The organism is Sphingomonas sp. 28-62-20 (assembly GCF_002281505.1).
In genome coordinates this window covers 1-114,626 of record NZ_NCGH01000007.1, presented here as the reverse complement: position 1 = coordinate 114,626, position 114,626 = coordinate 1, and the positions used below count along the sequence as shown (strand labels likewise).

At 63.1% G+C, this 114,626-nt stretch carries 103 protein-coding genes (1 of these 103 running past the window's edge); 51 read left to right on the top strand and 52 right to left on the bottom strand.

Features of this window, described 5'->3' with window-relative positions:
• The 6 genes in view from B7Y43_RS07120 to B7Y43_RS07095 are tightly spaced (each overlapping or abutting the next) and all read left to right on the top strand, a layout consistent with a single transcriptional unit that may run on beyond the window.
• Positions 1 to 465, top strand: partial view of a hypothetical protein gene (locus tag B7Y43_RS07120; RefSeq protein ID WP_374130938.1) — the 3' portion only. Its footprint begins 138 nt before the window's first position; 465 of the gene's 603 nt are visible here — the last part of the coding sequence; its start codon lies off the left edge, out of view; it ends in the stop codon at positions 463 to 465.
• Complete coding sequence (locus tag B7Y43_RS07115; RefSeq protein ID WP_374130937.1) at positions 462 to 1,775, top strand: glycoside hydrolase family 1 protein; 1,314 nt, start codon at positions 462 to 464, stop codon at positions 1,773 to 1,775. Before B7Y43_RS07120 ends, B7Y43_RS07115 begins: the two co-directional genes overlap by 4 nt.
• The gene (locus B7Y43_RS07110; protein WP_374130936.1) at positions 1,772 to 3,247 is read left to right on the top strand and encodes a sugar MFS transporter; all 1,476 of its coding nucleotides are present in this window, start codon (positions 1,772 to 1,774) and stop codon (positions 3,245 to 3,247) included. Before B7Y43_RS07115 ends, B7Y43_RS07110 begins: the two co-directional genes overlap by 4 nt.
• Complete coding sequence (locus tag B7Y43_RS07105; protein ID WP_374130935.1) at positions 3,244 to 4,464, top strand: Gfo/Idh/MocA family protein; 1,221 nt, start codon at positions 3,244 to 3,246, stop codon at positions 4,462 to 4,464. Before B7Y43_RS07110 ends, B7Y43_RS07105 begins: the two co-directional genes overlap by 4 nt.
• Positions 4,461 to 6,767, top strand: a complete 2,307-nt coding sequence (locus B7Y43_RS07100) for a CehA/McbA family metallohydrolase (RefSeq protein WP_374130934.1) — start codon at positions 4,461 to 4,463, stop codon at positions 6,765 to 6,767. The genes B7Y43_RS07105 and B7Y43_RS07100 overlap by 4 nt, the downstream gene beginning before the upstream one ends.
• A complete protein-coding gene (locus B7Y43_RS07095; protein ID WP_374130933.1) occupies positions 6,764 to 7,072 on the top strand; it encodes a hypothetical protein in 309 nt (102 codons plus the stop codon). Before B7Y43_RS07100 ends, B7Y43_RS07095 begins: the two co-directional genes overlap by 4 nt.
• A gap of 91 nt (positions 7,073 to 7,163) precedes the next feature.
• Here B7Y43_RS07095 and B7Y43_RS07090 read toward each other — a convergent pair whose 3' ends face one another.
• The 8 genes from B7Y43_RS07090 to B7Y43_RS07055 are packed head-to-tail and all read right to left on the bottom strand — an operon-like array spanning position 7,164 to position 16,467.
• Positions 7,164 to 8,930, bottom strand: a complete 1,767-nt coding sequence (locus B7Y43_RS07090) for a serine hydrolase (RefSeq protein ID WP_374130932.1) — start codon at positions 8,928 to 8,930, stop codon at positions 7,164 to 7,166.
• The gene (locus B7Y43_RS07085; RefSeq protein ID WP_374130931.1) at positions 8,930 to 10,384 is read right to left on the bottom strand and encodes a M81 family metallopeptidase; all 1,455 of its coding nucleotides are present in this window, start codon (positions 10,382 to 10,384) and stop codon (positions 8,930 to 8,932) included. The genes B7Y43_RS07090 and B7Y43_RS07085 overlap by 1 nt, the downstream gene beginning before the upstream one ends.
• Positions 10,384 to 11,070 (bottom strand): ABC transporter ATP-binding protein, encoded by a 687-nt coding sequence (locus B7Y43_RS07080; RefSeq protein WP_374130930.1) that lies wholly within the window; start codon positions 11,068 to 11,070, stop codon positions 10,384 to 10,386. Before B7Y43_RS07080 ends, B7Y43_RS07085 begins: the two co-directional genes overlap by 1 nt.
• Entirely contained in the window at positions 11,067 to 11,873 is an 807-nt protein-coding gene (locus tag B7Y43_RS07075; RefSeq protein ID WP_374130929.1) for an ABC transporter ATP-binding protein, read from the bottom strand. Before B7Y43_RS07075 ends, B7Y43_RS07080 begins: the two co-directional genes overlap by 4 nt.
• Positions 11,870 to 12,706, bottom strand: coding sequence for an ABC transporter permease subunit (locus B7Y43_RS07070; protein ID WP_374130928.1), 837 nt, complete (start codon positions 12,704 to 12,706; stop codon positions 11,870 to 11,872). Before B7Y43_RS07070 ends, B7Y43_RS07075 begins: the two co-directional genes overlap by 4 nt.
• A gap of 10 nt (positions 12,707 to 12,716) precedes the next feature.
• Entirely contained in the window at positions 12,717 to 13,733 is a 1,017-nt protein-coding gene (locus B7Y43_RS07065) for an ABC transporter permease (RefSeq protein WP_374130927.1), read from the bottom strand.
• A gap of 5 nt (positions 13,734 to 13,738) precedes the next feature.
• The gene (locus tag B7Y43_RS07060; RefSeq protein WP_374130926.1) at positions 13,739 to 15,007 is read right to left on the bottom strand and encodes an alanine racemase; all 1,269 of its coding nucleotides are present in this window, start codon (positions 15,005 to 15,007) and stop codon (positions 13,739 to 13,741) included.
• Positions 15,004 to 16,467: an amidohydrolase family protein gene (locus tag B7Y43_RS07055; protein WP_374130925.1), complete on the bottom strand. Its 1,464-nt coding sequence runs from the start codon at positions 16,465 to 16,467 to the stop codon at positions 15,004 to 15,006. Before B7Y43_RS07055 ends, B7Y43_RS07060 begins: the two co-directional genes overlap by 4 nt.
• Before the next feature lie 115 nt (positions 16,468 to 16,582).
• Between B7Y43_RS07055 and B7Y43_RS07050 the strand changes: the two genes are divergently transcribed.
• Positions 16,583 to 17,734 carry an alpha/beta fold hydrolase gene (locus B7Y43_RS07050; RefSeq protein WP_374130924.1) on the top strand — a complete coding sequence of 384 codons (1,152 nt, stop codon included), beginning with the start codon at positions 16,583 to 16,585 and terminating at the stop codon, positions 17,732 to 17,734.
• 103 nt (positions 17,735 to 17,837) lie between these two features.
• On the opposite strand, the gene B7Y43_RS07045 is transcribed toward B7Y43_RS07050, so the two are convergent.
• Positions 17,838 to 19,841 (bottom strand): beta-galactosidase trimerization domain-containing protein, encoded by a 2,004-nt coding sequence (locus B7Y43_RS07045; protein ID WP_374130923.1) that lies wholly within the window; start codon positions 19,839 to 19,841, stop codon positions 17,838 to 17,840.
• Positions 19,842 to 19,937: 96 nt separating this feature from the next.
• Here B7Y43_RS07045 and B7Y43_RS07040 point away from each other — a divergent pair, with 96 nt between their 5' ends.
• The 4 genes from B7Y43_RS07040 (at position 19,938) to B7Y43_RS07025 (ending at position 25,918) form a co-directional block, all read left to right on the top strand.
• The gene (locus tag B7Y43_RS07040; RefSeq protein WP_374130922.1) at positions 19,938 to 22,283 is read left to right on the top strand and encodes a transketolase; all 2,346 of its coding nucleotides are present in this window, start codon (positions 19,938 to 19,940) and stop codon (positions 22,281 to 22,283) included.
• Positions 22,280 to 23,488, top strand: a complete 1,209-nt coding sequence (locus B7Y43_RS07035) for a threonine ammonia-lyase (RefSeq protein WP_374130921.1) — start codon at positions 22,280 to 22,282, stop codon at positions 23,486 to 23,488. Before B7Y43_RS07040 ends, B7Y43_RS07035 begins: the two co-directional genes overlap by 4 nt.
• A 100-nt stretch (positions 23,489 to 23,588) precedes the next feature.
• On the top strand, positions 23,589 to 23,927 hold the full coding sequence (locus B7Y43_RS07030) for a DUF962 domain-containing protein (RefSeq protein ID WP_374130920.1): 339 nt from the start codon (positions 23,589 to 23,591) through the stop codon (positions 23,925 to 23,927).
• Positions 23,924 to 25,918, top strand: a complete 1,995-nt coding sequence (locus tag B7Y43_RS07025; protein ID WP_374130919.1) for a serine hydrolase — start codon at positions 23,924 to 23,926, stop codon at positions 25,916 to 25,918. The genes B7Y43_RS07030 and B7Y43_RS07025 overlap by 4 nt, the downstream gene beginning before the upstream one ends.
• Here B7Y43_RS07025 and B7Y43_RS07020 read toward each other — a convergent pair.
• From B7Y43_RS07020 to B7Y43_RS06985, 8 genes are all read right to left on the bottom strand, one after another.
• The gene (locus B7Y43_RS07020; RefSeq protein ID WP_374130918.1) at positions 25,915 to 27,390 is read right to left on the bottom strand and encodes a M81 family metallopeptidase; all 1,476 of its coding nucleotides are present in this window, start codon (positions 27,388 to 27,390) and stop codon (positions 25,915 to 25,917) included. The genes B7Y43_RS07025 and B7Y43_RS07020 overlap by 4 nt on opposite strands.
• Positions 27,387 to 28,742, bottom strand: a complete 1,356-nt coding sequence (locus B7Y43_RS07015) for a serine hydrolase (protein WP_374130917.1) — start codon at positions 28,740 to 28,742, stop codon at positions 27,387 to 27,389. The genes B7Y43_RS07020 and B7Y43_RS07015 overlap by 4 nt, the downstream gene beginning before the upstream one ends.
• A complete protein-coding gene (locus B7Y43_RS07010; RefSeq protein WP_374130916.1) occupies positions 28,739 to 30,268 on the bottom strand; it encodes an ABC transporter substrate-binding protein in 1,530 nt (509 codons plus the stop codon). The genes B7Y43_RS07015 and B7Y43_RS07010 overlap by 4 nt, the downstream gene beginning before the upstream one ends.
• Positions 30,265 to 30,906, bottom strand: coding sequence for a helix-turn-helix domain-containing protein (locus B7Y43_RS07005; protein ID WP_374130915.1), 642 nt, complete (start codon positions 30,904 to 30,906; stop codon positions 30,265 to 30,267). The genes B7Y43_RS07010 and B7Y43_RS07005 overlap by 4 nt, the downstream gene beginning before the upstream one ends.
• 88 nt (positions 30,907 to 30,994) lie before the next feature.
• Positions 30,995 to 33,409, bottom strand: a complete 2,415-nt coding sequence (locus B7Y43_RS07000) for a TonB-dependent receptor (RefSeq protein ID WP_374130914.1) — start codon at positions 33,407 to 33,409, stop codon at positions 30,995 to 30,997.
• A gap of 116 nt (positions 33,410 to 33,525) precedes the next feature.
• Positions 33,526 to 35,781, bottom strand: coding sequence for a DPP IV N-terminal domain-containing protein (locus tag B7Y43_RS06995; protein WP_374130913.1), 2,256 nt, complete (start codon positions 35,779 to 35,781; stop codon positions 33,526 to 33,528).
• Positions 35,778 to 36,755: a dipeptide epimerase gene (gene dgcA, locus B7Y43_RS06990; RefSeq protein WP_374130912.1), complete on the bottom strand. Its 978-nt coding sequence runs from the start codon at positions 36,753 to 36,755 to the stop codon at positions 35,778 to 35,780. Before dgcA ends, B7Y43_RS06995 begins: the two co-directional genes overlap by 4 nt.
• A 2-nt stretch (positions 36,756 to 36,757) precedes the next feature.
• Positions 36,758 to 37,759: a DUF1611 domain-containing protein gene (locus tag B7Y43_RS06985; RefSeq protein ID WP_374130911.1), complete on the bottom strand. Its 1,002-nt coding sequence runs from the start codon at positions 37,757 to 37,759 to the stop codon at positions 36,758 to 36,760.
• A 112-nt stretch (positions 37,760 to 37,871) separates the two neighbouring features.
• Between B7Y43_RS06985 and B7Y43_RS06980 the strand changes: the two genes are divergently transcribed.
• The 7 genes from B7Y43_RS06980 (at position 37,872) to B7Y43_RS06950 (ending at position 46,046) form a co-directional block, all read left to right on the top strand.
• Positions 37,872 to 38,870: a dipeptidase gene (locus B7Y43_RS06980; RefSeq protein WP_374130910.1), complete on the top strand. Its 999-nt coding sequence runs from the start codon at positions 37,872 to 37,874 to the stop codon at positions 38,868 to 38,870.
• Positions 38,867 to 39,838 carry a threonine/serine dehydratase gene (locus B7Y43_RS06975; RefSeq protein WP_374130909.1) on the top strand — a complete coding sequence of 324 codons (972 nt, stop codon included), beginning with the start codon at positions 38,867 to 38,869 and terminating at the stop codon, positions 39,836 to 39,838. The genes B7Y43_RS06980 and B7Y43_RS06975 overlap by 4 nt, the downstream gene beginning before the upstream one ends.
• A complete protein-coding gene (locus B7Y43_RS06970) occupies positions 39,835 to 41,286 on the top strand; it encodes a peptide MFS transporter (protein WP_374130908.1) in 1,452 nt (483 codons plus the stop codon). Before B7Y43_RS06975 ends, B7Y43_RS06970 begins: the two co-directional genes overlap by 4 nt.
• A complete protein-coding gene (locus tag B7Y43_RS06965) occupies positions 41,283 to 42,161 on the top strand; it encodes a DUF1080 domain-containing protein (protein WP_374130907.1) in 879 nt (292 codons plus the stop codon). Before B7Y43_RS06970 ends, B7Y43_RS06965 begins: the two co-directional genes overlap by 4 nt.
• Positions 42,158 to 43,804, top strand: coding sequence for a ribulokinase (locus B7Y43_RS06960; RefSeq protein WP_374130906.1), 1,647 nt, complete (start codon positions 42,158 to 42,160; stop codon positions 43,802 to 43,804). Before B7Y43_RS06965 ends, B7Y43_RS06960 begins: the two co-directional genes overlap by 4 nt.
• Positions 43,797 to 45,314 carry a hypothetical protein gene (locus tag B7Y43_RS06955; protein ID WP_374130905.1) on the top strand — a complete coding sequence of 506 codons (1,518 nt, stop codon included), beginning with the start codon at positions 43,797 to 43,799 and terminating at the stop codon, positions 45,312 to 45,314. The genes B7Y43_RS06960 and B7Y43_RS06955 overlap by 8 nt, the downstream gene beginning before the upstream one ends.
• A 213-nt stretch (positions 45,315 to 45,527) precedes the next feature.
• Positions 45,528 to 46,046: a DUF3489 domain-containing protein gene (locus tag B7Y43_RS06950; protein WP_374130904.1), complete on the top strand. Its 519-nt coding sequence runs from the start codon at positions 45,528 to 45,530 to the stop codon at positions 46,044 to 46,046.
• Between the two features lie 304 nt (positions 46,047 to 46,350).
• On the opposite strand, the gene B7Y43_RS06945 is transcribed toward B7Y43_RS06950, so the two are convergent.
• Positions 46,351 to 47,399, bottom strand: a protein-coding gene (locus tag B7Y43_RS06945; protein WP_374131088.1) for an IS630 family transposase whose coding sequence is annotated in 2 segments (ribosomal slippage) — positions 46,351 to 46,905 and positions 46,908 to 47,399 — 1,047 coding nt in all. Because the reading frame shifts where the segments join, the coding sequence is not laid out codon by codon here.
• A 416-nt stretch (positions 47,400 to 47,815) separates the two neighbouring features.
• Here B7Y43_RS06945 and B7Y43_RS06940 point away from each other — a divergent pair.
• From B7Y43_RS06940 to B7Y43_RS06930, 3 genes are all read left to right on the top strand, one after another.
• A complete protein-coding gene (locus tag B7Y43_RS06940) occupies positions 47,816 to 48,640 on the top strand; it encodes a helix-turn-helix domain-containing protein (protein WP_374130903.1) in 825 nt (274 codons plus the stop codon).
• Between the two features lie 94 nt (positions 48,641 to 48,734).
• Positions 48,735 to 49,124, top strand: coding sequence for a limonene-1,2-epoxide hydrolase family protein (locus tag B7Y43_RS06935; RefSeq protein WP_374130902.1), 390 nt, complete (start codon positions 48,735 to 48,737; stop codon positions 49,122 to 49,124).
• A gap of 11 nt (positions 49,125 to 49,135) precedes the next feature.
• Positions 49,136 to 49,570: a hypothetical protein gene (locus B7Y43_RS06930; protein ID WP_374130901.1), complete on the top strand. Its 435-nt coding sequence runs from the start codon at positions 49,136 to 49,138 to the stop codon at positions 49,568 to 49,570.
• Here B7Y43_RS06930 and B7Y43_RS06925 read toward each other — a convergent pair.
• Positions 49,565 to 50,476, bottom strand: coding sequence for a LysR family transcriptional regulator (locus B7Y43_RS06925; RefSeq protein WP_374130900.1), 912 nt, complete (start codon positions 50,474 to 50,476; stop codon positions 49,565 to 49,567). The two genes, B7Y43_RS06930 and B7Y43_RS06925, sit on opposite strands and share 6 nt — an antisense overlap.
• A gap of 114 nt (positions 50,477 to 50,590) precedes the next feature.
• On the opposite strand from B7Y43_RS06925, the gene B7Y43_RS06920 reads away from it, so the two are divergent.
• The 9 genes from B7Y43_RS06920 (at position 50,591) to B7Y43_RS06880 (ending at position 58,637) form a co-directional block, all read left to right on the top strand.
• Complete coding sequence (locus B7Y43_RS06920) at positions 50,591 to 51,166, top strand: carboxymuconolactone decarboxylase family protein (RefSeq protein WP_374130899.1); 576 nt, start codon at positions 50,591 to 50,593, stop codon at positions 51,164 to 51,166.
• Positions 51,167 to 51,246: 80 nt separating this feature from the next.
• Entirely contained in the window at positions 51,247 to 51,924 is a 678-nt protein-coding gene (locus tag B7Y43_RS06915) for a peroxiredoxin-like family protein (RefSeq protein ID WP_374130898.1), read from the top strand.
• 1 nt (position 51,925) lies between these two features.
• A complete protein-coding gene (locus B7Y43_RS06910) occupies positions 51,926 to 52,870 on the top strand; it encodes a DMT family transporter (protein WP_374130897.1) in 945 nt (314 codons plus the stop codon).
• Positions 52,871 to 52,902: 32 nt separating this feature from the next.
• Positions 52,903 to 53,781, top strand: coding sequence for an enoyl-CoA hydratase/isomerase family protein (locus B7Y43_RS06905; protein WP_374130896.1), 879 nt, complete (start codon positions 52,903 to 52,905; stop codon positions 53,779 to 53,781).
• The gene (locus B7Y43_RS06900) at positions 53,778 to 54,584 is read left to right on the top strand and encodes an SDR family oxidoreductase (protein ID WP_374130895.1); all 807 of its coding nucleotides are present in this window, start codon (positions 53,778 to 53,780) and stop codon (positions 54,582 to 54,584) included. Before B7Y43_RS06905 ends, B7Y43_RS06900 begins: the two co-directional genes overlap by 4 nt.
• Before the next feature lie 13 nt (positions 54,585 to 54,597).
• Entirely contained in the window at positions 54,598 to 55,686 is a 1,089-nt protein-coding gene (locus B7Y43_RS06895) for an NADH:flavin oxidoreductase/NADH oxidase (RefSeq protein WP_374130894.1), read from the top strand.
• A 34-nt stretch (positions 55,687 to 55,720) separates the two neighbouring features.
• A complete protein-coding gene (locus B7Y43_RS06890; RefSeq protein WP_374130893.1) occupies positions 55,721 to 56,347 on the top strand; it encodes a glutathione S-transferase family protein in 627 nt (208 codons plus the stop codon).
• An 89-nt stretch (positions 56,348 to 56,436) separates the two neighbouring features.
• On the top strand, positions 56,437 to 57,963 hold the full coding sequence (locus B7Y43_RS06885; protein WP_374130892.1) for a tryptophan halogenase family protein: 1,527 nt from the start codon (positions 56,437 to 56,439) through the stop codon (positions 57,961 to 57,963).
• Positions 57,960 to 58,637: a DUF6445 family protein gene (locus tag B7Y43_RS06880; RefSeq protein WP_374130891.1), complete on the top strand. Its 678-nt coding sequence runs from the start codon at positions 57,960 to 57,962 to the stop codon at positions 58,635 to 58,637. Before B7Y43_RS06885 ends, B7Y43_RS06880 begins: the two co-directional genes overlap by 4 nt.
• Here B7Y43_RS06880 and B7Y43_RS06875 read toward each other — a convergent pair.
• The 4 genes from B7Y43_RS06875 to B7Y43_RS06860 form a co-directional block, all read right to left on the bottom strand.
• A complete protein-coding gene (locus B7Y43_RS06875) occupies positions 58,634 to 60,658 on the bottom strand; it encodes a hypothetical protein (RefSeq protein WP_374130890.1) in 2,025 nt (674 codons plus the stop codon). The genes B7Y43_RS06880 and B7Y43_RS06875 overlap by 4 nt on opposite strands.
• 35 nt (positions 60,659 to 60,693) lie before the next feature.
• On the bottom strand, positions 60,694 to 63,231 hold the full coding sequence (locus B7Y43_RS06870) for a TonB-dependent receptor domain-containing protein (protein WP_374130889.1): 2,538 nt from the start codon (positions 63,229 to 63,231) through the stop codon (positions 60,694 to 60,696).
• A 126-nt stretch (positions 63,232 to 63,357) separates the two neighbouring features.
• Positions 63,358 to 64,401 (bottom strand): LacI family DNA-binding transcriptional regulator, encoded by a 1,044-nt coding sequence (locus B7Y43_RS06865; protein WP_374130888.1) that lies wholly within the window; start codon positions 64,399 to 64,401, stop codon positions 63,358 to 63,360.
• Between the two features lie 54 nt (positions 64,402 to 64,455).
• Positions 64,456 to 65,487, bottom strand: a complete 1,032-nt coding sequence (locus B7Y43_RS06860; RefSeq protein WP_374130887.1) for a glycoside hydrolase family 68 protein — start codon at positions 65,485 to 65,487, stop codon at positions 64,456 to 64,458.
• Positions 65,488 to 65,711: 224 nt separating this feature from the next.
• On the opposite strand from B7Y43_RS06860, the gene B7Y43_RS06855 reads away from it, so the two are divergent.
• Positions 65,712 to 67,067, top strand: a complete 1,356-nt coding sequence (locus B7Y43_RS06855) for an MFS transporter (RefSeq protein ID WP_374130886.1) — start codon at positions 65,712 to 65,714, stop codon at positions 67,065 to 67,067.
• Between the two features lie 41 nt (positions 67,068 to 67,108).
• Here B7Y43_RS06855 and B7Y43_RS06850 read toward each other — a convergent pair whose 3' ends face one another.
• Complete coding sequence (locus B7Y43_RS06850) at positions 67,109 to 67,741, bottom strand: TetR/AcrR family transcriptional regulator (RefSeq protein WP_374130885.1); 633 nt, start codon at positions 67,739 to 67,741, stop codon at positions 67,109 to 67,111.
• A gap of 115 nt (positions 67,742 to 67,856) precedes the next feature.
• On the opposite strand from B7Y43_RS06850, the gene B7Y43_RS06845 reads away from it, so the two are divergent.
• Entirely contained in the window at positions 67,857 to 70,202 is a 2,346-nt protein-coding gene (locus B7Y43_RS06845; RefSeq protein WP_374130884.1) for a TonB-dependent receptor, read from the top strand.
• Between the two features lie 36 nt (positions 70,203 to 70,238).
• Here B7Y43_RS06845 and B7Y43_RS06840 read toward each other — a convergent pair whose 3' ends face one another.
• From B7Y43_RS06840 to B7Y43_RS06795, 10 genes are all read right to left on the bottom strand, one after another.
• Positions 70,239 to 71,810, bottom strand: a complete 1,572-nt coding sequence (locus B7Y43_RS06840) for a peptide chain release factor 3 (RefSeq protein ID WP_374130883.1) — start codon at positions 71,808 to 71,810, stop codon at positions 70,239 to 70,241.
• A gap of 90 nt (positions 71,811 to 71,900) precedes the next feature.
• Positions 71,901 to 72,716 (bottom strand): EcsC family protein, encoded by an 816-nt coding sequence (locus B7Y43_RS06835; protein ID WP_374130882.1) that lies wholly within the window; start codon positions 72,714 to 72,716, stop codon positions 71,901 to 71,903.
• 76 nt (positions 72,717 to 72,792) lie between these two features.
• On the bottom strand, positions 72,793 to 73,686 hold the full coding sequence (locus B7Y43_RS06830) for an aldose 1-epimerase family protein (RefSeq protein WP_374130881.1): 894 nt from the start codon (positions 73,684 to 73,686) through the stop codon (positions 72,793 to 72,795).
• Positions 73,676 to 74,101, bottom strand: a complete 426-nt coding sequence (locus tag B7Y43_RS06825) for a hypothetical protein (protein ID WP_374130880.1) — start codon at positions 74,099 to 74,101, stop codon at positions 73,676 to 73,678. Before B7Y43_RS06825 ends, B7Y43_RS06830 begins: the two co-directional genes overlap by 11 nt.
• Before the next feature lie 24 nt (positions 74,102 to 74,125).
• Positions 74,126 to 76,528, bottom strand: a complete 2,403-nt coding sequence (gene pheT, locus B7Y43_RS06820; RefSeq protein WP_374130879.1) for a phenylalanine--tRNA ligase subunit beta — start codon at positions 76,526 to 76,528, stop codon at positions 74,126 to 74,128.
• Positions 76,525 to 77,616, bottom strand: a complete 1,092-nt coding sequence (pheS, locus tag B7Y43_RS06815; protein ID WP_374130878.1) for a phenylalanine--tRNA ligase subunit alpha — start codon at positions 77,614 to 77,616, stop codon at positions 76,525 to 76,527. Before pheS ends, pheT begins: the two co-directional genes overlap by 4 nt.
• A 94-nt stretch (positions 77,617 to 77,710) precedes the next feature.
• Positions 77,711 to 78,076 carry a 50S ribosomal protein L20 gene (rplT, locus tag B7Y43_RS06810; protein WP_374130877.1) on the bottom strand — a complete coding sequence of 122 codons (366 nt, stop codon included), beginning with the start codon at positions 78,074 to 78,076 and terminating at the stop codon, positions 77,711 to 77,713.
• Positions 78,077 to 78,093: 17 nt separating this feature from the next.
• Positions 78,094 to 78,309: a 50S ribosomal protein L35 gene (locus B7Y43_RS06805; RefSeq protein ID WP_374130876.1), complete on the bottom strand. Its 216-nt coding sequence runs from the start codon at positions 78,307 to 78,309 to the stop codon at positions 78,094 to 78,096.
• Between the two features lie 114 nt (positions 78,310 to 78,423).
• Complete coding sequence (locus B7Y43_RS06800; RefSeq protein ID WP_374130875.1) at positions 78,424 to 79,074, bottom strand: HAD family hydrolase; 651 nt, start codon at positions 79,072 to 79,074, stop codon at positions 78,424 to 78,426.
• A gap of 6 nt (positions 79,075 to 79,080) precedes the next feature.
• A complete protein-coding gene (locus tag B7Y43_RS06795; RefSeq protein ID WP_374130874.1) occupies positions 79,081 to 79,881 on the bottom strand; it encodes an inositol monophosphatase family protein in 801 nt (266 codons plus the stop codon).
• An 86-nt stretch (positions 79,882 to 79,967) separates the two neighbouring features.
• On the opposite strand from B7Y43_RS06795, the gene B7Y43_RS06790 reads away from it, so the two are divergent.
• From B7Y43_RS06790 to B7Y43_RS06765, 6 genes are all read left to right on the top strand, one after another.
• Entirely contained in the window at positions 79,968 to 81,038 is a 1,071-nt protein-coding gene (locus B7Y43_RS06790; RefSeq protein WP_374130873.1) for a phospholipase A, read from the top strand.
• A 79-nt stretch (positions 81,039 to 81,117) separates the two neighbouring features.
• The gene (locus B7Y43_RS06785) at positions 81,118 to 81,693 is read left to right on the top strand and encodes a peroxiredoxin (protein ID WP_374130872.1); all 576 of its coding nucleotides are present in this window, start codon (positions 81,118 to 81,120) and stop codon (positions 81,691 to 81,693) included.
• An 80-nt stretch (positions 81,694 to 81,773) separates the two neighbouring features.
• A complete protein-coding gene (locus B7Y43_RS06780; RefSeq protein ID WP_374130871.1) occupies positions 81,774 to 82,850 on the top strand; it encodes a GGDEF domain-containing protein in 1,077 nt (358 codons plus the stop codon).
• 578 nt (positions 82,851 to 83,428) lie between these two features.
• Positions 83,429 to 83,551, top strand: a complete 123-nt coding sequence (locus B7Y43_RS06775) for a hypothetical protein (RefSeq protein WP_374130870.1) — start codon at positions 83,429 to 83,431, stop codon at positions 83,549 to 83,551.
• 8 nt (positions 83,552 to 83,559) lie between these two features.
• Positions 83,560 to 83,874, top strand: a complete 315-nt coding sequence (locus B7Y43_RS06770) for an alkylphosphonate utilization protein (RefSeq protein ID WP_374130869.1) — start codon at positions 83,560 to 83,562, stop codon at positions 83,872 to 83,874.
• A gap of 3 nt (positions 83,875 to 83,877) precedes the next feature.
• Positions 83,878 to 84,750, top strand: coding sequence for a metallophosphoesterase (locus tag B7Y43_RS06765; RefSeq protein ID WP_374130868.1), 873 nt, complete (start codon positions 83,878 to 83,880; stop codon positions 84,748 to 84,750).
• A 4-nt stretch (positions 84,751 to 84,754) separates the two neighbouring features.
• On the opposite strand, the gene B7Y43_RS06760 is transcribed toward B7Y43_RS06765, so the two are convergent.
• From B7Y43_RS06760 to B7Y43_RS06750, 3 genes are all read right to left on the bottom strand, one after another.
• Entirely contained in the window at positions 84,755 to 85,249 is a 495-nt protein-coding gene (locus B7Y43_RS06760) for a Dps family protein (RefSeq protein ID WP_374130867.1), read from the bottom strand.
• Positions 85,250 to 85,363: 114 nt separating this feature from the next.
• Entirely contained in the window at positions 85,364 to 85,915 is a 552-nt protein-coding gene (locus B7Y43_RS06755) for a TMEM165/GDT1 family protein (RefSeq protein ID WP_374130866.1), read from the bottom strand.
• Between the two features lie 22 nt (positions 85,916 to 85,937).
• Complete coding sequence (locus B7Y43_RS06750; RefSeq protein WP_374130865.1) at positions 85,938 to 86,264, bottom strand: hypothetical protein; 327 nt, start codon at positions 86,262 to 86,264, stop codon at positions 85,938 to 85,940.
• Positions 86,265 to 86,461: 197 nt separating this feature from the next.
• On the opposite strand from B7Y43_RS06750, the gene rpmG reads away from it, so the two are divergent.
• Positions 86,462 to 86,629 (top strand): 50S ribosomal protein L33, encoded by a 168-nt coding sequence (gene rpmG, locus B7Y43_RS06745; RefSeq protein ID WP_374130864.1) that lies wholly within the window; start codon positions 86,462 to 86,464, stop codon positions 86,627 to 86,629.
• Positions 86,630 to 86,778: 149 nt separating this feature from the next.
• Here the strand turns inward: rpmG and B7Y43_RS06740 are convergent, their stop codons facing one another.
• Positions 86,779 to 87,141 (bottom strand): response regulator, encoded by a 363-nt coding sequence (locus tag B7Y43_RS06740; protein WP_374130863.1) that lies wholly within the window; start codon positions 87,139 to 87,141, stop codon positions 86,779 to 86,781.
• A gap of 40 nt (positions 87,142 to 87,181) precedes the next feature.
• On the opposite strand from B7Y43_RS06740, the gene B7Y43_RS06735 reads away from it, so the two are divergent.
• Genes B7Y43_RS06735 through B7Y43_RS06720 form a run of 4 tightly spaced genes read left to right on the top strand, consistent with a single transcriptional unit; the run spans position 87,182 to position 89,729 of the window.
• Positions 87,182 to 87,454: a DUF3572 family protein gene (locus tag B7Y43_RS06735; RefSeq protein WP_374130862.1), complete on the top strand. Its 273-nt coding sequence runs from the start codon at positions 87,182 to 87,184 to the stop codon at positions 87,452 to 87,454.
• Positions 87,451 to 88,074: an HAD family hydrolase gene (locus tag B7Y43_RS06730; RefSeq protein ID WP_374130861.1), complete on the top strand. Its 624-nt coding sequence runs from the start codon at positions 87,451 to 87,453 to the stop codon at positions 88,072 to 88,074. Before B7Y43_RS06735 ends, B7Y43_RS06730 begins: the two co-directional genes overlap by 4 nt.
• Positions 88,075 to 88,108: 34 nt before the next feature.
• A complete protein-coding gene (locus B7Y43_RS06725) occupies positions 88,109 to 88,573 on the top strand; it encodes a RidA family protein (RefSeq protein ID WP_374130860.1) in 465 nt (154 codons plus the stop codon).
• 10 nt (positions 88,574 to 88,583) lie between these two features.
• Positions 88,584 to 89,729 carry a GNAT family N-acetyltransferase gene (locus B7Y43_RS06720; protein ID WP_374130859.1) on the top strand — a complete coding sequence of 382 codons (1,146 nt, stop codon included), beginning with the start codon at positions 88,584 to 88,586 and terminating at the stop codon, positions 89,727 to 89,729.
• Here the strand turns inward: B7Y43_RS06720 and B7Y43_RS06715 are convergent.
• Genes B7Y43_RS06715 through B7Y43_RS06705 form a run of 3 tightly spaced genes read right to left on the bottom strand, consistent with a single transcriptional unit; the run spans position 89,707 to position 94,357 of the window.
• Positions 89,707 to 91,296 (bottom strand): hypothetical protein, encoded by a 1,590-nt coding sequence (locus B7Y43_RS06715; RefSeq protein WP_374130858.1) that lies wholly within the window; start codon positions 91,294 to 91,296, stop codon positions 89,707 to 89,709. The genes B7Y43_RS06720 and B7Y43_RS06715 overlap by 23 nt on opposite strands.
• A 9-nt stretch (positions 91,297 to 91,305) precedes the next feature.
• Positions 91,306 to 93,084: a hypothetical protein gene (locus B7Y43_RS06710; RefSeq protein WP_374130857.1), complete on the bottom strand. Its 1,779-nt coding sequence runs from the start codon at positions 93,082 to 93,084 to the stop codon at positions 91,306 to 91,308.
• 52 nt (positions 93,085 to 93,136) lie between these two features.
• Complete coding sequence (locus B7Y43_RS06705) at positions 93,137 to 94,357, bottom strand: argininosuccinate synthase (RefSeq protein WP_374130856.1); 1,221 nt, start codon at positions 94,355 to 94,357, stop codon at positions 93,137 to 93,139.
• Between the two features lie 74 nt (positions 94,358 to 94,431).
• Between B7Y43_RS06705 and B7Y43_RS06700 the strand changes: the two genes are divergently transcribed.
• Entirely contained in the window at positions 94,432 to 94,836 is a 405-nt protein-coding gene (locus tag B7Y43_RS06700) for a DUF1801 domain-containing protein (RefSeq protein WP_374130855.1), read from the top strand.
• 3 nt (positions 94,837 to 94,839) lie between these two features.
• Here B7Y43_RS06700 and B7Y43_RS06695 read toward each other — a convergent pair whose 3' ends face one another.
• Genes B7Y43_RS06695 through B7Y43_RS06685 form a run of 3 tightly spaced genes read right to left on the bottom strand, consistent with a single transcriptional unit; the run spans position 94,840 to position 97,608 of the window.
• Entirely contained in the window at positions 94,840 to 96,099 is a 1,260-nt protein-coding gene (locus B7Y43_RS06695) for a cyclopropane-fatty-acyl-phospholipid synthase family protein (protein WP_374130854.1), read from the bottom strand.
• 28 nt (positions 96,100 to 96,127) lie between these two features.
• Positions 96,128 to 96,889, bottom strand: a complete 762-nt coding sequence (locus B7Y43_RS06690; protein WP_374130853.1) for a molybdopterin-dependent oxidoreductase — start codon at positions 96,887 to 96,889, stop codon at positions 96,128 to 96,130.
• Complete coding sequence (locus B7Y43_RS06685; RefSeq protein WP_374131087.1) at positions 96,889 to 97,608, bottom strand: cytochrome b/b6 domain-containing protein; 720 nt, start codon at positions 97,606 to 97,608, stop codon at positions 96,889 to 96,891. Before B7Y43_RS06685 ends, B7Y43_RS06690 begins: the two co-directional genes overlap by 1 nt.
• 154 nt (positions 97,609 to 97,762) lie before the next feature.
• Between B7Y43_RS06685 and B7Y43_RS06680 the strand changes: the two genes are divergently transcribed.
• Together B7Y43_RS06680 and B7Y43_RS06675 are read left to right on the top strand one after the other, a co-directional pair.
• Complete coding sequence (locus tag B7Y43_RS06680; RefSeq protein WP_374130852.1) at positions 97,763 to 98,386, top strand: flavin reductase family protein; 624 nt, start codon at positions 97,763 to 97,765, stop codon at positions 98,384 to 98,386.
• A gap of 185 nt (positions 98,387 to 98,571) precedes the next feature.
• On the top strand, positions 98,572 to 100,791 hold the full coding sequence (locus tag B7Y43_RS06675) for an SLC26A/SulP transporter family protein (RefSeq protein ID WP_374130851.1): 2,220 nt from the start codon (positions 98,572 to 98,574) through the stop codon (positions 100,789 to 100,791).
• Between the two features lie 23 nt (positions 100,792 to 100,814).
• Here B7Y43_RS06675 and rlmN read toward each other — a convergent pair whose 3' ends face one another.
• The 4 genes from rlmN to B7Y43_RS06655 all read right to left on the bottom strand — a co-directional run bounded on the left by rlmN (position 100,815) and on the right by B7Y43_RS06655 (position 103,993).
• Positions 100,815 to 102,011: a 23S rRNA (adenine(2503)-C(2))-methyltransferase RlmN gene (gene rlmN / locus B7Y43_RS06670; protein WP_374130850.1), complete on the bottom strand. Its 1,197-nt coding sequence runs from the start codon at positions 102,009 to 102,011 to the stop codon at positions 100,815 to 100,817.
• Positions 102,011 to 102,730: an NYN domain-containing protein gene (locus tag B7Y43_RS06665; protein WP_374130849.1), complete on the bottom strand. Its 720-nt coding sequence runs from the start codon at positions 102,728 to 102,730 to the stop codon at positions 102,011 to 102,013. Before B7Y43_RS06665 ends, rlmN begins: the two co-directional genes overlap by 1 nt.
• A 133-nt stretch (positions 102,731 to 102,863) precedes the next feature.
• The gene (locus B7Y43_RS06660; RefSeq protein ID WP_374130848.1) at positions 102,864 to 103,352 is read right to left on the bottom strand and encodes a hypothetical protein; all 489 of its coding nucleotides are present in this window, start codon (positions 103,350 to 103,352) and stop codon (positions 102,864 to 102,866) included.
• The gene (locus tag B7Y43_RS06655) at positions 103,349 to 103,993 is read right to left on the bottom strand and encodes a histidine phosphatase family protein (protein WP_374130847.1); all 645 of its coding nucleotides are present in this window, start codon (positions 103,991 to 103,993) and stop codon (positions 103,349 to 103,351) included. Before B7Y43_RS06655 ends, B7Y43_RS06660 begins: the two co-directional genes overlap by 4 nt.
• A 198-nt stretch (positions 103,994 to 104,191) precedes the next feature.
• Here B7Y43_RS06655 and dnaN point away from each other — a divergent pair, with 198 nt between their 5' ends.
• Complete coding sequence (dnaN, locus tag B7Y43_RS06650; RefSeq protein WP_374130846.1) at positions 104,192 to 105,304, top strand: DNA polymerase III subunit beta; 1,113 nt, start codon at positions 104,192 to 104,194, stop codon at positions 105,302 to 105,304.
• A 3-nt stretch (positions 105,305 to 105,307) separates the two neighbouring features.
• Here dnaN and B7Y43_RS06645 read toward each other — a convergent pair whose 3' ends face one another.
• Both B7Y43_RS06645 and B7Y43_RS06640 read right to left on the bottom strand, forming a co-directional pair.
• Positions 105,308 to 105,982, bottom strand: coding sequence for a hypothetical protein (locus tag B7Y43_RS06645; protein ID WP_374130845.1), 675 nt, complete (start codon positions 105,980 to 105,982; stop codon positions 105,308 to 105,310).
• The gene (locus tag B7Y43_RS06640; RefSeq protein WP_374130844.1) at positions 105,969 to 106,181 is read right to left on the bottom strand and encodes a helix-turn-helix transcriptional regulator; all 213 of its coding nucleotides are present in this window, start codon (positions 106,179 to 106,181) and stop codon (positions 105,969 to 105,971) included. Before B7Y43_RS06640 ends, B7Y43_RS06645 begins: the two co-directional genes overlap by 14 nt.
• A 248-nt stretch (positions 106,182 to 106,429) precedes the next feature.
• Here B7Y43_RS06640 and B7Y43_RS06635 point away from each other — a divergent pair, with 248 nt between their 5' ends.
• From B7Y43_RS06635 to B7Y43_RS06625, 3 genes are all read left to right on the top strand, one after another.
• Positions 106,430 to 107,206, top strand: coding sequence for a Coq4 family protein (locus tag B7Y43_RS06635; protein ID WP_374130843.1), 777 nt, complete (start codon positions 106,430 to 106,432; stop codon positions 107,204 to 107,206).
• A gap of 94 nt (positions 107,207 to 107,300) precedes the next feature.
• A complete protein-coding gene (recF, locus tag B7Y43_RS06630; protein ID WP_374130842.1) occupies positions 107,301 to 108,365 on the top strand; it encodes a DNA replication/repair protein RecF in 1,065 nt (354 codons plus the stop codon).
• A gap of 134 nt (positions 108,366 to 108,499) precedes the next feature.
• Positions 108,500 to 110,095, top strand: coding sequence for an isocitrate lyase (locus B7Y43_RS06625; protein WP_374130841.1), 1,596 nt, complete (start codon positions 108,500 to 108,502; stop codon positions 110,093 to 110,095).
• 161 nt (positions 110,096 to 110,256) lie between these two features.
• On the opposite strand, the gene B7Y43_RS06620 is transcribed toward B7Y43_RS06625, so the two are convergent.
• Together B7Y43_RS06620 and B7Y43_RS06615 are read right to left on the bottom strand one after the other, a co-directional pair.
• The gene (locus B7Y43_RS06620; protein WP_374130840.1) at positions 110,257 to 110,748 is read right to left on the bottom strand and encodes a MarR family winged helix-turn-helix transcriptional regulator; all 492 of its coding nucleotides are present in this window, start codon (positions 110,746 to 110,748) and stop codon (positions 110,257 to 110,259) included.
• A complete protein-coding gene (locus tag B7Y43_RS06615; RefSeq protein WP_374130839.1) occupies positions 110,745 to 111,875 on the bottom strand; it encodes a hypothetical protein in 1,131 nt (376 codons plus the stop codon). The genes B7Y43_RS06620 and B7Y43_RS06615 overlap by 4 nt, the downstream gene beginning before the upstream one ends.
• A 122-nt stretch (positions 111,876 to 111,997) precedes the next feature.
• Between B7Y43_RS06615 and gyrB the strand changes: the two genes are divergently transcribed.
• Positions 111,998 to 114,511 carry a DNA gyrase subunit B gene (gene gyrB / locus B7Y43_RS06610; protein WP_374130838.1) on the top strand — a complete coding sequence of 838 codons (2,514 nt, stop codon included), beginning with the start codon at positions 111,998 to 112,000 and terminating at the stop codon, positions 114,509 to 114,511.
• The last annotated feature ends 115 nt before the right edge of the window (positions 114,512 to 114,626 follow it).

The window sequence follows — 114,626 nt, the reverse complement described above, 5'->3', positions numbered from 1 at the left end:
CCGCTGGTCGATCCCAAGCGCCATGTTTGGCCGCGGCTGTTGGACGATGCGATCCGGCGTAACCTTGTCGCGCTGATCGATATCGTTGTCCCCGGTATCGACGGATCGCCGCCCGGATCAGCGCTGGGGCTGGTCGATTTCTTCGATGAATGGCTGGGCGCGCCCTATCCCGACATGGTGGCGGATCGGGCGCTGATCATGCCGATGCTGGCGGGAATCGACGGGCTTGGAGCATTGGCACCGGGCGCCCGTGCGGCGCGCGTGGCGGGGCTCGGCTCGGGTGGCACCGCGAAGGCGTTTGCGCGGTTTTGCGTGCTGGCGGCGGCGGCCTATCACACGACGCCACAGGGCATTGCCGCGCTCGGCTATGTCGGCAACGAGGCCCGGCAGAGCTTCGACGGCCCGCCGCCCGCTGTGCTGGCGCATTTCGATACCGAACTGGCGAAATTGGGATTTGCGCCATGACTGATATCGATCGCCGTGTTGTGCTCGGCGCAGTGGCGGCGCTGGCCTCCACCGGCCCGCTTGCCGCCGCCCGATCCTCGGCCTTCCCAAGGGGCTTTTTGTGGGGCGCGGCGACCGCAGCCCATCAGGTGGAGGGCAACAACATCAACAGCGATCTGTGGCTGATCGAACATCTCAAACCCAGCCCGTTCGTTGAGCCTTCTGGCGATGCCTGCGATTCGTGGAACCGCCATCTCGACGACATTGCCTTGGTCGCTAAGCTCGGATTGACCGCCTATCGCTTCTCAATCGAATGGGCGCGGATCGAGCCCGAGCCGGGCACCTTCTCGGCCGCAACGCTTGCTTATTATCGCCGCCTGGCAGAGGCCTGCCGCCGCCACGGCATCGCGCCGATCATCACCTATAATCACTTCAGCCTGCCGCGCTGGGTGGCGGCGCGCGGCGGCTGGGAAACGCCCGAAATCGCCAGCCTGTTCGCGCGTTATTGCGACCGGGCGGCGCGCGCGCTGGGATCGCTGCCGGCCTATCACTGCACGATCAATGAGGCGAACCAGCCATTGCTCCCCTATCTGCTGCGCGGCGACAAGCCGGATCGCGGCGAGGAATTCATTCTTGGGTTGGCGGCCAAAGCAGTGGGGAGCGACCGGTTCGGCAGCTATGCATCGGGCAACCGCTATCGCGCGCGCGACGCGATGATCGCCGCACATCATGCCGGTGGCGATGCGATCCGTGCGGCGGTGCCGGGGGCCAAAGTCGGCATCACGCTGGCGCTGCCGGTGCTCGAAGCGGCACCGGGCGGTGAGGCGATGCGCGCGCGGGCGGTGGCCGAGACGCGGACGGTCTGGTTCGACGCGTGCCGTCACGACGAATTCATCGGTGTCCAGAATTACGACCGAAAGCAGGTCGGCCCAGCCGGCTTCGCGCCCAATCGCACCGACAGCATGACCGACGACGAGGGTAGCGACAATTGGACCGAGTCACTCGGCACCGCCGTGCGCGAGGCTGCCACAGCGACGGGCCGCCCAGTGCTCGTCACCGAACATGGCATCAACGCCATCGACGACGCGCGCCGGATCAAAGCGATCGATGCCGGGGTGGCGTCATTGGCGCGCGCCGTTGCGTCCGGGGTGCCGGTGCTCGGCTATGTTCATTGGTCGCTGATCGACAATTTCGAATGGCTGCGCGGGTTCAAGCCCAAATTCGGGCTGTGCGCGGTCGACCGCGCGACCTTTGCCCGCACGCCGAAGCCGAGCGCCCACCATCTTGGCCGAATCGCCTCGAACAACGGGCTTAAAGGCACAATCGCATGACCGACACCACTGACCCGGCGGCGCTGTTCCGCACCGCCCGCATCGCGCTGCTCGCGACCGCTTTCTGCTTTGCGTCGGTGGCGGCAGCGCTGGGCGGGATCAAAGCAGCCTTCGCGCTAACCAATGTCGAGGCTGGGTTAATCGCGGGAGCGGCTTTGTGGGGGCTGGCGGTAGGGCAGTTGGTCCTGTCGCCCTTGTGCGACGTGCTCGGGTTCCGGCGGATGCTGCTGATCGCCGCGCTGCTCCAGATCGCCGGGGTCGGGGTGATGATCGCGGCAAACGGCTTTGGCATGCTGATGGCCGGTGCGACGCTGATCTCGATCGGCAACGGCGCGGTCGAGGCGGCTTGCAATCCGCTGGTCGCGGCGCTGTTTCCGGACAGGAAGGCTGCCAAGCTCAATCATTTCCACCTTTGGTTCCCCGGCGGCATCGCGATTGGCGGGGTGTTGACCTATGCGCTTGACCAGGGCGGCATCGGCGCATGGCAGGCCAAGATCGCGCTGATCCTGATGCCCGCGCTGGTCTATCTCGCGCTTACGCTGCGCCAAACGTTCCCGCCGACCGAAACGCGCGCCGCGGGGTTGGGGCTGGGCGATGCGCTGAGGGCCACGGGGGCATCGCCGTTGATGTGGCTGATGCTGGCGCTGATGGCGATCACGGCCTCGCTCGAACTGGGGCCGAACCGCTGGATTCCCTCGGTGATTGAAGCGGGCGGGGTGCCGGGCATATTGGTGCTCGTCTTCATCAACGGCATCATGGCACTGCTGCGTGGCACCGCCGAGCCGGTGCTCAAGCGGGTCGCGCCGACCGTTGTGCTGCTCGCCTCCGCGCTGCTTGCCGCTGCCGGGCTGATGCTCATTGCGCGCGCGCAAGGCCTTGTCGCCATTTTGGGGGCCAGCGCCGTGTTCGCCTGCGGGGTGGCTTTCCTGTGGCCAATGATGGTCGGCGTCGTGGCGGAACGATTGCCGCGTACCGGCGCGACCGGCCTTGGCCTGATCGCCGCAGTCGGCGCGGCATTTGTCGGTGGTATCACGACGCCGCTGATGGGCGGCATCGCGGATCAACGTGTTCGGGCACAAATTGACGTGGCCGAGGTGAGGATGCTTGCTGGGGACGTCGAAATGAGCCGAAGCGCGCTGATCGAGGCCGCCCCCGAACGACGTCGTACGGAGATCGTCACACTCGCCGAAAGCGCGAAGGGCAACGACTTTGACCGTGCGCGTGCGGTAGGCTTCGCACGTCAATTGATCGCCGCCGACCCGTCACCTGATTTGACCGCGCGCGCCCGCGCGATCCTGGCCCCGGTGGAAAATGCGGGCGGGCTCGCGTCCTTTGCAACGCTGGTGCCGTTCGCGCTGGTGGCCGCGCTGGCGTTCCTCGTGCTCATCCTGGTCGACCGGCGGCGCGGCGGCTACGCGGCGGCGGTCGACCGGGCCCGCGCCACCCTTCACACTAAGGACTTGATCGCATGACCGACCCACTTCGCATCGGCTTCATCGGTGCAGGCTTTATCGCGCATTTCCATCTCGGCTCGTTCGAGGGCGTACGTGATGCAGTGATTGCTGGCGTCTATAGCCCCACTCCGGCCAAGCGACAGGCACTGGCCGATCGCGCCAATGCGCTCGGGCTCGGCCCCTGTCGCGCGTTTGATAGCCTGGCCGAGATGCTCGCCTCCGGCGAGGTCGATGCGGTCTGGGTCCTGTCCCCCAATGACGTGCGGATCGAGACCTTCACCGCGATCCGCGATGCCGTAAAATCTGGCGCATCCATCCGCGCCATCGCTTGCGAGAAGCCGCTGGGGCGCACGCTCGCCGAGGCGGAGGAAGTACTGCGGCTGACTGAGGAAGCCGGGCTGGCGCATGGCTATCTGGAGAATCAGGTGTTTTCGACCGCCGTGCAGCGGGGCAAGGAAATCATCTGGCGCCGCGCAGTGCCCTCGGCCGGTCGCCCTTATCTCGCACGGGCAGCGGAAGAACATGCCGGGCCGCATGAGCCCTGGTTCTGGGACGGCAAGCGGCAGGGCGGGGGCGTCCTGTCCGACATGATGTGCCACTCGATTGAGGTCGGGCGCTTCTTGCTGTCGGCACCCGATGAGCCGCGCGCGGCGATGCAGGTGAAATCGGTCAACGGCACGATCGGCCATCTGAAATGGACCCGTCCGCGCTATGCGGCGGAGCTTGGCGCGAAAATGGCAGGCGTCGATTACCGCGCGCGGGCATCGGAAGATTTCGCGCGCGGGCTGGTCACCCTCGAAGACCCCGAGGGGCAGGAAGCGGTGATCGAAGCGACGACGAGCTGGGCGTATGTCGGCGCCGGCCTGCGCATCGACCTTGAGCTGATGGGGCCCGAATATGCGATGCAGTTCAGCTCGCTGGGGGCGGGGCTGAAGCTGTTCCTGTCGCGCGCGATCGAGGGCGGGGAGGGCGAAGACCTGGTCGAGAAGCAGAATGCCGAAACCGGGTTGATGCCGGTGATAGACGACGAGGCGGGCGTCTATGGCTATACGTTGGAAAACCGGCACATGGTGCACTGCTTCCGCACCGGCACGACGCCGATCGAGACCTTTCATGACGGGGTGGAGGTGACCCGCATCATCATGGCGCTCTACAAATCCGCCGAGGAAGGCCGCGTGATCCATTTCCCCGACGACAGCCTGCGCGATTACGTGCCGGTGCCGGCGCGAGGATGAGCAGCGGCCCTCGCCTCGACCGGCGGCTGGTGCTGGGCGGCGTGGCGGCGCTCCCGCTGTCTGCAGTGTCATGGCCAGCGGCGGCGCAGGCGCTCGCGGTCCCGCCCCAGCCTTTCCTCGCCCATGGTCGGCGGGTCGCTGCCGCGCTTGCCGCGCTGGGCGAGCCGATTGCCGATTGGGAGCCGAAGATCGACCGGGCGCTGGCGCAGGGCGGCATCGCGGCGGCGGCGGTGGAAGCGCGGCGTATGCTTGATGCAGTAACGTTGCTGTCGGCGGTCATTTCGCCAGAGGCACGGGTCGGCACGCTGCGCGGGGCGGCGGTACCCGAGCTGGTGCAGGGTGGCTGGCGGCTTTTCCTGCTCCGTATCGACAATCCCGCGCGGGTGCCGGGGCGGATCGGCGTGACCAGCCCAGAAGCCGCTCCCAGCCACGCGCCATCCTTGGCGACCGACCATGTCTGGGATCAGCGTCCGCCGCCTGGCGAACATCTCCATCACGGCCAGATCGAGACGCGCTGGCTGGCGATCGACCCGTATGACGGGCCGCTGCTGCCGCTCGCGCTCGATGATCTGGAGGTCGAATACCGCATCCTCCAGCTTTACGCGCGCGATGCCGGGCGCCTGAACGCCAGCCTCTCGGCCGATCTCGGGCCGGGCACGCAGGATCTCGGTGGTCGCGCGACCGCGTCGGTCACCTTTTCGGTCCGGCCAAGCCGGGCGGTGTCGCTTCGGGTTCGCGATCATGACGGGCAGCCGACGACCTGTTCGCTCCTGATCACCGATGCTCAAGAGCGCATTTACCCTGCGCAAGCGAAGCGCGAGGAGCCCGATTTTTTCTTCCAGCGCCGCATCTATCGTGCCGATGGTGCCACCTTGTCGTTGCCGACCGGGCTGTTTACCGTATCGACTGCGCGCGGCCCCGAATATCTGATCGAAGAGCGCGAGCGGCCAGTGTCAGCAACGGGTCCTGCGTCGTGGGACATCGCGCTGAAACGCTGGATCGATCCGGCGGCGATGGGCTGGTATTCGGGCGATCACCACCTCCACGCTGCCGGCTGCGCGCATTATGCCGCGCCAGAGGATGGCGTGGGGCCAGCGGTGATGCTCCCGCAACTGGCGGGCGAGGCGCTCAGCATCGGTTCGGTGCTGATCTGGGGGCCGGGCTATGCGGTGCAGAAGCGGCACTTCACCGGGCGCGACGATCCTGTCTCCAGCCCCCGCGAAAAGCTTCATTATGATCTCGAAATCTCGATGTTTCCGTCATCGGCGAGCGGGCATCTGGCGCTGCTCGGGCTCAAGGACCAAGACTATCCGGGGGCCGCCGCTATCGCCGACTGGCCGAGCTGGACCGGGCCGATCCTGCGCTGGGCCAAGGTGCAGGGGGCGATCACCGGCTATCCGCATGCGGGCAACGGGCTGTGGGCGGGGACGAGCGATCTGCCCAATCTTGCCCCCGCACCGTTCGACGGCATTGGCGCCAATGAATTCATCGCGACCGTGACCGAGGGTTTGGTCGATTTTATCGGCGTCGGCGATACCGTGCCCGCCGCTGAACTCAACATCTGGTACCATGTGCTCAACAGCGGCTTCCGGCCGCGCATTGCCGGTGAGACCGACTGGCCGTGCATCTATGATCAGGCGATGGGCATGGCGCGCAGCTATGTGAAGCTGGATGGCCCGCTCAGCTATGTCGGCTGGTGCGCCGGGCTGGCCGCCGGGCGATCCTATGTTTCGGACGGGCGCGCGCATTTTATTGAGATGCGCGCGACTGCGGGGGCACAGAAATGTGCGCTCGGTACGGGCGATCTCAAGCTGGCGGTGCCTGCGCCGGTGACAGTCGAGGCGGCCGTCGCGGCCCGGCTCGAGCCCGTTCCCACGTCAGCGACCGAGGCGATCCGTCGCCTCGCCACCACCGACAAGCCGCACTGGCATCTGGAACGCGCGCGGCTGGGGGATAGCCGATCGGTCAGCGTTGAACTGGTCGTCAACGGTGTAGCCGTCGAAAGCCGCATCGTGCCTGCCGATGGCGTGCTCCGGCCTATCGGCTTCACCTTTACACCCGACAAAAGCTGCTGGGTGGCGCTGCGCATTGCCGATGCCGCGCACAGCAACCCGATCTGGATTGAGGTCGGCGGCAAGCCCGTGCGCGTCGCTGCCTCCGCCACCTGGTGCGCCGACGGGGTTGAGCGCTGCTGGGCGCAAAAGGGCACTCGCATCCGGGCGAGCGAACATGCCGAGGCGAAAGCGATGTATGACCGCGCCCGCGACACCTATAGCGCGCGGGCTGCCGAGGCCGGGGCATGATCGCACTGCTGCTCGCGCTCGTGACCCCTGCGCTCGACGGCCCCGGCATCCGCCATGCAGCGGACCAAACGCGCTGGCCGCGCCTGCTCGAAACCTATGATCGCCGGGGAAAAACCGTGCGCCTGCTCGATTGCGATTATCGCTATCAGCTCGCTGGCACCGATCCGCTGCCCGGTCTGGTTCGCAACCGCGCCTTCATGGCGATCCTCCTCGCCAAGGACGGCGCAATCGAACCCTGGGACCTCGAACCCGCCTGGCCGACGTGCAAGTTCCTGGCGGTGCCGGACGAAAAAACTCCTCGGTAGGCAATCCACCCCTCCCCTTAAGGGGAGGGGATGGGGGTGGGGGCTGTCCGTCTCACCGAGTCAGCGCTTGGGGAGCGTTCCCAACCCCTCATCAAACCAAGTGAAAAAACGCAAACGGCACGATCAGCACCACCGCAGCGATGCCGATCAGCCCGCCATGAATCCGCGCGAGCAGCCCCGGCTTCGCTGTCGCCAGCGTCCATCCAAGCCACGCGGCTAGCGCGACGATCGCCACCAGCGCGATCTTCAGCACGATGAAAGGCGTCGCATCACCGCCGATGATGCTTGGCTCGAGCCCCGGCGGCAGCACGAACAGCACCAGCGGCACCACCAGGGCCACCAGCGCGATCAGCGGCGCGATCAACCGCGCCCGCCCGCGCATCCAGATCGCGCCCAGCACCCCCGTCAGCAGCACCACCAGCGCGCCCAGCGTCAGCGTCGTCTGCGTCCCCGGATCACCCAACCCGCTCACCCGCGTCGCATAGCCCACGCGCTGCAGCAGCCGCTCGCCATCGAACGCGATTACTCCACCGGGGCGGCCATCGTCGTTGACCATCGTGTAGCTGTTCGGCGCAAAGGCATAATATGGCCCCTTGCCGTTGATCGTCAGCCGGTTGCCCGGCGCGGGTGCCACGGTCTGCACCGCGCTCGCCCCCACGATCGATTCGAAGGTCGTTTGCGGGCGGCGCTCGTCCCAATATCGGCCGTAAAAGGCCGATGGATCGGGCTGGACTGCAAGCGGCGCGGGGGCCAAGAATTTACCCAGCGCCAGCGTCAGGAACGACGCCTGCAGCTTGCCATAATCGAGCGGCTCGCCCTTGCCCGGCTCGGGCGACCCCGCCCAGGTGTAAAACACGCCGATATCGCTGCCGGGGATCAGGTACATATCGGTTGAAAAGCCCGAAAAGGCACCGGCATGGCCGACGATCTTCGCGCCGTTCCACTGCGACACGAAAAACGCCATCGCCAGCGAATCGAGCGCCGCCCCGTTGCGCGCGAGCGGCCCGTGCAGGCGCGCCACCGTCCCCGGCGGCAGCACGCCCGGCGCGTGCCCCAGCTGCGCGTTTATGTACGTCGCCATGTCGGCAGCCGTGGTGTGGATCGATCCGGTCGGCGCGAAGAACGGCGCGTTGATGTCCCAAGGCGCTGCGCGATTGCCCGTGTACGGCCGCACCAGCCGCGCGGTCGTCGCGGTCGAATAGGCCAGCTCGGTGTCCTTCATCCCCAGCGGCGCGAGCAGCCGCTTTGCAAGGAAATCGCGCATCGTCATGCCGGTGATGTCCTCCACCACCATGCCCAGGATCGCCGGATCGATATTGGCATAGACGATGCGGCTGCCGGGTTGGCGCACGATCGCGGGCAGGTGCGCGCGGACATAATCGGCAGTCGCGGGTGCGGTGCGCTCCCCCGCCGCGCCCACGCCAAAGCCGCGCTCCTCATAGCCCGCGCTGTGCGTCAGCAACTGGCGGATCGTCACTGCGCGGCCAAAGCCGTCGGGTAGCTTCAGTCGCTTGAGATAGGTGTTGGCAGGGTCATCGAGCGAGGCGATTCGCCCGTCCTGCACCAGCAGCGCGATGGCCGTCGCGGTAAAGGTCTTGGTGGTGGATGCGATGATGAAGCGGTCGCGCGGCGGTGCGATCGGGGATTTATTTGCCCGATCGCCATCACCATAATTACGGACTAGCAGCACCTTGCCGCCCTGCACGATCGCCACCGTTGCGGCGCTGGCGCGGCCCTCGGCAACGGGCGCACCAAACTGCGCATCGGCCCACGCCCCCGCTGATGCCGGATCGAGCTGCGCCAATGCGGGCGAGGAAAGGCCAACAAGCAGCAATAGGGCGGCGAAGAACATGCGCATCAGTTGGTCTCCACAAAGGGCCAGATGGTCTTGTCGATATGGCGGAACGGCAGGGTATGGAGCGACATCGTCGCCACGCCGGGCGAATCGACATAGCGGATACGGTCGCTCGCCTGAGAAAACATGATGTAGAAATGCTGCATCGATTTGGGCACCAGCACGCGCTTGCTCGCCAGATCGATGCCGAAATCGGTGAAGGCGGCGGGCGTGATGCACTGTGCACGCTTCGTCGTCAGCACCAGATGGTTGTTGCCTGCGGTCTTCACCACCGCGACGTCGCCCAGATCGAACTGCGCGACGATCACGTCGTGGATCGCCCCACTGGCCAGATGCGTGACCTCGACTTCAAGGTCCATCGGCTTGCCCGAAAAGGAGCAGGCCTTGCCCCCCACCCGCAGCGGCAGCCGCCCGCCGACCCCTGCCGCCGTCGCCAGCTGCACTGCGACCGGATCGAAGAGGAAGGCAGCGGCGATATCGGTCACGCCCGCGTCGATCAACGCGCCAATCAGGTGCGTCGTATCGCCGGGGCAGCCCGCGCCGACATTGTCAGAAAAATCGGCAAGCACGAGCGGTGCAGACGCATCGACCGGCCCCAGCGCCTCCGCCACCGCATCGGCGACGGACACCAACGCCGTCATCGTCTGCCCGCGCAACGCCTGCAACTTCGCGCTCAATTCTTCGGCGATGGCCCCACCCAGCGCGGCATCATCCTCGCTATAGACGAGCAGTTTCGTGCCATAATGCGGCACATCGCCCCAGGGAAAACCGTGGATCAGCGAGGCAGAGAGCACCCCCGGCCGGCCTTCGGCCGCGCGCAGATCAGCAACGAAACTCTTGGTCGGCTCGACCGGCGTATAGTAGAAAGCGATCATCCGGCAGTCGGTCACCGATGCCACCGGGCGCGACTGCCCTTGTGCCACCGCGAGCGTGCGGTCCCACAATTCCTGTGCCCGATCGAACACGTCGAAATGCGGATATTCCTTGTACGCGATCAGCATGTCGGCATGCGCGACCATCTCGGGCGTCAGGTGGCAATGCGGATCAAGCAGCCCGCCAATCGCGACGCCCGGCCCGACAATGGCGCGGATGCGCGCGAGCAAATCGCCTTCGCAATCGGGATAGCCATCGGCGACCATCGCGCCGTGCAGGCCCAGCAATACCATGTCCGCCGGCATGGCGGCCTGCAAGTCACGCAGGATTTCGTCGCGGATGCGTTCCCAGGTGTCGCGCCGGATGATGCCGGCGGGTTGCGCACCCGCGCACAGCCCCTCGATCAGCGTCCAGCCCTCGCGCCTCGCCACCTCCTCACGCGCAATGGCGAGGGGGGCTGTAAACATCTCGCGCCGGTCGGGGTGCTGGCCGGCGGGAAACCAGTCGGTAAAATTCGCGTCGCCGGTGCGGATCGGGGAAAAGGTGTTGGTCTCGGTCGCCGCAGCGGCGGTGAAGATGCGCATCAGGCGGGTTCTTTCACGGGGAGGATGTCGGCAGTAGCGCCGCATTGGGTAATCCGACCATTCGCCATTACCGCCACATCGTCGGCAAGATGGCGGACGACCGCAAGATCATGGCTGACGAGCAGCATCGCCACACCTTCTTGCTGCTGCAGCGCAAGCAACAAGTTGAGGATCCGCGCCTGCACGCTCACGTCGAGCGCGGAGGTCGGCTCGTCGAGGATCAGCAGGCGCGGGTTGGTGGAGAGTGCCCGGCCAATGGCGACCCGCTGGCGCTGCCCGCCCGAGAGCTGGTGCGCAAATCGATCCGCGAAATCGCTGCCCAGCCCCACCTTTTCGAGCAGGCGGTGAGCGAGCGCGCGGCGATCATTGGCCTGGCCGATCAGCGCGGCGGGCTCGGTGATCATCCACCACACGGGCTTGCGCGGGTTGAGCGTCGCGTGCGGATCCTGAAACACGAACCCCGCCCCGCCGAGCGGCACGCCGCCGGGCTTGCCTTCCCAGCTGACCGTCCCGCGATTGGCCCGGCGCAGGCCACCGGCGACGCGCGCCAGCGTCGTCTTGCCGCTGCCCGATCCGCCGACCAGTCCCATGATCCGCCCTGCCGCGACGCTCAGGCTCACGTCCGACAGGATCGTCGCACTGCCGATCGTCACGCCGATATCGTCGAGGTCGATCAGCGCGGTCATGCGTCCGCCACCGGCAGCATCGTCTTAGGCAGGCTGCGATCAGGCAGGGCGGCGAGCAGCAGCTTGGTGTAGCTCTCAGCGGGATGGTCGATCACCTGCGCCGCGCTGCCCCGCTCGACCACGCGGCCACGATGCATCACGTAAACGCGGTCGCATGCCCCCCGGATCAGCCCCAGATCATGGCTGACGATCAGCGCGCCGGCGCCCGCCTTGCGGACATGACCGGCGATCAGTGCCAGCACATCGGCGCGCGCTTCGGGGTCGAGCGCGGTCGTCACTTCATCGGCGATCACCAGCTGTGGATCGGCGCATAGCGCAATCGCGATCAGCGCGCGCTGCCGCTGCCCGCCCGATAGCTCAAAGGGGCGCGCCTGCCAGATGCGATCGGGATCAGCGAGCCCCATCGCCGCGAACAGATCAACCCCAATCCGCCGGGCGGCATCGCCCCTGATCGCGCGGTGCGCGGTGAGGACATCGGCGAGTTGCTGCCCCACCCGGCGCGTCGGCATCAGCGCCTGCATCGGGTCTTGAAAGATCAGCGCCGCCTTCGCCCCGCGCAACGCCCGCAGTGTCGCTCGGTCGGCCGCGCGCACATCGGTGCCGCAGCAATGAATCGTGCCCCCCGTCACGCGCACCGCGCCCGGCAGCATGCCAATCGCGGCAAGGCTCGTCAGCGATTTGCCGCTGCCCGATTCGCCCACCAGCCCCACCGTCTCGCCCGCCGCGACGGTGATCGATACGTCGTCCAGCACAGCCCGCTCACCGATCGTCGCGTTCAGCGCGTTGATCTCAAGCAGGCTCATGCCGCATCACCCGTGCGCGGATCGAGCAGGTCGCGTGCCCAATCGCCCAGCAGGTTGAAGCCGATCGCCGACAGCAGCAGCGCCGCGCCCGGAAACACGCCGTACCACCAGGCATCGAGCGCAAAGCTCCGCCCGGTCGCGACCAGCGCGCCCCATTCGGGCGATGGCGGCTGCGCGCCGAGGCCAATGAACCCCAAGGCCGCCGCGGCCAGGATCACCCCGGCAATGTCGCTCAGCCCCTGGATCAGCATGATCCCCGCCAGATTGGGCGCGACATGATGGCGCAGCAGATAGAGCCGCCCCGCGCCCGCCAGCATCGCCGCCTCCACATAACCCCGCGTCATCAGGCCGATCGTCTGCCCGCGCGCGAGCCGCACGAAAAACGGCAGCCGCACCACCAGCAAAGCAATCAGCGCGTTGATCAGGCTCGGTCCGAGCGCCGCCGCCAGCGCCATCGTCAGCACCAGCGGCGGCACCGCCAGCATCACATCGACGATCCGCATCACGATCGTCTCGGCCCAGCCGCCGATGATCCCGGCGAGCCCGCCGATCAGTGTGCCGATGAAGATCGTCGCGGCCACAATCACAATGGCAGCGAGCAGCGAGGGCCGGGCGCCGTGCGCGATGCGGGAGAAAAGGTCGCGGCCAAGCTCGTCAGTGCCCATCCAGTGCTGCCACCCCGGTGCCTGCAGTCGATCGGCCAGTGCAATCGCATCAGGGGCATGGCGCGTCATGAGCGGGCCGATCAGCGCAAACATCAGCAGGAACGCGACGATCGCAAACCCCGTTGCGCCCGCCCGGTCAGCGCGCAAGGCAGCCAGGATGCGGCTCATGTGCGCGCGCTCATGTTCGTGCTCCGGGCCGAAGCCGAGGATCGAGCAGGCCATAGATCAGATCGACGAGCTGATTGGCGATCGTGTAGAAAACGGCGGCAAGCAGCGTGAACCCCATGATCGCCGGAAAATCGAGCCCGGCAATCGCCTCAAGCGTATAGCTCCCCAGCCCCGGCCAGCCGAAGATGATCTCGGTCACCACCGCGCCCGCCAGCAGATCGGCCAGATACAGCGCCATCGCGGTTACGAACGGCACCAGCGCGCTCGGCAGCGCATAGCGCAGCACCACGGTCGCCTCGCTGAGGCCTGCAGCGCGCGCGCGGCGGACATAATCCTCCTGCAGCACATCGAGCATCGACGCGCGCACCAGCCGGATCGCCGATCCTGACGAAGCCAGCGCCAGCGTGATCGCGGGCAGCGCAAGGTGCAGCAGCGCGCTGCCGACGATATCGAGCCGCCCGGCGATCAATCCGTCGATGATATACAGCCCCGTCAGCCCCGGTTCCCCGAGCAGATCGGGGTCGATCCGCCCGCCCGGCGGCAGCCAGCCGAGCCAGCCGAAGAAAATCGCCAGCAGCAGCACGCCGGTCCAGAAGGTGGGGGCCGAAATTGCGATCGTGCTGATCGTGCGGATCAGGTGATCGGGCCAGCGCCGCGCGCCCAGTGCCGCCGCCACCCCCAGCGACAGCCCCGCAGCCACAATCAGCGCAAACGACGCAAAGGCCAGCTCGATCGTCGCGGGCAGCCGCTCCATCAGTTCATCCGATATGGCCCGCCCGCTGCGGATCGAGGTGCCGAGATCACCGTGCACCAGCCGGTCAAGATACAGCCCATATTGTACCCAGATCGGCCGATCGAGCCCCAGCTCGGCGCGGACGCGGGCGATGATCGCCGGGCTGGCATGGTCGCCCGCCACCAGCCGCGCGACATCGGTCGGCACCAGCTGCGCGATGACGAAGGTGATGACCGAGACGCCGAGCAGCACGCCGATCATTCCGGCCAGCCGCCGCAGGACGAGCGCGGCCATCCGCATCAGAACCAGGTCGTGACGGCGCCGGTCACCCGGTAGCCATCATCGACGGTATAGAGCATCCGCCATTTGTCGAAGGTGGTGCAGGGGTGCGACACGCCAAAGCCGATCAGGTCGCCCACGCGCAGCAGCTCTGGTCCGTCAACAAAGGCGTGCTGATCATACAGCACCGGCACCGTGAATCCCGGCGGCATTGGTTGCGGCGCATCGTGCAGCCCTTCGCGGAACCACCAGAGCGAGCGCGGCATCTCGACATCATTACCGATATCGCGCTTGCCGAGCGCGGCGATAGCGCGACCCGGCTCGGGCGTCGACTGGACAACGGCCCAAATTTCGAGCGCCGGACGCAGGCCGCCTGGCGGCAGATCAGATTGCCGCGCGGCGATCTCCCCATAAAGCCGGTCGTACAGGCCGTTGTCATGCGCGATGTAGCAGCCTGATCGTAGAATCACCTTCGCGTCTGCCAAGTCCGTGGCCGCCAGCCGCTCCGCGCACAGATCGAAAAAGCCCGATCCGCCGGCGCTTAGAATGACATCGCCCGGCGCGAACAGGCCCTCACCGGCACAGGCGCTTGCCAGCGTGACCAGCCGCTCCAGCATCGCACCGACCGGGGCAGGATTGGCATCGCCCGATTGGAAAATCCCCTCGAACGCCTCCACGCCGCGCAGCGCCAGATAGGGCGCGGCGGCAACGACGGCGCGGGCGACCGCCAGCCCGGTCGCATGGCTGCGCACGCCGGTCCGGCCGCTCGGAGCGCCGATTTCGACAAGGAGATTGACCGGCCGCCCAATACCCCGAGCCCGCGCCGCATCGGCGATTAGCGCAACGCCTTCGACCGAGTCGACCAGCGCATAGAAATCGAAAGCTGGATCGCGGGCCAGCTCATCGAGCACCCAGTCGATATTGCCGCGCCCGACCAGCTGATTGGCCAGGAAGATGCGATCGATCCCGAACCGGCGATAGGTCCGCACATGGCTCGCGGTGGCCGCCGTGATGCCCCAGGCGCCGTCGGCAATCTGGCGGGCGAACAGCTCCGGGCTCATCGTCGTCTTGCCATGCGGGCAGAGCAGCGCGCCGGTCAGCGCCACGAAGCGCTGCATCCAGGCGCTGTTATGCGCGATTGCCGATTCCTTAAGGACCGCGACCGGATAGAGGCAATCGCCGCGCAGGATATCGATGCCGAGCGCTGGAAGCTCGGCGGGCGAGCACCCCTCGGCCCGGGCAGGCAGGCCCTTGTGCCGCCAGTCGAGCATGATCTCGGGCGGCGTCATGCGCGCGCCAACACGCGGCCAGGACGGGCGGCGGTCGCGGCGGCACCGTCCCACACCTCGGCTCCGTTAACCCAAACCGAGGCGATACCAAGGCTTGGCCGCTTGGGATTGGCAAAGGTCGCGGCATCGGCGATTGTCGCGGGATCGAACAGCACAAGATCGGCAAAGGCACCCGGCGCGATCACGCCGCGATCAGCGAGGCGGAACTGGCGCGCGGGCAGGCTGGTCATCCGGCGTATCGCTTCCTCTATGGAGAACAGCGCCCGGTCCCGCGCATAATGACCGATCACGCGGGTGAAGCTACCCCATAAGCGTGGGTGCGGGTGGGCATCCATGGGCACGCCGTCGGAGCCGATCATCCCGTCGGATGCGCTCAGGATGCGCTCGACATCGCTCTCGTCCATCATGAAATAAATGCCGCCGGCTGGCACCAGCGCATCGATCGCCGCTTCCTCGCTCAGCCCCATTTCGGCGGCGACGTCGCTCAGATCGCGCCCGGCATGTTCGGGGTGGCTGTCGCACCAGGTAATCAGCGTGCGCTCGGCGGCGGCCCAGCTCTTCTTGTTGAGCATCGTTGACGAGGCGGCATAGGGATACATGTCGAACGCGATCGGCTGCGCGGTGGCGGCGCGCGCGACATGCGCCAAAGTCTCGCGCGAGCGACCGAAATTGGCCTTGCCGGAAACCTTGTGGTGCGACAGCACCAGCGGCGCATTACCGGCGCGAGCGATGGCGAACGCTTCGTCGAGAGCCGCGATCACCAGATCGGCCTCATCGCGGATATGTGCGCAATAGACTCCGCCAGCGCGTCCTGCGATCGCGACCAGCGCGTGCAACTCTTCGGCCGGCGCGGCAAAGGCAAGCGGATAGAAGAGTCCGCTCGAAATGCCGATTGCGCCCGCGGCAAAGGCTTCCTCCGCCATCACTGCCATCGCCGCGCGCTCCTCGGCGGTCGCCGGACGATTGACGCTGTCCATCACCGATACCCGCAAGGTGGAATGCCCGACGAGCGGCGCGACGTTCACCGATGGCGGGCTGCTCGTCAGCGCCTCCAGATAGGCAGCAAAACTCTTGAAGGTAAACAGCCCCTGCGGCCCGACCGCGTCGAGCGGCGGCGGCGGCGCCTGGCCGTCAGTCAGTACCAGCGGCGCGAGGCTAACCCCGCAATTGCCGGTCACCACGCTCGTCACGCCCTGGCTGATCTTGCAATCGAGCGAAGGGGTCAGCAACAGCGCGGCGTCATCATGCGTGTGCGCATCGATGAACCCCGGGGCGATGCACAGCCCGGTCGCGTCGATCTCGCGCGGCGCTTGCCTATCAATTCTGCCGATGGCGACGATGCGATCGCCCGCCACGCCCACGTCGGCCTCGAAGCGTGGTGCGCCCGTGCCGTCGACCACCGATGCGTTGCGGAAGACAAGTTCGGGGCGGCGCGCGCCAGCGGGTGCAACTGCGGTCATTGGCTCTCCATCGGCCATCTGTATCGAATCGGAAACATTGTTTCCATATCGAATTGTCTGCGATATCGTCGGCGTACAAAGTCGCCTTACCGCCGACATGAAAAGGGGAAAGCCGTTGCCGATCATCCTCCATCCAGCGACGCCGTGGGTCGTTGCGCTGGGCTTCCTCGTCGTCGGGTTGATCTTCTGGCGTTCGTCGCGCGAACACAAACGCGCTGGGCGGTGGCTGCTGGCGATTCCCGGGATGATCGGGCTGGTCGTCGGTGTGCTGCTGCTAATTGGTGCAGGCGTGTCAGCGACGAAGCTTGCATCGGCACGGTCGGCCTATCCGGCTCCGGGCAAGCTAGTCGACGTCGGCGGCTACCGGCTGCACGTGCTCTGCGAGGGGCCCCGCACCGCGCGGACCGTGATGTGGCTGGGTGGCAGCTATGGGCAGGCGCTTTGGGTGCAGCCAAGCCACAAGCAGATGGCAAGGACTGACCGATCGTGCATCATCGACCGTGGTGGGCTCGGCTGGAGCGATACCGGGCCATTCCCGCGCAGCGTTGACCAGATCGTGTCGGAAACCCGAAAGGCGCTGATCGGCGCGGGCGAAAGACCGCCATTCGTGCTGGTCGGCCATTCCTTCGGGGGCTTATACGCCGCTAATTATACTAACCGGTTCCCGCGCGATGTGGCGGGGCTGGTTCTGCTCGATCCGACCGCGCCTGGCTGGATAGGGCTGTCGGGTTCATTCGGGTGCGCGCCCGGCGACGGATCGCCGCTGACAATGGTCGGCACGATGTTCGGCCTGGCCTATATCGACGCGCTCAATCCGCTGCGGGGGAGCGGGCCCAACCCGTCGCGCGACCGGTTGGGCAAGTTGTGGGAGCCGCTGGTCGCCTGGGAATTGCGGCCCGAGGCGCGCTGGTCAGCGCGCTCGGCGATGGACGAAGTGTGCCGCAACTTCTACTCGATCGTGCGCACCCCCGGCGCGCTCGGCGATGTGCCGATGCTGCTGATCCCGCAGACGCCCGATATTGCGCAGCAGACCAAATACGCGCCCCCCGGCCTCAGCCCTGCCGAGCGCAAGAATTACTTCCAGTTTATGCGCACCGTCTCAACCGAGATGGCCGCGATGTCGTCACGCTCCCATGTGGTGTTCGCGCCCAAGGATGCGGGTCACCTGTTCCTCGATACGCAGCCTGAATGGACAATGGCGCAGGTCCGTGGCTTCCTGAAGTCGCTGGACGAGGGCGCGCAAGGCCAACCAACGCCGCGCCGGTGATCCGACCAACCGTTATGCGAGCGTGGGCAACCCCATTTTCCGCACGCGGGGAGGCTGGATTGCTCCGCCAAGCTGGCAATGACGGATTGAGGATGCGTGTGTTCTAGCTGAACACCACCATTTGGTGGCAGGCGAAGCGGTCGACGGTCGCCTTGCCGTCAACGACGGGCAGATTGATGCCCTGTGGCTCCAGCCGGGCCGCCGTGGTGCCGCCGGGCAGCCTGATGTCGATGGGGCCAATCGCCGGCAGGTCCTCGATCACCTCCAGCGGCCCGAGCACCGTCTGACCTTTCAGCATCGGTGTGGCATAGAGCAGATGCGCGACATGATGGCCATTGGGCAACCGGCGCAATGTTAAGGTCCCTGCCGCAGGCAGTCCTTCCACCGCCATTGTCGGCGCGCCGAGCAGATCGGCGAGTGCTGCCAGCGTATAGCGCTTGACAGCGACACTGCCGAGTTCGCGGTACAGGCTGAATACCGGCTGGGCGAGATAGGTGACCTGTCCGTGGCGGACGCCGCAGTCATAGCCCGATGGCTCGGGCTTGACCGCTGCGTTGATATGGCCGTTAAAATGGTGTGGGGTCCGGTTGAACCAGGGCTCGTGCACCGCGCCGAGACTGAGCCCGTCGGTCGCGCGAATTCTAAGGCTCGGCGCAAAGATCATGAACGGATCGGTAATCCAGTCGGGCCGAAGATCGTCGCGCGGCGCGATGAAGGTCGGATTGAACGGCGACGGGCCGAGCAACGCAGCACCCACCGGCAGCGCAAAGCCGCTGCCGTCCGCCGCCAGCCCGCTTTCAGCGCTCAGCAGCACCTTGCCGCCGCCCGCAAGATAGGCGTCGAGCTTTGTCTTCAGCGCAGGCGCGATCCGCACCCGGTCGGGCAGTATCAGCACGCGGTATGCGCCGAAATCCGCATCCGCGTCGATGACGTCGAACAGGACATGCCCTTCGTTCAGCATCCGCAACGCACCCTCGTCCTCGGGCGCATGGCGGTCGGCGCGGTTGATCGATCCGGGCGAGCGGACCGACACTGCCGACAACAGCGCGACATCGGCGATGTTGACGCTGCCCTCGCACCAGGGTCGCTTCGCCTCCACCTCGGCAAAGACATCGCCGATCATCTGGTAGCTGGTCGTATCAAGCACGCCGGTCGGATCGAGATGATCACCGATACATATCTTGGTGCCATGGGTCAGCATCGCACAGACCTCGTAGCGCAGCGCATTGGGATGCTTCCATGCGCCAAGCTCTCCCCAAACGATATGGAAGCGCGCCGTCACCCCAAGCCGATCATAGGGCAAAGTGCCCGCATACTTCGCCGCCATCGGGAGATGATCATATCCCCAGCCGCCGGTGGGCAGCGATTCGATTTCGATATGGCTGAAGCTTTCGAAGAAATGCCGGTCACCGCGCGGGACCATGCTGGTGTTGTGGAACACCGGCAGGTCGGGTCGCACCGCCAGCGCGGCCTGCACCGATCGGTCGAGATAGGTCTGCAGCACGGTTTTGCGATAGACGTCGCGATCGCCCTCGTTCAGCCAGTCGAGCCCCGCCGCCGTCGCGCCCGCCTGGCAATGCACGCAGCAGCAAGGTTCCTGCTTGATGATATCGAGCCAGAGTCCGTCAGCCTCCGGAAAGGCGCGCACCACCTCGTCAATCTGTGCGGTCAGGTAATCGAGATAAGGGGTGCCGAGGCAGATATATTTCCACGCCGCATCCAGATGTCCGCCGAGCAAACAGCGGAACGATCCATCGGGCGCCACCTGCCGCCAATCGACATGGTCGCGCGCCGATCGCTCGTCCCAGCCGACCGAAACATAGATGACGGTCTTGATCCCCGCGGCCTGGCACGCATCGACCTGCGCGCGCAGCATATCGAAACCGAGCGTCGGATGGCGCGCGCCTATCTGCGTGTCGTAATAGGACCAGCCATGATGGCATTTGGCGAACAGCACGACCGAGTCGACATTGCCATCCTTCAGCCGCTTCGCAAAGGCGGTGGCATCGAAGCGCGCGCCGACATCGGGGATATGCTCGGAGGTGTGGAAATCGAGATGCACCTGCCGCCAGGGCAGCACTGCCTTTGGAACGACCCGTTGTGCCATGTTTCCGATCCGATATCTTGTTTCCGTTCGGAGAAGTGGTAGCAGGTGAAACTATGCGTTACCAGCGCACTTCCTTCCGCCAGTGGAAATGACGTCATGGCCAGTACCACCCTGTTGCCCGCAACCACCTCGCCCGAATTGGTCGAAACGCTCGAGACGATCGATGCGCGGCTGCGGTGGCTCGCGTCATGGACGATCCACAATGCCAATCACCTCCGCGATAGCCGCGACGGGCTGAAGGTCGGCGGGCACCAGGCGAGCTGCGCCTCCATCTCCACGATCATGACCGCGCTGTACTTCGCCGCGCTTGGCCCCAATGACCGGGTGGCGGTGAAGCCGCATGCCGGGCCGATCCTGCACGCGATCCATTATCTGCTCGGACAGCAAAGTCTGAAGCAGTTGGAGGCGTTTCGCGGTTTCAGCGGCATGCAGAGCTATCCAAGCCGCACCAAGGACCAGATCCCCGTCGATTTTTCGACTGGCTCGGTCGGCCTCGGCGTTGCGATCACCGCGTTCGCGTCGCTGGTGCAGGATTATCTCGTGGCGCATGGCAAGCTCGCGTCTGAGGATACGGGCAGGATGATCGCGCTCATGGGCGATGCCGAGCTTGATGAGGGCAATATCTATGAATGCCTGATCGAGGCGTACAAGCATGATGTGCGCAATTGCTGGTGGATCGTCGATTATAACCGGCAATCGCTCGATGCGACGACGGCGGACCGGATGTTCGACCGGTTCGACGATATCTTCGAAACCTGCGGCTGGCGCGTGCTCACGCTCAAACACGGCAAGCTGCAGCGTGCGGCTTTCAAGCAGCCGGGTGGCCAGCATCTCGAACAATGGATCGACAACTGCCCCAATGCCGATTTCGCGGCGCTCACCTATCAGGGCGGGGCCGCGTGGCGCGAGCGGCTGCTGGCCGATATTGGCGGAGAAAAGGGCGTCGAGAAATTGCTGGAAAGCCACGACGATGCGTCGCTCGCGCGGCTGATGACCAATCTTGGCGGGCATTGCATCGAGACGATTCTGGATGCCTTTGCGAAGGCCGCCGATGACATCCCGACCTGCTTCATCGCCTATACGGTGAAGGGGTATGGGCTGCCGTTCGCGGGCCATAAGGACAATCATGCCGGCCTGATGAACCCCGGCCAGATCGAAGGCCTGCGCGACCAGATGGGGATCGCTGCGGGCGACGAATGGCAGCCTTGGGCAGGACTGGGCGATAATGCGCGGGCAAGCGTCAGCGCATTCGTGGATGCATCACCGCTCAACACCAAGGTTGCCGATCGCGTCTTCGTCGATGTTCCCGTGCCGGATCGGCTGCCTGTGCCCGAGGGCGAGGAGCAGGCGACGCAAACCGCATTCGGTAAAATCCTCCTTGATCTTGCCAAGTCGGGCCACCCGTTGGCCGACCATATCGTCACCACGTCGCCCGATGTGACGGTGTCGACCAATCTTGGCGCCTGGGTGAATCAGCGCGGTCTGTTCCGCCGCAAGGACATGGCGGATGTGTTTGCCGCCGCGCGCATCCCCTCGGCGCAGAAATGGGCGGGGCGCCCCGCCGGGCAGCATGTCGAGCTGGGCATTGCCGAGAGCAATTTGTTCCTGATGCTCGCGGCGGCGGGCATATCTGCGCCGCTGTTCGGCACCCGGCTGATGCCGGTGGGCACCGTCTATGATCCGTTCATCGCGCGCGGGCTCGATGCGATGAATTACGGATGCTATATGAACGCGCGCTTCCTGCTCGTGGCGACGCCCGCCGGGTTGACGCTGGGGCCAGAGGGCGGCGCGCACCAGTCGATCAACTCGCCGCTGATCGGGATGGGGCAGCCGGGACTGACCTATTATGAACCCGCTTTTGCCGATGAGGTCGCGCTGCTGATGGGCCATGCCTTCCGCCACATGCAGGAGCCTGATGGGGGCGCCGTCTATCTGCGCTTGTCCACCCGCAGCATTACGCAGGTGAAGCGCGAAGATGACCGTTGGGAGCAGGGGGCGATCAAGGGCGGTTACTGGCTGAAGCGCCCCGCGCCGGGCGCGGAAGCCGCGATCATCGCCACCGGTGCGATCCTGCCCGAAGCGCTGGAAGCCTGGGAACAGTTGCAGGACGACGTGCCCGGCATCGGTTTGCTCGCGGTCACCTCGCCCGATCTGCTGCATCGCGGCTGGTCGGCGGCACGCGCGGCACGATGGGGCAAGGGGGGCGGCGAGGCCGCGCACATCGCAACCTTGCTTGCGGCGCTGTCGCCGACCGCAGGCCTCATCACGGTGATCGACGGCAGCCCCGGCACGCTCAGCTGGATTGGCGGGGTGCGCGGCAACCGGGTGTCGCCGCTCGGACTCGACCGGTTTGGGCAAACGGGCGACTTGCCCGATCTATACCGCGAATACCGGCTCGATGCTGAGGCTATTCTCGATGCGGCGGCGGAGCTGTTCCTGTGAGCGACCGGCTGATCACGATCGATGATGTCCGCGCGGCGGCTCGGGCGATCCATGGTAAGATTGAAAACACACCCTTCCTCCACTCGCAGACACTGTCTGAGCTTACCGGCGCCGATATCTGGCTGAAGTTTGAAAACTTGCAATTCACCGGCAGCTTCAAGCAGCGCGGCGCGCTCAACAAGCTGTTGTCGCTATTGCCCGAACAGCGCGCAAAGGGTGTCATTACGGTTTCCGCCGGCAACCACGCTCAAGGCGTTGCCTATCATGCTGGCCAGCTCGGCATTCCGGCCACGATCGTAATGCCGGTCTCGACGCCGTCGGTGAAGGCGCAGCGCACGGCCAAGCTGGGCGCTGAAGTGTTGCTGATCGGGGCGAGTTTCGCGGAAGCCTCGGCAGAAATCCCTCGATTGATCGCAGCGCGTGGGCTGACTTTGGTCCATCCGTTCGATGACGATCTGGTCATGGCGGGGCAGGGCACCGTCGCGCTGGAAATGCTCGGCGCTCGGTCCGATCTCGATACGTTGGTGGTGGCGGTCGGCGGGGGTGGCCTGATCGCTGGCGTGGCGACCGTCGCGCGGGCGCTGCATCCCGGGCTCGAGGTGATCGGCGTGCAGAGTGACCGCTTCCCATCAATGGCCAAGCATATCGGCAAATGGGACAAGGAGGTGCCTGGCGGTGCCTCGATCGCCGAGGGCATCGCGGTGGCAGTGCCGGGCGAGCGGACGCGGCGGCATGTCGCGGCGCTGATCGACGACATTATTGTCGTGCCCGAACACCGGATAGAGACCGCGATTGCGCTGCTGCTGCAGATCGAAAAGACGCTGTGCGAAGGCGCGGGTGCAGCGGGGCTGGCGGCGGTGCTCGCCGATCCGGAGCGGTTCCGGGGCAAGCGCGTGGGCCTCATCCTGTGCGGCGGCAACATAGACAACCGGCTGCTCGGCGCGATCCTGCAGCGCCAGATGGTCCGCGACGAAAGGCTGTTCAAACTGTGTATCCAGCTCGCCGATCAGCAGGGGCAATTGGGCGTTCTTTGTACCGAGATTGGCCTTGCGGGCGGCAACATCAACACCGTGGTCCATGATCGCACCTTCCTGGTCAACGACGCCAAATCGGCGCGGGTCGAGCTAGAGGTCGAAGTCGCCGATCCGGCGATGCGCGCGGTGATCGAGGCGCGCCTGGCAGCGTTGGGGTTCATTCTGGAATAGCCGCGTTGGATCGAGATGGATCGATGCGTTTCTGATTGGAAATATTTGATTGGCAATCGTCTGCCAATCGTTACGTTGCCCCCAACATTAGGAGGATGTCATGGCCACCCAAGCGCCCGCCACTTTCGCTGACTTTTGGCCGCATTATCTGCGCGCGCACCAGAACCCGACCTCGCGCCTGCTGCATTATCTGGGCACGTTCGGCACGATGCTATGCTGGGTGCTGTTCGCGATGACCGTCAACTGGCTGTGGCTCGTCGCGGCGCTGGTGGTGCCATACAGTTTTGCCTGGGCGGGGCATTTCTTCGTTGAGAATAACACGCCGCTCGCCTTCACCAAGCCGCTCTGGTCGCTGCGCGCAGATTTCCGGATGTTTGGGCTGGCACTGACGGGCCGGCTGGTGCCGCAGATGAACGCTGCCGTGGCGGCTGCGCGATGATCCGCCGCGCGCTTCTGGCCGTCGGGTTTATAGTATCGGTTGCCGCCGCCGCCACAACAATCTTTTTTCCGACGCAAGCTGGCGTCAGCAAATCGGTGTTGGCAGGTGACTTGGAGTCCGTCGAACGGGCGTTCGATACCGCCTTCGCCCCGAACGGCAAGTTCCGTTACACCGGTGCCGTCGTCACGGTGGTGCAGGATGGCAGGATCGTCTTCGCCAAGGGCTATGGCCATGAAGACAGCGCTGGCAAAATCCCCGTCGATCCGGTGCAGACGCGCTTCCGGCTCGGCTCGATCACCAAGACGATGGCCGGGGTGGGCATCGGCAAGCTGCTCGATTCGGGTAAGCTCGCTTCGCTCGATACCCCCGTCAATCAGATGCTTCGCCGGGTGAAGCTGCCCGACAATCAAGGGCAAGCGATTACCGTCCGGATGCTCGGCACCCACCAGGCCGGGCTAGCCGAGGCGCGGATGCCATTCCAGCGCGCGGGTATCCCCAAGCCAGCGATCGACGCCGCGTATCTGCGCGCCAACTTCCCGGGCTATCTCGTGCCGGTGAATAGCGGCTCCAACTATTCCAATTTCGGCGCCGCGATGCTTGGCTATGCGATCGAGGACCAGACCCAGCAGAGCTTCGCGCAGTTCGCCGCGCGGGAGATTTTCGCGCCGCTCGGCATGACACACAGCCTGATCGTCGAGGATGCCCGGCCCCAGGCGCGGCTGGCGGATGGCGACGCCTTTTACCCCAATGGCGGCAAGCGCCAGATCCCGAATCTGTGGGCCAACCACCCGATCAACGAAGCCGCTGGCGGCCTCGCCTCCACGGGTGAGGACATGGGCCGTTACATGATTGGCCTGATGGGCGGCGGCTCGGGCATTCCGGCACTGCTGTCGACGAGCGGCACCGCGATCATGGCGCGGCAGGGCGGCACGCATCCGCTGACGCAAGGCTATGGCGTGCTGTTCATGGTCAATGACTGGAACGGCAACCGGCTGGTCGAACATGGCGGGCGGACGCTGGGCGCGAGCGCCTATATGTCGCTGCTGCCCGATCGCCGGACCGGCATTTTCGTGGCGGTGACGGGCGACTATGGCCAGGCGCTGCCCGGTGCCGGGCTGCTCGGCCTGCCCGATGCGCCCGCGCCCGACAAGGCGATGCAGGGCAAGACACTGCCCGGCCTGTCGCAAATCCGCGCAATCGGGCTGGAAGCATTGCTCGACCGATACCGCCTGCCGATCGCGCCCAAGCCGACCGCGTTCAATCCTGCCGATTATGCCGGCCAATATGTCGGCCAGCGGCGCTCGATCCGGTCGGTCACCCAGATTTTCAGCGATACCTTCCTTGGCGGACCGCTGACGATCTCGCTGGGCAAGCCAGGTGAGATTCTCCTTGGGCGCACGCCCTTTCGCCAGGTGGCGAAGGACGTTTTCTGGCACGATCCCGCGCTCACCCTCGATCGGCCTTCGGGCTGGAGCGACATCATGGTGTTCCGCCGCGATGCGAGGGGCGCCGTCAAGGACATGAGTCTGCTCTACACCGATGTCGTCTTCGCCAAGGCAGCTGGGCCGATCACCCCAGCGCGAGCCAGTACCGCGCTTGTCTGGGGGGCGGTGATCCTGCTGACCGGCCTGCTGAGCTTCCTCTGGGCACGTGGCAGCCGCGGGCGAATCATCGCCCCCGTCACGGCGGCGGCGATCATCCTGTCGCCGATCGTCTTCTTCCGGTCCTGGCCGAAGTCGGCGGTCGAGTCGCTCAGCTATGTCTGGATCACGCCCGGCGACCTCATCGTCTTCCAGCTTTGGCTGAACGCAACGGCCCTTATGGCGGTGGTGCTGATCGTGCTGGCGGTGATGGGCCTTCGTCGCCCGCTCGCGCTCGCCGGATGGCGCGGTACGCTCGGCCGCTGGCATTTGCGCGCGCTGGCGCTGGGCGCTGTATTGCTGCTGTTCGGCTATGGCTGGTACGGGATGATCGGGTTGAACATCGGCTAGAACGGCGCGCCCGAGATTTTGCCGTCAAGCGGCCAGATCGGTCGAGACACCTTGCGGTATGGCAGCAATCGCGGATCGGGCGTGAGCGCGCCGGGGGTCGAGACGATCACGATCCGGTCGCTCAGCTTGCGGAACGAGGCCTCGAAATGGTTGGAGGATTTGACCACTACCGCGCGCATTGCCGCCAGGTCGATGCCAAAGCTGGTGAATGCCTCGGTCGCGAAGCACTGCGTCCGCGTCGCCGACAGCACCAGCGTCAGCCCGCCGCCCTCGACGCACACCGCCTTGCCGCTTGGCCATTGCCCGCCGCCAAAGGGCTGGCGCAGATCATCGGTGATGCCGATCACGCGGACCTCCAGATCGAGCGGATCGCCCGACAGGCGTGAGGCCCCGCCACCGATCCGCAGTGGCAGGACAGCGCCCACGCCCGCCGCCTCGCACAGCATCACCGCGACTGGATCCCAGAAGATGCCCGCCGCGATCCCGCTCACGCCCGCATCGAGCAGCGCGCGAACGAGATGCGTCGCATCGCCCGGCGCGCCACCGCCGGGATTGTCGGCGGTCTCGGCGAGAATCAGGGGTGGTCCCTCCCCCGATATCATCGCCGCTGCTTCAGATGCCGACACCAGCACCGGCTGACACGCGGCGCGGATCGCCTCGATCCTTCGGCCAAATAGTTCGGCCACGTCAGTGGCGAGGTTTGCGTCGCCATTGGTCGTCACCCACACCCGCGTGCCAGTGTCGACGACATCGCCCCAGGGAAAGCCATGGGCGATCGAGATGTCGAGGATCGCCGGGTCCGCTGCGGTCTCGGCGATCAGGTCGTCGACCAGCACGCGCATCGGCTGGCGATAGGTGTTGAACACCCCGATCGTCCGGCAATTCCAGGCGCGCATGACGGGCTTGATCGTGCCGTTGGCATGCGAAACCGCCAGATCGACCAGCCGGTCCGCTGTTGCGAAGATGTCGTCGTGCGGATATTCCTTATAAGCGATCATAACATCGGCCAGATTGAGCATTGCCGGGCTGAGGTGGCAATGCGGATCGAGCAGCGCTGCGATCGTCACGCCGGAGCCGACAATGCCGCGAACCCGCGTCATCAGGTCCCCCTCGCAATCGTCATAGCCATCGGCGACCGTCGCGCCGTGCAGGCCGAGCAGCACGATATCCACCGGCCCCGTCGAAATCAGGTCGCCCAGCAATGCGTCGCGCAGGGCTTCATATGTGGCGCGAGCGATCAGCCCACCGGGTTGCGCGCCTGCACACAGTCCCTGAACGACGCTGATCTCACCCGCTGCCTCTAGCGCCCAGGCGCGGCGCAAAGGGGCAGCAATTAGCGGCGGATCGGCGTCACGCGGCAGGGTGCCCGCCGGGTGGAGCCAAAGCTCGGCAAAGCGCCCCAGGTCGATCGGCAGCGGGGAGAAGCTGTTGACCTCCGCCCCAAGCGCCCCGGCAAATGCCCGCAGCGTCATACGGTCGCTTCCGGGAAAAGACGACCGCGGAAAAGCAGCATTCGACGGCCATCGCTGAGCCGCATGAAGCGCTGCTGCGTCGGCAGGCGCGCCGTGCCAAAGCGGGTGAGGAACAGCTCGCCGGTCGGGTCGTCGGGTTGTCGGCGCATAACGACATCGACTGGCGCGCCGAAATCGCCCGCATCGGCGGTGGGTATGAAGCGCGCGTGCAGCCCCTCGTCATGCGGCGACACCTCGACTGCATAGCGCGGCACGGCATAGCGCCCGGCATAGCGCGCGGGGTCTGCCACCGGCACCGGCGTTGGCCAATCGGGCAGTGCATCGGCAAGCGGCATCCCGTGGTCAGCCTCAAGCGCTGCCCAGATATCAGCGAAAAGTCCGCGCGCATCGCCACCATTGCAGCACAGCACCAGCGCCAGGTCTTGTGGGGCTACGATCCGCAGGAAGCTGTTTTGCCCGGCTACCGCGCCGTCATGGCCAAAGGTTTCGCCGTTGCGCGTGAAGCGTTGCAGGCCCAGCCCCCAGCCGGTCGCAAAGGTCGGCGTCGGTCCCGCCACTGCCAGCGCGCGCATCGCGGCGATGCTGGCGGGGGCGAGCACGTCGGGACACTCGCCCATCAGCATCGCGGCAAAGGCCAACACGTCGCTCGGCGTCGTCCAGGCGGTTGCCCCGGCCGGCGCCATCGCGCGGCCGTCGGTGTCGGGGGGGAGGGGGACTGGCTGCCCTCGCGCATCGACTCCGTGCGAGGTCCCGACGTCGTCTTGAGGGATCGCATCGAGCCGCGCCCCGGTGCGCATCAAGCCGAGCGGCCTGGCGAGCCGATCGACGAACATCCGGTCCCAAATATCGCCGCCAGCGACTTCGGTCATCCGCCCCGCGATCGCAAACCCCGCATTGCAATAAGAAAAGCCCGTCCCCGGCGCTGTCACCTGTTCGAGCCGCTTGCCAGCCGCGACATAGGCGGCCAGCGCGTCGTCACCCTCGCTCGGCCCGTCGAGGATATCGCCGAAAAACCCGCCTCGATGCGAGAGCAACTGGCGCGGGGTAACGGTGGCGGCGGCGGCTTCATCGGCCAAGACCAGCTCGGGCAACACGGCCCGCACGGGCGCGTCGAGGTCAATCCGCCCCGCTGCGACCTGCTGCATCACGAGCGCGGCGGTGAAGACCTTGGTCATCGACCCGAGCCGGAAAATGGTATCCGGCGTGACGGCGGCGACCGTGGCCATGTCTGTTACACCCGCAACCGCGACCGCCGTCTCGCCTTTATGCCGGATGGCCAGCGATGCACCGGGTACGCCATTGGCAGCGATTGCGACCGCCAGCCGGGTCGACCAGGCCGGATCGCACATCATCGCCGCCGCAGCGCCAGCACATCCACTTCCAGCGGGCGGATCGGATCGAGCCGATAGCCCGCCAGGTCGCGGCGAACGACATTGGCGACATGCGTCTGCTGTAAATAGACATAGGGCAAATCGGCATTGACCCGAATCGCAATCTGGCGATGGAGCGCGGCGCGGCGGACGGTGTCAGGCTCATTGGCGGCTTCGGTGATCAGCCGGGCGACCGTGGGATTGTGATACCGTGCCGGGTTGTCGACCCCGGCCTTAGCAGGATCGAACCAGAAATTGAGCACCCCCGACGCATCATCGGTGCTCGCGACGAAGCCCATCAGCACCATGTCATAACTGCCGCGCTGCATGCGATCGACATAGGCCGGGATCGACAGCCGTTCGAGCCGCAGCTGAAAGCCAAGCGGCGCCAGCACGGCCTGGATATATTGCGCGACGGTATCGGTTTCGGCCGACACACCGGGATAGATCATCACAACCCGCGTACCCTTCGCCACGCCTGCCGCATGGGCCAGGGTAAGCGCTGCCCTGGGATTGAAGCGGACGGGGTAAAGCGCCGAATCATAGCCGGGCATGCCGGGGGCGAGCGGCCCGCGAAACTCGCTCACGCGCCCCCCACGAACATAGCGCACGATCGACTTGGTATCGATGGCTGCTGCAATCGCCCGCCGCACCCGGATGTCTTGAAACACTGCGCGATCGAGGTTGAAGGCCAGGTTTTGATAGGCTGGCACCGGGGCCGCCACCACGCGGACCGCAGGGTCCCGCTCCAGCCTTGATAGCGATTGGGCGGGCATCAGCACGGCGATGTCGCTGGCGTTGCGGCTCACGCTCAGCCCGCGGACGATTGGGTCGGCGATGGCGCGATAGACGATGGTGTCAAAGACAGGGCGCGATACCCGCCATCCGGGGTTGCGATCGAGCAGGATCACACCGCCGCCCCGCGTGGGGCGGAGCTGATAGGGGCCCGAGCCAGCGGTGTTCGCCGCCAGCCACCCCGCTGCCCGGTCTCCACCCACTGCATGCGCCATGACGCGCGGATTAATGATTGATGCTGATCGGTCGGCGAGCATTGCCGGCAGCCGCGGGGTTGATCCCTTGGTGGTAATGCGGATGGTTTGCGGGTTAATGGCGGTTACGCTGGCGATGTTGTCGATCAAATAACCGGCATTGCCCCGCCCGATCGCCAAAACCCTGTCGAGGCTGAATTTGACGGCGGCGGCATCAACGGCATGGCCATCGGCAAATTGATGGCCAGGTGCAAGCCGGAACGTCCAGACCCTGAGCGCGGCGTCGCTTGACCATTTGATCGCCAGTTCCGGTCCACCGCTTGGGGCGACCAATTGGCGATAGGCAGGAGAGGCGGGGGCAAATTCCTCGGGCGTGCGCGCGGTTGCTGGGTCAAGCGGTCCTGGAGGGGATGACAGCGCAATCCGCAACGTCGCAGGATTGGCGGCCCCAAGACAGCCTAGCCCAAACACTGCAATCACCGCACGGCGCAGACCCTCTCGCCGCGCATGCTGGGTCATTCCACGACGGTGTCGCAATTCACCGAGACGATCCAGGCCTCGCTTTCACCCGCGTTGAGATAGGCATGACCCTGACGGCTGTCGATATAGACGCCCTCGCCCTCATCGAGAATCTGCGAGGCATAAAACTCGGTAACGACTTCGACACGGCCCTTGAGGACAAAAGCAAATTCCTCACCATCGTGACGCAGCAGAGGACCAAATTCGGCGAGACTATGCGCTTTCACAAGCGAAACGATGGGAATCATGCGCTTGGCGCGCAGGCTCGTGCACAGGTAGTTATAGACATAGCCGGCCGTCTCAATCTGTTCACCGCTGCCTTTGCGGGCCCAACTCAGGCGGGCAGCGCCAACGGGCATGGCCGTGTCTGACGCGGGTGGCGCCAGAAATTCCGACAAGGTCAGCCCAAATCCCTGCGCCACTTGCAGTAAACGGTCGTAAGTCAATGACAGTGCGCCGTTTTCTACCTTTGACAAAGTCGAGGCGGCTATCTTGCTGCGGGCACTCAATTCGTTGAGACTCCAGCGGCGATCATTGCGCAGCTGACGGATATGATCGCCCAGATTGGTCGGCGCATTGTCTTCGATCACCGCAGAATCGGGTGCAGGCGTCAATCGAGTTGCCATTTTTTTGTCCAACAGGGTGTGAGGCTATTGCTATACGACACACACGGTGATCGGCAACCTTTGACGGACGGCAGTCGATGCTGCCGTCCGTCTCCCTAAATTAGAACTTGAACCCGGCTTCAATCGCGAAGGTGCGCGGTGCCGACAGCGACTGGTACACCGTGCCGACAAAGCTGTTGTAATCCAGGCCGGTGCGAAAGACTTGGTTGGTCAGGTTATAGACGCGGCCCGTGATCCGCCATTTGCCTTTGGCATCGCCCACCCCGACATGGACGCCGAGTTGGGTCGTATCGCTGACGATACGAATCTGATCAATGCCGTCAGTAACGTTGTATTTCGACCGCAGCTGAAAGTCTGATCCCAGATTGAACGCCAATGCGTCGGAGATCGGGCGATTATATTCGGCGGTGAGTACGACGCTATGACGCGGCACAAAGGGAAGGGTTTGCCCGGTCAGGTCGGTGGTCAGCGTAGGCCGACCGGCCGGCACCGGCACCAGGAAAGACGCAATCGGCGCATCAGGATAATTGTCGTACGTGGCGTCCTGATACCCATAGCTGGCCGTGAAGGTGAGTTCCTTGATCGGTTGCGCGGCCAAGTCGATTTCAAGGCCGTTGATCGTTGCCGATGTGTTAAACGTGCTGTTGACGACAAAACCGGTCGGATCGATCCGGAAGAACGCGCGCTGCAGATCGCTGTAGTTCGACCGGAATAATGAGATGTTGGCGGTCAGCTTGTTGTCGAGCAGGCTGGTTTTTAGGCCGATTTCATAGCTGTTGACGATTTCGGGCCGAAAAGCACGCTGCGCGGCGTCATTTGCGGGGGGCACCAATGCCGCTGGGGCCAAATTGAACCCGCCTGACCGGAACCCGGTTGAATAGGTGAAATAGGCCGTCACCCGATTATTGGGCCGCCAGGTGATGCTGGCATTGGGCGAGAAATTGCTGTTGCCACCGTTGTTGAGCCGCTGTGTCGGAATCGGGGGCGTCAGGAATTGCACCAAGCCGATGGCGTTGCGTGCATAGGATGCGTTGATGGTTTCATGGGTATAGCGTCCACCACCTGAAATTTCGACTGTATCGATCGGTCGCAGCGTGATCTGCGCAAATCCCGAGATGCTCTCAATCTCGTTGGAACTGAGCGTCGTTTGCGTGCCTGCACTGGTCGGGAAATTGAAAGCATAAATCGCGCCCAGCGTCGGATCCACCGCAGCCGCTGGGCGGAGGATCGCCTGCAGGGTCGGGCTGGCGGCCAGCCGCCCCAGCGTCACGACGCCGCCCAGGCCACCCGGCGCCAGTGCAGGCGCAAAGGGTGCGAGCCCCGGGTTCACCGTCAGGATGAAGTCCGAACCGATCAGGTTACTATCCGATGAACGGCGATCATCCTTGAAATAATAGCCGCCGACTTGCCATTCGAACACGCCACCGGTCGGCGACAACAACCGAAGTTCCTGGCTGAACTGGTTATAGGAAACCGGCTGTACGCCGGTCAGGATATTGAATCGCGTCGCATCACCATCGCGATTGAATACCGATTCAATCGATCGATAAGCGGTGATCGACGACAGCTTGAATAGCTCGAAATCGATATCGGCATGGCCAGCAACGCCCCAGACTTCACGCTGTTCGCGGTTGATGTCATTGCGCGTGGGGACGATTCGGTCAAAACCGTTGCCGTCATTTGCAGCGTTGCGATAGATGACGCCGGAACCGCCATTGATCGAATAATCGGCCACGGCATCGGTATAACCTGTCCGGTTATCGTCTTTTTGATAATCCCCCGATATCCATAGATCGATATTATCCGAAGGATTATACCGTAGCTGACTTTGGAAGGCGTAACTTTTGCTGCCGTTGACGCGGCCACCGCCGAGTTCCCGGTCAAAGCCGTCCGACGCACGATAAGCGCCTGAGAATTTGGCCGCGAAGCCGCTGCCCAAGGGGCCACCAACGGCGGCCGCGCCGTAGACCGAGTTAAAGCTGCCATAGCGGAACAGCCCCTGGGCGAAGAATTCGTCGCCCGGACGGCGCGTGACGGTATTGATCGCGCCCGAAACGGCATTGCGTCCGTACAGGGTTCCTTGCGGCCCGCGAACGACTTCAACCCGGTCAATATCCACAAGCAGCGTGTTGATGCCCGAGTCGTCGCCGACAAACACGTTATCGACGAAAATGCCTGCGCGACCGGGAATGCCACGGATCGTTACACTGCTGCGGCTCGCCAGGTTATTATTCTGAAAAATGCCGACGTTAGGGACACGCAGCGCAAGATCTGCAAAATCCTGAAGACCCTGCTGCTCGACCTGCGCCGCGCTGACGACCGCAACAGATGCCGGCACGTCGATCAATTTGCCTTCGCGGCGTGATGCAGTGACGATGATGTCGTTGCTGCTCTCATCGGATGCTGTTGAATCGGCCGGAGCGGCCGAAACGGCGTCTTGGGCAGCAGCCGGGGCTGCGATGGTAAGCGCGACTGCGACAGCAGTGGCGGAAACTCCCGAAAGAAACATGCGCATGACGTAAACCCCCTCAACCATCGATCGTTTGTTTTGATGCGAAAGTCTGACTCAGTTCGATCGGTATGTAAACTAGATTCTCCGATCGGAAACGTACGTTTCTGAAACGGTCAAGTTCATTGAGGCGCGGGATGGAGTTTGCGATCCAGATACCGCATCGCAACGGCATAAGCGAAACGCTCGCGTGGCCAGCCGCAGCAGTTCACCCGGTGGTTGACCTCGGGCATCGTAAACAGCTCAACATCACCACCGACGGCGATCATGCCGTCAATAAACTTCATCGCTGGGGAGAAGCCGGCATTAACGTCGAGCGGTTGAGGCATAACCAGCACCGATCCCTTAATTTCGCTCAGCCGTGCAAGGTTCGATCCCGCCGCATATCCCACAGGGTTCTGCGTCGGCAGGCCCATAAATGGTTCAATATAGGTCGGGTGATCGTTAAAATCAGACGGCGGCGCCATCGCCACCGCTGCCCGGTAGAGATCGGGCGCATCGATCAGCGCACGCTGCGCGAGATAGCCCCCCCAGCTGTTGCCGAAAATGCCAACGCGCGTCAGATCCATCCAGGGGCGTGTTGCTGCGGCAGTGCGGACCAATTTCGCGTGATCTGCAATGACCCCCTGTGGCCAGCGCCCGTAGGTAGCATCCCGAAAGGCGCGGCCACGACCGGGTGTGCCGGGGGCATTTACATAGACAACGACGAACCCCTGCGCCGCGAGTAACCGCCCCATCAATGCATTATAGCCGCGCCGCCACCAGCCAGTGGCATAGGCATCACGCGGCAGGAAATCGAGTTGCATCCCGCCATAGATGATCTCGACCACCGGATAACGCCGTGCCGGATCAAAATCGGCAGGCCGCACGATGATGCCGGTGGTGGTAAAGCGGGGATCGGTGGCGGGCGTCTCGACCGCCTCGATCCTGGGTAGCGCGTCGCCCATCTTTGCGTGCGCGATCGTTGCAACCAGCTTGCCCCTCACCGTGCGAACCTCAGTTACTGGCGGCATCAGCGGCGTCGATCGTGTCACGACCAGATGGCCACCATTTGGGGCAAAGGCGATGTCGCGCGTGTTGCCGGCGGGCGTCAGCCGTTCGATTTTCCCGCCGTCCAACCCAACGCGATAGAGCGCGGCCTGATAGGCTGTTTCCCGCGCGGCAGTAAAATAGACCCAGTCGCGGTCGATGCTGACGATATCCTCGACCGCCCACGCCCCAAGTGTCAGCCGCCGGACCAGCTTGCCACCGTCATCGTAGCGATAGATGTGCCGCCACCCGTCTCGCTCTGACAGGTACAGGAAACCCCCGCCGGCCAGCGGTCGCGCCAGGACAGGCGACAAGGTCATCGGCGTGTCGAGATAGGTATTGCTGTTTTCGGTCAGAATCGGCGTGACCTTGCCCGTGGCAGCATCGGCGCGGAAAATGCGTAGCTGCTTATGGGTGCGATCGATCACCTGATAGAGCAGCGATCGGCCATCGGCGAGCCAGCCGATCAGGTTAAGGTAATGATCACCGATCTCGCCGGTATCAATCGCGACGCGCGCGCCGGTGCTCGCATCGATCACCGCCAGCTCAAACCGGTGCATCGCATCCCCGGCGCGGGGATAGGCGACCTGGTCAACGGTCGGCGCGCGCGTCAGCCAGCGCATGAGCGGCTCGTGATGCACAGCGCGGCTGTCGAGCTTGACCGCCGCGATCCGCGCGCCATCGGGCGACCATACCGCGTTCAACCCTTCCGACGATTCCTCGGTATCGAGCCAAGCATATCGGGGAATGCCGTCGCTCGTCAGCGCGCGCAACCGGTCGCTGTCGGCATCGCGGATGACGATATTGCTGTCCTGCCTGCCGATGAAGCGCCGGCCATCAGGCGATGCGCCCTCCATCAAGGGGCCAAAGGTGGTGGGGAACTGATCGGAGATCATGCGCGGCCGGGTCGTCGCTGCCATCCGCGTCCGTGCAACGTCTTTCGTCACCGATTGCGCAGCGAGATTGACGGCATAAACGACCGAGCTCTGCGCCAGGAACAGGGTGGCGCGATCTGCAGCCATCCCGTCGATCGTCATTGCGCCGGTTGCACCCGCCTTATCGAGCGCACGGCGAAGCCAGGCGTCTTCGGCGATAGGTGCAGCCTTGCCGGTGCGGACATCAAGCAGCATGAAGGCCAGCGATTTGGCGCTGCGCCGATAGAGCAAATGGTGCACATCAACCCAGAACGTCTCCGGGTCGCCGTCAACAACTTGGGCATCCTCACCCGCAAGCACCATATCGATCGCCGCCAGCGTCTCGCGCATTGGCGGTTCGGGCGCGGCTGCGGCCCCGGTCAGCAGCAGCGCTGCCGCGGCGAGCACCAGCCAAGCCGGGCGCGCGGCGATCATCCCCACAGCGCCGGTTGGGGCGGATCGAGCACGCCGTCGCGACACGCCATCGCGCTTTCCCAATCCTCGATTTGTAGCAGCGGCCCGTCGAGATCGACGAAATCGCAGAGCTGCCCGATCAGGGCCGCCGGTGCCATCGCCAGCGACGATCCAGCCATGCAGCCGACCATCAGCCCGAACCCCTCGTCGCGGGCGGCATGGGCGAGCGCCAGCGCCTCGGTCAGCCCGCCGGTCTTGTCGAGCTTGATGTTGACATGGCTGTATTTTCCACGCGCGCGGGGCAGATCGTGGCGGTCATGGATCAACTCGTCGGCGCAGATCGGGATCGGGGAGGGATAGCCCGCCAGTGCATCGTCGCCGTTGACTGGCAAGGGTTGCTCCAGCAGCGCGACTCCTAGTGCCTGCAATTGCGGGGTGAGCGCGACCATCTGGTCGAAACTCCAGGACTGGTTGGGATCGACAATGAAGCGCGGCTTCGGTGCGCCTGCGCGTGCTGCGGCGATAACCGCGATCGGGTCCTGCGCATCGACCTTGATCTTGAGCAGATCGAACGCGGCATAGGCGGCGGCGGTGCGTTCGACTTCGGTCACGGGACGCATCCCGATTGTAAAGGCAGTCGCGATCGGACGGAGCGGGGAAAGGCAGGCTGCCTGCCAGGCTGGCGTACCGGAACGCTTCGCTTCGAGGTCCCACAACGCACAATCAATTGCGCAGCGCGCGCCTCCAAAAGGAAGCAGTGACAGAAGTGCTTCGCGATTTACCCCAGCCTCAATCGCGCCGCGAACCGCATCGATCTCCGCCAGCATCGATTGTGGTGTTTCGTCCTCATAGATGATGCCATATGCCTCGCCTCGCCCGCGATGATCGCCGTCGCTCAGCGTCACCAGGATGCCGTCGATCGTCGTCATTGTGCCGCGTGAAATGGTGAACGGCTCGCGTAAGGCCCAGCTGATCGTGCGCGCTTCGATTCGCATCGTTACATCGCCTCGATCAGGTCGGCGATCGGCCCTATCCCGCCCTGCATCGGGTCACAGGCGGGTAGCCCGGTCTCTGCGGTGGCCGCTGCAAGGGCTGCGGCACGCTGGTGTGCGCTTAGTTTTACTGTGTTGAGACTGACGCCGACGAAGCGGACGCTGGGATTGGTCAGCCGAGCGACCATCAAATAGCCCGAAATCGCCTCGGTATAGGATTTGATCGGGTAATCGGGAAAGCCGTTGATCGCGATGCGGGTCGGATCGTGGCAGAGGATCAGCGCATCGGGCTGGCTGCCGTGGAGTAGGCCCAGCGTGACACCGGCATAGGCCGGGTGAAACAGCGATCCCTGCCCCTCGATAACGTCCCAGTGATCGAGCGTGGCGTCGGGCGACAGCTGCTCGGCGGCACCTGCGATAAAGTCGGCAACCACGGCGTCGATGGCAATGCCTTCACCGGCGATCATGATCCCGGTTTGGCCGGTCGCCCGGAAATCAGCACTCAGCCCGCGTGCCTTCAGTTCGCGCGCAAGCGCAAGGGCGGTGTATTTCTTGCCGAGCGAACAATCGGTGCCAACCATCAGCGCACGCTTGCCCGTGCGGCGTCGCCCACTGGCGATGGGCAACACACGATCGGTGTGGCGTACGTCGTGGAGTTTGCGGCCGAGCCGGGCCGCCGCGTCGACCACCGCCGGAATGTCGCGCAGCCGTGCATGCATCCCGCTGACCAGATCGAGCCCGGCTTCCAGCGCGCTGATCAGCGACGGCACCCAATGGTCGGGCAGTGCCCCGCCGATTGATGCCACCGCGACCACCATTGACCGGGCGCCTGCGGTCGCTGCTGCCTGTGCATCCATCTCAGGGAGGCTAAGATCGACGCCGCAACTGGGCAAGCGTTGCTGGCCGACGACATCGCCATCGCACCAGTCGCGAAGGCCAAACGCGGTCTTGGCGAAGATATCAGTCTGCACGTCGCCCAAAAAGAGCAGATAAGGTTTTGCGATCATGGCCTGCCCGGATTGCTTTCTCCCTTTGGCTAGCCGCTTTCTCCGATCGGCACCAGTGTTTCCGATCGGAAATTTTTCTTGACGAAGCTGGCTGGTCTGCGAGGCTGGTGACATGGCTTCCTTCGCGTTTCCCCACGATGCGCCCGATATGATTGTTTGGGACAATCACGTCTGCCTGCCGCACCGGGCAGAGCCGGCATGGTTTGCGCGGCTAGCGCAGCACCGGGCGGCGAGAATCGATGTTGCCTCGCTCAACCTAGGTGACGCGCAGGTGTCGCTAGAGACTCAATTGCGGATGGCGGCGTTTTTTCGCGCGCAGATCGCGGCGCGGCCAGAAGAATATCTGCTCGCTGAATCCCTCGCCGATATCGATCGGGCCAAGGCGGCGGGCAAGCTTGCCATCGTCTTTGATGTCGAAGGAGCCTGGGCGATGGACGGGCAGCTCGATCTGGTGCCGCTCTACGCGCGGATCGGCGTGCGCTGGCTGTCGATCGCCTTCAACCGCGCCAACTGGGCCGGCGGCGGGGTGCATGATGCCGACGATCCTGGGCTGAGCGTGGCCGGCGGGCAGTTGCTCGACGCGCTGGCTGAGAATGGCATCGTTGCCTGTTGCACGCACACCGGTTATCGCACCGCTCAGGCAGCGATCGAGCATCATCGCGCGCTTGGGAAGCCGCTGATCTTCTCGCATTCCAATGCCCGCGCCCTCGATGATCATCCGCGCAACATTCCCGATAATCTGATCGATGCCGTCGCGTCGATTGGCGGGGTGATCGGCATCAATGGCCTGAGTATCTTCCTCGGTAATGCCGCTGACCTGGCCGAGCGTTTCGCCGAGCATGCTGCCTACGTGGCCGATCGCGTCGGTGCGGCGCATGTCGGGATCGGGCTCGATTATGTCTATGATCAGGCCGATATGGACGCGCAGCTGGCCGCCGCGCGCGGCACCTGGCCGGCCGGCTATGGCTATGAGCCCGGCATCCGCTACCTCGAGCCCGAAGCCCTGCCGCGCGTGGTCGATCTGCTGATGGCGCGCGGCTGGAGCGACGACGCGGTCCGGGGCTTTCTGGGCGGCAATTTCGTGCGCGTCGCCCAACAGGTGTGGCGATGAGCGTCGCCTGGGCGGATATCGCCGCTGTCCGCGCGCGCATTGCTCCGCATTTGGTCGAAACGCCGGTGATCCGCTCCGCGAATCTCGACGCGCTGACGGGCAGGCGCGTGCTGATCAAGCTCGAGACCGTGCAGCACACGGGCGCCTTCAAGTTTCGTGGCGCGATGGCCAAGCTCACCGGGCTGTCGCCCGAACAGCAGTTGGCGGGGGTGATCGCCTATTCGACTGGCAATCACGGCATGGCCGTTGCAGAGGCGGCACGGCGGCTCGGCATCGCCGCCACCGTGGTGGTGCCGCTCGACACGCCCGCCGTGAAAGTCGCGCGGATGCGCGAGAGCGGCGCCGAGATCGCGCAGTGTGACCGGTTCAAGGAAAATGGCGAGGAGATCGCCCGTAGCCGAGCGGCGCGCGAAGGCCGGGCCTTCGTCCATCCCTTTGACGACGAGGCGGTGATCGCGGGGCAGGGAACGCTGGCGGCCGAAATGATCGATCAGGCGCGCGCCATGGGCGAGTCGATGGACGCGTTGCTCGTCAACAGCGCTGGCGGCGGCTTTGTTGGCGGCTGCGCGGTCGCCACAGCGCAGCTTTCGCCGACCACCGGCGTCTGGTCGGTCGAATGCACCGCCTGGGACGCAATTCGTCGATCGATCGCAAGCGGGCGGCATGAGGATAATCTGGCGGCGACCCCATCGGTGTGCGACGCGATTCAGGCCCGCAAGCCGGGTGCGGCAGGGTATGCCGCCTTCAAGGACCGGCTGGCGGGCGCCATCGCCGTCAACGATGCCCAGGCGATCGCAGCACTCCGCTATGCGTTTGAGCGGCTGCGGCTGGTGGTCGAGCCCGGCGGGGCGGTCGGCCTGGCGGCAGTGCTGGCTAATATGCTGCCTCCGGAAGCACGGACGATCGGCATCGTGCTTTGCGGCGGCAATGTCGACGCCGAGCGCTTTGCCAGCTGGATCGCCCAATGACGGACGGGCGGCTCTGGGGCCAGCCACGCGGCATTTATGTGCTGTGCCTGGTCGAGATGTGGGAGCGGTTTTCCTATTATGGCATGCGCGCGCTGCTGATCCTCTATCTGATCGAGCGGCAGCAGTGGAGCGATGTGCGCGCTGCGCTGGTCTATGGGGCCTATACCGCGATGGTTTACGGCTTTTGCGTGCTTGGTGGCTGGATTGCGGACAGGTTTGTCGGCCAGTGGCGCAGCATCGCAGGCGGTGCCGTGCTCATTCTGGGCGGGCATGTCGGCCTGGCGGTGCAAGATCTGGCCACCATCGATCCGGCGATGGCGGAGCGGCTGCTTTATGCATCGCTGGCGCTGATCGTGGCCGGCACCGGGCTGTTCAAGCCGAGTTCGACGACGTTGGTCGGTCGTCTCTATCCGATCGATGATCCCAATCGGCTGACGGGGTTCCACCTTTTCTATTTCGGCATCAACTTCGGTGCGGCGATCTCCGCGCTGATTTGTGGCGCGCTGGCGGCGATGTTCGGTTGGGGGGCGGGGTTGGGTGCGGCGGCGATCGGCATGGCCTTCGGGCTTGGTGTGCTGCTGTTCGGGCGGCAATCCCTGGAATCGGTTGCGGTTGCTGCGCCGCCGGTGACCTTGGGCACGGTGCTGATGCCGGCGGGCATGGTCGCGGCGGCCTTTGCGCTGATTTCCTTTCCTGATGCAGTCGGCGTGGTGCTGGTGTTCGCGCTGGTCATCGCGCTGGCGGTGATCACCCGGTTTGTGATGCACGATGCGACGCTGATCGAGCGCCGCCATGTCGGCACTGCGCTGATGTTAATCGCGGCTGCCTCGATCTTCTGGAGCTTGTCGGAACAGGCCGGGTCGTCGCTCAATCTCTTCGCGGCGCGCATCGTTGATCTCAGCGTGGGCCCAGTGCGCGTGACGGCGCCGCAACTCCAGTCGCTCAGCCCGGCGTTCATTTTGGTGCTGACGCCGCTGCTGGCGCTACTGTGGCACCGATTGGGTAAGACGGGGCGCGAGCCGGGCGTGGTGTGGAAGCATGTCGCCGGGCTGGCGCTGGTCGGGCTTGGCTTTGCGTGCCTGAACCTTGGCATCGCGCTGGCGGTGAGTGGCCAGCGGGTCGCGCTCTGGTGGCTGGTGCTCTCCTACCTGCTGCAGACGCTGGGCGAGGTTTGCCTGGCGCCGACGGCCTATGCGGCGGTGTCGCGGCTCGCACCGGACCGGATCGCCGCGCTGATGATGGGGCTGTGGCTGTTTTCGATTTCGATCGGCAATTTCGTCGGCGCACGCGTGGCGACCCTGGTCGCGCGGCCAGTGGCGGGCGTTGGCGGTGCCGATGAGGTGGAACGCTATGCGACCGCCTTTGGCGGGGTGGCCATTGTCGCCATTGCGGCGGCGTTAGTCTTGGCGGCGGTTGCGCCCCGGTTGCAAAGGGCGATGGCAACATGAAGCGGATCATCTTGGCGGCTGTGCTGGCGGCGATGCCCGCCGCTGCCGAAACGCCGGAGGAGATTGCGGCCATCCTGTCGCAGGGCAATCCCCGGGTCGCCGGATTGATCGCTGCCAACCAGACATTAAAGCAGGCCTGGGCCGAGGATTTCTGGGCCGATGCGCTGCTGCGTGGGCCGAAGCTGGCAGGCACGCCGTGGCGCACGCATGATTTCCGAAGGCCGCAGCCCCCGGTCGTCACGCCGGTAATGGCCGAATGTGCCGGTAGTCCCGCACCCAGCGACGCAGTGATGTTGTTCGACGGTCAATCGGCGGCGGCGTTCACCGGCGAGAAGCTGGCGCTGTGGCAGGTCGCCGACGGCGCGCTGACAGCGACCGCACGGGAAAACAACCGCATCGCTACCCGCGCCGCCTTTGGCGACATGCGCCTTCATCTCGAATTTCGTACCCCCGCGCCGCCACGCGGGGTGTGGCAATATCGCGGCAATAGCGGCGTGTTCCTAATGGAGCGCTATGAGGTGCAGATCCTCGACAGTTACCGCAACCCGACCTACCCTGATGGGCAGATGGGCGCGCTCTATGGCCAGGTGCCGCCGCGCGTGAATGCCAGCCTGCCGCCGGGGCGCTGGCAATGCCTCGAAATCGATTTCCGCGCGCCGCGTTTTGCGAAAGGGCGCCTGACCGCGCCGGCGCGCGTGACGATCCGCCACAATGGCATCGTCGTCCAGCGCAACGCCGCATTTCGTGGCCCCACCGCCTTTGCCGAGCTGAAGCCCTATGTGCCGCATGCGGCCACATTGCCCTTTACCCTGCAGGATCATGGCGACGGCACCAGCATCGTATCGTTCCGCAACATCTGGGCAGTACCGCGATGAGTTTTGCGCTCGGGATCGACCTCGGCACCGGGGCCGCTCGGGCGGCGATCGTCGCTTGCGACAGCAGCGCGCTGATCGGGCTTGGCAGCGCCGATTACCCGTCGGGCAGTGGCGGCGTGCTGTATGACGGCAAGCGGCCATTGCTCGCACGGCAGCACCCCGGCGATTATCCGATCGCGATCGAACGCGCGGTGCAAGGGGCGCTTGCCGCGGCAAGCGACGTCCCCGGTTTCGACCCCGTCGCCATCATCGGCATCGGCGTCGACGCGACCGCATCGACCCCCGTTCCCGTCGATGCGCGGCTCCAGCCGCTCGCCAGTGATCCTGCTTTTGCGGCCGATCTCGATGCAATGGCCTGGCTGTGGAAGGATCACGAAGCCCATGCCGAGGCCGATGAGATCACAGCCCTGCTCCGTGCGCATGATCCGGCGCGGCTGGCGCGGGTCGGCAACGCCTATTCCTCCGAATGGTATTGGGCAAAGCTGCTGCGCTGCGCGCGTGTCGCGCCACGGGTGTTTGCGGAGGCCGCCAGCTGGGTTGAACTGTCCGATCTGATCCCGGCCTGGTTGTGCAGCGCCCGATCGACCGAGCGGCTGGTGCGCGGGGTCGGCGCTGCCGGGCATAAGGGGCTCCATGTCGCGGCGCAGGGCGGCTGGCCGGCGCTTGAACTGCTCCGACAACTCGATCCGCGATTGGCACTGCCGCAGGGCCGGGTGGCCGAAGCGGGAAGCCTTGCCGGGTTGCTTGATCCGGCTATCGCCGCGCGGCTTGGCCTGTTGCCAGGCACGCCTGTCTCGGTCGGCGGGATCGATGCGCATGTCGGCGCGATCGGGGCGGGGGTGCGACCCGGTCGGCTCGTCAAGATCATGGGCACGAGCTGCTGCGACATCACCGTCGGCGCGGCAGGTCAGGCGCTGCCTTCGATCCCCGGCATCAGCGGGGTCGTCGCCGGCTCGGTGCTGCCGGGGCATGACGGGCTGGAAGCGGGGCAAGCGGCGATCGGCGATCTTTATGGCTGGGCGGCAGGGCTGGGCGATGGCCATGCGGCGCTCAGTACCGAGGCGGCGCAGCTCGCACCGGGCGAATCCGGGCTGGTCGCGCTCGACTGGAACAACGGCAATCGCTGCGTGCTTGGCGATACAAGGCTGACCGGGGTGGTGCTTGGCCAGACGCTGCGCACCACGCCCGCCCATATCTACCGCGCGATGATCGAGGCGACGGCGTTCGGCGCGCGCAAGATCATCGATCGCATCGAAAGCGGCGGCGTCGCGATCGACGAGGTCGTGATGTGCGGTGGTGTGGCGGAGCGCAACCCGCTGGTGCCGCGCATCTTCGCCGATATCCTCGAACGCCCGATCGCACTTGCTGCCTCGTCCGAAACCTGCGCACTCGGTGCGGCGATCCTTGGCGCGGTCTGCGGCGGCGCGCATCCCGATGTCGCGATGGCGCAGGCCGCGATGGTCCCGGCGGCGCGCACCAGCATCACGCCCGATCCCGCCGCCGCCACAGCCTATCGCCCGTTGGGCGACTATTATGATCGGCTGCACGATGCCTTCGGCACCGGCGCGCTCGCCGATGTGATGCCCGCGCTCGGCCATCTGCGTGATTCCGTACGAACCCACCAGGAGACTTCCCATGGCTGACTCAATCGCCATTTTCCGCCCCGGCGATTACCGTGCCGCCCCCAATGCGATGGCCGTGCCCTTGCTCGAGGCGGCCAATGCCCAGCTCGAAAAAGCGCTCGACCGACTTGGCCGTAGCCATTTCCGGGTCGAAGGGTTCATCACCCGCCCGGACGAGGCGGTGGCCAAGTTGCGCGGGATAGATGAGCCGCTGATCGGGCTCTACACGCATTGGGTCTACGGCCCGCATACGGTCGACGGGGTGATCGGCAAGGACAATCCGTTGCTGATGATGTCCAATTTCTCCGGTCAATTTCCAGGGCTGGTCGGCTTGCTCAACACTGGCGCGTGCCTGCAGGCGGAAGGACGCGCGCACAGCCGCGCCTGGACCGACAGCGCCGACTGGTCGACCGACCATGCCTTTCTCGACCGGCTCGATGAATGGTGCCGCACCGGCGGGGTTACCGAAAGCCAGGCCGCTATCAGGCCGATGCCCGCAATCAGTGCCGATGCGCGCGCCATTGCCAACCGGGTCCATGCCGAAGTCAAGGCTAAATGGCCGCTGCTGCTGATGCTCGGCGATACGTCGATGGGGATGACCAACGGCTATTTCGGGGTGCGCACGCTCCACCAGGTTGGCTTTCTGGAGCACAAGGTCGATCAGGCGTGGATCATCGATTATGGCGAACGCGTCAGCCAAAAGCGGATCGATGACGCCTTCGCCTTTGTGGTCGATCGCGGCGTGACCTTTCATTGGGGCGAGAAGGGGGCGGCTGACTTCGCCGAACATGCCACGCGTGAGCAGCTGCGCGACTATCTTGCCGTGCTCGACCTTGCCGCCGAATTCGGCGCGGACTGCATCGGCTGGCAATATCAGCTCGGCATGATCCACCGCCGCCCACCGTCCGACTTCGCAGAGGGCCTGCTCAATTCGACCTGCCGACCGGAGGGCAATGGCGACACGATCGTCGACGCGACCGAGGCCGACCAGGGCAATGCGCTGCCGATGGAGTTGATGAAGCGCTTGCTGAAGGCGAAAGGGCTGCACCAGAGTGTCGCCTTTCACGATGTGCGCTGGGGCCTTGAGATCGGGGGCAAGTTCCTTTGGATTCTGCTCAATTCGGGGTCGGCGGGCGCTTATGCGTTCAATCACGATCCCGACACGTTGGCGGGCGTGCATAGCTGGCGCCAACCCGCGCAATATTTCCCGACACCCGGCGGCAGCTTCGCAGGCGAAAGCCTTGAGGGCGACATCACCTGGGCGCGCGCCTGGCTCGACGCCGGGGTGCCGTGCATGGATATCGGCCGGGGTTCAGTCGAACGGCTGCCGCGCGACATACTCGACCGGGTGTGGCAGGGGACGACGCCTGAATGGCCGATCATGGCCGCTGACTTGCAGCTCAGCCGTGACGACCTGATGGCGCATTATATGAGCAACCATATCGCGGTTGCCTATGGGGATATCTTCGCGGAGATGGCGGCGCTGAGTGAGGCGATGGGCTTTCGCGTGCGGTACCTGTCGAGTGGATAAAGGAAGCGAAAAGAATAGGCGCCAAATGACGTTCAAATCGCTGTCTATTAGGTTAAACTGTAAAGTGCCGGAGCGCTATAACTCCAGCGCACAATCCATTCGACTTCGCTGGCGACCAGAGCGACAGCTCGGGTCATGAGGTGTCGCGGTTAAGAGCGACGATGTGCCCCGCCGATGGGATCGGCCGGGGCTGCGGCTGGTGGGGGCGGCACGGTGCCGCTCATCCGAGAACGGAAAAAACTCAACGACCCGCAGCTGATCTTGTTGTCTGCCGCCGCCGGGCGTTCGGGCGGCAGCCTGATGCCGCTGCCCGACAGTATCGCGGGCGCAGGCGACCGCGCCACCAGGGCAATCACCGCGCTGGTGAAACAGGGGTTGGTGGAGGAACGCGAGACCAACGATGCCGCCAGCGTCCACCGCGATGACGGTGATATCCGCTATGGTCTGTTCATCGCCGAGGCGGGCCTCGCGGTGATCGACACCGGACGAGACGTGGAGGTGGAAGAGCTTGCCCCGGTGGTCCCCAAAGCTGAGCGTCAGTCAAAGAGTGCTGCCATGATCGCGCTGCTCGAGTGCAGCGACGGCGCGACCATGGCTGACCTGATCGCCGCCACTGATTGGCCGCCGCACACGACGCGGGCAGCGCTGACGGGCCTGCGAAAGAAGGGTCATGTTATCGAGCGCGGCAAGCGCGGGGAGGAGACCTTCTACCGCATCGCGGCTGCGGCTTGATCATGGCGAGCGTTGATGTTCAACTGGGTGAGTTGGCGACCATGTCGTCACCCCAATTGAAGGAAGAATGGTCGAAACTGACCCAGCCGCCGTCCCCCCCTGATCCGTGCGAAGATGATGCGACTGTTCGTCGTTTTCTCGGTGGCACGATCGTGCCAGATGACAGTCGAAAGCGAGTTCTGCAGCGGTTAAATCCTGCCCATGATTGGAACCTGCAATTTCCGAAGTCCGCCCGTATCAGGGGGATAGCACCAGAATCTCCCAACGTTCTGATACCAACCTGCATTGATTACGACAGACGTGCCTATTTGCGTCGTCCGATGGTCATGATGCGCCATGGTTGATCGATGAGTTTGTTCCACGCCTCGCAGCAATGGTCGATGATGTCGTCGTGGGATGTGAAGACGCGGTTCGATAGCCAGTTATCGCGCATGAACTGCCAGATGTTCTCGTCCGGGTTCAGCTCGGGGCATTTGGCTGGCAGCGCGATAATGCTGATGTTGTCGGGCACGATGAGCTTGCCGGTGGTGTGCCAACCAGCCTGATCCATGAGCACGACCGCGTGCGCGCCGGGGGCGACGGTGAGCGATATCTCGATCAGGTGAAGCGCCATTGTTTCGGTGTTGCAAAACGGCAGGATCAGCCCGGCACCCTTGCCCTGTTCCGGGCAGATCGCGCCAAAGATATAGGCCGATTTCGTCCGCTGATCCTTTGGTGCCGATGGTCGTGTCCCGCGCCTGGCCCAGCGCCGCGTGATCTTGTTCTTTTGCCCGATCCGCGCCTCATCCTGGAACCATATCTCTACGGGCGTGCCCCTCGGGAGGGCGGCTCTGACCTTTGCCAGCTCGGCGGCAAAGCCCCCTTTTTGAAGGCGTCCATGGCAAGTTCGTTCTGGGCATGATGCCGAGGCCGCGCCGTCAGCTTGACGTAGCCCAGCTTCTTCAACTCGCGTCCCACGGTCGTTTCATCGAGCGACACCGCAAACTCGTCGTGAAGCCATTGGACCAGGTCGATCAACCGCCAGCGGACAACGCCATGGATCGCCGGGATCGGGCCGCGCTCGACCGCCTCCACAAGTGCCCGTCGCTGAGCGTCATTGAGCCGCGACCGGTTCCCCGGCGCCTTGCCGTCAAGCAGACCAGCAGGGCCTTGGGCGTTGAACCGGACCACCCAGTCACGCACAATCTGCAGCCCCAAACCGCCAATCCGCGCCGCCACAGTCCGGCTGCCGCCGTCGTAAATCTCGGCCAACGCCAAAAGCCGACGGGTCTGGTTCGCGCTCTTCGACCCACGCGCCAATCGCCGCAAGGCAGCCCCGTCAAAATCATCCCGCAAGCTGATCGCTGATCCCATGGTCACGCCCTCCAATGCACGACGCCATAGATTCAGACTTTCGTCAGTTTTGGAATCCCTTACGTGAGTCAGACACTGCGCAGGTTGGTATCAACCCATATAAAATCAGACGATCCAAAATTAAGTACCCTGCAACTGATTGGCGATTAAATTTTATTTTAATGATTCGTTTGTTCAGACGATATCCACATATTTTATGACAGCAAATGCTTTTGTATCCGAGGCGGATTTATTGGTACGTAATGGTCGCTTGGATGGCCACCATGGCTCAATTCTGTGAAGTGAGGACCTGTTCTGGATCGATCAAGCACAAGGCCTGGTCATTGCGACCCCGTGCTGCCGTCAATTACCTCCAAGGTCGTTGATCCATGCCACAAGGCATGGAACGATATGGGTTAAGCTGGGGAGGCTGCGCCATGACGACGATAGTGACGGATACCCGCGCCGATATCGGCTTCCCGCGGCTGCTGCGTGAATGGCGACAGAAATGTCGGCTGTCACAGCTCGATCTGGCGCTGACGGCGGGGGTCTCGCAGCGCCATGTCAGCTTTCTGGAATCAGGGCGCGCCAATCCCAGCCGGACGATGATTCTGCAGCTCAGTGAGACGCTGCAGGTGCCGCTGCGAGATCGCAACACCTGGCTGACGGCGGCCGGCTTTGCGCCGCTGTTTCGCACTCGGGCGCTCGATGATCCGCAGATGGGGCAGGTGATGAGTGCGATCCGGATGATGTTGACGGCGCATGAACCCTTCCCAGCGGCGGCTATCGACCGCGCCTGGAATGTCCGCATGTCGAATGCGCCCTTTGACCTGCTTGGGGGTATGCTGGGTGAGGATATTTGGGCGCGGGTTGGCGGCGAGGCGCATAATCTGATGCGGCTGTTCTTTCACCCGAACGGCATCCGGCGCTTCGTCACCAACTGGGCGTCGGTTGGGCCGCTAATCTGGCAACGGGCACAGCGTGAGGCCGAAACATTGGGTGGCGCCGATATGAAGGCCGTGCTGGATGATCTGGGGCCGTTACAGGATGACGATATCCTGTGGTCAGCCGCTGAGACGGCGCTGCTGCCCGTTTTGCCGATCAACCTGGCGGTTGGCGATCTCCGCCTATCGATGTTCACCGTGATTGCGACCTTTGGCACGGCCCAGGATGTCACTGCGGATGAACTGCGGATTGAAACCATGTTTCCGGCCGATCCGGCAACCGAGGCGCTTTTCCGGCAGGCAGCGACAAGCCAGTAATCGCTCGCCCAGGCCGCACGGATAACCTGCGAGGTAATTGCCGAACGCCCGCGCTGCCCCGACAAGCAACATCGAACGCCTGAAGGAGACGACCATGACCATAGCAGCGCCTTCGCCGACCGACATCGTCAAGCAGTTCCTGAAGGCGATGGAACCGCTCGATTATGATACCGCGCTCACCTGTGTTGCCGCCAATTGCATTTACACGAACCCGCCGCCGATCGGCACGGTGCATGGACCCGCCGGCATCCGGGCCGTGCTGGAACCCTTTTTCGCGCCGACGCTAGAGAATGAGTTCCGCATCCTCCGGGAATCGGCGACTGGCCCGATCGTCATTCTCGAACGGCTCGATCGCCACCGTCTGGCCGACAAATGGGTCGAACTGCCGGTCACTGGTGTGTTCGAGGTGCATGACGGCCTGATTAGCTATTGGCGCGACTATTTCGATGCGGCCACGATCATGTCGCAATGGCCAACCGGCTAGGGGAGCAGGCCGTGCGATCCCAGGCGTTTCACAAATTCTGGCTGAAGATTACGGCGATCGTCGTTGGATCGTTCGGACCGATATTCTTCCTCGGCACGATGGCGGCAACGCTGGAGCCCGCGCGGTTGACGCTGGATATCCTCAGCTGGCCGATTGATGGCGGGACGCGCTGGGATTCGCCCGATACGCGCTTCTTATCTGCCCTCACCGGCGGCTTCTTGATGGGCTGGGGGGTGTTGATCTGGTGCCTTTCGTCCTGGGTCCATGACCTGGCACCAGAGCCGGTGCGCCGCTCAGTCCTGACCGGCACCCTGGCCTGGTTCTGCCTGGATAGCGCCGGATCAATCGCGTCGGGCAATGCGTCGAACGCCTTGTTCAATGTCATCGTGTTGCTGATCGCGGTCGGCCCGCTTTGGCGGCCGGCAATCGATGCTGGCCGATCATGACCCGCCCAAAGCAGGATCGTCGGCTGCCCCCATCGCCATCACGAGATGGTCGATGAACAGGCGCACCTTGGCCGGCGGCTTGCGGCCAAGCGGCGAGATGGCGTGGACGTCGATGGTCGGCAGGGTAAAATCGGGCAAAACCTGCACCAGCTCGCCGCGCGCCACTTCCATGCGGCAGGCAAAGGCCGACGTCATCGCCAATCCAAAGCCGGCCACAGCGGCAGCCAGTACGCCTTCGGTAGACGTGGCGACCAGTCGCGCTTCAAGCTTCACGGAGGTTTCGCCACCTGCCGCGTCGCGCAACGTCCAGATATCGATGCCGGGCGACCGCCCGCTGATGATGTCATGCGCCTGGAGATCGGCAATCGACTTTGGCGCGGATCGCGCGGTGAGATAGGCTGGGCTGGCCACGATATAGCGCGGCGCGGAGGCGATGCGGCGGCTGATAAAGCTCGAATCCGCTAATGCGCCAAGGCGGATGGCGAGATCGACCCCTTCGTCGAGCAGATCGACGCGGCGGTCGGCCATTAACAGCTCGACCCGCAACGCCGGATGCGCCTCAAGAAACGGGCCAAGCCGGGGGGCGATTTTGCGCGCGCCAAAGGTCACCGGGGTCGCGACCTTGAGGACGCCGGTCAGCCCCTCCGTGCCGCGCACAGCGTTTTCCATCTCCTCGACATCGCTGAGCATGCTGCGCGCCCGTTCAAGCAGCAGCGCACCGGCCTCGGTCGGCACGACTTGGCGCGTTGTTCGCATGAACAGCTTGACGCCTAGCCGCGCCTCGAGCCCGCCGATCATCCGTGACACGGTGGGTTGCGCATAGCCCAGCTCGCGCCCGGCACGGGAGAAGCTGCCCGTGTCCGCCACGCGGACGAAAAGCGCAAGATCGTGAAAACGGTCACTCATAGCAAATGCGTATAAGTCATAGAGCAATTCAAGGGATACAAGAGAATTGCTGCATGAGCCATTTCCTGGTCACCGGCAACGAGCGTGTTGCTGGACACCATCAGGAGACCCGCAATGACCATCGCATTCCAGAGCTACACTGCCGATACCGCCCCAGAAGCTTCCAAGCCTTTGCTCGCTGGCGTCAAGAGCCAGTTCGGCTTCGTCCCCAACCTGCAGAGCATCATGGCCGAAAGCCCCGAGCTGCTTGCCGCGCACGGCGCCCTTTGGGCTGAATTTTCGAAGACCACGCTCAGCCAGCACGAGCAGCAGATCGTGTTCATGACGGCAATTTATGAAAATGACTGCCATTATTGCATGGCTGGCCACACCACGATGGCCAAGATGCAGAAGCTGGGCGATGACGTAATCCAGGCACTGCGCAGCGGCAACGCAATTGCCGATGCCAAGTTCGAAGCGCTGCACCGTTTCACCACGCTCGTCGTTCGTGACCGCGGCTTTGTTGCAGATGCTGATGTCCAGGCGTTCCTCGACGCGGGCTATACCCGTCGCAACGTGCTCGAAGTCGTGCTCGGCGTCTCGATCAAGATCCAGAGCAACTATACCAACCACCTGGTCGGCACACCGTATGACGCCTTCATGGCTGGGAACGAGTGGACCAAGCCCGGCACGATGCGCGCTGCCGCATAAGCCCTAACCCTGTCGCCCTCGGCCGGCGCGCGTTCCTCCCCTTTCGCGCGTCGGTCCCCTTTTTCGAAATGACTGTTCCGATGTCCCAGCACGCAGCCCTTACCCAGGAACTTGACGCGCTCCGCGTCCATTATGCCGTGCATATGCCGGCCGATATCGCCGCCGCCATGACGCGCGCCGATACGGCGCTTGCGGCCTCTGGCATCGTCAATCGCGCGCTGAAGGCCGGGCACTATGCGCCCGATTTCGCCGCACCCGATGCCAACGGGGCGCGCGTTCGCCTGAGCCGCGCGCTGCGTGACGGCGCGGTGATCCTCAGCTTTTATCGCGGCGATTGGTGCCCCTATTGCAACCTGGAGTTGCGTGCCTACGCGGCGCTTGCCGATGAGATGCGCGATGCCGGGATCCAGCTCATTGCAATCTCGCCGCAAGAATCTGATAAAACGGTACAGGCTGCGAACGCCGATCCCTATCCTTTTGCGGTGCTGAGCGACTCAGGGTCGAAGATTGCCCGGAATTTCGGTGTCGCCTTTGACCTGCACGAGGAACTTCGCCCGCTTTACGCCCGGCTCGGCCATGCGTTGCCCGACATCAACGGCGGTGACTGGATCCTGCCGATCCCCGCCACCTATGTGATCGCGCCCAATGGCGAGATCGTGCTCGCCTTCATCGACACTGATTATCGCCGTCGCCTCGACCCCGCCGACGCGATTGCGGCTGCAATCCGCGCCAACACCCCGCGCCGCAAGGCTGCGTAAGATGACCAGCATCGCCCTTTCACCCGCCGCGCCAAAGCAAATGGCGTCGCCCGTCCTGCAGGGCGTGCTGTGGGGTGGTGCCGCCGTCACCATCTGGGGCGTGTACCTGGCCTTTGCCCGCGCCAATGTCAGCACGGGTATCCTGCCGGTTGATCTCGCCTTTGTGCGCTATCTGACGGCTGGCCTGATCATGCTGCCCTGGCTGCTGCGACATTCGCCCGCCACGATGGCAGGGATGGGGTGGCGCAAAGCGGCGGTGCTGACGCTGTTAGCCGGGCCGTTGTTCATTCTGGTCAGCGCGACCGGGTTCAAATTCGCGCCGCTGTCGCACGGTGCCGTCGTCCAGCCTGCCGGCATCACGATTGCCGGGATGTTGCTGGGCGCGGCGTTGCTTGGCGACCGGCTGACCAAGCCGCGTGTTATCGGCGCCGGGATCATTCTGGCCGGGCTTGCACTGGTGGCTGGCCCTAGCGCGCTCAGCGGCGGGCCGATTGCCCTGCTGGGTGATGCGCTGTTCGCTGGCGCTGGCGTGATGTGGGCGGTGTTCGCCGTCCTGTCGCGGCGATGGGCGATTTCCCCCGTCGCGGCCACGGCCGTGGTGTCGGTTTTGTCGGCTGCCGTCTATGTCCCGCTTTACCTGGCCAGCCATGGTATTGGCGCGCTGCTCACCCAGTCAGCGACAACCATTGTGCTGCTGATCATTGTCCACGGCGTCTTGTCGGGTGTGGTCGCGGTGTTTGCTTTTGGCCGCGCCGCTGAACTGCTCGGTGCGCCCCGCGCCGCTGCCTTCCCCGCCCTTGTGCCCGTCGTCGCCACGCTCGCTGGCATCCCGGTTGCCGGAGAATTTCCCGCTGCCTGGCAGATTGCCGGGTTGCTGATCGTCACCCTCGGCCTGCTCGTCACCCAGCGGACCGCCAAGCCGGGCATCCCCGCCAAGACCGCCTGAAACCATCAAGCCCAATGGAAAGGAACACCCCCATGACGCGCACCCGTTTTCTCACCACTGTTGCCGCTTCCCTGCTCGCATCGGTTATCGTTGCCGTCACAGAGCCAGCGCCCGCTGCCGCGCAAACCGCCGCCGCACCGGCAAACCCGGCCTATTTCACCAAGCACCCCTCGCTGCGGATGACGCGCGGTGCCGATGGCGTGCTGGTGGTCGAATTCAACACCCGTGGTGGCCCGATCAAATTCTCTGCCCAGGACCATGAGGATTTTGTCGACGCCTTTTACCAGATCGGTCGTGATCGCGGGAACAAGGTCGTCATCCTGACCGGGGCTGGTGGCCAATGGATTGGCGATATCGATTTCCCCAGCTTTGGTGACGTCAGCGACCCCGATGGCTGGAGTAAGGTGCATGACGAAGGCACGCAGGTGCTGGAAAACATCGCCAATATCCGCGTGCCGGTGATCTGCGCGGTTGAGGGCAAGGCCTGGATTCACTCCGAATATTGCCTGCTCGCCAATGTCATCATCGCCGGCAAGGGCGCGACCTTCAATGATGCGCCGCATTTTGCAGGCGGCATCGTGCCCGCCGATGGCATCTTTACCGCCTGGTCCTATTGGGCCGGACCCGGCCGCGCCCAGGCCTGGCTGCTCGATCCCAAGCCGATTTCGGCGGAGACCGCGCAAAGCTGGGGCGTTGTGTCCGAAATCACGCCAACCGGCGGGGCAGTTGCCCGCGCCCGGGTGCTGGCGGCAGGGTATCTGACCAAAACCGAAGTCACCCGCCGAAACACCCGCATCCACTTCATCCAGCCCTTGAAGGAGCGGATCATCAAGGAAACGGGCTATGGCCTGCAACTTGAAGGCGCGAGCGCATCGGCGCTGGTCAAGGCGTCCAAGGCAGGTGCCAAGTGATCCTGCTTGGCAAGCGCGCGGTCATCACCGGCGGGTCGAGCGGCATCGGCTATGAAATTGCCGCGCAAATGGGAGCAAAGGGCGCTCGGCTAGTCCTGACCGGTCGCCGTCCCGAACCGCTGGCTGCCGCGGTCGAACGGCTCAAGGCGACGGGTGCCGAAGTGTTCGGCGTCGCCGGCGATATCACCGATGGCACGGCGCGGGCCGTCCTGCTCGACCAAGCCGTGGCGCTGCTCGGCGGCGTCGATATCCTGGTCAACAATGCTGGCGGCGTGCGCGCCGGGCGGCTGGAAGACATCACCGAAGACGAGCTGCGCGCGATGATCGACGTCGATCTGCTCAGCCCCATGCTGCTCACCCGGCTGTTCTTGCCCGAACTGCGCCGGTCGGGCGACGGTCTGATCGTCAACATCGCGTCGGGCATCGCCCAGATGGGGGTGCCGTTTTACACCGGCTATGCCGCCGCCAAGGGCGGCCTGGCCCGCTTTGGTGAGGCGTTGCGTCGCGAGCTGAAGGGGGAGGGTGTTCACGTCATCACCGTGTTCCCAGGGGCGACCGACACGCCAATGATGGCGACCAACAAGGCCGATGCCGGGATGGGCTTCGCGCTTCAGCCCGTCGCCGATGTCGTCGGATCGATCATCGCGGGCATTGAGGCGGACGCGTTTGAGGTCGTGCGCGGTGGCGACGCGCGCAAGGCAACGCTTGATCTCAACCGCACTGATCCCGCCGCGATCGACCAGCGATTCCTCGACATGAAACCAGCCCTAGAAGCCGCCGTCAGCGGTCACAGCGCCCTTTGAACTGGAGCCGATAATGTCTGCGCTTTTTTCTCCCTTCACCCTTGGTCCCGTTCCTCTCATCAACCGCATCGTCGTGTCGCCGATGTGCCAATATTCCGCCAATGATGGCTCGGCGAGCGACTGGCATCTGCAGCATCTGCCCAATTATGGCATGAGCGGCGCTGGGCTGGTGATGACCGAGGCAACGCATGTCGAGCGGCGTGGACGGATCACGCATGGCTGCCTTGGGCTCTATTCGGACGCGAATGAGGCGGCGCTATCACAGGCGCTGACCGTCGCACGCCGCTATGCGCCTGTCGGCACAAAGTTCGGCATCCAGCTGGCGCATTCGGGCCGCAAGGGCGCGGTTACCCGGCCCTGGGAGGGCGGCAATGCGCTCCCTGACGATAAAGACCCGTGGGTAACGGTCGCGCCGTCGGCGATTCCCTTCAAGCCTGACTGGAAGACGCCAGAGGCATTGGACGAGGCGGGGATTGAGCGCACCATCGCGGCATTCGTCCAGGCCGCCGTTCGTGCGGTGTGGATCGGCTTTGACGTGATCGAGCTCCATGCCGGGCACGGCTATTTGCTCCACCAGTTCCTGTCGCCGCTGGCCAATCACCGTCCTGACCAATGGGGCGGGTCGCCTGAAAACCGTGCGCGCCTGCTGCTGACGATTGCCGAGCGAGTTCGCGCGGTGGTGCCATCGTCGATCGCGCTGGGCGTGCGGCTCACCACGACTGACTGGGCCGATGGCGGCGTCGATACCGGCGATGCCGTGGTCGTCGCGCAGCAACTGAAGGCGCTCGGTTATGATTATGTCTGCGCGACTGGCGGCTTCGTCGTGCCGCCTGTCGGCATTCCGTTCGGTCCCGGCTATCAGGTGCATCTGGCAGAGCGCGTTCGCCGCGAAGCCGGAATCGCCACCCGCGCCGTGGGCGGAATCAGCGATCCGCATCAGGCAGAGGCGATCATCGCTGAGGGCAAGGCCGATCTCGTCGCGCTGGCCACCGCCTTCCTCGCCGATCCGCGCTGGGCCTGGCGCGCTGCTGACACGCTCGGCGCGACCATCGCCTATCCCCCGCAATATGCCCGCGCCAAGGGCGTCCGCAAAACCGCCTGAACCAATCCCAAACTACCCTCAAACCAGGAGACCCATGATGATCGATCTTTACGCTTTCGCCACGCCCAACAGCATCAAGGTACCGATCCTGCTCGAAGAGCTGGGGGCGGACTACACATATCACGCCGTCAACATCCGCGCGGGCGAACAGAAGACGCCCGAATTTCTGGCGCGCAACCCCAATGCCAAGGTGCCGCTGATCGTCGATCAGGACGGCCCCGGCGGCGTGGCCATTACCGTCGTCGAATCGGCGGCGATCCTGCTGTATCTCGCGGAAAAGTTCGGGCGCTTCATCCCGACCGATCCCATCGCCCGCATACGCTGCTATGAATGGCTAATGTTTCAAGCCGCCGGGCTGGGGCCGATGTTCGGCCAGTCGGGCTATTTCCTGAAGCTCGCGCCCGAACCCGTCCCTGCCGCGATTGACCGCTTCCACACTGAAGCCAAGCGCAACATGCGCGTCCTCGACGGTCGGCTCGCCGAGGCGAAGTGGCTGGCGGGCAATGACTATTCGATTGCTGATGTCGCGACGTTTGGCTGGATCTGGCGGCGCGCCTTTGCCGCTGTGGATTTCAGCGAAGCCCCAAATGTCGAACGCTGGTTTGCCGCAATGGAAGCCCGCCCCGCCATCGGCCGCGCGATCGCCACGCTGGGCGGGTGACCGCACCCGCTCAGTCTCCGGGGCAATGGTTGCCTTGACCTGCAAAGGATTGCATTGTCGCGCCAATCAGGCTTCCGGAGGGGCAAGCAATGGCGCGGATCGAACGGCTAGTGATCCTGGGGGGCGGCACGGCGGGGTGGATGACCGCTGCCGCCCTGGCCAAAGCCCTTGGCCGGACGGTTCAGATCGATCTGCTCGAATCCGATGCGATCGGCACGATCGGGGTGGGCGAAGCGACGATCCCGACGATCCACTGGTTCAATGAATTGATTGGCTTGGACGAAGCCGACTTCGTCCGCGCGACCAAGGCCAGCTTCAAGCTGGGCATTGAATTTGTCGACTGGGCGCGGCCTGGCCACCGCTATTTCCACCCCTTTGGCCGCTATGGCGTCGATCTTGGCCCGGTGCCGTTCCACCAATGCTGGTTGAAAGCCGGGCGCGACGGCGCGACCACGCCGCTGGCCGATTATTCGCTGGCCACCGCGCTGGCCGGATCAAACCGCTTTGCCAGGCCGGTTGATGATCCCCGCTCGATCCTGTCGACGCTTGGCTATGCCTATCATTTCGATGCCTCGCTTTATGCTGCCTATCTGCGCACACTTGCCGAAGCGCAGGGGGTGACCCGGCATGAGGGCAGGCTGGTGTCGGTTGAGCGTGATCCCGAAACCGGGTTCGTTACCGCGCTGACCAGTGATCGCGGCGATCGGCTGGCGGGCGATTTGTTTGTCGATTGCTCGGGCTTTCGGGCGCTGCTGATTGGTGACGAGCTGGGGGCCTCGTTTGAGGATTGGTCGCACTGGCTGCCCTGTGATCGTGCCATCGCCGTGCCGTGCGCGCGCGTCGCCGAAACTACGCCCTATACCCGGTCGACGCTGCGCGATGCTGGATGGCAGTGGCGCATCCCGCTGCAGCATCGCACGGGCAATGGCTATGTCTATGCCAGCGGCTTTCTTTCCGACGATGAAGCAACGGCGACATTGCTCGCCAATCTTGACGGTGAACCCCTGGCCGACCCGCGCCTGATCCGCTTCACGGCCGGGTTCAGGCGGGAAAGCTGGACAAAGAATATTGTTGCGATCGGGCTGTCATCGGGTTTTCTTGAGCCGCTCGAATCGACCAGCATTCACCTGATCCAGAGCGGCATCGCCAAGCTGATCGCGCTGTTCCCCAATCGCGATTGCGACCCTGCGCTGGCGCGCCAGTTCAATGCATTGTTCGGGCGTGACATGGACGCGATCAAGGATTTTCTGATCCTCCATTATCATGCGACCCAGGGGCATCAGGCGCCGCTATGGCAGCACACCCGCCACATGACGCTGCCCGACAGCCTGATCGAAAAGGAAGAGCAGTATCGCCGCACGGGCCGGCTGATGCTGGCCAGCGATGAGCTGTTCCGCGAGGCAAGCTGGCTGGCGGTGCTGAATGGCCAGGGCATTGTCGCCATGGACCATAGCCCAATTGCTGACACGCTTGATGGGGTGACCAATCGCCGCCAGCTTGACCAGATCGCTGCCCTGATTGCGCGGGCTGCGCCGACATTGCCGCGGCATGACGATGCGATTGCGACACTGATCGGCCAGGCCGCGCCACGCGCAGCGGTCGCCGCCGTGCCGTGATCCTCCCGAACGTCACGCTGCACTATATTGGCCACGAACAGGAACCAGTCATCGTCATTGACGATCTTGTGCCTGATCCAGCCGGTTTGCATGCGGCAGCGATGATCGCCGATTTTGATGCGGCGGGCATGCATTATCCCGGCATCAGCGCTGCCGTACCGCCCGGCTATCTGGCGATCCTGCGACCGATATTGGGCAAGGTTTTTCGGGATGTTTTTGGCGTGACTGAAGCGGTATCGATCCTGGATATCCGGTTCGCGATCGTGACCACGCCGCCCGACCAGCTGACACTGGAACAACGGTTGCCGCATGTTGACGCGCTGGAGCCGGGTCGGCTGGCGCTGGTTCATTTCCTTGGGTCGGCAATAGAGGACGGCACCGCGTTTTATCGCCACCGTTCGACCGGATTCGAAACCATCGATGCCGATCGCAGCACCGCCTATTTTGCCGCGCTGAACGCTGATCTGGGCCGCCACGGTAGGCCGCCACCGGGCTATCTGAACGGCGATACTGCCCTGTTCGAACGCATTGCGCAGTTTCCCGGCCGCCCCAATCGGGCGCTGGTCTATCGCGGCCGCTTGCTCCACTGCGGTAATATTGCCGCTGGTCGGGCGCTGTCGGCCGACCCGGCAACCGGCCGTTTGACCGTTACTGGCTTCTTTGCCGGGCGTTAGCGCCGCCTGGGCGGGCGGACTGCCAGATAGACGGTGCTCCATAATTGCGCAGCGTTTGATTCATCGACATCCGCTTTGCCCGTACCAAAGGCGACAGGCTGATAGCGTCCGGCGCGATACTGCCATGACCAGAGTTCAGAGCTTTGCAGCCCACGCGTGGTGCCGATTACCCGCCATAAGGCGGCTTGGGCGCCAATCAGGCGCTTGCGTATTCGTGGGGGCAGATCCTGACGGCGCAGCTGACGTTCCAGCCCGGCTGCGAGCAAGGCCTGTTGCCATGACCAGATCACCGCGCCGTGATAGGCACCTGGCGTGAAGCGCGCCTGCATCGCTTCACCGGCAAAGGCGGCATTGGCGACCAGCAGCCCGGCATCGGTCATCAACCCCACCGGAAACGGGCGCATCACGGCGGCGATATCGCGATCGAGATCGGCGGGCGGGGGATTGCCAAACAACAGCGCAAAGCCCTCATCTGAATTGATGATCGGCACTGGCTGACCGGCCGCATCAATCGACAGCGCGTGGAAGCGCAGCGGCGCATCGCCAAGCGCGTTTAGGGCTGGTTCGGCGTGCAGATGCAGGCTGGTGGCATAGGCCCTGACCGCGGCGGACGCCGTCACGGCGGTCATTTCCACGCGGAACAGCGGCGGCGCTTTGGTCTGCCATGTCGTCGCCATGGCGCCTGCATCGGCAAAAATGGCGCGATCACCGGGTTGCAGATAGGCGTTGAGCAGCCCCGATCGGTACAGCCGATCCGCAGCGGCGAGCGTGGCGGGGACCAAGGCGGCGTTGACATCATAGGGATAAATGCCGCGCCCGAGCCCTTCGTCGCTGTCGCGCCATTCGCCCGACATGCGGCCCGGTTTGATGGCGATCAGCGTCGCGATCGATGGATTGGTGGCAAATCCCGTCGCCTGGCCGATGACGAAACGCAGGTTGCGCACCAGCAGTGCGCCGATGCTGCTGTATTCGCCGGGTCGCGCCGCGCTTTCGATTTTGGTGGCAAGGAAAGCCGCGCCACGATCCTTTCCGGGTCCCTCCAGATAATCAGCGGCGACCGGCGCGAGCATATAATCATCGTCGATCATGCCATAATCGAGTTCGGCACCATCGCCGCTGCGACCAGCCTTGCGGTTCTGCAGCACGGCGAATTCGCCGATCCCCTCTTCATGCGCGACTTCCCCGCCGGGCGAGAGCCGCGCAAAGACCGAGCCAAGCCCCGCTTCAATGGCGGCAGGCTGAAGCGCTGGCATCAGCAGCCGCACCGACATCAGCGTATCGCGCCCGAAATAGGTGTTGAAGCGCCAGGACCCGGCCAGGAACTTCTCGCGGTAGCTGAGGAACGCCAGCGCATTGCGGGCGGCGGGATCGGGCGCCGCACGCGCGTTGAGCAACTGGCTGATCGGCAACGGCGTCAACGGCGGATCGCCGGTGAGCGCGGTGATCTCCAGCCGGATGCGCCCGTTACGGCCAGCGATGATCGATCCGGCTTCAATCCGGCCATCAAGCACGCGCAACGCCAGATCATATCCCGGCGCACCGTCAAGCCGCGGTCGGCGGAACTGGATGGTGTCGGAACCGATCTGGGCGTCGGCCCCGACCTCGGGCGGGAAGCGGCTGACCGCCTGATAGTCCCGCAAATAGCGCACATTGGAGAGCACGGCCTGTTTCGGCGTCAAGCGCGCGGCGTTGATCGTCGCCACGGCTTTAATGCCCTGCATCGTTCCGTCGCCGCTGGTGAACGGGGTTGGCGCGCGCTCCAGCGTCCAGCGGGCAGGGCGGTCAAGCGGCGCGAACCATAGGCCCACGCCGCTATTGCCCGCCGGGAAAGCCACCAGGATGCGCGGATCGCGTCCTGAACGGAGCAGCAGATGCGCCGCCACCTTGCCATCGCGGACAAAGGCGTTGAGGTTTAGCCCCTCGACTAGCTGATAGCGGCGTTCGGGCGCATGGTCCGCCGCTGCGCCGATCGATAGCGTGCCTGCCACCAACGCGGAGGCAAGTCTCAGCGCGCGCGCCATCTTCTCTCCTCCCATCAGCCGCGACCAGCGGTCCTTCAGAACCGCAATGTCACCGACCCGCCATAGGTAGGCCCGACAATGCCGCGGGCATAGAAGAATCCCGACGCGGCATTCTGGGTTTGGCCCTGGCGCGGATTGCCCTCGGTCAGGCCAATGACGTTGAAGACATTGTCGGCATTGAAACCAAGCTGCAGCCGGTCGGTCAGGTTCAGATTCACGCCAAAGCTGGTGACGCCATAGGCAGGGAGCGAGATGCCGTTGCCTGAATCGGCGAAGATGTCGCCGATATATTTATACCGCCCGTAAAATTCGCCAAGCTTGTTGGGCAGCGTAATCGTCGGGGTAATCGTGAACAGGGTTGATGGCGTGCGTTCAGGGCGATTGCCGTCAAAGCTTGGCTGGGGAACGCCGTTGAGCCGCAGATTGTTGAGTGTTGGTTGCTGGAACACGCCGAAAAAGTCGATCGTGAACCAATTAATCGGCCGGATCTGCGCGTCAACTTCAACGCCCGTCGTGCCCAGATCGGCAAGGAATGTCGTCTGGATCGTGGGGTTCAAAGGATCGATGAAATTATAGAATTGGTCGCGGAAACTGGTGCGGAACACGGTCACCGAAGCGTTGATCAGGCGACGATATTTGTAGCGCACCCCGGCTTCATAGAGCTCGATTCCGGTGGTCGGGTTGACCCCATTGGTCTGGAACGCATCGGCATAGCGGGCATAAACGGATAGGTTGTCGGTGATGAGATAATTGACCCCGACCGTCCATGCCAGCCGTTGCTGCGTGGCGCGGGTGATGCGGAAGGTGCCGTCAAAGGTTGAGCCCACGGTTGGCACCACGGCCGCATTGATCAGGCCCGGCTGGACCGGCTGGTTGACCACCGCGCTGTTGCCGTCGCGGAATTCGGCGCTGTCGCTTTCCCAGCGGAGCCCGGCGTCGATATGGATATTGTCGCCGATCGCGAATTCGTCATTGGCATAGAGCGAGACAGAGCTGTCCTTGCTCTGGCGAATGCCCGCCCCCCAATTGCCATAGGAGATCTGGCCATTGTCGGTCAGCGTGCCGATCACGCCATTGGCAGCGTTCAGTGCAACGATGTCGTAAATGTCGCTGTTGTTCCGAACATCGTTGACGACGGCGGCGGTGGCTGACTGATTCTGGAAGCGGCTGACATCATAATAAAGCACACCGGCCGTCAGCGAGTTGGTGAAGCCATCGCTCTTATATTCCCAGCGCCCACCGAAGTTGGAGCCGAAATCATGGCCCGACTGGAAATCATGGTTGAGCGTGGTCTGCTGCAGGAAACCATTGCCGTTGAGGGCATTGAGCGTCGCGGTGTTGTTTGATCCCGTGACGATACCCGTGCGCAGGTTGCGAATACCGAACCGCACCGTCGTCGGGAAGGCCGTCTGTCCTGCGGCCAGCAGCCCGCTGATCGGCGAAGCGGCACCAGGCGTCAGATAGGTAACGGCACTCGCGAGCCCGGCATTGCCGGTGCCCGATCCAGCGAAGAGCCCGTTGAAATCATCGGTCAGCCCCAGATAGCGGGCATGGGCAAACAGATCGATCGAGTCCGACACCGGCTTTTCAACGTCGATCCGCAACTGCTTGGTTTTGACGCGAACGCCCTGATCATAGCGGAAATCGCGAAACCCATCGGCCTCGACAAAGGTCGATACCGGCACCGAGATTCGGGAGAATGCCGTTCCACCGACATTGCCGAACTGCGTGTCGAGCCCGGGAATGCCGCTTGGTCGGCCATTGTTAAAGGCATAGGGCTGGGTGGCATAAAACGCCGCCTTGATATCGCCGATCTTGCCGGTCAGCCGGATATAGCCGCCACCGTCGAGCTGATATTCCAGCATCGCCTTCAGCCGATAGCCATCATAGCTGAACGGGTTGCTGCGGACACCGGGGTTGGTCTGGATATAGCCGCCAATGTTGAAGGCGAGCTTGTCAGTGATCGGCTGCGAATAATAGAAATCGCCGCGCCGCTGGCCGTAACTATAAGCGGTGAAGCGGGCGATCCCCTCTGCCTTTTCATGATTGGGCGTGCGCGACAGGAAATTGATCGTGGCGCCCGCGCCGTTGACGGTCAGCACACCCGACGAGCCGCCCTTAACCGCTTCAAGCCGGTCGATCGTGATATCGTTTGAGAAGAAAAAATCGGCGCCGCCGCCACCATAGATGATCGGCAGTCCATCTTCTTCGAGCTGAATGAAGCGCTGTCCGCCACCCTGCAGACCACGCACCGAATAGTTGTTTGACAACTCGCCGGCGGTGCCCTCGACAAAGATGCCCGGCACCAGCTCAAGCAAGTCTGCGGTTGATCGCGGCGCCTTGCGCTCGATATCGGCGGCGGTTGCATAGGTGATGTCGGCAGAGGCGGTGATCAGCGCGCGGTTGCGCGTCGTCTGACCGGTCACCACGATATCGGGGGACTGATCCTCATCCAGCGGGGAGGCGGCGTTGGTCGCCGGGTCGGCAGGATCGGCGCTTTGCGCAAAGGCCGGTATGGCGAGGCATGCTGAGCCAGCAAGAAGAACGGCCCGAATGGTGATCCGCGAGTTCATAATCCCTCCCAATATGTTTTCTTTTTTTGTCGGCCCGCCTTGAACTGGCGATGGGAGTTGGGAGCGTATTAAATCGATTGCATCAATCTTGCAATCGTTTGTTTCGGTGGCGTCTACTCGCTCGATTCAGGCGGAATCGCGAACGATCAGTGTAGGTTGCATGATGGTCGACGGGGTCTCTGCGCCAGCCATCCGTTTGAACAGGGTTTGGACCATGGTCGCGGCCCCTGGCGCGATATCCTGCCGTACCGTTGTCAGCCGTGGCACGGTCTGGCTGGCAAGCGGCAGATCGTCGAAACCGATGATCGCGACGCGCGCGGGGACCGCAATGGCGCGATCAGCAAGCGCTCGCAATGTCCGCATCGCGATCATGTCCGATGCCGCAAAAACACCGTCATATTGCCCGTCAATCAATCCGGCATGATGGGTGATGTCAGCTTCCATTTCGTCAGCGGCCAAATGCGTCGGCAGCAGCTCTACCGTCAGCCCGGCGGTTGCCGCTGTCGCAGCAAAGCCGGCATGGCGCGCGGCAATTTCTGGCGCACGGACGTCTCCCAAAAAGGCGAGTCGCCGGGCGCCGCGCGCGATCAGATGCGTTGCCGCCCGTTGCCCACCGGCGACGTTATCCATGCCAACAACGCAATGAATTTGGCCGGGGCGGTAATGCCCCCAGGCAACCAGCGGAGGATAGCGCGCCGCTGTCTGTTCGATAATGTCGAACTGGTCCGACTGACCAATCAACAACACCCCATCGAGCATCCCTGAATCGACAATCCGCGCCAACCAATCAGGCGATTCAGGGATGACGCGCGACAGCAGGATGTCATACCCATTTTCGGTAATGAGATCAGCCAATTGGCCAAGCATTGTCATGAAGAACGGATCTGACACATGTTGACGCCGCTCATGCCCCAGCGGGATGACGACACCGATCAGCCCGGTCCGCTTGGTCCGTAACCGGCTGGCCATCTGGTTGGGGCGGAAATCATGCGCGCGGGCAATGGCCTCAATCTTTTCGCGAGTCTGCACGTTGACCAGCGGGTTGCCGGCCAGCGCGCGCGACACGGTGCCCGGCGACACGCCAGCCAGCCGGGCGAGATCCACCAGGTTGCGCACCCGCGCCACTGGCGCTGGTCCATCGTTACCAATGCAGTCGTCAAAATCCCCCATGAGTGCCTAGGATAGACTTACCAATGAGGATCGCAACCAGATCGGTGCAATCAATCATTGCGGCACCAGCGTGGCAACATCGCCTTCCAGCGCGAGCTGGAGCACGGGGGCCGGTCCGCCGACAAAGGCCGCGCGGCGCGCGAGAGCATCAGGCGGCGTGTCGCCCGTTTCCGGCAGATCAGCGAAACTCCAGACCGAAAGATCCGGCAGGACCTGAAAGCTATAGGCCTGGGCCGGGGCAGACGCCGGATTGGCAAATACCAGCCCGGTGCCGTTGATCGGCCGCCAGGCGCCACCCCAGTGATCCGCCACCACGCCATAAAGCCCCGTCGGGCCACGCGGCCCGGCGGGGGCAAAAACCTTGGCCTGGGTTGACCAGAATAAATAGACCGCGCCGCGATTGATGATCGTATGCGGGCGTTCGAGTTCGTTGTTGAGCCCTAGCGCTGATATGATCGGCGGTTGCAGCGCCCAGCCGTCGCCGATCCAGCGCGCCGCCCCAACCACCCCGTTCCAGGATGATTGCGCGCCGGCAGCAGAAGCAGTGAACAGCAGCCAATCCTGGCCGTCGGTATGCCGAAAGAAAAACGGATCGCGAAACGCCTTGATCGTGCCGATCCCGCCCCCCCCGGCCATCTCAGTTTCATACTCGACGCCATCGGGGCGGACGCATTCCGTTACGGTGTGCCAGGGGCCGATCTGCGGCAACCCATCCATGATGCACAGCGCAGCCGTCGCTTCGAACAAGCGCTGTGACATGCTGATCGACCCTTCATGCCGTTCCCCGACGGCGGTAAAGAATTGCCGCAGTGAATCGCCGCTATCGGCCAGAACGGCGGAGCCAGACCATTGACGGCTCCCCGGCGCGTCGTCCGCCGGGAAGAGCGGGCCCAGATCGCGCCAGCCTGCGTCCGTTCGGTGGAACAGTCGTAACCGCGCGACGGCGTGGCGATCTTCGGGATCATCGGACCGCGCTGCGGTCAGCGCGATGACCAGCTGGCCACCCGCGATGCTGGCGATCGCGCCCGTCGGGGTCAGCACCGGCCAATGATCCCACACATCATGTCCAGGCAGAATATCTGGCACTACCGCACGCCCAAAAGCCGGCGCGACCGACAGTGTGCGCGGACAAATGGAGGCAATGTGATCAGGCTGCCAGAGGAACGGGGTCATTGTCGCTAGGGCCTGCTCGCGGTAAAGGGCGCATCGAAGCGTCACGAATAGGCGCGTTGCAAACCTTTGCAATGGCAAAAGCCCTTGTGCTACCGCTGGCCTGTAGGCAGGCTCAAGCCCTGCCGCGAGGAGAGACGATGACTGCAGATGGTGCGCTCCAGCCTCGAATCGAAACCCAGCCCAAGCCTCGGTTAAGTTTGGGACGTATCGTCCAGATGAACCTCGGTTTCCTGGGGTTGCAGTTCAGTTTTGGCCTGCAACAGGCCAATATGGGGCCGATCTATAGCTATCTCGGCGCCAGCGAAGCGAGCATGCCATTTTTGTGGCTGGCGGGCCCGATCACCGGTTTGCTCGTGCAGCCCATTGTCGGTGCGCTTAGCGACCGAACGGTGACGCGGATCGGGCGACGCACCCCCTATTTCCTGATCGGCGCCGTGCTGTGCAGCATCGCGTTATTCGCCATGCCGTACAGCCCGGCATTATGGGTTGCGGCCAGCTTGTTGTGGCTGCTCGACGCCGCCAATAACATCACCATGGAGCCCTATCGGGCCTATGTCGGCGATCGCCTGGACGAGACGCAGCGCCCAATTGGTTTCCTCACGCAGAGCGCATTTACGGGGCTGGCCCAGACGCTTGCCTATCTCGCCCCGTCGATTTTTGTGTGGTTTGGCATGAACGCCGATGCGGTCGATGCGCACGGTATCCCCGATGTCACCAAGCTGGCCTTTGCGATCGGCGCGGTGCTGTCACTCAGCACGATCCTATGGTCGGTGTGGCGCGTCCCCGAATTGCCACTCACGCCGCCGCAACTGGCGCAGATGCGTGATCGGCCGATGTCGATCGCGACCACCTGGCGCGACTTTGCAGAGGCGGTGCGCGACATGCCGCAGCCGATGCGTCGGCTGGCAGTGGCGATGTTTTGCCAGTGGTTCGGGATGTTTTGCTATTGGCAATATGCCGTGCTGTCCCTCGCCCGCGCCTTTTTCGAAAGTGGGACAGCAGAGGCGGTGCGCGATGCCACGCTGATCAACAGCCGGCTTGGCGGCTTTTACAACGCGATTGCCTTTGCGGCTGCCCTGATGCTGGTGCCGCTCACGCGTAAGCTTGGCGCAGGTCCGGTCCACGCCGCCTGCATGACGGCGGCAGGCTTTGCGATGCTGGTCCTGCCAACGATCACCAACGAAGCCTGGTGCTATCTGCCCATGCTGGGCATCGGCCTGGGTTGGGCCAGCCTGATGGGGACACCCTATGTGATGCTGGCCGATTGCATTCCGCCAGAACGGACGGGCATTTACATGGGCATTTTCAACATGTTCATCGTCATACCGATGCTGGTCGAAAGTCTGACCTTGCCGTTTTTCTACACACCGGTGCTTGGCGGTGATCCGCGCCATGTCATCATGTTGGGTGGGGCGATGATGCTGATAGCGGCGCTGGCGACGTTGCGCGTCGGGCGGTCAGCGCCCGCCGTAGCGGTGGCGGCTGCAGGATAGCGCTGGCGAAATCGCCGGGATTTGTTTTCGCCGCATCCGGCTCAGCGCAGGGCAATGCCATGGGCGAGCAGACCGGCGATCACATCGGCGACGGATTCCGCACTGCGTTCATTGCCCCAAACGCCGAAACGCAGGCCCAGGAACACATTCATGCCCATGATTGCCCAGGCAAGCACTTCGGGCGCGTCGCCACGCACTTCGCCGCGTGCTGCCGCCGCCTCCAGCCGCTGGCTGATTCGATCGGCTGTGATCTGGTAATGGTCCCGAAAACTGGCGGGATCGACGAATTCTGCTTCGTCGATGATGCGATAAATTTCCTTATGGCCACGCACGAAATCGATAAAGCTCAGCAACCCGGCGCGTTCGGCGGCGATCTGATTGGGCGCAGCGCGGATATGGGGCGTGACATAATCACGGACCTGATCCGACATATCGCGCACCAGCGCGCGAAACACCGCGTCCTTGCTGTCGAAATAGGTGTAGAAACTGCCCAGCGCGACGCCGGCCCGGCGCGTGATTCCGCTGATTGACGTGTCGTGAAATCCGCGCTCGCCAAACTCGATTGCAGCAGCGTCCAGAATCGCGCGGAGCGTCCGGCGGCCACGGTCGGTGCGCGGTGCCTTGCCTGCGCTGGCGGCGGATAGTGTTGCAGATGCGGCACGCTCACCGGCCATTCATTTGCTCCCCTCAAGTCCCAAGTTGAATCATGGTTCAGGTTTCAGTATAGCGTCTACCAACGGCGTTCAACCCATCAGAGGTGCACGCCACTTTGGAGGGGAGAATATCAACATGTCACGTCATCCTTTATCCGTCCGCAGCCTGTTGCAGCTTGGCGTTGCCCTTGGCGCGCTGTGTGCGACGCCGGTTCTTGCCCAAAGCGCCCCGAGCGCAACCCAGGCCGATCGCCCAGCGGAGGACGATGGTGAAATCCTCGTCACTGCCCGCCGCCGCGAAGAAAGCGCAATCGACGTACCGATCGCGATCACCGCGTTTTCCGGGGCACAGCTCGACCAGTCGGGCGCTGCCGACATTACCGATATTGGCAACTACACCCCCAACGTGACGCTTGAAGTGTCGCGTGGCACCAGCTCGACGCTCACGGCCTTTATCCGTGGTGTTGGCCAGCAGGATCCGGTCGCCGGGTTCGAAGCTGGCGTTGGCATCTATCTTGACGATGTCTATCTCAATCGCCCGCAGGCAGCTGTGCTCGACATTTATGACGTCGAGCGGATCGAAGTGCTGCGCGGGCCGCAGGGCACGCTCTATGGCCGCAACACGATTGGCGGCGCGATCAAATATGTCACCAAGCGCCTGGCCGATGTGCCCAGCCTGACGCTGCGCGGCTCCTATGGCAGCTATAATCAGGCGGACGGCATTGCCAGCGGCAGCGTGCCGCTTTGGGATGGCAAGGTGAAGCTTGGCGGTGCGATCGCGCGCCTGAGCCGCGATGGCTTTGGCACGAACCTGACGACCGGCGAAGAGAATTACAACAAGGACATCTGGGCCGGTCGCGGCACGCTCGAGATCGAGCCAAGCAGCGATGCCTTTTTCCGGGTGACGGGCGATTACACGCATGATCGCACCAATGCGCGCGGTGGCCACCGGCTGATTCCCGGTCTTGTGTCGCGTATTCCAGTGCTTGCCAATGTGTTTGACACTCGGGGCGGGCTCAACAGCCCCCGCCAGGATGTCGTCGCCTGGGGCATTACTGGCTTTGGTGAGGTGCATCCTGCGGATTGGCTGACCTTCCGCAGCATCACCTCCTATCGCCAGGATGATAGCGCAACGCCGATCGATTTCGATGCGCTGCCCGCCGTCGACGTTGATGTGCCCGCTTTTTACAACAACAATCAGTTCAGCCAGGAAATCCAGTTCCTGGTCGAAACCGGCGGGTTCAACGGCCTGATCGGCGCTTATTATCTCGATGCCGGATCGCGGACGGTCTTTGATGTCCGCCTTCCCGGCACCGTCACCGCGCTCACCTTTGGCAATGTCCGCACCGATACTGTGGCGGTCTTCGGCGACTTTACCTATGATCTGAACGACATGTTCAGCGTCTCGGCGGGCGGTCGGTATACCTGGGACAATCGCCGGTCGCAGATTCAGCGCAACGTCTTTCTTGGCGCGTCGCCCTTTTTCGGCGGCACCACCAACCCGATCGTGCGGCAGACCGATTTCCGGGGTACGCTGAACTTCAAACAGTTCACGCCGCGCGTCTCGGTGAGCTTCAAACCCAATGCCAATAACACGCTCTATGCGAGCTATGCCGAGGGCTTTAAGGGCGGTGGCTTCGATCCGCGCGGTGTTGGCACGGCGGCGCCCGATCTCAATGGCAATGGCCGGGGTGGTGCATTGGGTGACCAGGACGACATCTTCAACTTCCTGTCGTTCGATCCCGAAGACGTGCGTACCTATGAAATCGGCTATAAGGCGTCGCTGTTCGATCGTCGGCTGAACATCGCTTTTTCGGCCTTCCATTCCGATTATCGCAATGTGCAGATTCCGGGTTCGGTTGGTATTGTCGTTGGGGGGATCCAGACCTTTGCCGGGATCACCACCAATGCCGGCTTGGCGCAGATTCGCGGCATTGAATTTGAAGGCAACGCCCTGCTTGCCAAGAATTTTGGCACGCCTGGCGGCCGAGTGAACCTGGCCTGGACGGTCGGCTATCTCGACGCCAAATATAAATCCTATATCGATTCGCGCGGTCTTCAGGTTGCCAATCGGCGCGCGGTGCAGAACACGCCGGATTGGACGGCCAGCGCCACGCTTGGCTATGACGTGCCGATCAACGATGGGTCGCTCAATCTCGGCGCGACCGTTTCTTATCGCGGCGATTCGCAGCAGTTCGAAATTCCCACCGCGATGCTTGATCAGCCCGGCTTCGCGCTGTTCGATGCCAATGCGGTATGGACGATCAACAAGACCTTCTCGGTCGGGCTGCATGGTCGCAATCTGTTCGACAAACGCTACATCGTCGCTGGCTATAACTTCCTGAGCCAGAATGCCGATACCGGCGTGTTTAATCGCAATGCTGCGGGCAACTTCATCTCGACCTTGGGCGCAGATGGCGTGCTGACGGCCTATTATGGCAACCCGCGTCAGGTGACGCTGACCGCGCAAGTGAAGTTCTGATCGATTGATCGCGGTGCGGCCGATGCCGCACCGCGATCACCGCTCGCGCGTGGCGGCGAATTTCACTTTGGGATAGCGATCGACGATATAGCCGACCTCCCAATTGCTCTTGGCCATGAATACGGGATTGCCGTCGCGATCCTTGGCCATTGCGCCGCGATTCAGGTCGATGAAGTGCTTCAGGTCGGCTGGCTCCTCGGCTGAAATCCAGCGCGCGGTTTCGAACGGCGCCATTTCCAGCCCGGCATCGACTTTATACTCCGCCTCCAGCCGCGACAGCAGCACTTCGAGTTGCAGCTGGCCAACCACGCCGATGATCCAGTTGCTGCCAATGTCGGGGTAGAAAACCTGGGTCACCCCTTCCTCGGCCATGTCGTCGAGCGCCTTGCGCAGCTGCTTGGTCTTGGTCGGGTCCTTCAGCGCCACGCGGCGCAGGATTTCGGGCGCGAAATTGGGCAGGCCCGTAAAGCGCACATCGGCGCGTTCGCTCAGCGTATCGCCCACCCGCAGCGTCCCGTGATTGGGGATGCCGATGATGTCGCCGGGAAACGCTTCATCCGCCAGTTCACGGTTCTGCGCGAAGAACAATATCGGCGAATGGATGGCGATCGGCTTGCCATGCCCCGTTGGGGTCAGCTTCATGCCGCGTTTGAAGGTGCCCGAGCAGAGCCGCATGAAGGCGATACGGTCACGGTGTTGCGGGTCCATGTTCGCCTGCACCTTGAAGACGAAGCCGGTGACATCGGCGCGGTCGGGTGAGACGGGGGCGGGCTCAGCGGGTTGCGGGCGCGGGCCGGGCGCGTGGCGCGCAAGCGCATTGATCAGCTCGCCGACGCCGAAATCCTTCAGCGCTGATCCGAAATAGACCGGCGTCTGGTCACCGGCGCGGTAAGCCTCGGCATCGAAACTGCCATAGCCGCCCAGCGCCAGCTCGGCATCGTCGCGCAATTTGGCCAGGCCGACCGGCGACAGCACAGCCGCCAGCGCGGGATCATCCAGCCCAGTAAAGTCTGCCGCCTTGCCCAGAAATTCGCGGCTGCCGCCCTCTGGTTGCATAAGCCGGTTGGCCTGGAGATCATAAATCCCCTCAAACTCACCGCCCATCCCGACTGGCCAGCTCATGGGTGTGACATCAAGCGCCAGCATTTCAGCAATCTCGTCGAGCAGGTCAAAGGCATCGCGTCCCTCGCGATCGACCTTGTTGACGAAGGTGATGATCGGCACCGATCGCAACCGGCACACTTCGAATAACTTGCGCGTCTGCGCCTCGATCCCGCGCGCGGCATCGATCACCATCACCGCCGAATCGACGGCGGTCAGCGTGCGATAGGTATCTTCGGAGAAATCCTCATGCCCCGGCGTGTCGAGCAGGTTGAAAGTGATCCCGTCCTTCTCAAACGTCATCACCGACGAGGTGACGGAAATGCCGCGCTGCTGTTCGATCTTCATCCAGTCGGATCGGGCACGCCGGTTCGCCCCACGCGCCTTCACTTCGCCCGCCAGATGGATCGCGCCGCCGAAATAGAGCAGCTTCTCGGTCAGCGTGGTCTTGCCGGCATCGGGGTGGGAGATGATCGCGAAGGTGCGGCGGTCGTTCAACTGGGTCATCGCGCGCGACTACGCGGGCGACGCGTCCAAGTCGAGAGCATCGCCCACGTCAGCGCTGATTCGCCGTGCGCCGCATCGGGCGGCGGCGCGTTATCGCCTCTTCTTGTTCTTTTGCTTGCGCCGCTCGCGCTCCAGATCAACGACCCGCGCGAAACAGGCTAGGATCTCCTTTGGCGTGTGATCACTGGAAAGCTGACGCAAGCGAAAATTTACATGCGCCATGCGTTGATAATAGCCCATGAACGCGCTGTTGATTGCTGCCCCGGCCACCGCCCCCACCAATGGCGCGGCCCGCGTCAACAGGCCTTCGCTCAGCGTCTTGCCGAGTTGGGGCACGACCGCGCGAATCGTTGCCGATACCGATTGGTGGCTCAGCGCGATTCGGCCGGCCCATAACGCTGTATCGAGGCTGTCGTCATCGACCAGCGGCCCGCCCGTCCCGAAGACGGCGATACAATGGGCGCGCACATCCGGATCATCGAGATCCTCGCCATAGCTGATGGCGATTTCCTGAATCGATCGCAGCACGAGCGTGGTGGTGAAGGCCAGATCAGCGAGCGTCGTGGCAATACCCCCGGCACCGCCAATCGCCCCGGCGACGCCCGCCAGAAAACGATGAAACCCCTCCCGATTCAGTATTTTCCGGCCACGTTTGTGGCGGCGGCCATGGGTTGAAAAGGCAATGGCATAGGACTGGCGCAGCGCCAGATCGACCACGCCCTGCAGCTTGTCCTCAAAATTATCCGGCAGCCAATCGATCAGCTTGTCCGCGCCTTCACCCGCCTTGGCGGCAAGCAACAGCAGACCACCGCCGGCATCCTCATGGATTTCGGCGATCTTCATCAGCTCTGCGAGTTCGGACTCGGTAAAGGCCGCGCAGGCATTTCCCGATTCGCTATCGGCCATACGCGCTTCCCTTCGCGCGGAACCTATCGCGCTTGGGGGGGATGGCAAGCATTCTCGTTAACCATATCGGGAATCGCTATCCCGAAACGGTCACGCGCATTTCGATCCGATGCTGCGCTGCGGGGGCAAGCATCATCACCCCGGGCTTGTCACAGAAATCGCCCTGATAGCCGACCGGATCCGCGATGCCTTGCCAGGGTTCAATGCAAATATAGTGCGCGCCGGGCTTGGTCCAGATGCCCAGCCGGGGGGTATCGGGAAAGCTAATGTCGAGCTGCGGGCCCGTGTTTGCGCCATAGCAGAGCTGCCGCGAATGAATCGGGTTCCAAATCAGCGCGTCACGTTCGAACAGCGCATCGGCGAGGCGGAGTATTTTGCCGTCGACCGGGGTCGGGCGATCTTCGGCGATCAATCCCTCTGGGGTCAGGCCTTTCAGCATATCGGGCTCTTGGGTTTCAAAGGCGATGCGGTGATCGTCCCGCGGGTGGCCATAGGGCAGCGGCCAGGCAAAGGCCGGATGCCAGCCAAAGCTGAACGGCATGGGCGTATCGCCGCTATTGCCGATCGTCGCGGTCATCACCAGCGTCGCGTCCGCGATCGCAAAGCTGATCTCCAGCAGAAAATGAAACGGAAACTGGGCGTAAGTCTCGACATTATCCGTCATCCTAAAGGAGGCGGTAGTGCCGGTCACATCGACGGGATCGAACATTGATCGCCGGGCAAAACCATGTTTCTCCATCCGATAGGAGTCGCCGTCCAGCCACAGCACATCGTCATTCAGTCGCCCAACGATGGGGAACAGGATCGGCGCGCGCCCCCGCCAAAAAGCCGGGTCGGCATCGGTCATCAACTCGCGGCCATCGGCATCGCGCAGCGAAGAAAGTTCGGCGCCAAAGGGGTTGATCGATGCCGACAGGGTGCCGTTCGAAAGCTGCACGAAAGGTGCTTTGTCTCTGGTCTCAGTCATCATCGCGCTGATCCACCACCGTTACCGGCAGATCAAGTGCCCAGTGGCTGCCGTCGAACAGGTCGTGCCGGTGGACGCCGTCCACCTGAAACTGAAGCTCGGTGCCAATCGGACATCCCAGGCTTGGCAGATGCTGGCGCAGCAGCGTCCGCGCGCCGTTCAGATCATGGGTGTCGACATCGACCCCGCATCCATAGATTTTTTCGATGCCATCCGCATCTTCTGGCCCGGTCGCTGTCCCCCCGCCCGACACGCACCCCAACCCAGTGAGCTGGAGTTCGGCGTCGATCGGATCGCCATATTGATCATAGCGCTCTGTTGGTCCGATGGCCTCGGGCAGCATGATGTAGATGAAATGTGGCAGGTCCTTCGGCGCTGGCGGACGCTTTTTTTCGAACATCCGTCGCAACATATCCATCCCGCATCTCCGCTTCACCGTTGGTCAGCCGCGCAACATCGCTCCCAGCTTGGCTGCGGCCGCCACCACCTTGTCAGTGATGATTTTCAGGTCCGCATCGGTGAAGCTCTTGTCGCCCGGTTGCAGCGTGATTTCAATGGCTAGGCTTTTCATGCCGGGCTCAACGCCGGTGCCGGTGAAAACGTCGAACAGCCGCGCCGCCGTAATTGCTGCCTTGTCCGCACCCTTGACCGCGCGCACCAGGGCATCGGCGGCAAGTGTGTCGGACACCAGGAACGCGAAGTCGCGCGTGACCGATTGCAGTACGGGCGGGGCATAGGCCGGGCGCATAAAGCCGCCCTCGCCCTTGGCCGATCGCTTGGCCGGGATGGCATCAAGATAGAGCTCAACGGCGGCGACTGGGCCATCAAGGTCGAACGCTTTGAGGGTCAGCGGGTGCAGCATGCCGAAGCTGGCCAGCACCGTTTTTGGCCCCAGCCGTAACGTGCCCGATTGCCCCGGATGCCATGTCTCGCCCGCTTCCCCGAACACCTGGAGGTTATCGACGGGCGCGCCCGCTTCGGCGAGCAGCGCGAGTGCTTCGGCTTTGGCATCGAACGCGTCGAACGCCACAGCCTTGCCGCTTTGCCAGCCACGCGCGCGCTTGTCGCCCGCCAGCACGACGCCAAGCGTGGCGCGTTCGGCATCGGCCAGATAGCGGCGACCGACTTCAAACAGCCGCACGCTGGCGGCCCCGCGCTTCAGGTTGCGCTCGGTCGCGGCGAGCAGGCCGGGCAGGAGCGAGGGCCGCATGACCTTCAAATCCTCGCTGATCGGGTTGGCAACCCGCCATTCGAAATTGCCAGCGCTGCGGAACGGGGCCACTTGCGCGTCGGACAAAAAGCTCCAGGTGATCGCCTCGTTCAGCCCCCGTGCGGCGGCGGCGCGACGGACGCGGCGCTCGAGCTTTTGCTCGGGCGTAGCGGTTGGCCTGGCAACGCCCGCCGCACGCGGCAGCGGGGTTGATGGCACCTTGTCGATGCCTTCGATGCGGATGACTTCCTCGACCAGATCGGCCGATCCATCGACATCGCGGCGCCAACTCGGCGGCGTGACCTGCCAGCTGTCGGTCACACCAAAGCCCAGGCTTTCCAGGATCGTGCGCTGCCGCAGCGGATCAATCGCTAGCCCGCCCAGCGTTTCGGCGCGGCCGGGATCATAGCTGATCGTGCGTTCACCCAATGGGGGCGTGCCGGCGCGCGTCACGGCGCTCGCCGTGCCGCCGCAATGTTCAAGCACTAGCCAGGTTGCGATTGCCAGCCCTTCATCAAGGAACGCCGGATCGACGCCGCGCTCGAAGCGGGTGCGCGCGTCGCTGGTCAGCAGCAATTTCTGCCCCGTCCGGGCGATGCTCTCGGGGTCGAAATAGGCGCATTCGATCAGCACATCGGTCGTCGTCTCGGCAACGCCGGTTTCTTCGCCGCCCATGATGCCGCCAATGTCATGGACCTTCTCGTCATCGGCGATGACGGTCATGCCCTCGTCGAGCGCATAGGTCTTGCCGTTGAGCGCGACCACGATCTCGCCGCTGCGTGCTTTCCGCGCGACCAGCCCGCCGACCAGCTTGGCCTGGTCATAGACGTGCAGCGGACGCCCGAGATCGAACATCACGAAATTGGTGATGTCGACCAGCACCGAAATCGGCTTTTGCCCGATTGCCTTTAGCTTGGCCTGCATCCAGGGCGGCGATGCGCCATTGGTGACGCCCGCCACCGTCTGCGCATAAAAGGCCGGGCAGCCATCGGCGTCCTCAGTCCGCACATCGGGGCCGGGGCCTTCGCCCGCGACCGAGGCCGCCGCCATGCGATAGACATCGGCAAGCGGGCGTAGCGTGCCCATCCCGCCCGCCGCCAGATCGCGCGCAATCCCGCGCACGCCCATGCAATCCTGCTTGTTCGGCGTCACCGACACGTCAATGACGGGATCGGTCAGCCCGGCATAATCGGGATAGGCGGTGCCGACCGGTGCGTCGTCGGGCAGCTCGATGATGCCGTCATGGTCATCGCCCAGCTCCAGCTCTCGGGTTGAGCACATCATGCCATTCGACACGACGCCCCTGATCTCGGCGACCTTCAGCACCATGCCGTTAGCAGGCACAGTGGCACCGGGCGCACCGAACACACCGACCAGCCCAGCGCGGGCATTGGGCGCGCCGCACACCACCTGCATCGGTCCGTCACCGGCATCGACCGACAGCACCTGCAGCTTGTCCGCCTGCGGGTGGCGTTCGGCAGAAAGCACCTTGGCGACGCGGAACGCGGCGAGCTTTTCGCCGGGATGCTCGACGCCCTCGACCTCAAGCCCAATGCGGGTGAGTGCCAGGACGATCTCGTCGAGGCTCGCCGTCGTCTCCAAATGCTCTTTGAGCCAGCTCAGCGTGAACTTCATGCGCCGACTCCCGCGGACAAGGTGGGTACGTCGAGGCAGGAGAAGCCATAATGCTTCATCCAGCGCAGATCGCCGTCGAAGAACGGGCGCAGATCGTCCATGCCATATTTCAGCATCGCCAGCCGATCGATCCCACAGCCGAATGCAAAGCCCTGCCATTCGTCGGGATCAAGCCCGCAGGCGGCGATCACCTTGGGGTGGACCATGCCGCTGCCGAGCACTTCCATCCAGCCGCCATTCTCCGTATCGCCGCCGCCGCCGATCACGCGCTTGCCGTTCTGCACGGTGAAGCCGACATCGACCTCCGCCGATGGCTCGGTGAAGGGGAAATAGCTCGGGCGCAGCCGCAGCACGACATCGTCGCGCTCGAAAAACGCCTTGAGGAAGGTCTCGAGCGTCCATTTCAAATGGCCAAGCGTGATGCCCTTGTCGATCACCAGCCCTTCGACCTGATGGAACATTGGCGTGTGCGTGGCATCACTGTCCGATCGATAGGTGCGACCCGGCGCGATGATGCGAATCGGCGGCGCTTGCGTCATCATCGTGCGGATTTGAACGGGGCTAGTGTGCGTGCGTAGCACTATTGGCCGTTCATGCTCGCCCGCGAGGTAGAAAGTATCGTGCATCGCCCGCGCCGGATGCGTCTCGGGGATGTTGAGCGCGGAGAAGTTATGCCAATCGTCCTCGATCTCCGGCCCCGTTGCGACCGCGAAACCCAGATCGGCGAAGATTTCGGCGAGTTCGTCCATCACCTGCGAAACGGGGTGGATACTGCCGACCAGTGCCGGTTCAGCAGGCAGCGTCATGTCGATCGTCTCGCGCGCCAGCCGCGCGTCGAGGTCGGCGCGTTCCAGTGCTGCCTTTCGGGTCGCGATTGCGGCCGTGATCGCCTCGCGCAGGCCGTGAATTGCCGGCCCCTTCGCCTGACGCTCCTCAGGTGTCATCGCGCCAAGCGACTTGAGTAGGGTGGTGATCACCCCCGTTTTGCCCAGGGCCTGAACCCGCACCGCATCAAGTGCGTCGAGCCCGCTCGCGGCATCGATCGCGGCAAGCATGTCGGTCTGCATCTGGTCTAGGTCGGTGGTCATTGCATTCCCGTCCGTCATTCGCCTGCGTCCGATAACGAAAAGGGCGCGGGTGGCAATCCACCCGCGCCCCTTATTGGCGTGCTGCTCAGTCCGCTCAGGCGGCCTGGGGCAGGGCCGCCTTCGCCTGAGCGATGATGCCGCTAAACGCTGCGCCTTCGTGCATGGCGATATCGGCCAGGACCTTCCGGTCGAGTTCGACACCAGCCAGCTTCAGGCCGTGCATGAACTGGCCATAAGTGAGGCCTTCCATGCGGACGGCGGCGTTGATACGCTGGATCCAGAGCGCCCGGAACGAGCGCTTCTTTACCTTGCGATCACGATAGGCATATTGCCCGGCCTTTTCGACGGCCTGGCGGGCGATGCGGATCGTGTTCTTGCGACGGCCATAATAGCCCTTCGCTGATTCCAAAATCCGCTTATGTTTGGCGCGGGTGGTTACACCCCGTTTGACGCGTGCCATTTCCTAAATCTCCTAGCTCAACCGAGGCCGTAAGGCGCCCAGGCCTTCACGGTTGCGGTGTCGGCCTTTGACAGGACCTTGGTGCCGCGGTTCTGGCGAATATATTTGCCGTTATGGCTGATCAGCCGGTGGCGCTTGCCTGCGACACCATGTTTCAGCTTCCCGGTCGCCGTGAGCTTGAAGCGTTGGGCATTTTCGTCTCCTTGTTTGCGCGACGATTTATGAACGGCCACGGCAGCCCATACCGGCCGGGCAGTTCCTCTTACTCGCGGAAAGGCGGGCGCATAGACGAAGCCTTTGGCCTTTGCAACCAGCGGCAGCGATATCGCCGCCGCCGTGGCGCGCGGTTAGGCCTGATTGAGCCGGGCAATAAGCCCGGGCAGCGCCGCAAGGTCCGCGATCGTTGCGGTCGCGCATGCCCTGTCGGGATGGCTTGCATCGGCCATTGCCCAGGGGCCGCGAATTAGAAAAATGGCGGCCATGCCCGCCGCACGCGCGGGGACGATGTCATTATCAAGACGATCCCCAACATAGGCGATCGCTGCTGGCGCAAGCCCGGTTATCCCAGCGATTCGCTCGAAAAAGCGCGGCGACGGTTTTTCAATGCCCCAACCCGCCGATGATGCGATAAAATCGGCCGTAACGCCGCACGCCAGCAGCGCCGATTCGGCGGCTTCGGGCTGGTTGCCCGCGATGCCAACTACCAGCCCCTGCGACCGCAGCGCCGCCAGACAGGGAAGGGCGTCGGGGTAAAAATCCTGCGGCTCGATTACATAACCTTGCCCAGTGGCCTCGCGATCCCTCTCCGCAGCATCAACATCAAATCCGGGCGCGAATCGATCAAACACCCGTCGGTGGTGCGCGCCGCTGGCAACATTTTCCTGAAAGGCCGCCAGAAAGGTGGCGCGCGGCACGCCGATCCAATCTGCCCAAAGCGACCATTGCCGCGTTTCATCGACCAGGGTTTCGCCGACATCCAGGAACACCGCGCGAATCACGGCAACTCAATGCCCGTGACAGCCGAGCGTCTCGACGATTTCCTCGATTCGCGCTGGATCGCCAGCGGCGATGACCTCGCCCGTGCTGTCGGCGGTCAGCGGATCGCCCGCCCAATCGCACATCCGCCCGCCCGCGCCCTCGACAATGGGGACCAGCGCGACGAAGTCGTGGATTTTCAGGCCCGCTTCGACAACAATATCGAGCTGTCCCGAGGCAAGGCAGCCATAATTATAGCAATCACCGCCATAGATCGGCCCCTGCCGCATCTTGCCCCCGGCGGCGGCACGGGCAAGCGCCACGAAATGATCGGCCTGATGATCGTCAAAAGCGTGCGGGCTGGTGGTGGCAAGCGCAGCACCTTCAAGCGCCGGGCAAAGGCGGGTTCGAGTCGGCGTGCCGTTGAACAAGGTCGGCTGCCCGATGACGCCAAGCCAGCGTTCCTTCAGGATTGGCTGATCGATGATGCCCAGCATCGGCCAGCCTTCGATCATCAGGCCAATAAGGGTCCCAAAAATCGGCCTGCCGGAAACAAAGGCGCGGGTGCCGTCGACCGGGTCGAGCACCCAGGCGCGGCCGCTGCTGCCGTCTTTGGTGCCATATTCCTCGCCGATAATCGCGTCATCGGGAAAGGCCTGTTCAATCAGCGTACGCATCGCGGCTTCCGCTTCGCGATCGGCCAAAGTGACGGGCGAATGATCCGCCTTGGTCTCCAGCCCGTGCGGGCGACGGAAATAGGGGCGGATCGCTGCCCCGGCTGCATCGGCGAGGCGTTCGGCGAGGGCGATATCGGCTGGGGTGACGCGCATCCTCTGCTAGTATCGCGCTGGCTGGGCGGGGACCAGCGCGAATAGCGACTCCATTTTGTCACAATCGACTGACAGGAAAGGTGCTGATGCGATATTCCTTCCTTGCGCTGCCGCTGATCGCGGCCAGCAGCCCCGCCTTTGCGCAACTGCGCCCGTTGATCGAACCCCCTGCCTCAGCCGCGAGCGCGCTGAGTGGCGTTGATGTGTTTCTGATCAATGAGGGCACGCAGCCTGCTGAAGTCGAGGCTCCGGCGACCATTCAGACCATGGCGCGCGATGGCACGACGCTGACGATCGAACTGATCCGGTCGACCGCCGATACCGCACCGGTTGCGCCGGGCGGATTTGCTCGGCTCCGCTATCGGCTGGCACCGGTTGCGCGGCCAGCCGCCCCCCGGCGTGTCATCGCCCAGGCATCAACCCCCAGTTCGACCCAGGGGGAGGATGTCACGACCAGCGCGCGGGGTACGGCAAGCGGCTTTCTGGCGCGGTTCAGCCCGTTCGAACCGGTCTATGGCGTGATCGGCACGGGCGATGCCGGTGCCAAGGTGCAGCTGAGCTTTGCGATGCAGCCCTTCGCCAGCACCGGGCCGGCGTCCTATATCAAAGTTGCCTATACCCAGACGATCTTCTGGGCGCTCAACCAGCCATCCGGGCCAATTCGGGCGACCACTTATAGTCCTGAAGCCTTTATCGACGTGCCGGTTGGCGACAGCGCGCGGCTGGCGATTGGCTATCGGCACGATTCCAACGGTGGCGGGGTGGCCAACTCGGTTGATATTAATCGCTTCTATTTGCGCGCCAATCAGAGCGTCGCGCTGGGGCGCGATTGGCGGCTCGATATCACGCCGCAGGGCTGGTTCTATGTGGGTAACCAGGGCCAGGCCGATATGATTGAACGCTTTTACGGCTATGGCGCGCTTGGGGTGTCGGTTGAGCAGCGCGACGGGATCAAGCTGGCGGTGTTGGCGCGCGGTAACCCGGTGACGCGGCTTGGATCGGCTGAGTTGTTCGCTTCCTATCCGATCAAGCGGTTCGGCGTCGGCGATGTCGGGATCTATCTCTTTGGCCAGGCTTTTCACGGCTATGGCGAGGCGCTCACCGATTTTAACCGCGTCGATACGCATGCCCGGATCGGCCTGGCGTTCACCCGGTAGCATGCCGCTATTGTGCTGCGGCGCTGGTTACGCCTAGCCTGCTCCCATGAACACTGATTTTTTCGATTTGGAGATCACGATGAAGCGCTCGCCCACCCTGTTCGCCTGTGCTGTGGTTGCTGGCCTGGCCATCGCGATTGCTACCCCTGCCATGGCGGCGCTGGCCCCAGGGGCAAAGGCACCCGATTTCACCACGCGGGGCGCAACGGCGGGCAAGATCGCTACCGTCAATCTCAAAGCGGCGCTGAAAAAGGGACCGGTCGTCCTTTATTTTTTCCCGGCGGCATTCACGCCGGGATGCAGCGCCGAAGCGCGCGCCTTTGCCGAAGCGATCCCTGCCTTTACCAAGGCCGGGGCAACGGTGATTGGCATGTCGGCAGATCCGGTTGATGTGCTTGCAGATTTTTCAGCCAAGGATTGCGCCGGCAAATTTCAGGTTGCTAGCGCCGGGCCTCAAGTGATTGCAGGATATGATGTTGCCCTGGGGCGGACGATGACCGGACGCGATGGTCAACCGCGCGCCATCACGACCAGGACCAGCTATGTGATTACACCAGAAGGCATAATTTACTATGCCCATAACGATATGAGCTATGCTGATCACGTTCGTAATACGCTGGATGCCGTCAAACGCTATCGTGCCACCGCCCCTTGATCCCGAAAATGCTTGGCTGACGGTCACCTTATTTTAGGTGTTGTTGGCTATGAAAACGGCTCCAGAGGGTATCCGGGCGTTTGATCAAACACTTGGCGGAAATGGGGACGATGGTCGACAGGGCGTTAAAGAGCATTGATGGTGGACAGCCGATTGATCGTGAGGAAGCGACTCGGACGATTTTTCAACGAATCGGCGTTTTTCTAAGCGATAATCGGCTGGGCCCTGATCCGGTGAACTATGCCTTTGCCTATCGGGTGATGATTGATCCCGTTGGCCCGCTTGCCAAGGCGGTTGCAGCGCTCACCGATGGCGGTGTGCGGCTGACCAAGCGCGATATTATGGCGCTGGGTGGTGATGTCGGCAACGCGCCGGTCACGCCGGTCGCCGAGGCTGATCGCAAAGCCGGCGAAGGGCTGGTTGCGCAAACCCAGATGCAGGTCGAAGGCTTTCAGGATCTGGTGATGGCAATGCGCTCCGAAACGCGCGATTTCGGGCGTGATCTTGCCGCAAAGGCTGATGCCATTCGCGAATCATCTGGCGCAGGTGCGTCAGAAGCAGTGATGCGCATTACGACCGCGATGCTGGATCGAGTCCAGTCCGCCGAAAGTCAGCTCGAAGCCGCGACGCGCGAAGCGACGGATCTGCGCGCCAAGCTCGAAGAGGCGCGCGACAATGCCAGGCGCGATCCCCTGACCGACCTCCCCAATCGGCGCGCCTTTGAGGAATGCTATGCCGAGCATCTTGCCAAGGGCGACGCTATGTGTCTGGCCGTGTGCGATATTGATCGGTTCAAGCTCGTCAATGACAGTTTTGGCCATGCCGTTGGCGATCGCGTGCTGAAGGCGATTGCTGATGTTTTGGCATCGGAGTGTGACGGGCATATGGTCGCGCGCTATGGTGGCGAGGAATTTGTCGTGCTGTTTTCAGGCGTTGACATGGCAGCGGCGAGCGATCTGCTTGAAGGCGCGCGCGCGCTCGTCGCCAAGAAGCGCTATCGCCTGCGCGAATCGGATGAGCCGCTGGGTGAGGTCACCTTCTCTGCCGGGCTGACGGCCGCAGGGCCCGGGGAAGAGGTTGGCGAGGTGTTCGTTCGCGCCGATCGCTTGCTTTATACGGCCAAGGCCGATGGGCGGAACCAGCTGAAAATGGGCTAAGGCCCGCTCCGCTGAAAAATTTTCCCAAATAATGGTGACCTAAACCAAAAAATCTGGCGTGTTTTACTACGACGCGGCCACCCTTTGGTGAATAACCGCTGAATACCGCCAAATTTTCAGTTTGGCACGCTCCCTGCAAAGGCTTTGGCATCGCCGGTTGGATGGTCCGACCGAGGCGATAAAGGGAGAAAAATGATGTTCCGTTTTGAAAATCTGTCGCGGGTCGTAATGTCGGCTGCCGCTGCTTTTGTTTTCGCGACCGTGATGGTCAGCGCCGCTGTGCCCATGGTGCCGATCGCCTGATCGGCACCAAACCACCCTCTGCCTGAATTCGAGAATGATGATGACACCCCTGCGGACGATGATCGTCGCCATCCTCGCCTTTTTGATGACGACAGTCTTGATCCTGGCGCAACATGCGCTGACGACCCTCGCGGTGATAAGTTGATGCTGAGCAGAATAACCATCAATCGACGCCGGGATTGGCGACTATTGCCGATTTTGCGGGCTAAAGCGTTGCCACTGGCCTAGGTTGATCGTGCCGCTGGCATCAGGCCGGCACGAAGGGACCCATATCCATGGCCAAGTCTCAAAAAAAATCGTCCAAGGAAGTCCGCAAACCCAAGGCGGAAAAACCCAAAAAGACGAACGCTTCCAACCCGTCGACCAAGGGCGCGCTGTCGATGGCGCCTAAGGGCTGACCGGTACGATGAGCAGCACTGATGAGGACAGCTATGTCTTTGATGAAGCCAGCGGCGAATGGATCAACGCCGCTGCGGCCGCCGCGATCAACGCTGCGGCCGAAGGCCCGATGGAGGTGCGCGACGCGGTTGGCAATCTGCTCGCCGATGGTGATCAGGTAACGCTGATCAAGGACCTGACCGTGAAGGGCGCTGGCCAGACGTTGAAGCGCGGCACCCTGATCAAATCGATTCGGCTAACCGGCGATGCTCAGGAAATTGATTGCCGATTTGATGGCATCAAGGGCCTGGTTCTGCGCGCTGAGTTCGTCAAGAAACGCTAGCCAGTGTCTGCGGCGCTTCGCATCGTGATCCGGCTTTGGCTGGTTGGGGTGCTGATCGCTGGGGCCGTGCTGCTTTATGCCTATGGCGAAGCCCGACGGCTGCCGGTCGTGCGCCAGGCAGCGATTACGCTTACCGATTGGCCCGCCGACGTCGCGCCGCTGCGTGTGGTGCTGATCGGCGATATCCATATCGGCAACCAGACGGTGAATGAACGCCGACTGACGGCGATTGTTGATCAGATCAACGCGCTCGCACCCGATATCGTGCTGATTGCCGGTGATTTTATTGCTGGCCATGCCGAGGATCCCCTCGGCACCAAGGCCGCGCGACTGATAGACCCGCTCAGCCAGTTGCGCCCGCGAATCGCGACGGTGGCGGTGCTGGGCAATCATGATCATTGGACCAATGCACCGGCCGTCATCCAGGCGCTGGAACGGGCAGGGATCATCCTATTGTCGAACCGCGCGGCGCGGGTCGGTCCGCTGGTGATTGGCGGGCTCGATGATGATTTCACCGGTCGCGCGCAGCCTGCCCGGATGCTCGGTCAGATGGCGAAGCTGGCCGGGCCAAGGCTGGTGCTGTCGCACAGCCCCGACCCAGCCGTGCGGATCAAGCCGCCGCTCTTGATGCTGGCGGCACATACGCATTGCAACCAGATCGTGCTGCCGATCATCGGCCCGCTGGTCAGCGTCTCACGACTGGGTGATCGCTATGGTTGCGGCTTGATCCGCGAACCTGGCCGGACCGTGATCGTTACCGCCGGGCTCGGCACCAGCCGGGTGCCATTCCGGCTGGGCGCGGTGCCCGATCTTTGGTTGATCAGCTTGGGGCCGCCGAGCCGGCGCGCGGATCGCCCGCCTACACCGGCTCCGTGACCGCTTACCCCTTGCGGCTGGCCTCAAACAGAAACCAGGCGCGCTCCTCGGCCTGATCGGTCCAGTCGTCCAGCATGCCGCTGGTTGCGTTGTCCTTGGCCGCATCGACGATGTCCTTGGCGTCGCGCAAGGCGGCGACGAGCTGCAGATTATCCTCGCGCAGTTCCGCGAGCATCGCTTCGGGGGCGACGAAATCGGCATCATTGTCCTTGATCGACTGATGGCGCGCAATGTCGCCAATCGAGCGCAGCGTGGTGTTGCCGGTTTTGCGGACGCGCTCGGCAATGGCGTCGGTCGTGCCCAAAATCTGCGTTGCCTGATCGTCGAGCATCAAATGATAGTCGCGAAAATGCGGGCCGGAGACATGCCAATGGAAATTCTTGGTCTTGAGATAGAGCGCAAAACTATCGGCCAGAATGCCGTTCAGCGCTTCGGCGACCGTCTTGGCGGCATTTGATTTGAGATCAGTTGGGGTTTTCAGCGCAGAATCTGTCGTCATGGGCGGGCCTCCTGAAGATGATGCCAAGTCAACGGCTGACGCAAAGATTGGGTCCCGACAGCGACGCTGCAATATCATCCTTCAAGCAATATGCTGATCACCGTGATTGCCTGGCTAGATCAGCCGCATCGCGCCCAGCGCAGAGATCAGCCCCGTGACCATCAGCACCAAGCCAATAGTGATCCGAACCGGGCGATGCGGCAGCGATCGATAGTGTGATTCGCCGGCGAGAATGGCGGGGATGATCACGACCAGGCTCCCCAGCGTCGCGCCAATCGCGGCCAGGGCGGGAATCGGCGCGCGCGCCGCAAGCGCGACCGTCAGGAATTGCGTCTTGTCCCCCATGCTGATCGCCAACAAGCAGATCAGTGCCGTCAGGAAAGCTCCGGCGCCAGCGCGTAAGGGGGTCGGCCGCTTCGCCCGAAACAAGGCCGCGACGCCTGCCGACACCAGCGCAAGCCCCAGCAGCAGCGCGCGGGCATTGGGGGTCATGATTGGGGCAATCAGCATGCCGCCTACCGCGCCAACGCCATTGCCGATGGCAAGCGCGAGTGCGGCGGCTATGATCACTTGCCCATGTTTTGGGTAGCGATCGCCCAGCATGGCCGCGAGCCAGGCGCTGCGATCGCTCGCCTGACAGAGAATCGCGCCGACAAAAGCGGCCATCAGCGCGTCCATGGTTCAGGGATCAGCCGGTCAGCCGAACCGAACAGGCCGCCACATAGCTGTCGCCAGCGAATCGGTCCTGGCGTTCGCTGTTGATTGCTTCACGCAGCAGCGCGATCCAGCCCGTGATCAGCGGACCCATGTCGCCCCGCGCCAGCGCCGATTCGAGTATCTGGGCGACGCTGGTGACCGGCATCATGCCGTTTTGTCGGGCGATCCGGCGAATCATGTCGATCTCGGCAGCGAGCGCGGCCCGACCCGGGCGCACGCCGAGCAACGCGGCGCGTCGGAACAGTTCGGCTTGAACATACGGGTCGATCGTCGCGGATTGGGTCATGTGCTGGGCCATGCGGCGTCCCCTTCGGCCTTGATGATTTCAGGCTGCACCTTTTACGGTAAAGATGGCGTTAACGGTGGTGCATGGGTGCAGCGCGGACGGCATTGGCTTGACTTTGCGGCCCGGCTGGGCCAACGGCTGCGGCTTACCAAGCGGCGGGCACGCGTTCGTCGCTTTTTGCTTTTTTCAAACTCGCAGGATTTCAGGTCATGGCAAAGCCGACCACCGTCAAGATCAAGCTCGTCAGCTCGGCCGATACCGGCTTCTTCTATGTCACGAAGAAGAACCCGCGTACCCAGACCGACAAGCTCAGCTTCCGCAAATATGATCCCGTCGTGCGCAAGCATGTCGATTTCAAGGAAGCCAAGATCAAGTGACATTGCGGGCGGCCTAAGCCGCCGATGTGTCATCCCGGCGAAGGCCGGGATCCAGAGCCGCACCAGAGCCGCAAGGGATATCTTTTGCGGCTCTTTTGATGCCTGCCCTTAAGCCCCGAATCTAAAGCCCTGCACCTAAAGCCCAACACCTAAAGCAGCGCCTTCACCTGCGCGATAAACGCGGCCAACGCGATCGGTTTGGAAACATAGGCATTGGCCCCGGCCGCCCGGATGCGTTCTTCATCCTCGCGCCCGGCATAAGCAGTTACCGCCATGATCGGGATGCTGCGCAGCGCGAGATCGCCCTTTAGCTGCGCGATCAGCTCATAGCCGGTGACATGCGGCAGCTGGATATCAGTGATGATCAGATCGGGCTGAAAAGCGCGCGCGCGCGCCACGGCCTCGCGCCCGTCGCGGACGCCTTCGGCCACAAATTCATGCGCGCGCAACAGATCGCAGAAAAGTTTGAGGTTCAGTTCGTTGTCCTCGACAACCAGCACCCTTTTTGCCACGTCCACATGATCCTTCCCTCAAGCCCGAAGCGAATAGGCAATGCGTGGCCCTGTGACAAATGAAGACGCAGCGGTGCTGGCGTTGGGGGCGCTCGGCTGGGCACTGGCGGTGCCTGATCGGGCCGAACGGCTGCTGGCGCTGACCGGGCTTGATCCACAGCGATTGCGGGCCAGCGCAGGCGATCCCGCGACGCAAGCGGCGGTTCTTGGGTTTCTTGAGGGGCATGAGCCTGATCTGATCGCCTGCGCCACCGCACTCGCCACCACCCCCGCCGCGCTGATTCGCGCGCGCCAAACCCTGGACGACCAATGAAGCCCTTGCTGATCACTGATTGCGATGAAGTGCTCCTCCACATGGCGCGCCATTTCGGCACCTGGCTGGGGGAGGAACATGCGATCGATTTCAAACTTGCGCATGGCGATATGGCCACCAGCATGACCAGGCGCGATGGCACGCCGCTCGCACGCGAGGAGATGTGGACCTATCTCGCCGGTTTCTTTCCGGCAGAAATGGGCCGGCAGACCCTGGTGCCGCATGCGGCTGAATCGATCGCGGCGCTGGCGGAGATTGCCGATATCGTCATCCTCACCAATTTGCAGGACCATTGCCGCCCCGCGCGCACCGCTCAGCTCGAATCGTTCGGCATCGTCCACCGGGTCGAGACCAACCAGGGCGGCAAGGGCACACGGGTGGCCTCACTGGTCGCCGAATTCGGCAATCCGGTGACCGTTTTTGTCGACGATCTGGCGGTTCACCTCGATTCATGTGCGACGCACGCGCCCCACGTCCACCGGCTCCACATGGTTTCCGAGCCCGATCTTGCGCCGCATGTGCCGCCCGCCCCCGCCGCGCACGCCCGGATTGATGACTGGCGGCTGGCAAAGGACTGGATTGCCGCGCGCTTTGCCGCTGCCGTGCCAGCCAGCGCTTGACCCGCCCCGCTATGGCGTGGTTGAGCCTGTGGCCATGACCGATCGAATCGACACCAAACTCGCCGAGCTTGGGCTCGCCCTTCCCGCTGCTGCTGCGCCTGTGGCTGCCTATGTGCCGACGGTCGAGGTGGGCGGGTTGCTGCATATTTCCGGCCAGCTGCCCTTTGATAATGGGGCGCTGATGACCGGCCGGGTTGGTGAAGACCGCGATCTGGCCTTTGCGCAGAAAGCGGCCGAACGCTGTGCCCTGATGCTGGTTGCACAGATCAAGCAGGCGCTGGGCGGCCTGCACCGCGTCGAACGGATCGTGAAGCTGGGCGTGTTCGTCAACAGCGCAACCGATTTCACTGATCAGGCAAAGGTTGCCAATGGCGCGTCTGAATTGATGGTCGCCTTGTTCGGGGAGGCAGGCAAGCATGCGCGCAGCGCCGTGGGCGTCGCGGTTTTGCCGCTGGGTGCCGTGGTGGAAATCGACGCGATCATCCAGGTCGCCAGCTGATCCCGGCGGCATGACCGAGCGCGACGTCATCGCGCGGATCGCCCCCGGTGTCGCCAGCATTGCGCCCGCCGATTGGGATGCCTGTTCTGGCGCGGACAATCCGTTTCTTGCCCATGCCTTTCTCTCCATCCTCGAAGAATCGGGGAGTGTTTCCCCGCGCGCTGGCTGGCAATCAATCCCCATCGTCATTGACGGCGCTGACGGCAAACCGGCGGCGATCGCGCCCGCTTATGCCAAGGGTCACAGCCAAGGCGAATATGTCTTCGACCATGCTTGGGCCGATGCCTGGCAGCGCGCGGGCGGGCGTTATTATCCGAAGCTGCAGGTCGCAGTGCCGTTCACGCCGGTGCCCGGTCCGCGACTGTTATTGCGCGATTCCACGCTTGGCCCGGCATTGATCGGCGCGCTGGAGGCAGTGACGGTGCAGCAGGGGCTGTCGAGCGCCCACGCCACTTTTGTCAATCCTGACCAACTGCCCATGTTTGAGGATGCCGGCTGGCTGATCCGCGCCGGTACCCAGTTTCATTGGCGTAATGACGGCTATGGCAGCTTTGACGATTTTCTGGGTGCGCTTGCCAGCCGCAAGCGCAAGGCAATCCGCAAAGAACGCAGCGCCGCGGTGGAGGGGCTGACGATCCGCCATGTCAGCGGTGCTGACCTGACCGAAGCCGATTGGGATGCGTTCTGGGTTTTCTATCAGGATACCGGCGCGCGCAAATGGGGCACGCCCTATCTGACGCGGCGTTTCTTCTCGCTGCTCGGCGAGCGGATGGCGGACCGGGTGCTGCTGATTCTGGCCGAGCGCGATGGCCGACCGATTGCCGGGGCGCTCAACCTGATCGGCACCGATACGCTATATGGCCGCTATTGGGGCGCGACCGAAGACGTGCCCTTTCTCCATTTCGAGCTGTGTTATTATCAGGCGATTGATGCAGCGATTGCGCGCGGGCTGCAATCCGTGGAAGCGGGCGCGCAAGGCGAGCACAAGCTCGCGCGCGGTTATGCGCCCGTTGCGACCTGGTCGGCGCATTTCATCCCGGATGTCAATTTCAGGCGGGCGGTTGCCGATTTCCTGGTCCATGAACGCGAAGCTGTCGCCAGCGACCGGGAATTTCTGGGCAGCATGACGCCGTTCAAGAAGGCGGCGGCGGGGTAAGTTCTTCGGTCGTCAGCGTGACGGCGGGCTTGGCATGATCGACCCGGAATACCGCGCTGCGACCGTCGCGCCACAGCGGGATTAGCCCAGCCTCAAGCTTTTTATCATAAGCGGGTGGCTGGATCAGCCAGACATAATCAAACGCCTCGCGCGGGAACAGGGCGAGCGAGCGGGTCACCGGGCGCCACCATTCGCGCGGGCACTGCACATGGGTGACGATTTGTGACGGATCATGCGCGAAGCGGCGCGCTGCCCTGTAGCGCGTCGTCATCAACTGCGCGCCCGCCATCGACCATTGATCATTGGTATAGGCCAGCCGCCGTTCAAGCGCGATTGCTGGCAAGTGCTGAAGCCTGCTCAAAAACCATTCGTTATTGCAGGTTTCACCGACGAAACTGACGAGCCGCGCGCCCTTGGGCACATGATCAAGCGCCTTGAGCTGGCGATCATAGCTTTGGTCATACAACCAAAAGCTCACCGTGCCTGCGCCGATTCGCACCAGAAAGAAGCTCAGCCCCACTGCCGCGACTGTGGCCGCGCCGCGAATCGACAGGCCCTTTTTGGGGCGCAGCGCGATCAGCGCGATCGCGACCATGAACGGGGCCAGCCGCATATCGGCATAGGCGGAGCCGAAAACGATCCGGGGCAGCAGGATGAAAACGGCCAGCAGGAACGCAGCCGACAGCGTCAGATTGCGCGAATATTCGATATTCGGATCGCGAATGCCCTTGAACAGGATGAAATAGATTACCGCTGTTGAGGCAATGTCGAACGCTTGCCAGCGATCGCGCAGCACCATCGTCACCCAGCCGGCCTTGGCGCGCCAATTGAACCAGTCGCCGGTCTGGCCACTAACTCCGCCGCCGGAGCGCCACAGCACCATTAGCCCCATTGGCAGCGCAAGCGGTAAGCAACCGATGCAGGTTCTGAGCCAGGCATTGAACCAGCGATGGCCAAGATCATGCTGGCGGATCAGTTCGGCGGAAAAAGCCAAGACGCCCAACGTCCCCCAACCAAATGTATGGCACAGCCACAACAGGCAGGAGAGCGGCACGAAGATGATCGCGCGCAATCGCAAATGGCCAAGCCGGGCAAGCCGCAGCCACAGCCCAAAAGCGTTAAGCGCAAGCGCCATCGACAGCGCGAAATTGACGAAGCCGAAATGGAAGGGGAAGCTATAGGCCAGCGGCAGCGCGAACAGCGCCGTCGCCGGGATGCGGCCATGCACCTCGCGTGCGATCCACAACAGCCCGGTGACCACCATCGGCGGGATGGTCAGCACGATCAGCTTGACGGCAAGCTCTAGCCCGAAAATCTTGGCGAGCGGGATGACGAGCAGATCAACGCCGAGATTGCCGATCAGCGACCAGTTAAAGTCATACCAGTCACGCAGCCATTGATGCTGCTGGAGTTCTAGCTGAACCCGGTATCGCCCCATATGGCCCGGCAAATCGAGCAACGGCGGAATGTCCGGCCACAGCAACGGGATTGCCGCCACCAATGCCGCTGCCACCACAAACCAGCGGGTTTGCCACCAATGAAGCCTGTCGGCCGTATCTCCCTGCATCCCGCCGCTCTAGAGCGGCTTGGGGGGCGACGACAAGTCGCGTTCGATCTTGAAGATCTGGGCTGGCCTGTTGGCGGCGTCGGCAGCGGGGCTAATCGGGTGCAGCCAGGCGGGATGGTGGCCCTGCCCCAATTGCCCGATCAGCCGATTTGGATCACTGCGCCATGCCGGATCAAGCGCGGCGAAGCCGGCCGAGCAGAATACGACATAATCGGCACCCAGCCCGGCGGCGATGCTTTGGGCGGCCGCCGCGGGGCTGAGGAAAAAACGATACATGGCGGCGTTGCCGGCATTGTTGCGATGATAAGGGGCCGCGATTAGCCGGTGCTGCGTGGCGGCGATCGCATAGGCCCCCAGATCTATCGGCGCGATAATGGTACCGGTTGGCAGCCGGGCGAGCGCTGCCATCATTGCTGGGCTGGTGCAATTGCCGTCCGCACCGCCAAAATTGGCAGCCATCGTCGGGGGGGTAGGCGCTGGCCCCGTAGCAAAGGCCTGCGCGGCGATCGGATAGAGCATCCCCGCTGAACCGATCCACGCCCCGGCCAGCCAAAGAGTGCCCCGGGCCCGGGCGATACCAATCATCGCCGCCAGCGATGGGGCGGCCAGAATTGCCCCCAAATAGGCACCGCGCAGTTGCGCGAAACACAGCGCCAGCGACACAAGCTGCAAGCTGATCACCACTGCCCAGCTGAAACTCGGTCGACGATAGGCGCAGGCCAGGCTTGCCAGCAGTCCGGCACCGAGCAATCCGACATAGCCGAGCGCTATCCGCGCCGGTGCTGCCAGCATTGGCTGCGCTTCACCGACATTCTCCAGCCACAGCCGTTCCAGCAGCGGATCGACCCCGGCATAGGGGCTCACACAGGCTCGGGCGACCGGAAACAGGATCGCCGCCCCGGCCAAGCCAATCAGCCCGCTCGCGGCAATCCGGTGGCGCGCTGAAGGAATTAATGGTCCGGCCATGGCCAGCATCACTGGGGCAAAGCTGGCATATTGCGCACCCTGCCAGGCGATCCGGGTGAAACCGTCACAGGCCGGATAGGCCCAGCCATCAGGCGCGAAGATGATTTTGGCAAAGCCAAGCCCCAGCCCGCAAGCCAGCCCAAAGCCCAGCAGGTGCGCGCCCCCCCGCCCGGTTGCCCAGGGGAGCCAGACCAGCGCTGCAGCGACGAGCAAGAAGGGCGCGGTCTCCAGCCCGATCACCAGGCTGGCACAGGCGGCCAGGCCAATAATCGCGCCGCTGACATGACCAGCCCGGGCAAGCAGCGCGCGGACGATGACGAGCAACAGCACGATCTGAAAACCGTGATGATCGATCCGGCCGGGCATGAACAAGGTCGTGGCCGGATAGCTGATCGCAGCGACGATGATGGCGGTGCGGGCAATCGCTGGATCGATCGCGCGGGCGATTCGGCCGATCAGCAACAGGGCGGCGGCAAAAAGCAGGCCGGGCCACACAATCACAGCGGCCAGCTCAGCGCGGGCCTGACCGACCATCGGCGTCAACTGGGCAATAATGGCACCGGGCCCCAGATCGGGCAGGCGCGACCAGTGCATCAGCAACCCATTTGGTCCCAAGCGGTGCTGGCTCAGATCGCGAAAATCTTGGCCCGCGAGCCAGTCCCTGATCTGCTGCAGGCGCATGACATCATCGGTATCGGGCAAATGCAGTTGCGACAGCAGCGGCCAGTCGCGCCAACACCAGCCGATCGTCAGGATCGCGGCAATAGCAATCGCCAGCGCGGCATCGCCGGCGATCGATCGCCAATATCTCTGCCGCACCATGGCCCAGCGATAACGCGACGGCGTTAAAGCCTGCTTAGCGCGCCATGGCCAATTATCCCTGGTCGCGGCGGCCGAGCAGACGCAGGCGCAGCGCATTCAGCTTGATGAAGCCAGCCGCGTCGCGCTGATCATAGGCACCCTGATCGTCTTCGAAAGTGACAACCTTTTCCGAATAGAGCGAATAGGGCGATTTGCGGCCGATCACATAGACGCCGCCCTTGTACAGCTTCAGTCGTACCGTGCCCGTCACCTTGGCCTGGCTATGGTCGATCGCGGCCTGCAGCATTTCACGCTCGGGGCTGAACCAGAAACCGTTATAGACGAGTTCGGCATAGCGCGGCGCGAGTTCGTCTTTCAGATGCGCAGCCCCCCGGTCGAGCGTCAGCTGCTCGATGCCGCGATGCGCGAGGTGATAGATCGTGCCGCCCGGCGTTTCATACATGCCGCGCGATTTCATGCCGACAAAGCGGTTTTCGACCAGATCGAGCCGCCCGATCCCGTGGGTGCGGCCGAGATCGTTGAGTTTCGCGAGCAATGTGGCGGGCGACATGCCCTCACCGTTCAGCGCGACGCCGTCGCCGGCTTCGAAATCGATCGTGATGAACTCCGGCGTGTTGGGCGCATCCTCGGGGTTTGCGGTCCGCGAATAGACATAATCGGGCACTTCCTCCCACGGATCCTCAAGCACCTTGCCTTCGGATGAGGTGTGGAGAATGTTGGCGTCGGTTGAAAACGGCGCTTCGCCGCGCTTGTCCTTGGCGACCTCGATCTGGTGCTTTTCCGCAAATTCGATCAGCCGGGTGCGGCTCGTCAAATCCCATTCACGCCACGGCGCGATCACCTTGATATCAGGCGCCAGCGCATAATAGCCCAGTTCGAAGCGGACCTGATCATTGCCCTTGCCGGTCGCGCCGTGGCTGACGGCATCAGCGTTCACCTGGCGCGCAATCTCGATTTGCCGCTTGGCGATCAGCGGCCGGGCAATGCTGGTGCCGAGCAGATACAGCCCCTCATAGAGCGCATTGGCGCGCATCATCGGGAAGACATAATCCTTGACGAAGGTCTCGCGCAGATCATCGATAAAGATATGTTCGGGGCGGACGCCCGCGCGCTCGGCCTTGCGCCGCGCGGGTTCCAGCTCCTCGCCCTGGCCCAGATCGGCGGTGAAGGTGACGACTTCGCATCCATAGGTCTGCTGCAGCCATTTCAGGATCACGCTCGTGTCCAGCCCGCCTGAATAGGCAAGAACGACTCGGTTGATTTTGTCAGTCATTGGCATGATCCTTCGGCGGGTAACGCTGCGCGCCCTAAGCGAGCCACATCGCGCGCGCAACCGGGGAGGGGTTGATGGCAGACAACAAGACAAAGCCGACCGATGTTCCAATCGATGCCTATCTCGCCAGCGTCGAACCCCCGGTGCGGCGGCAGGATGCCCAGGTGGTAATGGCCATGATGAAGCGTATTTCGGGCGAGGAAGCCCGGATGTGGGGCCCGTCGATCATCGGCTTTGGCTGCCACAGCTATGTTTATGAAAGCGGCCGGTCTGGAGAGACGCCGCGCATTGCCTTTTCACCGCGCAAACCGCAGCTGGTGCTCTATGTGGGGGCAAGCGCCCCCGAAACAGTTGCGTTGCTGCCTGCGCTCGGCAAGCACACAACCGGCAAGGGCTGCCTTTATATCAAGAAGCTGGCCGATGTGGACATGGCTGTGCTCGAACAGATCGTCCAGCTGGCCTTTGATCGCCGCGTTTGACGCTTATTCCGCCGCCTGCAACCGTGTCGGTGGCTGTTCAGCGCGATAAGCCTGTTCGCGTTCATACATATAATCGCGCGTGATCGGCAGGGCGTGGCGGTTCTTGGCAAACTGCACCTGGTAGTTGACCAGCCCACCATATTTGAACGCGCATAAGGCGCCCGCCAGATAGAATTGCCACATCCGGAAGAAACGTTCGTCATACAGGGCGATAATCGCGTCGCGTGCAGCGGTCGTCCGGTCATACCAATGCTGCAGCGTATAGGCATAATGTAGCCGCAGCACTTCGACATCGGTCAGGTAAAAGCGCAGCCCTTCATTGGCCTTCACAATCTCTGACAGCGCCGGGTTATAGCCGCCCGGAAAGATATATTTGACGGTCCATTTATCGGTGACCGACGGTGGTCCTGCGCGGCCGATGGTGTGGAGCAGCATCACCCCGTCATCGTTCAGCAGATCGCGGCACTGGCGCATGAAGGTGGTGTAATTGGGCGTGCCGACATGTTCGAACATGCCGACTGAAACGATCCGGTCGAAGCTGCCCGTCACGTGGCGATAATCGATCAGTTCGAAGCGCACCTTGTCGGCGACGCCGGCTTCCTCAGCGCGGCGACGCGCGACCTTCAGCTGTTCTTCGGAAAGGGTAACCCCCAGCACCTCGGCACCGGTTTTCTGGTGGAGATACAGTGCCAGCCCGCCCCAGCCGCAGCCAATGTCGAGCACTGTCATGCCCGGTTCGAGCGCGAGCTTGGCGGCGATATGCGCTCTCTTGTCGTCCTGCGCCTGTTCCAGGCTGTTGGCGGGATCAGTGAAATAAGCGCAACTATATTGCCGATCGGCATCCAGGAAGAGATCGTAGAGCCGATCGGACAGATCATAATGATGCGCCACGTTGCGCTTCGATGCGCGGGCACGATTGATCCGGCCAATGCGGTGGGTAATCGCTTCGATTGCCCGCGTTGCAGGCGATGCTTGCAACGCGCCTGCGCCGTCCTCCCACAGATCATTGGCGGTCATCAAGGTGACCAGGCCGAGCACATCGCCATTATCGACCGTCAGCCGCCCGTCCATATAAGCTTCACCGGCCCCGAGGCCGGGATCGCGAATAATCGCGCCCGCAGCCCCCTTGTCAGTGAACCGGATTGTTACATCGGGCATCGCCGGATCAGCGGTACCAAAGGTGCGAAGTTGGCCATCATGATGAACTACGGTCAATCTTCCGCGCCGAACCCGGCGGGACAAGAACAAATCAATAATGGCCATATGCGTGTATCATTGCCCTTAAATTGGCTTAGATGCCAGCATAGGAGTCATATTCGACATTGTCTTCCCAATAACCGCCCTGGCCTGATCCGAAGCCCTCAAGCGCTTCCACTGCCTCGATGCCCATCACATATTTGGCCTGCTTATAACCCAGAAGACGTTCAGCCCGTAGCCGGATGGGCGCGCCATGGGGGATGGTGATCGGTGCATCGTTCATCATCCAGGCAAGAATGGTTTGCGGATGGAACGCATCAAACATGTCGATCGATTCATAGTAATTCTTGCCATGAAACAGATCGGCGCAATGGAAGACGATATAGCGCGCACTTGGCTTTACATCGGCGCGTTTCAGGATGTCCCCCAGCATCGGGCCATGCCATTTGCCGATCGCTGACCATCCCTCCACACAATCGTGGCGGGTGATCTGGGTGCGGGCCGGCATCGATTTGAGCTGGGCCAGCGACAGCGCCATCGGGCGATTGAAGAGGCCCGTTACCTGCAGCTTCCAATTGGCGAACTTCTCTGCCGCCATGGCGGTATATTCGGGCGTACCCGGATTCAGCGTGCCGTTGGCACGGAAGACGGGGGACATCTGGTCCGGCCGGAATTCCTTGGCCAATGAATGCCGGTTGGAAAGCGCGCGCTGCAGGCCGCGATGGACATCATCGGCTGAAAAGAGGATTTTGCGGAAGCCCTCATTCTGCGCCAGCTTGTCGCAGCCGGACAGCAGCAGCCCGGCGCCTGCAGCGGCACCGCCAACCAGAGCGCGGCGAGTGATCAAGTTAGACATCAGTGATTATCCTCAGGAACGCGCCAATAGCCGGTAATCATCGAGCGTATTTCGCCGATCGGGCCAGCCAGAATGACCAAAGCCAGATGGACGATGATGAAGCCGATGAGCGCAACCATCGCAATGAAGTGGATCGAGCGCGCCGATGAGCGCCCGCCGAAGAGGTCGATCAGCCACGGCCAGGCGGCGTCCATGCCCGGCGACATGGCGAGGCCGGTGAAGATGATTGCGGGGATCATGATGAAGATCGCGCTGGCATAGGCGATCTTCTGCAGCACATTGAACGCACCCGGATCCTTTGGATCATGAAAACGCAGCGCCAGATGTTCCTTGATGTCATACCAAAGATGGCTTGGCGTAATCTCGTGCGCCTTGATCGTCAGCTGCTTTTGGAAATGCCGGTTGATCAAGCTGGACAGCATGAAGCCGAGCAGCGCAAAGCCGAGCACCAGCGCAAAGAACAAATGCCAGCGCCGCGACAGTGCGAGGTTATAATTGCCCGGAATCGTCATCCAGCCCGGCCAACGCGGCAAGTGAATCCAGGCAGGGTCGGGATTCGCGCCGAACTGGCCCCAATAAAGGTGCGGATGGGCGTTCAGGATGCCCAGCCCACTGCCGATCATGATGAACACGGCAACGACGTTGATCCAATGCCAGATCCGGGTCGAGATGTTATGCTTATAAATCCAGCGCATTGCCTGGCCGCCTTTCGGCGCCATCGCTGGCGGCGGTGGAGGCGCGGTTGCGTTCGGGTCGGTCGTTACGTCCATGTCTGCCCCTTCGTGGCGGCGATAATCCGTCGTTATCGCCTGTTACCCTAACCGCCAATACAGTGCCATAGAACCTTCGGTGACAATCGAAGCGGGGCGTTGGATGATAGAGCACCATTTCTACGAACCAGAGCACGGAGGCGCGCAGGCCATTGGCCTGGCGCATGATCCCCTCAATGCCATTATTGCCCCCCGTCCTATTGGGTGGATCAGCACCTTAAGTGTTGATCAACAGCGTAATCTTGCGCCGTACAGCTTCTTCAATCTGTTCAATTACACTCCGCCGATCATCGGCTTTGCCTCGATCGGCTGGAAGGACAGCGCAGAAAACATCGCCAAAACCGGCGAATTTGTTTGGAATCTGGTCACCACTGACCTTGCTGAAGCCATGAACGCTTCATCGGCAGCGGCCGCTCCGGGGATCGACGAATTCGATCTGGCCGGGATCGAGCCGGCCCCGTGTCGCCGCGTCAAACCGCCACGCGTCGCGGCCAGCCCGGTCAGCTTCGAATGCCGCCACAGCCAGACTCTGCGGCTGACAAGTGCTGCCGGTGCCGCCACCGAGACTTGGCTGATCCTGGGTGAGGTGGTTGGTATTCATATCGATCCGTCGATGATCGAGGGGGGCGTTTACCAGACCGCGCGTGCGCATCCTGTTTTACGGGGTGGGGGATGGGGCGATTATTTTCAGCTGGGCGATATGTTCCGGATGACGCGTCCGGGGTGAAATTGGGACGGCATGGTACAAATCGGCGATTGGGCTTCATAAAACTGTCATGATATGGAAGATCGGTAGTGCTGCTTCGGGGGGCTGGGGCTGTGTTGCGATTGGCCAAATGGTGACGGGGGTAAATGGAGCAACAAAGATCACTCACTGCAACCGCCTTGGACGACGCCGTCTGGGGCCAGGATATGGCCGATCCCCGTCGAGCTGCTTCGCCGGCGGCTAGGCTGGCCGCATTTTTGTCCAAGTCCGCCAAGGATGTTTTTGCCGGTTCAATCTGCGGCATGCTGTCGATCCTGTTCGGCATCTCCTATGCGGCGTTGATCTTTGCCGGGCCGCTGGCCCCTGGCTTGCCTTATGGCATTGCCGCGACTTTTCTGACGACTGCGGTTGCCGCGACGGTTGTTGCGCTGCGCAGTTCGCTGCCGTTCATGATCGCTGGCCCTGATTCTTCGACCTCAGCGGTTACGGCTGCGCTGTCGGCAGCGCTCGCCCATAATATGATCATGAACGGTGCCAGCGGCCCCGCGATGATCGGACCGGCGCTGATGATTATCGCGATGGGCAGCGGGCTCGCTGGTTTGTTCCTTTGCCTGCTGGGCCTCGCTCGGGCCGGTCGGGCGATCCGCTTCATCCCCTATCCGGTTATTGGCGGCTTTTTGGGGGCGACCGGTGTCTTGATTCTGACAGGATCGGTGCAGGTGATGACCGATCACAAATTCGCAACGGCCAATCTGGCAGCGCTGACGACGCCAGACAGCCTTGCCAAGCTGGTCGTCGGCGTGGCGATTGCCGCTGCGATTATTGCCGCACGAGCGCGATACAAAAGCGCCTTTACACTCCCCGCGGTTTTGATTGCGGGTGGACTGCTTTTTTATGTCGTGCTGGCCGCCTGTCGCATTCCGATTGCGGATGCGCAGGCGGCAGGCTGGACGTTCTCGCGCCAGTCAGCCGTCGGGTTCAAATCGCCATGGTCGTTCGATTCCCTGGCGCAGTTTCCCTGGAAAGCCCTTCCTTCGCTCGCCGGCGATTTGTTTGCGGTGATGTTCGTGACCACGATTAGCGCATTGCTGAACACCGCCGGCATCGAGCTCGCCACCAAGCGGGAAGCTAATCTCAACCGCGAATTGAACGCCCTGGGGGCGGCCAATCTGCTGTCGGCGGTGTTCGGCGGCTATGTCAGCTGTATTTCGCTGAGCCGGTCGACGCTTGGCTATGTGGCAGGCGCAACGGGGCGGGTTACCGGGTTGACGGTTGCCGTCGCTGGCGCAGCGATGCTGGTGATTGATCCGGGATTTCTCGCCTATGTGCCAAAAAGCGTGCTTGGCGGCTTGCTCCTGCACATGGGTATTGATCTCATCTATCGCTGGGTTGTGCAGTCGGCGAAGCGATTGATGCTGATTGATTATCTGTCGTTGCTCGCGATCGTCATCATCATTTTCTTTTGGGGTTTTGTTTTCGGCGTGATGTTCGGCATCGCCACCGGTTGCGCGACCTTTGCGCTGAGCGCCAGCCGGGTGAACGCGATCAAGTTCAGCTTTGACGGTGCCCGGTATCGATCGTCGCTTGACCGCGGCGGTCGGGATCTTGATCTGCTCAACAAGCACGGCCACGAATTGCAGGGCCTCAGCCTGCAAAGTTACCTGTTTTTCGGTTCAGCCAATGGGCTTTATCAGCACACAAAACAGTTGATCGCCGCAAACCGCGATTGCCGGCTTCTGCTGTTCGATTTTCGGCTGGTGACGGGCATTGATTCATCTGCCACCCATAGTTTCAATCAGATCAAGCTGTTCGCTGGGCAAAATGGCGTTTCGCTGGTGCTGGTCAATCTTTCCACGCCGATCCAGCAAGCCTTTCGCATCGCTGGCTTTCTGGGCGACGATATCATCCTGGGCGACGATCTCGATCATGCGCTGGAGCATTGTGAAAACGTCATCATCGCGCGGCATCGGCAGTCTGCGCGCGAATTTCAGAGCTTTGTCGACTGGCTGGCGGGTGCGCTTGGCAACCGTGAAGATGCCGAATTGCTTGCGCGTCAGTGCCGGCGGGTCGAAGTGACTATGGACACCGTCATCGCACGGCAAAATGCACCGTCAGATACGATGCATTTCATTCTCGAAGGACGAATCGGTGTGGTCGTCGATATCGGCGAGGCACGTTCAGTACGCGTGCGTAGCCTGGGCGAGCATACGACAATCGGCGAAATGGGCTTGCTCACCGGCAAGCCGCGCAGTGCCAATCTGGTCGCTGAATCGAACACTATTCTGTATGAACTCAGCGATGAAAGCTACCGGCGGATCGGCGCCGAACATCCGGCACTGGCGCAAGCCTTATTGACCTATGTCATTACGATCATGGGAGAAAGGCTCCGTTTTGCCAGCCAGGCGATTGGTATTCTACAAAACTAGGTCCCTGCTGCCGATGACCGCGTTTACCCCAGCGCCGCCTGCTTTTCATCCGCCAGCGCATCCAATTCCGCCCGGCTCTTTTTCTCGCTTGCTGTCTTCAACTGGCCACAAGCCGCATCGATATCGCGCCCGCGCGGGGTACGCACGGGTGCGGAAATCCCGGCGCCGAACACGATGCTCGAAAAAGACTTGATCCGTTCGGGCGTAGAGCATTCATAATTTGCACCCGGCCAGGGGTTGAACGGGATCAGGTTTACCTTGGCGGGCAGCTGATATTTCTTGATCAGCCGCACCAGCTCGCGCGCTTCGGCATCGCTGTCATTCTTGTCCTTCAGCATCACATATTCAAAAGTGATCCGCCGGGCATTGTTGGCGCCAGGATAATCGGCGCAGGCCTGGAGCAGTTCCTCGATGCCATATTTCCGGTTCAGCGGCACGATTTCGTCGCGTACTTCCTTGGTCACGCCGTGCAGCGATACGGCCAGGTTGACGCCAATTTCTTCGCCCGCGCGCGCCATCATTGGCACCACGCCTGAGGTGGAGAGCGTGATCCGCCGTTTGCTGAGCGACAGGCCGTCGCCGTCCATGATCAGCTTCAGCGCATCGCGCACCGCATCGAAATTATAGAGCGGCTCGCCCATGCCCATCATTACGATGTTGGTCAGCAACCGCCCCTCGGGCTGGCTCGGCCATTCGCCCAGCCCATCGCGCGCGAGCATCACTTGCCCGACAATCTCACCTGCGGTGAGGTTGCGCACCAGCCGCATCGTGCCGGTGTGGCAGAATCGGCAATTCAGTGTGCAGCCAACCTGCGATGATACGCACAGCGTGCCCCGGTCTGCATCGGGGATGAAGACCATCTCGTAATCCTGGCCGTCATCACTCCGCAGCAGCCATTTGCGCGTGCCGTCGGTCGAGACTTGCGCCTCGATGACTTGCGGACGGCTGATCACGAAGCGCTGCTCGAGCCATGGCTGCATCGTCTTTGAAATGTCGGTCATCACCGCAAATTCGGTCGCACCGCGATTATACATCCAGTGCCAAAGCTGCTTGGCGCGCAATTTAGCCTGTTTGGGCTCCAGCTGCGCGGTCTCCAGCGCCAGGCGGAGATCGGCCTTGCTCAGCCCGATCAGGTCGATCCGGCCATCAGCACGCGGGGTGAAGGCGCGCGGCACGGGCACGGGATCGATGTGCCCGGGGATGGACATGTCGGGGGTCATTATTTTGTGCCTTTTCCGATGTTTCGGATGCCATCGACATGGGCAATCAAATCCTTTGCCGGTGTTCCACCCATTGGGTCCAGAACGACATCGATGCCTTCCCGTCGCGCCAGCTTCACCGCAGGAACAAAGTCTGCGTCGCCGGCGACCAAGATCAACTGGCTGATTTGGCGCTTGAACGCCATCGCGGCGATATCAAGGCCAAGCCGCATATCGACGCCTTTTTGAACCGTATCGATCTCGAAGTCTTCGTCGGTTGGGCCAAATATTTTGGGGTCGCTGACCCAACGCTCAACAGCTTTAGGCTTGGCTCTCCAGCCGACTTTGTCGTTCAGACGTCCCAGCCGGAGGGCAACCTTTCTGACATTCAGCAGCTCTTCATGGATGGCAAGCCGGGAGCGCGCGGTCTCGGTCTTTGCCAGGTCCAGGGTCCGGCGCGAAATGGGCAAATGCACTCGCTTCAGGAGTGGTGGACAATCATAAAAGAATATGCGGTACAGTTCAGGGTTTTCTGCCCAACTCATGTCGATGTTGGTAATGGCACCTTGATCGACTGTCAGCTTTGGGAGCCTCCCCCCGCTGGTGATCTCAAGATGTGCAGCAGCTAACCAGGCGGTACCAAATGCCACCGCTTTTGGAGATGTTGGATCGAACGACGGGTACCGGCTCTTGAACCGGCGCAGAAAATAAGCGCCGTCGATCACTACGGCGATCGGCATATCAGGGCTCACTAAAAACAATTTGTCCCCGGGGTAGGTCTTGAGATGATATCTGCTCTCGCGAGCGCCTCAAAACGTACTGCCGGGGACGGATAGGCCTCAAATATTGAAAAGTTCGGCAAAAGTCAAGATTTCACCGCCCCACGCACCCCAGTGCCGCCGCGTCGATGGCGGTCGCCGCCCCCCTCAGCGCGTAAACGTCAGCAAAGGGCCGCCCGCTTTTGCCCAGCGTTTCAACCGAGAGGCTCCGACCCGATCGGATCGCCGCCACGATCGCGGCATCGGTGCGCGAATCAGGAGCCCAGGCATCGGCATTGCCGGCGACAAGCTCGAACCGGCGCTCCCCCACGCTGATCGTCACGCGGGCGCGGGGATCGCGCTCGTGGCTCAAGCGGATATGGAGCTGGGCGCGGGCGTTCTGGCCCGGCCAAGTGGCGATGCTGGCAAAGGGGCGCCAATTGCCGCCGCCGCTGCTTGGTTTGACCGGCGTGGAAATCGCAAAGCATTTAAGCGGAGAGGGATCACGAAACGCACCCCAGCGATCGAAAATGCCAAGCGGATCGCGCGCCAGGGCAGGCGTCGCTGCGGCCAACAGCGACACAGCGATGATCGCCCGCATCATGCCGGCGCGAACCCGGTGCCGCGATGCACCAGCGTTTCGACCCCGCCAGCGACCATCACCAGCGATCCTTGAGGTAAACTGGACGCAGCAGGTGCGCCGATAGCGGGGTGGGGCGCCATCCCGGCCATGATCCCGCGCATGACCCTGCTCGACAGGCCATGCATGATGATCAACCGGTCGCCGTCATCATCATGGGTATCGGCGAGCCATGCCGATAGGCGCGCCGCCATTTCGGGGTAGCTCTCCCCATCCGGCGCCGATTTCAGGAGTCCGGTGCCAGGATGCACCAATTCGCCATATTCTTCCGCGAGCTCGGCATAATAACGCTTTCCCCAACTGCCTGTGCCCAATTCGGTCAGGCGCAGATCGGTGTGCGCTTCATGCCAGTCGAGCCCGAGATGCTCGACGACCACCGCTAAGGTCTGCAGCGCGCGCCCGGTTGGCGATGCCCATAAGGTCAGGCGCGGTTGCTGCCCCAGATGCGCCGCGATCGCCGCACCCATCTCGTCAGCCTGCGCGAATCCTGCGCGCGTCAGCGGGGTGTGCGCGGCCTCGCCCTGAATGCGGCGGGCGGCGTTGAAAACGGTTTCGCCGTGCCGGGCAATGAAATCGCGGCCCTTGCGGTCGTGCTTCTGGTTCATGACTGCGGTTTCCCCCGCGCAGCCCGCAAATGCAACGCCGGAAATCTGCGCCGCCAATCGCCCCGTGCAGGTACGGTCCAAGGCGGCGCAGGTGCTTGCCCCGGCCCTGTTTATGTTTAAGGAAAGGAAAATGGCGAAGTGTCCCCGGCGCAGTTCTTGCCCGGGCGGAAATGATGGGCGGCCGCCCGGGGGAGACCAATGAAGGCCACGATCGAACGCGCAACCTTGCTGAAGGGCTTGAGCCACGTCCAGTCGGTGGTCGAGCGGCGCAATACCATCCCCATCCTGTCCAACGTCCTAATCGAGGCGACCGGTGACGGTACCATCAAGCTGATGGCGACCGATCTCGATTTGCAGATTAACGAGCATATTGCGGCCAGCGTTGAAACCCCCGGCGCCACCACTGTTTCCGCGCACACGCTGTTCGACATCGCCCGCAAACTGCCCGAGGGCAGCCAGGTCAGCCTGAGCGCTGCCGAAGGCCGGATGACCATCATGGCAGGGCGCGCCAAGTTCCAGCTCTCCACCTTGCCGCGCGACGATTTCCCGGTGATCGCTGAAGGCGAACTGCCGACCAGTTTCGAGCTGCCTGCCGAAACGCTGAAGCAGATCATCGACAAGACCCGCTTCGCGATCTCGACCGAGGAAACGCGTTATTATCTGAACGGCATCTTCCTGCATGTGTCGGATGATCCGAGCCCCGTGCTGAAGGCCGCTGCGACCGATGGCCACCGCCTCGCGCGCGTCACCGTCACCCGGCCCGACGGCGCTGAGGGCATGCCCGACGTGATCGTGCCGCGTAAGTGCGTCGCTGAGCTGCGCAAATTGCTCGATGAGATTGACGGCTCGGTCGGTGTGTCGCTGTCCGCCACCAAGATCCGCTTCGATCTCGGCCAGGCGCTGCTCACGTCAAAGCTGATCGACGGCACCTTCCCCGATTACAGCCGCGTGATCCCGACCGGCAATGACAAGATTCTTAAGATCGACCCGCGCGCGTTCGAAGAAGGCGTCGACCGCGTCTCCACCATTGCGACGGAAAAAACGCGCGCGGTGAAGATGGCGCTCGATCGCGACAAGATCACGCTTTCGGTCACCAGCCCAGAAAACGGCACCGCGGCGGAAGAAGTCTCAGGCGATTATGCCGCCGCCCCGTTCGAAATTGGGTTCAACAGCCGTTATTTGCTCGATATTTTGGGCCAGGTGCATGGCGATACCGTCGAGGTTCACCTTGCCGACGCGGCGGCGCCAACGCTGATCCGCGAGAATGACAAGGCCGCAGCACTTTACGTGATCATGCCGATGCGGGTGTGAGCGTCACACGTTCACCAACCCGCGCCTGACTGAAATGGTCACTGACGTTACCAGATAAGCCCCCATCAGGATGGTCATCAGCGTCCAGCTATCGACCTCGGCGACGAGGTCGAGCCGGGCGAGGGCGGCCCAGATGAACAGGCCAAGCTGGAGCACCCAGAAGCACAGCGCCCCAGTCTGGGCGATCACGGCGCGGGCGAGTTCGTCGCCGTCTTTCCATATTCTCCAGTTGATCAAGCACTCGACCAGCAACAGCGCGCCCAGCGCGAACGCAACGACGCTGCGCATTTCAGTCCCCAGCCCGGCATGGGCCGCGATTGGTGGTATCATGATAAGCAGCCCGCCAAGGGCCGCGACCAATGCCCCACGCCGACCCTCGACCAGCGCGGCGGGATCGACTTCGGTTTCGGCCGGCTGTTTTTCGACCATCTCGTTCCAGCGCTTCCTGCTGGTCGTCGCCCAGGCCGCATAGCCTGCGCTGATCAGAAGCGTCAGCGCGATCAGCAGGCTGCACAGATCGGCCAGCGTCCAATCGAGCAGCGGGGCGATGGACCCGCGTTTCAGCGCTCTGCCGACGAAATAGCCGGCTACCCCGCCAATCGGCGCGCCGATCGCCCCCGCGATCAGCATGCGCCGCCAAAGATTGCGCGTGGTTGCAGGGGCATCAGGACCGTTCATCGGGGCTCCAATCGTCGAGGAAGATGGCATCGACAGGCACTCCAAAAACTTTGGACATTCTAAGCGCGAGCGGCAGGCTCGGATCATATTTATCGGTTTCAACCGCATTGATCGTTTGGCGTGACACCCCCAACCGGATCGCCAGATCGGCCTGACTCATCCCGGCTTCGGCCCGCAAAACGCGCAGACGATTTTCCATGATCAGCAACCCACCCGATAACCGGTGCGAAACGGGAAGGTGTGCATGACCATATGACAAGAGCTCTTGTCATTTTCGAGTCGCGATGTCAAGAGCTCTTGTCTCTTGCTTGCCCTATCGCGGTCGCTTGAGGCGATTTGGTGCTCAGTGGATGTTACCATTCCGCCCCTTGGCGGCCATCCCACGGGACCGCTTGACCGCCCGACGTCGATGATTTATTAACACAAGTGTCAGTAAGGATCGATTCTATGGCCAAGCTTCCTCCCTTCCCCGGTACCACTGGTCGGCGTGACTGGAAGACGGCGTTTGCGGCGATCCGCAAGCTGCTCAACAATGGCGATGACACGACGCAGGTTTTTCTGATCATGCGCGCGCTCAACGTCGGCAATGCGCCAATGAATTATGCCCGCTTCATCGCCACCGCAGAGGGCGGCCGCATGGCCTATGAGCGCGTCGAACTCGCGCGCAAATTCGCGGAGCCCGCCTATGTCGCGCAGTTCGCCCCAGGCACGGTGGGCGCTGCCTATCGCGATTTTCTGGTGTCGACCGGCTATTCGGCGGACGGGCTGGTCGAGGTCAGCCGCGTGATCAGCGAAGACGATATGCTCCACCCCTATGCCTGGTTTGGCAGACGCGTCCGCGACACGCATGACATCTGGCATGTGCTGAATGGTTACAAGGCCGATGAGTCGCTCGGTGAGGGCGCGCTGGTTGCCTTTTCCTATGCGCAGGTCGGCGGGCTTGGTTGGGCGTTTATCGGCGTGGCGGCTGCGCTGAAGAGCATCAGCGTGACGGGCAATTTGTTGTTCGCGAAAGCAGTGTGGGAAGGCTATGTCCGCGGCCGCAAGGCGCAATGGCTGGCGGGTGAAGATTATGAGCAATTGCTGCACGAGCCGATCGAGGCAGCGCGGGCGCGGCTCGGCCTGAGTAAGCCGGTCGCCTATCTGAAGGCCCAGCGCGAGCTTGGCGCAATGGCCTCTTATCTCAGCCAATCCAAGGGCGGCGAGACGGCTATCGCGGCCTGACGCGGCCATGACGCGTCTCTCCAGGCGGAACCTGCGCCGCTAGGCTGCGCGAAAGGCGCGCGACACCTGCTCGTTCTGCGCTAAGGCAAGGACGATGCTTTCCCGGTTGGTCCTTACCGATTTTCGTAACCATGCCGATGCCGTCATCGCACCCGGTCCCGGCTTCGTGGTGCTGACGGGCGAGAATGGCGTCGGCAAGACCAACATTTTGGAAGCGGTGTCGCTGTTGGCGCCGGGGCGCGGGCTGCGGCGCGCGGTGCTGGCCGATATGGCGCGGCAGGGTGGGGCCGGGGGCTTTGGCGTTGCCGCCAGACTGGGCGACGGCGTCGATATCGCGACCGGCACTCAGGCCGCAGCGCCCGATCGCCGGATCGTCCGCGTTCAGGGCGCTGGCACGGCCGCCACCGCTTTGGCGGAATGGCTAAGTGTGCTGTGGCTGACCCCGGCAATGGACCGGCTGTTCGTCGAGCCTGCAGCGGAGCGGCGCCGCTTTCTTGATCGGCTCACCTTGGCGCTCGCGCCGGGCCACGCCGTTCATGCCAATCGCTATGAGGCCGCCATGCGCGCGCGCAACCGATTGCTGGGGGAGGACAGCCCGCCCGATGCGCCCTGGCTTGCCGCGCTGGAAGCGCAAATGGCTGAGCATGGTGCCGCGATCGACTCCGCGCGGCGACAGACGGTGGTGCTGCTTGCCGACATGCTGCGCGATCAGGTCGCCGGGCCGTTTGCGCGTGCCGGGCTGGTGTTGGAAGGGTGGGGCGGTGCTGCCGACAGATTGGCTGCGGATCTTGCCGCGGGGCGACGGCGCGATGCCGCTGCCGGGCGAACGCTTATCGGCCCGCATCGCACCGATCTTGCCGTCACCCATCTCGACAAAGCCCAGGCGGCGGCGCTGTGTTCGACGGGCGAGCAAAAGGCACTGCTGCTCGGGATCGTGCTTGCGCATGCGGATCTTGTGGCCGCGCGGACTGGCCATGCCCCTGTGTTGCTGCTTGATGAGGTGGCCGCCCATCTCGATCCGCGCCGCCGTGCGGCGCTGTTCGAACGATTGGCGGGCCGTGGGCAGATTTGGATGACCGGTACTGAAACGGCCTTATTTGATGACGTCCCCGGGGAAGCAACACGGCTGACACTGCAGGGCGGACAAATTTGTCAATAATTTACAACCTAACTTGGTTTTTGGGCCGTTTTTGAACAGTAACACCCGATAGCGTGCAGATTTCCGATCATGGCGGATGTCAACCTGTGTACCGGACGCTCCAGATCCCATTCAATATCAATAAAGGCCTCCCCATGACCTACCAGACCCATATCGCGCAGACTGATGCGCTCATCAAAAGCCAGAATGGCACATGGGATGGCATTTCCGCTGAATCAGTCGCCCGGATGCGGCTGCAGAACCGGTTCCAAACCGGTCTCGACATCGCGCGCTACACAGCGAAGATCATGCGCGCTGATATGGCCGCCTATGATGCTAACCCGGCCGACTACACCCAGTCGCTTGGCTGCTGGCACGGCTTTATCGGCCAGCAGAAGATGATCAGCATCAAGAAGCATTTCGGCTCGACCAAGCGCCGCTACCTCTATCTCTCGGGCTGGATGGTTGCTGCGCTGCGCTCCGATTTCGGCCCGCTGCCCGATCAGTCGATGCATGAGAAGACGAGTGTCCCCGCGTTGATCGAGGAGCTCTACACCTTTCTGCGCCAGGCCGATGCTCGCGAGCTTGGCATGATGTTCCGCGATCTCGACGCTGCCCGTGCGGCCGGCAACGAAGTCGAGGCAAAGCGCCTCCTCAACGCGATCGACACTTACGAAACGCATGTCGTGCCGATCATCGCTGATATCGATGCCGGCTTTGGCAATGCGGAAGCCACCTATCTGCTCGCCAAGAAGATGATCGAGGCGGGCGCCTGTGCGCTGCAGATCGAGAATCAAGTCAGCGACGAAAAGCAGTGCGGCCACCAAGACGGCAAGGTCACCGTGCCGCACGAAGACTTCCTCGCCAAGGTCCGCGCCTGCCGCTACGCTTTTCTCGAACTCGGCGTAGAGGACGGCATCATCGTCACCCGCACCGATTCGCTGGGTGCTGGCCTCACCAAGCAGATTGCCGTTTCCAAGGAGCCGGGCGATCTCGGCGACCAGTATAACAGCTTCCTCGATTGCGAAGAGATCGATCCGTCGACTGCGCGCAACGGCGATGTCATCCTCAACCGCGACGGCAAGCTGCTGCGCCCCAAGCGTCTGCCCTCCAACCTGTTCCAGTTCCGCGCTGGCTCGGGCGAGGATCGCTGCGTGCTCGATTGCATCACGTCGCTGCAGAATGGTGCTGACCTGCTGTGGATCGAAACCGAAAAGCCGCATATCGAACAGATTGCCGGCATGGTCGATCGCATCCGTGAAGTGATCCCGAACGCCAAGCTCGTTTACAACAACTCACCCAGCTTCAACTGGACGCTCAACTTCCGCCAGCAAGTGTTTGATGCCTGGACCGCAGCAGGCAAGGACGTGTCGGCCTATGACCGCGCCAAGCTGATGAGCGTCGATTATGACGGCACCGATCTGGGCAATGAAGCTGATGAGCGCATTCGCACCTTCCAGAAGGATGCCGCCGCTCGTGCCGGCATCTTCCATCACCTGATCACGCTGCCGACCTATCACACCGCCGCGCTCAGCACCGACAATCTCGCCAAGGAATATTTCGGCGAACAGGGCATGCTTGGCTATGTGAAGGGCGTGCAGCGCAAGGAAATCCGCGAAGGGATCGCCTGTGTGAAGCACCAGAATATGTCGGGCTCCGATATCGGTGATGATCACAAGGAATATTTCGCGGGGGAAGCGGCTTTGAAGGCCGGCGGCGCACACAATACCATGAACCAGTTCGCTGCCTGAACGGCAGCGGGGAACCAGTTTGCTGCGTAAGCGGTAACGCGTTTGCCGCCCTCAGCGCGGCAATTTCACCGGATCGCGGGATAACGCGACCGGATACGACTTTCCTGGGGAGGAAAGCCTGGCCCGTCGTCGCGGTAACGCGGCGGCGGGCCTTTCGCGTTTCAAGGGTTTGAAGTGTCTGGGGCATGATTGGGCACCGGATCCCGTGCCGCATCAAGCGCAACCCGCACTCGGCGCAGCACGGGGAGCACCAATGCCAGTTCCTGCGGACCGATCACGGCTTCCAGCAACGGCAACAGCGGGGTGATCGCCCCGAGTGCCGATTCACGTGCCGAGCGGCCCTTGTCGGTGAGCGATACCAGCTTGGCGCGGCCATCGGCAGGGTCGTCGCGGATCGTAACCAGATCGTCGCGCGCCATCCGCGCAAGCGTACTCGTCATTGTCGGGCGAGTGACCTGAAGGGCATTGGCGAGCTGCGCGGGCGAGCGTTCGTGGTGGCCCAGCCGCACGAAATGATTGAGCACGGTGAACTGCGCCCGCGTCATCCCGGCGGGCAATGCCCGTTCGAACATCGTGCCGGAAAGTTGATCGATAATGCCGATTTCGTTGAAGAACTCGAACGCGAGCGGGTCAGTCGGCGGCGTTGCGGTCATACCAGATGCTTTTCTAGCGGCCATCGCGGGGCTGGCAAGGTGGGCGGCGCGGTGCCGATCCGCGCGAGCATCTGCACCCGCTCGCTGCCGCTAGCCCCCAGCAGCCGGTGGACGCGGGCATAGTCAGCCGTCATTTCGGGATATTCCTGCAGTGACTGGCTCAGCGGGTGCATTGCCAGCCCCAAAGTCGTTGCGCGCAGCTGGGCGCGGACATAGCGCCGCCCCGCCTCGAGCTGTTCGGCGCGACTGTTACCGGGTGTGGTGATCCACAGGAGCGCAGGGATCGATCCGCAGCTGTCCTGCACCTGCTTCAGCCCCATCTTGAACGCGTCGGTGTTCGGATCGGCGATCAGTTTCTGGTTGAGCATCCCCACCGCCTGCAACGCCTCCACGATGGGGCCACCGATCGGCAGGCCATCGGGGTTAGCGTTCATTTCGTCAGCGCCGATCCGCATCAGATCGACGCTTTCCATGAAGGTTCGGTGCGTCACCGTCTCGATCGTCATCGCGCGCACTGCGAGCGGGCGCATCTGCGCAAGCAGCGCGGGATCAGCGCTTGTCACGACATTCTCACGCGCCACCGCGCGTAGTTGCGCGGGTGTCGGCGGTGCGGGCGCGTAGAGCGCGCGGTTGGTGTGCCGGTGCGTGATTGCCGAGAACAGCGGATCGTGGGTGATGTCGGGATCCTTGCGGAAAACGAGCTGCGCCACCGGATTCTGGTCCAAACGGGGCTGGGGCTCGCCCGCCGGGAACGGCGTGACGTCAATCGCATAACCGCGCTCGGCCGCCGCGATCCGAGCAACTTCGATAAAGGTACCGAAACCCATGATGATCTGTCGGTCGAACGGGTCGGTTTCGGGCAGGCGCTTGTCGAGATCGCAGCGCAGCAGCACGCGGTCGCTGCCGACCAGTTCGATCAGCCAGGGCTGGCGGTTATGCGGGTTCGGCGCAAGAATCGCATAGCGCAGCGCATCGAGCCGGGGATCGGCGGGGCGGCGCGGATCGATGGTCCACGGCGCGATTGCGGTGGTGGGCGTGCGCATCACGCGCCAGGCGGCGCCACCCCCCACCAGCGCAAGGCCGACACCACTGGCACCAAGGATGATCGATCGTCTTGAAAGCGGCATAGGACACCTCATCTGATTAGATGTCAAACTATCTAGTTTGACATCTAATCAGATGCAAGCGCGGATTCTTCCCACTGCCATTTTACTTCCGTTTTTCAGGCGTGGACCCTATATGCTGTTCCATGGCTGAAGACACGAACACCCCCCCCAACGTCCCCAACGCAAATGATTACGGCGCCGATTCGATCAAGGTGCTCAAAGGGCTCGATGCAGTCCGCAAGCGACCTGGCATGTATATCGGCGATACCGATGATGGCTCGGGGCTTCACCATATGGTGTTCGAGGTATCCGACAACGCCATCGATGAGGCACTGGCCGGCCATTGCGACCGGATCGACATTACGCTGAACCCCGACGGGTCGGTTTCGGTACAGGACAATGGGCGCGGAATCCCGACGGGCATTCATACCGAGGAAGGCGTCTCCGCCGCCGAAGTGATCATGACTCAGCTCCATGCGGGCGGGAAGTTCGAAAACACGTCGGATGACAACGCCTATAAGGTGTCGGGCGGCTTGCACGGCGTCGGCGTTTCTGTCGTCAATGCGCTCAGCGAATGGCTCGACCTCACGATTTGGCGCGACGAGACTGAGCATTATATGCGCTTTGCGTTCGGCGACGCGGTTGCGCCGCTGAAAGTGGTTGGCCCGGCACCCGGTAAAAAGGGGACCAAGGTCACCTTCTTCCCCTCACCCGCCACCTTCAAGATCACCGAGTTTGATTTCGACAAGCTTGAGCATCGCTATCGCGAGCTTGCCTTCCTGAATTCGGGCGTCCGCCTGTTCCTGAGCGACGCGCGGCACGCAGACGTGAAGACCGTCGAGCTTTATTACGAAGGCGGGATCGCCGCGTTCGTCAAATATCTGGATCGCAACAAGGTGCCGCTGATGCCGGAACCGGTGGCGATCAACGGTACGCGCGATGATGTGACGATCGACGTCGCGCTCGAGTGGAACGACTCATATTATGAGAACGTCCTGTGCTTCACGAACAACATTCCGCAGCGCGATGGCGGCACGCATCTGGCGGCGTTCCGCGCGGCGCTGACCCGCACGATCAATAACTATGCGGAAAAGTCGGGGCTCCTGAAAAAGGAGAAGGTCACGCTGACCGGTGACGATATGCGTGAAGGGCTCACCGCAATCGTCTCGGTCAAGCTGCCCGATCCAAAATTCTCGTCGCAGACCAAGGACAAGCTGGTCTCGTCCGAAGTGCGCCAGCCGCTTGAAAGCCTGATGGCCGACAAGCTCGCTGAATGGCTCGAGGAAAATCCGGCGCATGGCCGCGCGATCGTCGGCAAGGTGATCGACGCCGCTGCCGCGCGCGAGGCCGCCAAAAAAGCGCGCGAACTGACCCGGCGCAAGGGTGTGATGGACATCGCTTCGCTCCCCGGCAAGCTTGCCGACTGCCAGGAACGCGATCCCGCCAAGTCCGAGCTGTTCCTGGTCGAGGGCGACTCGGCTGGTGGCTCAGCTAAGCAAGGCCGCGACCGGCATTTTCAGGCGATCCTGCCGCTCCGCGGTAAAATCCTCAACGTCGAGCGTGCGCGCTTCGACCGGATGCTGTCGAGCCGTGAAATCGGCACGCTTATCCAGGCGATGGGCACTGGCATTGGCCGTGACGATTTCAATGTCGAAAAGCTGCGGTACCACAAGATCGTCATCATGACCGATGCTGACGTCGATGGCGCGCATATCCGCACCTTGCTGCTGACGTTTTTCTACCGGCAAATGCCCGAAATCATCACCCAGGGGCACCTCTTCATCGCGCAGCCGCCGCTCTACAAGGCGACGCGGGGACGGTCGGAAGTCTATCTGAAGGACGATAGCGCGCTTGACGAGTATCTTGTCGAAAACGGCGTTGCGCTGTCAGTGCTTGAGGAGGCGGGCGGCGCAAGATCGGGGGCCGATCTGCGCAGCCTGGTCGATCATGCCCGGCGCATGCGCACCTTGATGCGCTATGTGCCGCGCCGCTACGATCCGACGATCGTCGAGGCGATGGCGATGGGCGGTGTCCTCAATCCCGCCCTTGATGCGAATGCTCGTTCGGCGCTGCTGGCAACCGCCGTCACCGGGCTCGACGCGGCTGATGCCGATGCGCGCTGGTCGGCCAATCTCACCGAAGAGGGCAGCATCCACTTCAAGCGCGTGTGGCGCGGCGTGACCGATCACCACATTATCGAAGCCGCGTTCCTTGGCTCCGCTGAAGCGCGCAAATTGCACGCGCTGGCGGTCGAACAGGGTGATGCCTTCGCGCAGACCGCCAAGCTTGTGTCGTCAAAGGCTGCCGCTGCGGCACAGGCCGAAGCCGATGCGGCAGCGGATGAGGATGACGATGCCCCCGTTACCCTGGGCAAGGGCGAAACGATGGTTGCGCGCCCCAGCCAGCTGCTCGATGCGATCCTGGCCGCCGGGCGCAAGGGCCTCGCCATCCAGCGCTACAAGGGTCTGGGTGAGATGAACGCCGATCAGCTTTGGGAAACCACGTTGGATCCGCAGAACCGGTCGATGCTGCGCGTCGAGGTGGAACAGGCCGATGTCGCGGATGAAATCTTCACTCGCCTGATGGGCGACGTCGTCGAGCCGCGCCGTGAATTCATTCAGGAAAACGCGCTGTCGGTGGCCAATCTGGACGTCTAAGCGGCGCGATTAGCGGCTAGAGTCGTTCTGATTTAGATTGAGGCATATCCGGCACCCCTGATGTAGTTGGCACATTCGTCGGGAGGGAAGCGGTCGAGCAGTTTGCCGATGCGCC

Coding starts and splice junctions, on each gene's coding strand:
- recF (WP_374130842.1), top strand. CDS start 107,301: ATGCTTTCCCGGTTGGTCCTTACCGATTTTCGTAACCATGCCGATGCC.
- B7Y43_RS06635 (WP_374130843.1), top strand. CDS start 106,430: ATGGCCAAGCTTCCTCCCTTCCCCGGTACCACTGGTCGGCGTGACTGG.
- B7Y43_RS06985 (WP_374130911.1), bottom strand. CDS start 37,759: ATGATCGCAAAACCTTATCTGCTCTTTTTGGGCGACGTGCAGACTGAT.
- gyrB (WP_374130838.1), top strand. CDS start 111,998: ATGGCTGAAGACACGAACACCCCCCCCAACGTCCCCAACGCAAATGAT.
- B7Y43_RS06885 (WP_374130892.1), top strand. CDS start 56,437: ATGGCGCGGATCGAACGGCTAGTGATCCTGGGGGGCGGCACGGCGGGG.
- B7Y43_RS06875 (WP_374130890.1), bottom strand. CDS start 60,658: ATGGCGCGCGCGCTGAGACTTGCCTCCGCGTTGGTGGCAGGCACGCTA.
- B7Y43_RS06935 (WP_374130902.1), top strand. CDS start 48,735: ATGACCATAGCAGCGCCTTCGCCGACCGACATCGTCAAGCAGTTCCTG.
- B7Y43_RS06720 (WP_374130859.1), top strand. CDS start 88,584: ATGACCGAGCGCGACGTCATCGCGCGGATCGCCCCCGGTGTCGCCAGC.
- B7Y43_RS06755 (WP_374130866.1), bottom strand. CDS start 85,915: ATGGCCGCTTTTGTCGGCGCGATTCTCTGTCAGGCGAGCGATCGCAGC.
- B7Y43_RS06970 (WP_374130908.1), top strand. CDS start 39,835: ATGACGGACGGGCGGCTCTGGGGCCAGCCACGCGGCATTTATGTGCTG.
- B7Y43_RS06995 (WP_374130913.1), bottom strand. CDS start 35,781: ATGATCGCCGCGCGCCCGGCTTGGCTGGTGCTCGCCGCGGCAGCGCTG.
- B7Y43_RS07080 (WP_374130930.1), bottom strand. CDS start 11,070: ATGACCGCGCTGATCGACCTCGACGATATCGGCGTGACGATCGGCAGT.
- B7Y43_RS06855 (WP_374130886.1), top strand. CDS start 65,712: ATGACTGCAGATGGTGCGCTCCAGCCTCGAATCGAAACCCAGCCCAAG.
- B7Y43_RS06730 (WP_374130861.1), top strand. CDS start 87,451: ATGAAGCCCTTGCTGATCACTGATTGCGATGAAGTGCTCCTCCACATG.
- B7Y43_RS06760 (WP_374130867.1), bottom strand. CDS start 85,249: ATGACGACAGATTCTGCGCTGAAAACCCCAACTGATCTCAAATCAAAT.
- B7Y43_RS06895 (WP_374130894.1), top strand. CDS start 54,598: ATGTCTGCGCTTTTTTCTCCCTTCACCCTTGGTCCCGTTCCTCTCATC.
- B7Y43_RS06750 (WP_374130865.1), bottom strand. CDS start 86,264: ATGGCCCAGCACATGACCCAATCCGCGACGATCGACCCGTATGTTCAA.
- B7Y43_RS06840 (WP_374130883.1), bottom strand. CDS start 71,810: ATGACCCAGTTGAACGACCGCCGCACCTTCGCGATCATCTCCCACCCC.
- B7Y43_RS07040 (WP_374130922.1), top strand. CDS start 19,938: ATGGCCAGTACCACCCTGTTGCCCGCAACCACCTCGCCCGAATTGGTC.
- B7Y43_RS06980 (WP_374130910.1), top strand. CDS start 37,872: ATGGCTTCCTTCGCGTTTCCCCACGATGCGCCCGATATGATTGTTTGG.
- B7Y43_RS06920 (WP_374130899.1), top strand. CDS start 50,591: ATGACCATCGCATTCCAGAGCTACACTGCCGATACCGCCCCAGAAGCT.
- B7Y43_RS06975 (WP_374130909.1), top strand. CDS start 38,867: ATGAGCGTCGCCTGGGCGGATATCGCCGCTGTCCGCGCGCGCATTGCT.
- B7Y43_RS06960 (WP_374130906.1), top strand. CDS start 42,158: ATGAGTTTTGCGCTCGGGATCGACCTCGGCACCGGGGCCGCTCGGGCG.
- B7Y43_RS06865 (WP_374130888.1), bottom strand. CDS start 64,401: ATGGGGGATTTTGACGACTGCATTGGTAACGATGGACCAGCGCCAGTG.
- B7Y43_RS07015 (WP_374130917.1), bottom strand. CDS start 28,742: ATGATGTGCGATCCGGCCTGGTCGACCCGGCTGGCGGTCGCAATCGCT.
- B7Y43_RS07100 (WP_374130934.1), top strand. CDS start 4,461: ATGAGCAGCGGCCCTCGCCTCGACCGGCGGCTGGTGCTGGGCGGCGTG.
- B7Y43_RS07075 (WP_374130929.1), bottom strand. CDS start 11,873: ATGAGCCTGCTTGAGATCAACGCGCTGAACGCGACGATCGGTGAGCGG.
- B7Y43_RS06965 (WP_374130907.1), top strand. CDS start 41,283: ATGAAGCGGATCATCTTGGCGGCTGTGCTGGCGGCGATGCCCGCCGCT.
- B7Y43_RS06845 (WP_374130884.1), top strand. CDS start 67,857: ATGTCACGTCATCCTTTATCCGTCCGCAGCCTGTTGCAGCTTGGCGTT.
- B7Y43_RS06715 (WP_374130858.1), bottom strand. CDS start 91,296: ATGCAGGGAGATACGGCCGACAGGCTTCATTGGTGGCAAACCCGCTGG.
- B7Y43_RS06915 (WP_374130898.1), top strand. CDS start 51,247: ATGTCCCAGCACGCAGCCCTTACCCAGGAACTTGACGCGCTCCGCGTC.
- B7Y43_RS07115 (WP_374130937.1), top strand. CDS start 462: ATGACTGATATCGATCGCCGTGTTGTGCTCGGCGCAGTGGCGGCGCTG.
- B7Y43_RS06700 (WP_374130855.1), top strand. CDS start 94,432: ATGGCAGACAACAAGACAAAGCCGACCGATGTTCCAATCGATGCCTAT.
- B7Y43_RS06710 (WP_374130857.1), bottom strand. CDS start 93,084: ATGGTGCGGCAGAGATATTGGCGATCGATCGCCGGCGATGCCGCGCTG.
- B7Y43_RS07105 (WP_374130935.1), top strand. CDS start 3,244: ATGACCGACCCACTTCGCATCGGCTTCATCGGTGCAGGCTTTATCGCG.
- dnaN (WP_374130846.1), top strand. CDS start 104,192: ATGAAGGCCACGATCGAACGCGCAACCTTGCTGAAGGGCTTGAGCCAC.
- B7Y43_RS07020 (WP_374130918.1), bottom strand. CDS start 27,390: ATGACGCTGCGGGCATTTGCCGGGGCGCTTGGGGCGGAGGTCAACAGC.
- rpmG (WP_374130864.1), top strand. CDS start 86,462: ATGGCAAAGCCGACCACCGTCAAGATCAAGCTCGTCAGCTCGGCCGAT.
- B7Y43_RS06870 (WP_374130889.1), bottom strand. CDS start 63,231: ATGAACTCGCGGATCACCATTCGGGCCGTTCTTCTTGCTGGCTCAGCA.
- B7Y43_RS07045 (WP_374130923.1), bottom strand. CDS start 19,841: ATGGCACAACGGGTCGTTCCAAAGGCAGTGCTGCCCTGGCGGCAGGTG.
- B7Y43_RS07000 (WP_374130914.1), bottom strand. CDS start 33,409: ATGCGCATGTTTCTTTCGGGAGTTTCCGCCACTGCTGTCGCAGTCGCG.
- B7Y43_RS06940 (WP_374130903.1), top strand. CDS start 47,816: ATGACGACGATAGTGACGGATACCCGCGCCGATATCGGCTTCCCGCGG.
- B7Y43_RS06695 (WP_374130854.1), bottom strand. CDS start 96,099: ATGGCCATTATTGATTTGTTCTTGTCCCGCCGGGTTCGGCGCGGAAGA.
- B7Y43_RS06735 (WP_374130862.1), top strand. CDS start 87,182: ATGCGTGGCCCTGTGACAAATGAAGACGCAGCGGTGCTGGCGTTGGGG.
- B7Y43_RS07055 (WP_374130925.1), bottom strand. CDS start 16,467: ATGACCGCAGTTGCACCCGCTGGCGCGCGCCGCCCCGAACTTGTCTTC.
- B7Y43_RS06705 (WP_374130856.1), bottom strand. CDS start 94,357: ATGACTGACAAAATCAACCGAGTCGTTCTTGCCTATTCAGGCGGGCTG.
- B7Y43_RS06660 (WP_374130848.1), bottom strand. CDS start 103,352: ATGATGCGGGCGATCATCGCTGTGTCGCTGTTGGCCGCAGCGACGCCT.
- B7Y43_RS06830 (WP_374130881.1), bottom strand. CDS start 73,686: ATGATGACTGAGACCAGAGACAAAGCACCTTTCGTGCAGCTTTCGAAC.
- B7Y43_RS06925 (WP_374130900.1), bottom strand. CDS start 50,476: ATGAGTGACCGTTTTCACGATCTTGCGCTTTTCGTCCGCGTGGCGGAC.
- B7Y43_RS06640 (WP_374130844.1), bottom strand. CDS start 106,181: ATGGAAAATCGTCTGCGCGTTTTGCGGGCCGAAGCCGGGATGAGTCAG.
- B7Y43_RS07090 (WP_374130932.1), bottom strand. CDS start 8,930: ATGCGCATGTTCTTCGCCGCCCTATTGCTGCTTGTTGGCCTTTCCTCG.
- B7Y43_RS06785 (WP_374130872.1), top strand. CDS start 81,118: ATGAAGCGCTCGCCCACCCTGTTCGCCTGTGCTGTGGTTGCTGGCCTG.
- B7Y43_RS06955 (WP_374130905.1), top strand. CDS start 43,797: ATGGCTGACTCAATCGCCATTTTCCGCCCCGGCGATTACCGTGCCGCC.
- rplT (WP_374130877.1), bottom strand. CDS start 78,076: ATGGCACGCGTCAAACGGGGTGTAACCACCCGCGCCAAACATAAGCGG.
- B7Y43_RS07030 (WP_374130920.1), top strand. CDS start 23,589: ATGGCCACCCAAGCGCCCGCCACTTTCGCTGACTTTTGGCCGCATTAT.
- B7Y43_RS06685 (WP_374131087.1), bottom strand. CDS start 97,608: ATGGCGCCGAAAGGCGGCCAGGCAATGCGCTGGATTTATAAGCATAAC.
- B7Y43_RS06725 (WP_374130860.1), top strand. CDS start 88,109: ATGACCGATCGAATCGACACCAAACTCGCCGAGCTTGGGCTCGCCCTT.
- B7Y43_RS07065 (WP_374130927.1), bottom strand. CDS start 13,733: ATGGCCGCGCTCGTCCTGCGGCGGCTGGCCGGAATGATCGGCGTGCTG.
- B7Y43_RS06645 (WP_374130845.1), bottom strand. CDS start 105,982: ATGAACGGTCCTGATGCCCCTGCAACCACGCGCAATCTTTGGCGGCGC.
- rlmN (WP_374130850.1), bottom strand. CDS start 102,011: ATGACCCCCGACATGTCCATCCCCGGGCACATCGATCCCGTGCCCGTG.
- B7Y43_RS06790 (WP_374130873.1), top strand. CDS start 79,968: ATGCGATATTCCTTCCTTGCGCTGCCGCTGATCGCGGCCAGCAGCCCC.
- B7Y43_RS06910 (WP_374130897.1), top strand. CDS start 51,926: ATGACCAGCATCGCCCTTTCACCCGCCGCGCCAAAGCAAATGGCGTCG.
- pheT (WP_374130879.1), bottom strand. CDS start 76,528: ATGAAGTTCACGCTGAGCTGGCTCAAAGAGCATTTGGAGACGACGGCG.
- B7Y43_RS06615 (WP_374130839.1), bottom strand. CDS start 111,875: ATGCCGCTTTCAAGACGATCGATCATCCTTGGTGCCAGTGGTGTCGGC.
- B7Y43_RS07025 (WP_374130919.1), top strand. CDS start 23,924: ATGATCCGCCGCGCGCTTCTGGCCGTCGGGTTTATAGTATCGGTTGCC.
- B7Y43_RS06770 (WP_374130869.1), top strand. CDS start 83,560: ATGAGCAGCACTGATGAGGACAGCTATGTCTTTGATGAAGCCAGCGGC.
- B7Y43_RS06825 (WP_374130880.1), bottom strand. CDS start 74,101: ATGGATATGTTGCGACGGATGTTCGAAAAAAAGCGTCCGCCAGCGCCG.
- B7Y43_RS07085 (WP_374130931.1), bottom strand. CDS start 10,384: ATGCGCATCTTCACCGCCGCTGCGGCGACCGAGACCAACACCTTTTCC.
- B7Y43_RS06795 (WP_374130874.1), bottom strand. CDS start 79,881: ATGCGCGTCACCCCAGCCGATATCGCCCTCGCCGAACGCCTCGCCGAT.
- B7Y43_RS07095 (WP_374130933.1), top strand. CDS start 6,764: ATGATCGCACTGCTGCTCGCGCTCGTGACCCCTGCGCTCGACGGCCCC.
- dgcA (WP_374130912.1), bottom strand. CDS start 36,755: ATGCGAATCGAAGCGCGCACGATCAGCTGGGCCTTACGCGAGCCGTTC.
- B7Y43_RS06655 (WP_374130847.1), bottom strand. CDS start 103,993: ATGAACCAGAAGCACGACCGCAAGGGCCGCGATTTCATTGCCCGGCAC.
- B7Y43_RS06835 (WP_374130882.1), bottom strand. CDS start 72,716: ATGGCCGATAGCGAATCGGGAAATGCCTGCGCGGCCTTTACCGAGTCC.
- B7Y43_RS06775 (WP_374130870.1), top strand. CDS start 83,429: ATGGCCAAGTCTCAAAAAAAATCGTCCAAGGAAGTCCGCAAACCCAAG.
- pheS (WP_374130878.1), bottom strand. CDS start 77,616: ATGACCACCGACCTAGACCAGATGCAGACCGACATGCTTGCCGCGATC.
- B7Y43_RS06690 (WP_374130853.1), bottom strand. CDS start 96,889: ATGTCTAACTTGATCACTCGCCGCGCTCTGGTTGGCGGTGCCGCTGCA.
- B7Y43_RS06675 (WP_374130851.1), top strand. CDS start 98,572: ATGGCCGATCCCCGTCGAGCTGCTTCGCCGGCGGCTAGGCTGGCCGCA.
- B7Y43_RS06680 (WP_374130852.1), top strand. CDS start 97,763: ATGATAGAGCACCATTTCTACGAACCAGAGCACGGAGGCGCGCAGGCC.
- B7Y43_RS07060 (WP_374130926.1), bottom strand. CDS start 15,007: ATGACGCCGCCCGAGATCATGCTCGACTGGCGGCACAAGGGCCTGCCT.
- B7Y43_RS06625 (WP_374130841.1), top strand. CDS start 108,500: ATGACCTACCAGACCCATATCGCGCAGACTGATGCGCTCATCAAAAGC.
- B7Y43_RS06665 (WP_374130849.1), bottom strand. CDS start 102,730: ATGCCGATCGCCGTAGTGATCGACGGCGCTTATTTTCTGCGCCGGTTC.
- B7Y43_RS07110 (WP_374130936.1), top strand. CDS start 1,772: ATGACCGACACCACTGACCCGGCGGCGCTGTTCCGCACCGCCCGCATC.
- B7Y43_RS07070 (WP_374130928.1), bottom strand. CDS start 12,706: ATGAGCCGCATCCTGGCTGCCTTGCGCGCTGACCGGGCGGGCGCAACG.
- B7Y43_RS06905 (WP_374130896.1), top strand. CDS start 52,903: ATGACGCGCACCCGTTTTCTCACCACTGTTGCCGCTTCCCTGCTCGCA.
- B7Y43_RS06890 (WP_374130893.1), top strand. CDS start 55,721: ATGATGATCGATCTTTACGCTTTCGCCACGCCCAACAGCATCAAGGTA.
- B7Y43_RS06620 (WP_374130840.1), bottom strand. CDS start 110,748: ATGACCGCAACGCCGCCGACTGACCCGCTCGCGTTCGAGTTCTTCAAC.
- B7Y43_RS07010 (WP_374130916.1), bottom strand. CDS start 30,268: ATGACCCAGCATGCGCGGCGAGAGGGTCTGCGCCGTGCGGTGATTGCA.
- B7Y43_RS06850 (WP_374130885.1), bottom strand. CDS start 67,741: ATGGCCGGTGAGCGTGCCGCATCTGCAACACTATCCGCCGCCAGCGCA.